105 protein-coding genes, 1 tRNA gene and 1 pseudogene (2 of these 107 running past the window's edge) are annotated in these 112,792 nt (G+C 62.9%); 48 read left to right on the forward strand and 59 right to left on the reverse strand.

The genetic code is table 11. The features are described from left to right. The 4 genes from KMZ29_RS00830 to KMZ29_RS00845 form a co-directional block, all read right to left on the reverse strand. Positions 1 to 385: the 5' portion of a class I SAM-dependent methyltransferase gene (locus KMZ29_RS00830; protein ID WP_215622060.1), read on the reverse strand. 215 nt of this gene lie to the left of the window's left edge; the window shows 385 of its 600 coding nt (coding positions 1–385); the start codon lies at positions 383 to 385; the stop codon falls past the left edge of the window. 99 nt (positions 386 to 484) lie between these two features. Beyond that, positions 485 to 1,618 (reverse strand): molecular chaperone DnaJ, encoded by a 1,134-nt coding sequence (dnaJ, locus tag KMZ29_RS00835; RefSeq protein WP_215622061.1) that lies wholly within the window; start codon positions 1,616 to 1,618, stop codon positions 485 to 487. Between the two features lie 142 nt (positions 1,619 to 1,760). Next, positions 1,761 to 3,662 (reverse strand): molecular chaperone DnaK, encoded by a 1,902-nt coding sequence (dnaK, locus tag KMZ29_RS00840; protein WP_215622062.1) that lies wholly within the window; start codon positions 3,660 to 3,662, stop codon positions 1,761 to 1,763. 190 nt (positions 3,663 to 3,852) lie between these two features. Next, positions 3,853 to 5,115: a glycosyltransferase family 87 protein gene (locus KMZ29_RS00845; RefSeq protein ID WP_215622063.1), complete on the reverse strand. Its 1,263-nt coding sequence runs from the start codon at positions 5,113 to 5,115 to the stop codon at positions 3,853 to 3,855. A 218-nt stretch (positions 5,116 to 5,333) separates the two neighbouring features. On the opposite strand from KMZ29_RS00845, the gene KMZ29_RS00850 reads away from it, so the two are divergent. After that, the gene (locus tag KMZ29_RS00850; protein ID WP_215622064.1) at positions 5,334 to 6,269 is read left to right on the forward strand and encodes a hypothetical protein; all 936 of its coding nucleotides are present in this window, start codon (positions 5,334 to 5,336) and stop codon (positions 6,267 to 6,269) included. A gap of 11 nt (positions 6,270 to 6,280) precedes the next feature. Continuing rightward, positions 6,281 to 6,430, forward strand: a pseudogene (locus tag KMZ29_RS00855) (nicotinamidase); the annotation flags it as partial. Positions 6,431 to 6,552: 122 nt separating this feature from the next. Here KMZ29_RS00855 and grpE read toward each other — a convergent pair. Next, complete coding sequence (grpE, locus tag KMZ29_RS00860) at positions 6,553 to 7,149, reverse strand: nucleotide exchange factor GrpE (RefSeq protein ID WP_215622065.1); 597 nt, start codon at positions 7,147 to 7,149, stop codon at positions 6,553 to 6,555. 195 nt (positions 7,150 to 7,344) lie between these two features. After that, on the reverse strand, positions 7,345 to 8,433 hold the full coding sequence (gene hrcA / locus KMZ29_RS00865) for a heat-inducible transcriptional repressor HrcA (protein WP_215622066.1): 1,089 nt from the start codon (positions 8,431 to 8,433) through the stop codon (positions 7,345 to 7,347). 275 nt (positions 8,434 to 8,708) lie between these two features. On the opposite strand from hrcA, the gene rph reads away from it, so the two are divergent. From rph to hemW, 3 genes are read left to right on the forward strand one after another with little or no spacing between them, the layout of a single operon-like run. Continuing rightward, a complete protein-coding gene (gene rph, locus KMZ29_RS00870) occupies positions 8,709 to 9,422 on the forward strand; it encodes a ribonuclease PH (RefSeq protein WP_215622067.1) in 714 nt (237 codons plus the stop codon). A 36-nt stretch (positions 9,423 to 9,458) separates the two neighbouring features. Further along, positions 9,459 to 10,088, forward strand: a complete 630-nt coding sequence (gene rdgB / locus KMZ29_RS00875) for an RdgB/HAM1 family non-canonical purine NTP pyrophosphatase (RefSeq protein ID WP_215622068.1) — start codon at positions 9,459 to 9,461, stop codon at positions 10,086 to 10,088. Continuing rightward, complete coding sequence (gene hemW, locus KMZ29_RS00880; protein WP_215622069.1) at positions 10,081 to 11,274, forward strand: radical SAM family heme chaperone HemW; 1,194 nt, start codon at positions 10,081 to 10,083, stop codon at positions 11,272 to 11,274. The genes rdgB and hemW overlap by 8 nt, the downstream gene beginning before the upstream one ends. Before the next feature lie 316 nt (positions 11,275 to 11,590). On the opposite strand, the gene KMZ29_RS00885 is transcribed toward hemW, so the two are convergent. Beyond that, positions 11,591 to 12,829 (reverse strand): penicillin-binding protein activator, encoded by a 1,239-nt coding sequence (locus KMZ29_RS00885; protein ID WP_215622070.1) that lies wholly within the window; start codon positions 12,827 to 12,829, stop codon positions 11,591 to 11,593. A gap of 360 nt (positions 12,830 to 13,189) precedes the next feature. Here KMZ29_RS00885 and rsmI point away from each other — a divergent pair, with 360 nt between their 5' ends. The 4 genes from rsmI to KMZ29_RS00905 all read left to right on the forward strand — a co-directional run bounded on the left by rsmI (position 13,190) and on the right by KMZ29_RS00905 (position 16,485). After that, positions 13,190 to 14,170 (forward strand): 16S rRNA (cytidine(1402)-2'-O)-methyltransferase, encoded by a 981-nt coding sequence (gene rsmI, locus KMZ29_RS00890; RefSeq protein ID WP_215622071.1) that lies wholly within the window; start codon positions 13,190 to 13,192, stop codon positions 14,168 to 14,170. Further along, positions 14,157 to 14,570: a YraN family protein gene (locus tag KMZ29_RS00895; protein WP_215614058.1), complete on the forward strand. Its 414-nt coding sequence runs from the start codon at positions 14,157 to 14,159 to the stop codon at positions 14,568 to 14,570. Before rsmI ends, KMZ29_RS00895 begins: the two co-directional genes overlap by 14 nt. 47 nt (positions 14,571 to 14,617) lie before the next feature. Next, complete coding sequence (gene gshB / locus KMZ29_RS00900) at positions 14,618 to 15,562, forward strand: glutathione synthase (protein ID WP_215622072.1); 945 nt, start codon at positions 14,618 to 14,620, stop codon at positions 15,560 to 15,562. 113 nt (positions 15,563 to 15,675) lie between these two features. Next, complete coding sequence (locus tag KMZ29_RS00905) at positions 15,676 to 16,485, forward strand: CBS domain-containing protein (RefSeq protein ID WP_215622073.1); 810 nt, start codon at positions 15,676 to 15,678, stop codon at positions 16,483 to 16,485. Between the two features lie 161 nt (positions 16,486 to 16,646). On the opposite strand, the gene KMZ29_RS00910 is transcribed toward KMZ29_RS00905, so the two are convergent. Next, positions 16,647 to 17,054 carry a hypothetical protein gene (locus KMZ29_RS00910; RefSeq protein WP_215622074.1) on the reverse strand — a complete coding sequence of 136 codons (408 nt, stop codon included), beginning with the start codon at positions 17,052 to 17,054 and terminating at the stop codon, positions 16,647 to 16,649. Between the two features lie 105 nt (positions 17,055 to 17,159). On the opposite strand from KMZ29_RS00910, the gene KMZ29_RS00915 reads away from it, so the two are divergent. After that, positions 17,160 to 17,501, forward strand: coding sequence for a KTSC domain-containing protein (locus KMZ29_RS00915; protein WP_215622075.1), 342 nt, complete (start codon positions 17,160 to 17,162; stop codon positions 17,499 to 17,501). A 146-nt stretch (positions 17,502 to 17,647) separates the two neighbouring features. After that, entirely contained in the window at positions 17,648 to 19,186 is a 1,539-nt protein-coding gene (locus KMZ29_RS00920; protein ID WP_215622076.1) for a YifB family Mg chelatase-like AAA ATPase, read from the forward strand. A 510-nt stretch (positions 19,187 to 19,696) separates the two neighbouring features. On the opposite strand, the gene KMZ29_RS00925 is transcribed toward KMZ29_RS00920, so the two are convergent. Beyond that, a complete protein-coding gene (locus KMZ29_RS00925) occupies positions 19,697 to 20,737 on the reverse strand; it encodes an IS110 family RNA-guided transposase (protein ID WP_215621526.1) in 1,041 nt (346 codons plus the stop codon). A 288-nt stretch (positions 20,738 to 21,025) separates the two neighbouring features. On the opposite strand from KMZ29_RS00925, the gene KMZ29_RS00930 reads away from it, so the two are divergent. The 3 genes from KMZ29_RS00930 (at position 21,026) to olsB (ending at position 24,964) form a co-directional block, all read left to right on the forward strand. Then, positions 21,026 to 21,490 (forward strand): hypothetical protein, encoded by a 465-nt coding sequence (locus KMZ29_RS00930; RefSeq protein WP_215624087.1) that lies wholly within the window; start codon positions 21,026 to 21,028, stop codon positions 21,488 to 21,490. 178 nt (positions 21,491 to 21,668) lie between these two features. Beyond that, the gene (locus KMZ29_RS00935) at positions 21,669 to 23,930 is read left to right on the forward strand and encodes a PAS domain-containing hybrid sensor histidine kinase/response regulator (protein ID WP_215622077.1); all 2,262 of its coding nucleotides are present in this window, start codon (positions 21,669 to 21,671) and stop codon (positions 23,928 to 23,930) included. A gap of 119 nt (positions 23,931 to 24,049) precedes the next feature. Next, entirely contained in the window at positions 24,050 to 24,964 is a 915-nt protein-coding gene (gene olsB / locus KMZ29_RS00940; RefSeq protein ID WP_215622078.1) for a l-ornithine N(alpha)-acyltransferase, read from the forward strand. Here olsB and coaA read toward each other — a convergent pair. The 7 genes from coaA to hisB all read right to left on the reverse strand — a co-directional run bounded on the left by coaA (position 24,961) and on the right by hisB (position 29,662). Then, positions 24,961 to 25,917, reverse strand: a complete 957-nt coding sequence (gene coaA, locus KMZ29_RS00945) for a type I pantothenate kinase (RefSeq protein WP_215622079.1) — start codon at positions 25,915 to 25,917, stop codon at positions 24,961 to 24,963. The two genes, olsB and coaA, sit on opposite strands and share 4 nt — an antisense overlap. Positions 25,918 to 25,934: 17 nt before the next feature. Further along, positions 25,935 to 26,261 carry a phosphoribosyl-ATP diphosphatase gene (locus KMZ29_RS00950; protein ID WP_215622080.1) on the reverse strand — a complete coding sequence of 109 codons (327 nt, stop codon included), beginning with the start codon at positions 26,259 to 26,261 and terminating at the stop codon, positions 25,935 to 25,937. 83 nt (positions 26,262 to 26,344) lie between these two features. Beyond that, positions 26,345 to 27,121, reverse strand: coding sequence for an imidazole glycerol phosphate synthase subunit HisF (gene hisF, locus KMZ29_RS00955; RefSeq protein WP_215622081.1), 777 nt, complete (start codon positions 27,119 to 27,121; stop codon positions 26,345 to 26,347). Between the two features lie 9 nt (positions 27,122 to 27,130). Then, entirely contained in the window at positions 27,131 to 27,871 is a 741-nt protein-coding gene (gene hisA / locus KMZ29_RS00960) for a 1-(5-phosphoribosyl)-5-[(5-phosphoribosylamino)methylideneamino]imidazole-4-carboxamide isomerase (protein ID WP_215622082.1), read from the reverse strand. Next, positions 27,868 to 28,518, reverse strand: a complete 651-nt coding sequence (hisH, locus tag KMZ29_RS00965; RefSeq protein ID WP_215604299.1) for an imidazole glycerol phosphate synthase subunit HisH — start codon at positions 28,516 to 28,518, stop codon at positions 27,868 to 27,870. Before hisH ends, hisA begins: the two co-directional genes overlap by 4 nt. After that, positions 28,515 to 29,042, reverse strand: coding sequence for a DUF2628 domain-containing protein (locus KMZ29_RS00970; RefSeq protein WP_215622083.1), 528 nt, complete (start codon positions 29,040 to 29,042; stop codon positions 28,515 to 28,517). The genes hisH and KMZ29_RS00970 overlap by 4 nt, the downstream gene beginning before the upstream one ends. A gap of 26 nt (positions 29,043 to 29,068) precedes the next feature. Then, positions 29,069 to 29,662 carry an imidazoleglycerol-phosphate dehydratase HisB gene (gene hisB / locus KMZ29_RS00975; protein WP_215622084.1) on the reverse strand — a complete coding sequence of 198 codons (594 nt, stop codon included), beginning with the start codon at positions 29,660 to 29,662 and terminating at the stop codon, positions 29,069 to 29,071. A 199-nt stretch (positions 29,663 to 29,861) separates the two neighbouring features. Here hisB and hslV point away from each other — a divergent pair, with 199 nt between their 5' ends. From hslV to KMZ29_RS01000, 5 genes are all read left to right on the forward strand, one after another. Then, a complete protein-coding gene (gene hslV, locus KMZ29_RS00980) occupies positions 29,862 to 30,413 on the forward strand; it encodes an ATP-dependent protease subunit HslV (protein WP_215622085.1) in 552 nt (183 codons plus the stop codon). A 13-nt stretch (positions 30,414 to 30,426) separates the two neighbouring features. Next, positions 30,427 to 30,912, forward strand: coding sequence for a GNAT family N-acetyltransferase (locus KMZ29_RS00985; RefSeq protein ID WP_215622086.1), 486 nt, complete (start codon positions 30,427 to 30,429; stop codon positions 30,910 to 30,912). Between the two features lie 54 nt (positions 30,913 to 30,966). Then, complete coding sequence (locus KMZ29_RS00990) at positions 30,967 to 31,461, forward strand: DUF2585 family protein (protein ID WP_215622087.1); 495 nt, start codon at positions 30,967 to 30,969, stop codon at positions 31,459 to 31,461. Positions 31,462 to 31,502: 41 nt separating this feature from the next. After that, the gene (hslU, locus tag KMZ29_RS00995; RefSeq protein WP_215622088.1) at positions 31,503 to 32,807 is read left to right on the forward strand and encodes an ATP-dependent protease ATPase subunit HslU; all 1,305 of its coding nucleotides are present in this window, start codon (positions 31,503 to 31,505) and stop codon (positions 32,805 to 32,807) included. A 149-nt stretch (positions 32,808 to 32,956) separates the two neighbouring features. Next, positions 32,957 to 34,087, forward strand: a complete 1,131-nt coding sequence (locus KMZ29_RS01000; RefSeq protein ID WP_215622089.1) for a hypothetical protein — start codon at positions 32,957 to 32,959, stop codon at positions 34,085 to 34,087. 107 nt (positions 34,088 to 34,194) lie between these two features. Here the strand turns inward: KMZ29_RS01000 and KMZ29_RS01005 are convergent, their stop codons facing one another. Genes KMZ29_RS01005 through KMZ29_RS01015 form a run of 3 tightly spaced genes read right to left on the reverse strand, consistent with a single transcriptional unit; the run spans position 34,195 to position 37,095 of the window. Then, the gene (locus KMZ29_RS01005) at positions 34,195 to 34,797 is read right to left on the reverse strand and encodes a Smr/MutS family protein (RefSeq protein ID WP_215622090.1); all 603 of its coding nucleotides are present in this window, start codon (positions 34,795 to 34,797) and stop codon (positions 34,195 to 34,197) included. Next, complete coding sequence (gene mltA, locus KMZ29_RS01010; protein ID WP_369810063.1) at positions 34,794 to 36,413, reverse strand: murein transglycosylase A; 1,620 nt, start codon at positions 36,411 to 36,413, stop codon at positions 34,794 to 34,796. The genes KMZ29_RS01005 and mltA overlap by 4 nt, the downstream gene beginning before the upstream one ends. Continuing rightward, a complete protein-coding gene (locus KMZ29_RS01015) occupies positions 36,391 to 37,095 on the reverse strand; it encodes a Tim44/TimA family putative adaptor protein (RefSeq protein WP_215614075.1) in 705 nt (234 codons plus the stop codon). The genes mltA and KMZ29_RS01015 overlap by 23 nt, the downstream gene beginning before the upstream one ends. A gap of 430 nt (positions 37,096 to 37,525) precedes the next feature. Here KMZ29_RS01015 and secB point away from each other — a divergent pair, with 430 nt between their 5' ends. Next, positions 37,526 to 38,011, forward strand: a complete 486-nt coding sequence (gene secB / locus KMZ29_RS01020; protein ID WP_215614076.1) for a protein-export chaperone SecB — start codon at positions 37,526 to 37,528, stop codon at positions 38,009 to 38,011. A gap of 6 nt (positions 38,012 to 38,017) precedes the next feature. On the opposite strand, the gene dnaQ is transcribed toward secB, so the two are convergent. Genes dnaQ through KMZ29_RS01040 form a run of 4 tightly spaced genes read right to left on the reverse strand, consistent with a single transcriptional unit; the run spans position 38,018 to position 40,813 of the window. Next, positions 38,018 to 38,713: a DNA polymerase III subunit epsilon gene (gene dnaQ / locus KMZ29_RS01025; RefSeq protein WP_215622092.1), complete on the reverse strand. Its 696-nt coding sequence runs from the start codon at positions 38,711 to 38,713 to the stop codon at positions 38,018 to 38,020. Positions 38,714 to 38,738: 25 nt separating this feature from the next. Continuing rightward, positions 38,739 to 39,338 (reverse strand): dephospho-CoA kinase, encoded by a 600-nt coding sequence (gene coaE / locus KMZ29_RS01030; RefSeq protein ID WP_215622093.1) that lies wholly within the window; start codon positions 39,336 to 39,338, stop codon positions 38,739 to 38,741. A 33-nt stretch (positions 39,339 to 39,371) separates the two neighbouring features. After that, positions 39,372 to 39,980: a Maf family protein gene (locus tag KMZ29_RS01035; protein ID WP_215622094.1), complete on the reverse strand. Its 609-nt coding sequence runs from the start codon at positions 39,978 to 39,980 to the stop codon at positions 39,372 to 39,374. Continuing rightward, positions 39,977 to 40,813, reverse strand: a complete 837-nt coding sequence (locus KMZ29_RS01040; protein WP_215606508.1) for a pyruvate, water dikinase regulatory protein — start codon at positions 40,811 to 40,813, stop codon at positions 39,977 to 39,979. Before KMZ29_RS01040 ends, KMZ29_RS01035 begins: the two co-directional genes overlap by 4 nt. Positions 40,814 to 41,209: 396 nt before the next feature. Between KMZ29_RS01040 and hemJ the strand changes: the two genes are divergently transcribed. The 7 genes from hemJ (at position 41,210) to KMZ29_RS01075 (ending at position 49,465) form a co-directional block, all read left to right on the forward strand. After that, positions 41,210 to 41,632: a protoporphyrinogen oxidase HemJ gene (hemJ, locus tag KMZ29_RS01045; protein ID WP_215622095.1), complete on the forward strand. Its 423-nt coding sequence runs from the start codon at positions 41,210 to 41,212 to the stop codon at positions 41,630 to 41,632. Between the two features lie 256 nt (positions 41,633 to 41,888). Continuing rightward, positions 41,889 to 43,154: a transcription termination factor Rho gene (gene rho, locus KMZ29_RS01050; RefSeq protein WP_215604313.1), complete on the forward strand. Its 1,266-nt coding sequence runs from the start codon at positions 41,889 to 41,891 to the stop codon at positions 43,152 to 43,154. Between the two features lie 286 nt (positions 43,155 to 43,440). Continuing rightward, the gene (mnmE, locus tag KMZ29_RS01055) at positions 43,441 to 44,793 is read left to right on the forward strand and encodes a tRNA uridine-5-carboxymethylaminomethyl(34) synthesis GTPase MnmE (RefSeq protein ID WP_215622096.1); all 1,353 of its coding nucleotides are present in this window, start codon (positions 43,441 to 43,443) and stop codon (positions 44,791 to 44,793) included. Between the two features lie 149 nt (positions 44,794 to 44,942). Next, positions 44,943 to 46,826, forward strand: coding sequence for a tRNA uridine-5-carboxymethylaminomethyl(34) synthesis enzyme MnmG (gene mnmG, locus KMZ29_RS01060; RefSeq protein WP_215622097.1), 1,884 nt, complete (start codon positions 44,943 to 44,945; stop codon positions 46,824 to 46,826). A gap of 35 nt (positions 46,827 to 46,861) precedes the next feature. Further along, positions 46,862 to 47,563 (forward strand): 16S rRNA (guanine(527)-N(7))-methyltransferase RsmG, encoded by a 702-nt coding sequence (gene rsmG, locus KMZ29_RS01065; protein WP_215622098.1) that lies wholly within the window; start codon positions 46,862 to 46,864, stop codon positions 47,561 to 47,563. Further along, positions 47,560 to 48,411, forward strand: coding sequence for a ParA family protein (locus tag KMZ29_RS01070; protein ID WP_215622099.1), 852 nt, complete (start codon positions 47,560 to 47,562; stop codon positions 48,409 to 48,411). The genes rsmG and KMZ29_RS01070 overlap by 4 nt, the downstream gene beginning before the upstream one ends. 175 nt (positions 48,412 to 48,586) lie before the next feature. Then, positions 48,587 to 49,465, forward strand: coding sequence for a ParB/RepB/Spo0J family partition protein (locus tag KMZ29_RS01075; protein WP_215622100.1), 879 nt, complete (start codon positions 48,587 to 48,589; stop codon positions 49,463 to 49,465). Positions 49,466 to 49,600: 135 nt separating this feature from the next. Here the strand turns inward: KMZ29_RS01075 and holA are convergent, their stop codons facing one another. From holA to KMZ29_RS01105, 6 genes are all read right to left on the reverse strand, one after another. Continuing rightward, on the reverse strand, positions 49,601 to 50,629 hold the full coding sequence (holA, locus tag KMZ29_RS01080; protein WP_215622101.1) for a DNA polymerase III subunit delta: 1,029 nt from the start codon (positions 50,627 to 50,629) through the stop codon (positions 49,601 to 49,603). A 7-nt stretch (positions 50,630 to 50,636) separates the two neighbouring features. Then, a complete protein-coding gene (lptE, locus tag KMZ29_RS01085; RefSeq protein ID WP_215622102.1) occupies positions 50,637 to 51,188 on the reverse strand; it encodes an LPS assembly lipoprotein LptE in 552 nt (183 codons plus the stop codon). Further along, positions 51,175 to 53,811, reverse strand: a complete 2,637-nt coding sequence (leuS, locus tag KMZ29_RS01090) for a leucine--tRNA ligase (protein WP_215622103.1) — start codon at positions 53,809 to 53,811, stop codon at positions 51,175 to 51,177. Before leuS ends, lptE begins: the two co-directional genes overlap by 14 nt. Positions 53,812 to 53,962: 151 nt before the next feature. Continuing rightward, positions 53,963 to 56,053, reverse strand: a complete 2,091-nt coding sequence (locus tag KMZ29_RS01095; protein WP_215622104.1) for a hypothetical protein — start codon at positions 56,051 to 56,053, stop codon at positions 53,963 to 53,965. 12 nt (positions 56,054 to 56,065) lie between these two features. After that, on the reverse strand, positions 56,066 to 56,500 hold the full coding sequence (locus KMZ29_RS01100) for a hypothetical protein (RefSeq protein ID WP_215622105.1): 435 nt from the start codon (positions 56,498 to 56,500) through the stop codon (positions 56,066 to 56,068). 361 nt (positions 56,501 to 56,861) lie between these two features. Beyond that, positions 56,862 to 58,553, reverse strand: coding sequence for a diguanylate cyclase domain-containing protein (locus tag KMZ29_RS01105; protein ID WP_215622106.1), 1,692 nt, complete (start codon positions 58,551 to 58,553; stop codon positions 56,862 to 56,864). A 108-nt stretch (positions 58,554 to 58,661) separates the two neighbouring features. Between KMZ29_RS01105 and KMZ29_RS01110 the strand changes: the two genes are divergently transcribed. Beyond that, positions 58,662 to 59,351: a YggS family pyridoxal phosphate-dependent enzyme gene (locus KMZ29_RS01110; RefSeq protein ID WP_215624088.1), complete on the forward strand. Its 690-nt coding sequence runs from the start codon at positions 58,662 to 58,664 to the stop codon at positions 59,349 to 59,351. Positions 59,352 to 59,489: 138 nt separating this feature from the next. Here the strand turns inward: KMZ29_RS01110 and KMZ29_RS01115 are convergent, their stop codons facing one another. Both KMZ29_RS01115 and KMZ29_RS01120 read right to left on the reverse strand, forming a co-directional pair. After that, positions 59,490 to 60,275: a 2-keto-4-pentenoate hydratase gene (locus KMZ29_RS01115; protein WP_215622107.1), complete on the reverse strand. Its 786-nt coding sequence runs from the start codon at positions 60,273 to 60,275 to the stop codon at positions 59,490 to 59,492. Positions 60,276 to 60,309: 34 nt separating this feature from the next. After that, complete coding sequence (locus tag KMZ29_RS01120; protein WP_215622108.1) at positions 60,310 to 60,879, reverse strand: L,D-transpeptidase family protein; 570 nt, start codon at positions 60,877 to 60,879, stop codon at positions 60,310 to 60,312. Between the two features lie 228 nt (positions 60,880 to 61,107). On the opposite strand from KMZ29_RS01120, the gene KMZ29_RS01125 reads away from it, so the two are divergent. After that, the gene (locus KMZ29_RS01125) at positions 61,108 to 61,794 is read left to right on the forward strand and encodes a response regulator transcription factor (protein ID WP_215604326.1); all 687 of its coding nucleotides are present in this window, start codon (positions 61,108 to 61,110) and stop codon (positions 61,792 to 61,794) included. A gap of 54 nt (positions 61,795 to 61,848) precedes the next feature. Then, positions 61,849 to 62,292, forward strand: a complete 444-nt coding sequence (locus KMZ29_RS01130) for a cyclic nucleotide-binding domain-containing protein (protein ID WP_215622109.1) — start codon at positions 61,849 to 61,851, stop codon at positions 62,290 to 62,292. Positions 62,293 to 62,343: 51 nt separating this feature from the next. On the opposite strand, the gene KMZ29_RS01135 is transcribed toward KMZ29_RS01130, so the two are convergent. Then, on the reverse strand, positions 62,344 to 63,159 hold the full coding sequence (locus tag KMZ29_RS01135; RefSeq protein ID WP_215604328.1) for an exodeoxyribonuclease III: 816 nt from the start codon (positions 63,157 to 63,159) through the stop codon (positions 62,344 to 62,346). Positions 63,160 to 63,213: 54 nt separating this feature from the next. Further along, on the reverse strand, positions 63,214 to 63,588 hold the full coding sequence (locus KMZ29_RS01140) for a hypothetical protein (protein ID WP_215614094.1): 375 nt from the start codon (positions 63,586 to 63,588) through the stop codon (positions 63,214 to 63,216). A 79-nt stretch (positions 63,589 to 63,667) separates the two neighbouring features. Here KMZ29_RS01140 and KMZ29_RS01145 point away from each other — a divergent pair, with 79 nt between their 5' ends. Next, entirely contained in the window at positions 63,668 to 64,237 is a 570-nt protein-coding gene (locus KMZ29_RS01145; RefSeq protein WP_215604330.1) for a TetR family transcriptional regulator, read from the forward strand. Here KMZ29_RS01145 and KMZ29_RS01150 read toward each other — a convergent pair. From KMZ29_RS01150 to KMZ29_RS01200, 11 genes are all read right to left on the reverse strand, one after another. Continuing rightward, entirely contained in the window at positions 64,234 to 65,046 is an 813-nt protein-coding gene (locus tag KMZ29_RS01150) for an outer membrane lipoprotein carrier protein LolA (protein ID WP_369810064.1), read from the reverse strand. The genes KMZ29_RS01145 and KMZ29_RS01150 overlap by 4 nt on opposite strands. Before the next feature lie 139 nt (positions 65,047 to 65,185). After that, positions 65,186 to 67,618, reverse strand: a complete 2,433-nt coding sequence (locus KMZ29_RS01155; RefSeq protein ID WP_215622110.1) for a DNA translocase FtsK — start codon at positions 67,616 to 67,618, stop codon at positions 65,186 to 65,188. Positions 67,619 to 67,630: 12 nt separating this feature from the next. After that, a complete protein-coding gene (locus tag KMZ29_RS01160; RefSeq protein ID WP_215622111.1) occupies positions 67,631 to 68,845 on the reverse strand; it encodes an aminotransferase class I/II-fold pyridoxal phosphate-dependent enzyme in 1,215 nt (404 codons plus the stop codon). A 429-nt stretch (positions 68,846 to 69,274) separates the two neighbouring features. Further along, complete coding sequence (locus KMZ29_RS01165; RefSeq protein ID WP_215622112.1) at positions 69,275 to 70,204, reverse strand: HpcH/HpaI aldolase/citrate lyase family protein; 930 nt, start codon at positions 70,202 to 70,204, stop codon at positions 69,275 to 69,277. After that, positions 70,201 to 71,373, reverse strand: a complete 1,173-nt coding sequence (locus tag KMZ29_RS01170) for a CaiB/BaiF CoA transferase family protein (protein WP_215622113.1) — start codon at positions 71,371 to 71,373, stop codon at positions 70,201 to 70,203. The genes KMZ29_RS01165 and KMZ29_RS01170 overlap by 4 nt, the downstream gene beginning before the upstream one ends. Positions 71,374 to 71,427: 54 nt before the next feature. Next, a complete protein-coding gene (locus tag KMZ29_RS01175; RefSeq protein WP_215622114.1) occupies positions 71,428 to 71,835 on the reverse strand; it encodes a GFA family protein in 408 nt (135 codons plus the stop codon). Between the two features lie 10 nt (positions 71,836 to 71,845). After that, positions 71,846 to 74,068: an acetate--CoA ligase family protein gene (locus KMZ29_RS01180; protein ID WP_215622115.1), complete on the reverse strand. Its 2,223-nt coding sequence runs from the start codon at positions 74,066 to 74,068 to the stop codon at positions 71,846 to 71,848. Between the two features lie 375 nt (positions 74,069 to 74,443). Then, positions 74,444 to 75,913: an ammonium transporter gene (locus KMZ29_RS01185; RefSeq protein ID WP_215622116.1), complete on the reverse strand. Its 1,470-nt coding sequence runs from the start codon at positions 75,911 to 75,913 to the stop codon at positions 74,444 to 74,446. Positions 75,914 to 75,950: 37 nt separating this feature from the next. After that, complete coding sequence (locus KMZ29_RS01190; RefSeq protein WP_008142813.1) at positions 75,951 to 76,289, reverse strand: P-II family nitrogen regulator; 339 nt, start codon at positions 76,287 to 76,289, stop codon at positions 75,951 to 75,953. Positions 76,290 to 76,596: 307 nt separating this feature from the next. After that, complete coding sequence (locus KMZ29_RS01195) at positions 76,597 to 77,907, reverse strand: ammonium transporter (protein ID WP_215622117.1); 1,311 nt, start codon at positions 77,905 to 77,907, stop codon at positions 76,597 to 76,599. Positions 77,908 to 77,977: 70 nt separating this feature from the next. Further along, entirely contained in the window at positions 77,978 to 78,316 is a 339-nt protein-coding gene (locus tag KMZ29_RS01200) for a P-II family nitrogen regulator (RefSeq protein WP_215622118.1), read from the reverse strand. Positions 78,317 to 78,549: 233 nt separating this feature from the next. Between KMZ29_RS01200 and KMZ29_RS01205 the strand changes: the two genes are divergently transcribed. Beyond that, positions 78,550 to 79,437: a DUF4339 domain-containing protein gene (locus tag KMZ29_RS01205; protein WP_215622119.1), complete on the forward strand. Its 888-nt coding sequence runs from the start codon at positions 78,550 to 78,552 to the stop codon at positions 79,435 to 79,437. A gap of 4 nt (positions 79,438 to 79,441) precedes the next feature. On the opposite strand, the gene tesB is transcribed toward KMZ29_RS01205, so the two are convergent. Beyond that, complete coding sequence (tesB, locus tag KMZ29_RS01210; RefSeq protein ID WP_215622120.1) at positions 79,442 to 80,302, reverse strand: acyl-CoA thioesterase II; 861 nt, start codon at positions 80,300 to 80,302, stop codon at positions 79,442 to 79,444. 211 nt (positions 80,303 to 80,513) lie between these two features. Here tesB and KMZ29_RS01215 point away from each other — a divergent pair, with 211 nt between their 5' ends. Next, the gene (locus KMZ29_RS01215; protein ID WP_215622121.1) at positions 80,514 to 81,734 is read left to right on the forward strand and encodes a ubiquinone biosynthesis hydroxylase; all 1,221 of its coding nucleotides are present in this window, start codon (positions 80,514 to 80,516) and stop codon (positions 81,732 to 81,734) included. Positions 81,735 to 81,810: 76 nt separating this feature from the next. Here the strand turns inward: KMZ29_RS01215 and KMZ29_RS01220 are convergent, their stop codons facing one another. Together KMZ29_RS01220 and KMZ29_RS01225 are read right to left on the reverse strand one after the other, a co-directional pair. Next, the gene (locus KMZ29_RS01220) at positions 81,811 to 82,008 is read right to left on the reverse strand and encodes a Trm112 family protein (RefSeq protein ID WP_215622122.1); all 198 of its coding nucleotides are present in this window, start codon (positions 82,006 to 82,008) and stop codon (positions 81,811 to 81,813) included. A 68-nt stretch (positions 82,009 to 82,076) separates the two neighbouring features. Next, the gene (locus KMZ29_RS01225; protein ID WP_215624090.1) at positions 82,077 to 82,613 is read right to left on the reverse strand and encodes a TetR/AcrR family transcriptional regulator; all 537 of its coding nucleotides are present in this window, start codon (positions 82,611 to 82,613) and stop codon (positions 82,077 to 82,079) included. 97 nt (positions 82,614 to 82,710) lie between these two features. Here KMZ29_RS01225 and KMZ29_RS01230 point away from each other — a divergent pair, with 97 nt between their 5' ends. Beyond that, positions 82,711 to 83,070, forward strand: coding sequence for a hypothetical protein (locus tag KMZ29_RS01230; RefSeq protein WP_215622123.1), 360 nt, complete (start codon positions 82,711 to 82,713; stop codon positions 83,068 to 83,070). Between the two features lie 138 nt (positions 83,071 to 83,208). Here the strand turns inward: KMZ29_RS01230 and KMZ29_RS01235 are convergent, their stop codons facing one another. Both KMZ29_RS01235 and trxA read right to left on the reverse strand, forming a co-directional pair. Beyond that, entirely contained in the window at positions 83,209 to 83,883 is a 675-nt protein-coding gene (locus KMZ29_RS01235; RefSeq protein WP_215622124.1) for an LON peptidase substrate-binding domain-containing protein, read from the reverse strand. A 30-nt stretch (positions 83,884 to 83,913) separates the two neighbouring features. Then, positions 83,914 to 84,837: a thioredoxin gene (gene trxA, locus KMZ29_RS01240; RefSeq protein WP_215622125.1), complete on the reverse strand. Its 924-nt coding sequence runs from the start codon at positions 84,835 to 84,837 to the stop codon at positions 83,914 to 83,916. Between the two features lie 252 nt (positions 84,838 to 85,089). Between trxA and KMZ29_RS01245 the strand changes: the two genes are divergently transcribed. The 3 genes from KMZ29_RS01245 to KMZ29_RS01255 all read left to right on the forward strand — a co-directional run bounded on the left by KMZ29_RS01245 (position 85,090) and on the right by KMZ29_RS01255 (position 88,709). After that, positions 85,090 to 85,164 (forward strand) — tRNA-Gly (locus KMZ29_RS01245). A gap of 546 nt (positions 85,165 to 85,710) precedes the next feature. Next, positions 85,711 to 87,660, forward strand: coding sequence for a ribonuclease H-like domain-containing protein (locus tag KMZ29_RS01250; protein WP_215622126.1), 1,950 nt, complete (start codon positions 85,711 to 85,713; stop codon positions 87,658 to 87,660). Beyond that, the gene (locus KMZ29_RS01255; protein ID WP_215622127.1) at positions 87,645 to 88,709 is read left to right on the forward strand and encodes an adenylosuccinate synthetase; all 1,065 of its coding nucleotides are present in this window, start codon (positions 87,645 to 87,647) and stop codon (positions 88,707 to 88,709) included. The genes KMZ29_RS01250 and KMZ29_RS01255 overlap by 16 nt, the downstream gene beginning before the upstream one ends. Here the strand turns inward: KMZ29_RS01255 and KMZ29_RS01260 are convergent. Continuing rightward, complete coding sequence (locus KMZ29_RS01260; RefSeq protein WP_215622128.1) at positions 88,677 to 89,423, reverse strand: hypothetical protein; 747 nt, start codon at positions 89,421 to 89,423, stop codon at positions 88,677 to 88,679. The two genes, KMZ29_RS01255 and KMZ29_RS01260, sit on opposite strands and share 33 nt — an antisense overlap. Before the next feature lie 46 nt (positions 89,424 to 89,469). On the opposite strand from KMZ29_RS01260, the gene KMZ29_RS01265 reads away from it, so the two are divergent. From KMZ29_RS01265 to KMZ29_RS01300, 8 genes are all read left to right on the forward strand, one after another. Next, positions 89,470 to 90,573, forward strand: coding sequence for a dCTP deaminase domain-containing protein (locus KMZ29_RS01265; RefSeq protein WP_215622129.1), 1,104 nt, complete (start codon positions 89,470 to 89,472; stop codon positions 90,571 to 90,573). 56 nt (positions 90,574 to 90,629) lie between these two features. After that, positions 90,630 to 90,962 carry a toll/interleukin-1 receptor domain-containing protein gene (locus KMZ29_RS01270; RefSeq protein WP_215622130.1) on the forward strand — a complete coding sequence of 111 codons (333 nt, stop codon included), beginning with the start codon at positions 90,630 to 90,632 and terminating at the stop codon, positions 90,960 to 90,962. 132 nt (positions 90,963 to 91,094) lie between these two features. Then, the gene (locus KMZ29_RS01275) at positions 91,095 to 91,553 is read left to right on the forward strand and encodes a hypothetical protein (RefSeq protein ID WP_215622131.1); all 459 of its coding nucleotides are present in this window, start codon (positions 91,095 to 91,097) and stop codon (positions 91,551 to 91,553) included. A 78-nt stretch (positions 91,554 to 91,631) separates the two neighbouring features. Beyond that, positions 91,632 to 92,981, forward strand: coding sequence for a hypothetical protein (locus tag KMZ29_RS01280; protein WP_215622132.1), 1,350 nt, complete (start codon positions 91,632 to 91,634; stop codon positions 92,979 to 92,981). 77 nt (positions 92,982 to 93,058) lie between these two features. Beyond that, a complete protein-coding gene (locus KMZ29_RS01285; protein ID WP_215622133.1) occupies positions 93,059 to 96,409 on the forward strand; it encodes an NHL repeat-containing protein in 3,351 nt (1,116 codons plus the stop codon). A gap of 102 nt (positions 96,410 to 96,511) precedes the next feature. Then, positions 96,512 to 98,767: a T6SS phospholipase effector Tle1-like catalytic domain-containing protein gene (locus tag KMZ29_RS01290; protein WP_215622134.1), complete on the forward strand. Its 2,256-nt coding sequence runs from the start codon at positions 96,512 to 96,514 to the stop codon at positions 98,765 to 98,767. A 282-nt stretch (positions 98,768 to 99,049) separates the two neighbouring features. After that, positions 99,050 to 100,312 (forward strand): PQQ-dependent sugar dehydrogenase, encoded by a 1,263-nt coding sequence (locus tag KMZ29_RS01295; protein ID WP_215622135.1) that lies wholly within the window; start codon positions 99,050 to 99,052, stop codon positions 100,310 to 100,312. Between the two features lie 198 nt (positions 100,313 to 100,510). Continuing rightward, positions 100,511 to 101,086: a c-type cytochrome gene (locus KMZ29_RS01300; RefSeq protein WP_369810153.1), complete on the forward strand. Its 576-nt coding sequence runs from the start codon at positions 100,511 to 100,513 to the stop codon at positions 101,084 to 101,086. Positions 101,087 to 101,253: 167 nt separating this feature from the next. Here KMZ29_RS01300 and panE read toward each other — a convergent pair whose 3' ends face one another. The 3 genes from panE to KMZ29_RS01315 form a co-directional block, all read right to left on the reverse strand. Continuing rightward, positions 101,254 to 102,174 (reverse strand): 2-dehydropantoate 2-reductase, encoded by a 921-nt coding sequence (gene panE / locus KMZ29_RS01305; protein ID WP_215622137.1) that lies wholly within the window; start codon positions 102,172 to 102,174, stop codon positions 101,254 to 101,256. 107 nt (positions 102,175 to 102,281) lie between these two features. Then, entirely contained in the window at positions 102,282 to 102,890 is a 609-nt protein-coding gene (locus KMZ29_RS01310) for a 2-hydroxychromene-2-carboxylate isomerase (RefSeq protein ID WP_215622138.1), read from the reverse strand. Between the two features lie 75 nt (positions 102,891 to 102,965). Next, on the reverse strand, positions 102,966 to 103,592 hold the full coding sequence (locus tag KMZ29_RS01315; RefSeq protein ID WP_215622139.1) for a DUF2239 family protein: 627 nt from the start codon (positions 103,590 to 103,592) through the stop codon (positions 102,966 to 102,968). Between the two features lie 162 nt (positions 103,593 to 103,754). On the opposite strand from KMZ29_RS01315, the gene KMZ29_RS01320 reads away from it, so the two are divergent. Both KMZ29_RS01320 and KMZ29_RS01325 read left to right on the forward strand, forming a co-directional pair. Continuing rightward, a complete protein-coding gene (locus tag KMZ29_RS01320; RefSeq protein WP_215622140.1) occupies positions 103,755 to 104,423 on the forward strand; it encodes a glutathione S-transferase family protein in 669 nt (222 codons plus the stop codon). Positions 104,424 to 104,573: 150 nt separating this feature from the next. Next, positions 104,574 to 104,909, forward strand: a complete 336-nt coding sequence (locus KMZ29_RS01325; protein WP_215622141.1) for a GIY-YIG nuclease family protein — start codon at positions 104,574 to 104,576, stop codon at positions 104,907 to 104,909. A 63-nt stretch (positions 104,910 to 104,972) separates the two neighbouring features. On the opposite strand, the gene KMZ29_RS01330 is transcribed toward KMZ29_RS01325, so the two are convergent. Next, positions 104,973 to 105,869: an SDR family oxidoreductase gene (locus KMZ29_RS01330; protein ID WP_215622142.1), complete on the reverse strand. Its 897-nt coding sequence runs from the start codon at positions 105,867 to 105,869 to the stop codon at positions 104,973 to 104,975. A gap of 35 nt (positions 105,870 to 105,904) precedes the next feature. Beyond that, the gene (gene ggt / locus KMZ29_RS01335) at positions 105,905 to 107,650 is read right to left on the reverse strand and encodes a gamma-glutamyltransferase (RefSeq protein WP_215622143.1); all 1,746 of its coding nucleotides are present in this window, start codon (positions 107,648 to 107,650) and stop codon (positions 105,905 to 105,907) included. 125 nt (positions 107,651 to 107,775) lie between these two features. Here ggt and KMZ29_RS01340 point away from each other — a divergent pair, with 125 nt between their 5' ends. After that, the gene (locus tag KMZ29_RS01340) at positions 107,776 to 109,158 is read left to right on the forward strand and encodes an MFS transporter (protein WP_215622144.1); all 1,383 of its coding nucleotides are present in this window, start codon (positions 107,776 to 107,778) and stop codon (positions 109,156 to 109,158) included. A gap of 129 nt (positions 109,159 to 109,287) precedes the next feature. Here the strand turns inward: KMZ29_RS01340 and KMZ29_RS01345 are convergent, their stop codons facing one another. From KMZ29_RS01345 to KMZ29_RS01360, 4 genes are all read right to left on the reverse strand, one after another. Beyond that, positions 109,288 to 110,265, reverse strand: a complete 978-nt coding sequence (locus KMZ29_RS01345; protein WP_215622145.1) for a PDR/VanB family oxidoreductase — start codon at positions 110,263 to 110,265, stop codon at positions 109,288 to 109,290. 12 nt (positions 110,266 to 110,277) lie between these two features. Further along, positions 110,278 to 111,033, reverse strand: a complete 756-nt coding sequence (locus KMZ29_RS01350; RefSeq protein WP_215622146.1) for a GntR family transcriptional regulator — start codon at positions 111,031 to 111,033, stop codon at positions 110,278 to 110,280. A 4-nt stretch (positions 111,034 to 111,037) separates the two neighbouring features. After that, on the reverse strand, positions 111,038 to 112,087 hold the full coding sequence (locus KMZ29_RS01355) for an aromatic ring-hydroxylating dioxygenase subunit alpha (RefSeq protein WP_215622147.1): 1,050 nt from the start codon (positions 112,085 to 112,087) through the stop codon (positions 111,038 to 111,040). 168 nt (positions 112,088 to 112,255) lie between these two features. Next, positions 112,256 to 112,792, reverse strand: a protein-coding gene (locus KMZ29_RS01360; RefSeq protein ID WP_369810016.1) for an IS630 family transposase; it runs 403 nt beyond the window's last position. Within the gene, positions 112,256 to 112,792 belong to an annotated coding region that runs on past the window's edge; the region does not span the whole gene.

Below are 112,792 nucleotides of genomic sequence, written 5' to 3' on the forward strand. Positions count from 1 at the left end.
ACACCACCGCAGCGGCCGGGACCTTGAGAACGTCCCACAGCGAGTCGCGGAGCGTGTAGGCATCGCCCTGCACGATGGTTGCTTGCGGATAGCGGTCGCGCAGCAGCGCGCAGAAGCCCGGATTATATTCGACCAGCACGAGGCGTTTCTGATCGACGCCGTGCTCGATCAGCGCGTTGGTGATCGCTCCGGTGCCGGGCCCGAGTTCGACCACCGGCGCCGACGAATCGACGTCGACATACTGCGCCATGGTGCGGGCCAGGATTTTTCCCGAGGGCATCACCGCGCCCATATGCAGCGGCTTTTCGATCCATGACCGAAGAAAGCGAACCTCATCGTCGAGACGAGGCTTCTTCAACGCACGCACGGACGATTGCAAAGGCATTGTCGCTACCAGGCGGGACCCGCGCGTCTGCGCGGGACTGTCAGAAAATAGTCATAAAGAGGTATAGGTCGCAACCGAAACGGTCAAGCCGAAGAGTCGCTACGGGCTGGCGCGATTTCCGAAGAAGTCCTTGACCTTAGTGAAGAAACCGGCCGCTTCCGGCTGCGTCGCGCCGGAAGATAATTTTTCGAACTCGGCCAGCAGCTCCTGCTGCTTCTTGGTGAGATTCTGCGGCGTTTCGACCACGACCTGGACATACATGTCCCCGGTCTGGCGCGAACGGAGCACCGGCATGCCCTTTGATGCGATGCGAAAGCGCCGGCCGGACTGGGTCCCGGAGGGTACTTTCACCTTGGTCTTGCCCTTGTCGATGGTCGGCACCTCGAATTCGCCGCCCAGCGCCGCCGTCACCATCGAGACCGGGACGCGGCAGTGCAGATCGGCGCCGTCGCGCTGAAAGAACTCGTGGGTGGCCAGCGAGAGGAAAATGTAGAGGTCGCCCGGCGGCCCGCCGCGGACGCCGGCCTCGCCCTCGCCGGCGAGCCGGATGCGGGTGCCGTCCTCGACGCCCTGCGGAATATTGACCGACAGGGTCCGGTCGCGCGTCACCCGGCCCGAACCGGTGCAGGACGGACAGGGGTCCTCGATCATCTGGCCGCGGCCCTGACAGCCCGGGCAGGTCCGTTCCAGGGTGAAGAAGCCCTGCGCCTGCCGCACCCGGCCCGCCCCGCCGCAGGTCGAGCAGGCCTTCGGCTTGGTGCCGGCCTTGGCGCCGGTGCCCGAGCAGGATTCGCAGGTCACCGAAACCGGAATCTCGATCTGCGCGGTCTTGCCGAGGAAAGCCTCCTCGAGCGTGATTTCCATGTTGTAACGCAGGTCCTGGCCGCGCTCACGGCCGCCGCGCCCGCGCTGGCCGGCCATGCCGAACAGGTCTTCGAAAATGTCGGAGAAGGACGAAGCGAAGCCGGCGCCGAAACCGGGGCCGCCGCCGCCATGGCCCTGCTCGAACGCCGCATGGCCAAAGCGGTCATAGGCGGCGCGCTTGTCGCCGTCTTTGAGGACTTCGTAGGCTTCGTTGATTTCCTTGAACTTGATCTCGCTCGAGGCATCGCCCGGATTCTTGTCCGGATGCCATTTCATCGCCAGCTTGCGGAACGCCGCCTTGAGCTTGGACTCGTCCGCGTTCCGCTCAACTTCCAGGGTTTCGTAGTAGCAGCGCTTGGTGCTGGACATCCGTCAGATCCGCCAGAAGTTCGTTCTCATTCCGAAAGCATGCGTCACGAAGGATGCAGCCTCCGGCTTAACGAAAAATGACCCCCATCCCTGGAGACGCAACCCGCGTGCTCTTTGGAATGAGGGCCATGGTGACAACCGTTTAAGCAGACTTCTTGTTGTTCTTGTCGTCGTCGACCTCGGTGAATTCCGCGTCGACCACGTCGTCCTTCGCGGCATCCTTGGCCGCATCGGCTTCGGCCTGTTGCTTGTACATCGCCTCGCCGAGCTTCATCGAAGCCTGCGCCAGCGTGTTGGTCTTGGCCTTGATCGCCTCGGCATCCTCGCCCTTCAGCGCTTCCTTCAGATCGCTGACGGCGTCCTCGATGGCGCGGCGCTCGCTCTCCTCGACCTTCGAACCGTGCTCGGCCAGCGCCTTCTCGGTGGAATGCACCAGCGCGTCGGCGTGGTTCTTGGCGTCGACCGCCTCGCGGCGTTTCTTGTCCTCGGCGGCATTGGCCTCGGCGTCCTTGACCATCTTCTGGATGTCGGCTTCGGACAGACCGCCGGATGCCTGGATCCGGATCTGCTGCTCCTTGCCGGTCGCCTTGTCCTTGGCCGAGACGTTGACGATGCCGTTGGCGTCGATATCGAAGGTGACCTCGATCTGCGGCATGCCGCGCGGCGACGGCGGAATGCCCATCAGGTCGAACTGGCCCAAAACCTTGTTGTCGGCCGCCATTTCGCGCTCGCCCTGGAACACGCGGATGGTGACGGCGTTCTGATTGTCCTCGGCGGTCGAGAACACCTGGCTCTTCTTGGTCGGGATCGTGGTGTTGCGATCGATGATGCGGGTGAACACGCCGCCCAGCGTCTCGATGCCGAGCGACAGCGGGGTCACGTCGAGCAGCAGCACGTCCTTGACGTCGCCCTGCAGCACGCCGGCCTGGATCGCCGCGCCAATGGCGACGACTTCGTCCGGGTTGACGCCCTTGTGCGGCTCCTTGCCGAACAACTGCTTCACCACTTCCTGGACCTTCGGCATGCGGGTCATGCCGCCGACCAAAACCACTTCGCCGATTTCGCCGGCGGTGAGGCCCGCGTCCTTCAGCGCCTTGCGGCAGGGTTCGATGGTCTTCTGGACGAGATCGTCGACCAGTGCCTCGAACTTGGCGCGCGTCAGCTTCATCGTCAGATGCTTCGGTCCGGTCTGGTCGGCCGTGATGAACGGCAGATTGATTTCGGTCTGCGTGGTCGACGACAGTTCGATCTTGGCTTTTTCGGCGGCCTCTTTCAGGCGCTGCAAGGCGAGCTTGTCGTTGCGCAGGTTGATGCCCTGCTCCTTCTGGAATTCATCGGCCAGGTAGCTGACCAGCCGCATGTCGAAGTCTTCACCGCCCAGGAACGTGTCGCCGTTGGTCGACTTCACCTCGAACACGCCGTCGCCGATCTCGAGGACCGAGACGTCGAAGGTGCCGCCGCCGAGGTCGTACACCGCGATGGTGCCGGACTTCGATTTGTCGAGACCGTAGGCGAGCGCCGCCGCGGTCGGCTCGTTGATGATGCGCAGCACTTCGAGGCCGGCGATCTTGCCGGCGTCCTTGGTGGCCTGACGTTGCGCGTCGTTGAAATAGGCGGGAACGGTGATGACGGCCTGCTCGACCTTCTGACCGAGATGGGCTTCCGCGGTCTCTTTCATCTTCTGCAGAATGAAAGCCGAGACCTGCGAGGGCGAATAGGTCTTGCCGTCGGCTTCGACCCAGGCATCGCCGTTGGACGCCTTGACGATCTTGTAGGGGACGAGCTTCTTGTCCTTTTCGACCATCGGATCGTCATAGCGGCGGCCGACGAGGCGCTTGACCGCGAAGAAGGTCCGCTCGGGATTGGTCACCGCCTGGCGCTTGGCAGGCTGGCCGACGAGGCGCTCGCCGTCATCGCTGAAGGCGACGATCGACGGGGTGGTCCGCATGCCCTCGGCGTTCTCGATGACTTTCGCAGTCTTGCCATCCATAACGGCGACGCACGAATTCGTGGTGCCGAGATCGATCCCAATGACCTTTCCCATGGTCCTCATATCCTTCTTTTTGCGGCAGGTTGGCTGGGCCCTGACGGCGCACCAATCCGAACCCCCAAACGATCAATTGCTCGCGATATTGCGACGGTGAGCCTCATATAGGAGGGGGGGCAGGCCCCGCAAGGACCGGGCGCAACCTTAGGCCCACGAAAACCCCTGCCCTTGAAAGATAGTGTCCCTTTCAGGCCGGGGCGGGCCGAGGGGAAGCGCGCAGCCGTACCAGCAGAAAGGCCGCAAAGAAAGGCGCGATCAGCGCCGGACCCGGCAGGTGCCAGGTCCCGAGCGCCAGTTGCAAGGCCGGGGTCCAGTAGACGAGTTGCACCAGCCGCCGGCCGGGAGAATCGAGGTTCGAGCCGGCCAGCAGCGCCACCGCGGCAAACGTCAGCGGCAACAGGTCATAGGCCAGCAAATAGGGCGAGGCGGCGGCGGAACAGGCCAGAAACAGCGCCAGCATCAGCGGCGGATCGGCGTCCTTGCGGAACCTGAACGCCCAGATCACCGCGCCGATCGCGAACGCCGAAAACGCCAGCTGGACCGACATCGCGGCAGCAGCGGACAGATCGAGCCCGCGCAGGTTCATGAAGATGGTGGGATAGAACGGCGTCGCGATCCGATCCGGATCCGACAGCACCAGACCCTGCACCGGCAGACCCCTTGAAACAAAATCGATCCAAACCTGCGGCCCGAACATCGCGGCAGTGACGCCGATCAACGCCAGCGTGGTGACGGCCGCGGCCAGGAAAACCCGCCAACGGCCGGAGGCGATCAGCATGAACGGAAACAGAATCCCAAGCTGCGGCTTGATGGTGAGCAGCCCGATCAGCACGCCCGCGATAACCGGCCTGCGGTCGAGCAGCGCGAAAATCGCCATCATCATCGCCGTGGTCAGGAACGCGCTCTGGCCCGAGATCAGGCAGAACAGGGCCGCAGGCGACAGCAGGACCGGAACCAGAATCCGCCAGTCGGCGACATGCCGGCATCCGACCGCGACGAACGTCGCAACACCCATCAGCGTCCAGCACGCCAGCGCGGCAAGGTAGTTCAATTGCCCGAACGGTGCGGCCAGCCACATCACGCTCGGCGGATACGACCAGTTCTGGCCGGAAAGCTCCATGCCGAGGAGATCGCGGATCGCCTGGTGATAGACAGCGAGATCGTAGAACCGCCCGGGATCGGCTGACACGGCGGCGCGGCCATACATCCAGAAATTCAGAAAGTCGCGGCCAACCGCCAGCGTGGTGCCGTCGCGCGGGATCGCCCCGCGCCAGTCGATGGTCCAGACATAGGCAGTCGACGTGATTGCGAACAGCGCGCCGCCCAGCACCGCGAAATCGCGAAACAAAGCGCGGTCGTCGCGACCAAGCCCGGGCGGCAACACCAGCGCAAGCCTGCCCGCGCAGGCGGGATTTGGCCGCGGCGCGGTCGCGACAGATTGTCCGGTCATGGGCTGAGGAAATGCCCGAAAAATCTTTAAGGACCGGTAATATCCCGGGAAAAACCGCCGATTTCGAAAAGCATCGGGCCCACAGGCGGGAACGAAACAGGACCCTCCCTGTTGCCGCGACGTCAAACCCGCTAAAAGCGGCACCCAAAAGCGGCCCCGCCAAGGAGCCGCGGCGGCCGACCATTGAACGGCCTCAATGCAAACCCAGTAGACTTTTCATGATGCTGATCCGACTGATGTTCGCGGTTGCCCTGCTTATCCCCGCAATAAGCCCCGCCCTTGCCGCGGACCCGGTTTTTCCGCCGGGCATCAGGGTCGGCATCACGCCGCTGGTCGGTCTCTCCCGCGCCAAGACCTTCGTCGGATTCGAGACCGAGGATCAGGCCGTCAAGGTGCTGGTGGCTGAGCTTCCGGCCGACGCCTACAACGAGGTCATGAATGCCTTCAAGGCCAATCCCGCCGGCGCCGGCGGGGTCAAGCCGGAGAGCATCGAAACGGCCGCCGGCCTTGCCTACTACACCATCGAAACCGGCAAGGATGGCACGACCACGGTGCGGCGCTATTCGATGATCCTGCCGGGCGGCACCTTCTCCGGCTATATCGCCGTGCAGGTCCCGGAAAACGCCACCAAGATCTATACCGACGACGCCATCAGGCAGATGTTCGCCTCGGCTGTGACCCGCAAGCAAGTTCCCGTCGAGGAGCAGCTTGCGCAGATGCCGTTCAAGACCGGCGAGTTGAGCGGCTTCAAGAATGTCCGCACCCTGGCGGTCGGCGGGGCCATCGTTCTCGCCGACGGCGATGAGCAAAAGGGCTTCGAGGCGGCGCCCTTCATGATCATCGGCATCGTCGGCGCCACGCCGAACCAGCCGGAGGATCGCGGCCGTTTCGCCCAGCAGGCGGCCACCACGATTCCCGGGGTGCGCGACGCAAGGATCACGATGTCGGAGCCGCTGCGCATCGACGGCATGCCCGGCTATGAAACCCGCATCGATGCGGTGAGCGGCAAGGACAATACCCCCGTCACCGTGGTGCAGTGGCTGCGCTTCGGCGGCCAGAGCTCGTTGCGCATCATCGGCAGCGCGCCGCGCGAGGAATGGACCAAGGCGTTTCCCCGCTTCCGCGCCGTGCGCGACGGCATTCAGCCGCGCTGAATGAGGCGCCCGCGCTCGATGCGCGCAAGGCCGGGTTCGAAACCTACGTGATCGAAGACGCCTGCCGCGGCATCGACACCCAGGGCTCGCTGGCCAAGGCCTGGGCCGACATGGCCAAGGCCGGCGTCAAGCGCATCCAGTCGGCGGATATTGCGGCGTAGGCTGCTTCGTCATTGCGAGAAGCGAAGCGACGGAGCAATCCATAGCGGTCGTTTCCGAGCTATGGATTGCTTCGCTGCGCTCGCAATGACGGTCTTCGAGTGCAGCGAGCCTCCGGGGACTCCTATGCCTGTTCCGAAGCCGCGGGCGCGGCTTTCGCGCCGCCCTTGGAGACCGCGACCAGCGCCGGCCGCAGCACGCGCTCGCCGATCATGAAGCCGGCCTGCACGACCTGGACTACGGTTCCCGCCGGCACCGACGGGTCGGGGACCTCGTACATCGCCTGCTGGAAATTCGGATCGAATTTCTCGCCGGCCGGATCGAATTTCTTGACGCCGTTTTTCTCCAGCGTGTTGAGCAGCGAGCGCTCGGTCAGCTCGACGCCCTCGATCAAGGCCTTCAGGCCGGGATCGGCGTTGGCCTTGGCCTCGGCCGGCACCGCGTCGAGCGCGCGCTGCAGATTGTCGGCGATATCGAGCACGTCGCGCGCGAAACCGGTGATGCCATAGGTCCGCGCATCGGCCACCTCGCGCGCCGTGCGCTTGCGCAGGTTTTCCATCTCCGCCAGCGTGCGCAGCATCTTGTCGCGCGCTTCGGCGGCTTCCTTGGCGAGCGCCTCCGCCGATCCCACTTCGGTATCGTCGGGCATGATGTATGGCTTCGAAATCACGGGTTCGGCTGATTGCGCCGCGTCATCGTTCGGCCGGTTGGGATCGGTCATGGATCGCCTTTTCGAAAAATCGCGTCGGATCGAATCTTAGGGTTTGCTGGCCGGGATATCGTGCTTTAGGCCGGGAAAATCAAGCACGACATAGCGTTTTCGAGCGAAGCATGCCCCCGGACTTGATCCGGGGGTGGGCACCGGTTCGCGTGAAGAAAACGCGTCAAAACAAGAAGAGCCGTATTTCGGGCCGGATCAGCCGCCCAGCATCCGGCTGACGATCCGCGCCGCATAATCCACCGTCGGGATCACCCTGGCATAGTTCAGCCGCGTCGGCCCGATCACGCCGAGAACGCCGACGATATGACCGGCGGCGTCGCTGTAGGGCGCGATGATGGTGGAGGAACCGGACAGCGAAAACAGCTTGTTTTCCGATCCGATGAAAATCCGCACGCCCTCGGCGCGCTCGGCGCGTCCCAGCAGATCGATCACGCCGCGCTTGGTCTCGAGATCGTCGAACAGCGATTTCACGCGCTCCAGGTCCTCCAGCGCGTGGAGATCCTCCAGCAGATTGGCGTGGCCGCGCACGATCAATTGCCGGTCATCGCTTTCGCCGCCCGACCAGCTCGCGATCCCGGCAGCGATCACCTTCTGCGTCAATTGATCGAGTTCGGTGCGGCTTTGCGTCAATGCGGTTTCGAGTTCGAGGCGCGCTTCGGCGAGCGTGCGCCCCCTGATCCGCGCATTGAGGAAATTGGTGGCTTCGATCAGCGCCGACGAGGGCACGCCCGGCGGCAGCGTCAGCACGCGGTTCTCGACCTGGCCGTCCTCGCCGACCAGGACCACCAGCGCACGCTCCGGCTCCAGCCGCACGAATTCGATGTGCTTGAGCCGCGAATTGGATTTGGCCGTCAGCACCACCGCGGCGGCCCGGGTCAGGCCGGACAGCCGGGTCAGGGCCTCGCCGAGAGCAGCCTCGACCGATTGCGCCTTGCCGACGGAAGAAAGCTGGTTCTGGATCGACTCGCGCTCCGGCCCGGTGAGGTCGCCGACCTGCATCAGGGCGTCGACGAAAAACCGCAGGCCGAGTTCAGTCGGCAGCCGGCCGGCCGAGGTATGCGGCGCGTAGATCAGGCCGAGCTGCTCGAGGTCCGACATCACGTTGCGCACCGAGGCCGGCGACAGCGGCACCGAGATCAGGCGCGAGATATTGCGCGAGCCGACGGGTTCGCCGGTCGCCAGATAACTCTCGACAATTTGACGAAAGATGTCCCGCGAGCGCTCGTTGAGCTGGGCGAGCCCGGCATGCGGCGCGATCAGGCCGATCGGATCGTGGTGGGCCACAAAAGTACTCCCAGCGCATGATCCGCCAAAGTGTCAGCGGTTTGGCGATAAGATCATGCGCCACTTAATGTTTAAAGCGCGCCCGGACGCAAAACCGGCTTCCACTTTTGCTGGTCGCGCTTTCAGCCCCTAATTTGTCTATCCCGGGGGCTGGTGACAAGCAGGCATTCGCCCCAAACGGACGGCTAAAGGCCATCCAAGACCCTTGCCGCTGCCGCTTCCCCCTCCTACAAGCACCGCGAACCAGTCTTTATTGAATTTTCGGAGGATTTCTCATGCGGCCAAGCCGCCGTGCGCCCGATGAACTGCGCGCCGTGTCGCTGGAACGGGGCGTGGTCAAATACGCCGAGGGTTCCTGCATGGTCAAATTTGGCGACACCCATGTGCTGGTGACGGCCACCCTGGAAGAGCGGCTGCCGCCGTGGCTGAAGGGCCAGGGCCGGGGCTGGGTCACCGCCGAATACGGCATGCTGCCGCGGGCGACGCTGGAACGCACCCGCCGCGAGGCTTCCGCCGGCAAGCAGAACGGCCGCACCGTCGAGATCCAGCGCCTGATCGGCCGCAGCTTGCGCGCCACCGTCGACCTCGAGGCGCTCGGCGAGCGCCAGATCACCGTCGACTGCGACGTGATCCAGGCCGATGGCGGCACCCGCACCGCCTCGATCACCGGCGCATGGGTGGCGCTGGCCGACTGCATCGGCTGGATGAAGAACCGCAACATGATCAAGGGCAACGTGCTGCGCGACAACGTCGCGGCGATCTCCTGCGGCATCTTTGGCGGCACCCCGGTGCTCGACCTCGATTACGCCGAGGATTCGGAAGCCGAAACCGACGCCAATTTCGTCATGACCGGCGACGGCCGCATCATCGAGGTGCAGGGCACCGCGGAAAAGACCCCGTTCTCGCAGGACGAGTTCCTGGCGCTGATGGCGCTGGCGCGCAAGGGCGTGGCGCGGCTGGTGGACCTGCAGAAAATGGCCGTGGCGTGATTCGAGATCGCGCGCGCCTTGGCGTAGACTGAGATTATGCATCGTCGAATCACCGGCAAGCTCGTGATCGCGACCCACAATCCCGGCAAGCTCGCCGAGATGCGCGAATTGCTGGCGCCGCACGGCGTCGAGGCGATATCCGCCGGCGAGCTCGGCCTCGACGAGCCCGACGAGACCGGCGACAGCTTTCGCACCAACGCGAGGATCAAGGCGATGGCGGCGGCCAAGGCCGCACAACTGCCGGCCTTCGCCGACGATTCCGGCCTGGTGGTCGACGCGCTGGACGGCGCGCCCGGAATCCTGTCGGCGCGCTGGGCCGGCGAAGGCAAGGACTTCAACGCCGCCATGACGCGGATCGAGCGCCTGCTGCAGGAGCGCGGCGCCACGACGCCGGACAAGCGCAAGGCGCATTTCGTTTCCGCGCTGTGCGTCGCCTGGCCCGACGATCACGTCGAAGAGGTCGAGGCGCGCGCCGACGGCACCCTGGTGTGGCCGCCGCGCGGCAGCGCCGGCTTCGGCTACGATCCGGCGTTCCTGCCCGACGGGCACAGCCGCACCTTCGGCGAGATGACCAGCATCGAGAAGCACGGCCTGCCGCCGCTCGGGCTCGGCCTGTCGCACCGGGCCCGCGCCTTCGTCAAACTGGCGGAGATCTGCCTTGACTAGGAGCCCCCTCCCCAGCCCTCCCCCGCAAGCGGGAGAGGTAAAAAAAGACGCCTTCGGCGTCTATGTGCACTGGCCGTTCTGCCTGTCGAAATGCCCGTATTGCGATTTCAACAGCCATGTCCGGCATACACCGATCGACGAGGAACGCTTTGCCCGCGCCTTTGCGCGCGAGATCGAAACCACTGCGGAACGGGCGCCGGGCCGCGTGGTGTCGTCGATCTTCCTCGGCGGCGGCACGCCGTCGCTGATGCAGCCCAAGACCGTCGGCGCGATCCTGGATTCGATCGCAAAACACTGGCACGTCGCAGCCGATGTGGAAGTCACGCTGGAGGCCAATCCCACCAGCGTCGAGGCGACGCGGTTTCGCGGCTATCGCTCAGCCGGCGTCAACCGGGTTTCGCTCGGCGTGCAGGCGCTGGACGACGCCTCGCTGAAGGCGCTGGGCCGGCTGCATACCGCGCGCGAGGCGCTCGACGCCGTCGCCATCGCACGCCGCGCGTTCGATCGTTACTCGTTCGACCTGATCTACGCCCGCCCCGACCAGACGCCGCAGATGTGGACCGATGAACTGAAGCTCGCGATTGCGGAAGCCGCCGAGCATCTGTCGCTCTATCAACTCACCATCGAAGAGGGCACGCCGTTCTTCGGCCTGCACGCCGCGGGCAAACTGAAGACGCCGGACGAGGCGGTGGCGCGCGCGCTCTACGACGTCACGCAGGATGTCTGCGCGGCGCACGGCTTGCCGGCCTACGAGATTTCCAATCACGCCCGGCCGGGCGCGGAGTGCAAACACAACCTCGTCTACTGGCGCGGCGAGGAATATGCCGGCATCGGCCCGGGCGCGCATGGCCGCCTCGATATCGAGGGCACGAGACACGCCATCGCCACCGAGAAGCGCCCCGAGGCCTGGCTGATGCGGGTCGAGGCGTCAGGCCATGGCGTTGTCGTCGACGATCTCCTCAACAGCGAGGAGCGCGCCGACGAATTTTTGCTGATGGGCCTGCGGCTGGCCGAAGGCATCGATCCCGAGCGCTACGCGGCATTGTCCGGCCGCACGCTCGATCCCGGCCGCATCGCGATCCTGCGCGAGGAAGGCGCCATCACCGTCGACGCCGGCGGCCGGCTGCGGGTGACGCAGGCCGGATTCCCGGTGCTCGATGCCGTGGTGGCGGATCTCGCGGCCTAGATTTCTCTGGATGTCGTCCCCGCGAACGCGGGGACCCATACGCCGTGCACCCGCGTTATGGCACGGAGGCAGAGACCTTCTGCAACAATCGACGCCGGTGATTATGGGTCCCTGCGTTCGCACTATTGCATGCACACATCTTTTGGTCGGCTAGCCGCATCCGAGAAAAGTGCGAGTCTTTTCAATGATCCCCGCGCAACCCAGCCCGAGATCGGTCCAAAACAGGGGGTCATCTAAGTCCCTGTTTTAGATTCGGTTTTTGAGATGTGTGCATGCCCTAGTGCGTTCGCAGGGACGACAAAAACTTGCGTAGCGATTACGCGCCAAAACTCTTCGGCGAACCGGCGACCGGCGTGCTGCCGCCGGATCCCACCTTCATGACCGCGAGGCCGCGCTCATTGGTGCCGTCGGCGCGGAACCGAAACAGCCCGTCGATGCCGGCAAAGCCGGAGGGATTGGTCAAAACCTCCGGCGAGAACCGCGCCCCGCCCTGCGTTCGCGCCAATGCCGCGACCAGCGCCACCGCGTCATAGGCCAGCGTCGCGGTGCGCACGGGCTCGGCGCCGTATTTGGCGCGGTAGCGGCCCGAGAAACTGCGGAAGCCGGACGGATCGGGCGCGGCATAGAGGCCGCCCTGCAGGGCCGGGCTCGCGAACACCCGCGGATTGTCCCACAGGCCGGTGCCGAGCAGCTGGATGTTGCGCAAATTCGCACCCGCAGCGGTCAGCGCGTCGGCGGTCGCCACCACGGAATCGCCGTCGTCGGCGATGAACAGCGCGTCGGCCCCACCGAGCGCCTGTGCCACCGTGCGTGCCGGCGTGGCGCGGTCGGCGCCGTATTTCTCGAACGCGACGATGCGCCCGTTCCGGCGGCCGACCGCCTGCTTGAACGCGGCCTCCACCACATTGCCATAGGCGTTGTCGGGCAGCAGCGCCGCGAAGGATCGCTTTCCGGTGCTGGCCGCGTATTCGATGATGCGGTTGACGTCGGATTCGGGGAGGAAGCTCAGCAGATAGACCCCGCGCCCGGCCACGCTGGAATCGGTCGAGAACGCGATCACCGAGACGCCGCGGGTGCGCGTCAGCTGCGCCGTCGACGGCACCGAGGTTGCAAACAGCGGACCGAGAATGATCTCGGCGCCTTCGTCGAGCGCCTGCTGCGCGCCTTGACTCGCGCCTTGCGGACTGCCGGCGTCGTCCTTGATCAAAAGCTGGATGTTTGGATTCTGGAATTCCGCCAGCGCCATCTCGGCGGCGTTCTTCATCGACTGCGCCGCGATGCCGGCATTGCCCGACGCCGACAGCGGCAGCACCAGGCCGACCTTGACCTGCCCGGTGCCGGCGACGGCGGGCTGCTGCGGCGGTCCGGCGGGGCCGGCATCCGAACTGAACGGATTGGAAAACGAGCCGAGACCCTGCTGCATGCCGGCGCAGGCGCCGAGCAGGGGTGTGCCCAGAATCAGGCCGAGCGCCGTCCGCCGGGTGGCTCCCGAGGGCGGAGACTTGGAAGGCCAGAACTTGGAAGGCCATGATCCGGGTTTAAGCGGCCCTGTCATCCTATCTCTTCTCTTGACCGGCCGATCCCGGCCGGCGCGTCACCTCCCGGCGATCAGGGGGGTGGATTTAGGCATATTGTCGACGAATAGTTAACCAAAACAAAAGGTTTATGGCCATACGGCCCGGCCGCCGGTTGCAGTTCCCTGCCCCCTCATGTCCTGCGCGGCATGCCCTCCGGCTGCCGCAGCATGCGGGATTGTGGCGTAAGCGCTGTATCCTCGGATACTGATCCGATTGAATTCAACCGGATCGGTATCTCATCTATTTGCTTGCGCATGATCTCCCGGCAAACGCTGCGCGCGTCTGTCCCAGGGAAAACCGGTTCCCCCCTTTTCCGGATCATGCTCTAGATTGACATTATGCGCCCAAAACCCGCCTCCATAAATACGCCTGACGGCCTGCCGGAACCTTTGCCGCGCACTTTTTCGATAGGCGGCCATGTCCTGAACGCGCCGAAGCCGGCTCCCGGGCTGTATCTGGTGGCGACCCCGATCGGCAACCTCGGCGACATTACCCTGCGCGCGCTGGAGACTCTGGCCGGCGTCGACATCATCGCCTGCGAAGACACCCGCATGACCCGCCGGCTGACCGAGCGCTACGGCATCACGGCGCTGCTGAAACCCTATCACGAGCACAACGCCGCGCTGGCGCGGCCGAAGATCCTGCAGAAGCTGGCGCAGGGAACCTCGATCGCGCTGGTCTCGGATGCCGGCACGCCGCTGATATCAGACCCCGGCTTCAAGCTGGTGCGCGAGGTCTGCGCCGCAGGTTACAAGGTGATCGCGCTGCCGGGGCCGTCCTCGGTACTGGCGGCGCTGTGCGTGTCGGCGCTGCCGACCGACCGGTTCTTCTTCGAAGGCTTCCTGCCGTCGAAACAGAACGCGCGCCGCACGCGGCTTGCGGAGCTGTCGCGGATCGACGCCACGCTGGTGATGTTCGAATCCGGCAACCGGGTGCAGGAGACGCTGGCCGATCTCGCCGACATCATGGCCGGCCGCGATGCCGCGATCTGCCGCGAGATGACGAAACTGCACGAGGACATCCGCCGCGCGCCGATCGCCGAACTCGCGGCAGCCGCCGACACGCTGGAGACGCGCGGCGAATTCGTGCTGGTGATCGGCCCGCCCCAGGCGAGCGCGCTGGTCATGACCGAGGACCGGCTCGACGATCTCCTGCGCACTTCACTTGCGACCGGCAGCGTCAAGGATGCGGTGGCGCATGCGGTCGAACTGTCCGGCCGGCCGCGCCGCGAAATCTATGCCCGCGCGCTCGAACTCGCCAAGGAATCCAACAAGGGAACCGGTTCGCTTGGCGGCGGGGGCGACGATGGCGAAGCCTGACGGCGCCACGCCCCCCGGCAAGCCTTTGAAAATCGCCTCGCCCGAGCGGGTCGCGGCGTTTCAGACCGGGCTGTCCGCCGAAAGCCGTGCCGCCGCGTTCCTGATGGCCAAGGGCTATCGCATCCTGGCAAAGCGCTTTCGCACGCCCCATGGCGAGATCGATATCGTGGCGCGCAAGCGCAGTCTGGTGGCGTTCGTCGAGGTCAAGGCCCGCGCCAGCCTCGATGAGGCCGCCTATGCGGTGACGCCGCGCCAGCAGCAACGCATCATCGCCGCCGCTTCAGCCTGGCTGATGGCGCATCCCGAGCATGCGGAATTCGAACTGCGTTTCGACGCCATGCTGATTGCGCCGAGGCGCCTGCCGCGCCATCTGTTGGCGGCATTCGACGCCAGCACCTGACCTCTCCTTCCCGACAACCTGCCTCCCCACAACTTGCGGACATCAACATGAAATTGAACGTCGCCGTCCAGATGGACCCCATCGCGCGCATCAACATCCGCGGCGATTCGACTTTTGCGCTGTTGTTGGAGGCGCAGAAGCGCGGCCACGCCCTCGCCTATTACACGCCCGACAAGCTGTCGCTGCGTGGCGAGGAACTGGTGGCGCCGGTGCAGGCGCTCACCGTGCGCGACGAGGCCGGCAATCATTTTACCCTCGGCGAGCCCCGGCGCGAGCCGCTCGCCGCCTTCGACGTCATCCTGCTGCGGCAGGACCCGCCATTCGATCTCGCCTACATCACCTCGACGCATTTTCTCGAACGGATTCACCCGAAGACGCTGGTGGTGAACAATCCCGCCAGCGTGCGCAACGCGCCGGAAAAAGTCTTCGTGATGGATTTCCCGCAGCTGATGCCGCCGACGCTGATCTCGCGCGACCTCGAGGAGATCAACGCGTTCCGCGACCAGCACGGCGCGGTCGTGATGAAGCCGCTGCACGGCCATGGCGGTGCCGCGGTATTTCGTGTCATGCCGCAGGACATGAATTTCGGCTCATTGTTCGACATGTTCTCCGTCACCTTCAAGGAGCCCTGGGTGATCCAGCGCTTCCTCCCCGAGGTGAAACACGGCGACAAGCGCATCATCCTGGTCGACGGCGAATTCGCCGGCGCCGTCAACCGGGTGCCGGCGCCGGACGACCTGCGCTCCAACATGGTGCGCGGCGGCGCCGCAAAGGCCACCGAGCTTTCGGAGCGCGAGCGCGAGATCTGCGCCACCCTCGGCCCACGCTTGCGCGAGCGCGGCCTGCTGTTCGTCGGCATCGACGTCATCGACGGCTTCCTCACCGAGATCAACGTCACCTCCCCCACCGGCATCCGCGCCATCGCCCGGCTCAACGGGCCCGATGTCGCGGCGAAGATCTGGGACGTGATCGAGAACAAGCGGGGCGGCTAGATTCGAGGAATTCGAGGAGCCAAGGAACCATTTTGCAGATGTGTCCCGTAGCCACGCGTACCGATTGTTGGTAAGCCTTCACTTGGCTTTCGATCTAAGGTTGCGAGGTCGCGATGATCGAGTTTGTCACGGTGGCAGCGCTGATCCTGACGGGATTCGCACTGGTATGGCTTTCCAAATACGCCAGACTCGGTCTTGGAGAAGCCTCCAAGACGACCGTCATCCTGGCGCCGCTGATTGCGTTTCTGTTTCTATCCGGGGCGATTTCTGAATTTGAAGGCTTGGGTTTGAAAGCAAAATTCAGAGACCTCAGAGACTTCAGCGCCAAAACCACGATCGACGCGGCAATAGCGTTGAAACTCGCGACGACCAGTGAGCAAGCCACCACGGGCGATTTCCTTAATGAAGCAATTTGGGGCTTTTGCCGACCTTATTATGTGTTGACCGACAGCTCGGCAAGAAACAAGGAGAAGCCGGATCAACTGGACAAGCAAGCTGTTCTGCACATCGCCACAGCGATACGAAACTCCATTGTATGCGGCAGATTTTCAGCACTCGTCGTCGTTGACAACGACCGAAGGCCGGTTGGCTTTTTTCCCCGCGATCAATTCCTGGAGTTACTTCGGATCGTGTTAGTGGGATACGGCGATGCCCATATCGACAGTGAAGCTGCTTTCCGGCAAGTAGCCGGTTCCGAACTCGGCGTCATTCTCCAGAACCCGGTAATACGTGCCAGATCAGACGAGGCCAGCCACAACACGGTGCCCGGCTCCGAAGATATCGAGTCGGTCTACAAGAAAATGATTGCTGACAACTTCGCGATCGCAATGATAACCGACCGGCTGAGCCGGTTTGATGGGATCATCACGCGCGCCGCTATTGAAGGCAAAATAATTGAACGGCTGCTGGCTGCCGCAAAGTAGCTCCTGTCTGGGTACGCTTGGCCGATTCGCTTCGCTTTGACGGAAGGCAGCCGTCGTCGACTCTCTTTGCCGTCATTGCAAGGAGCGAAGCGACGAAGCAATGACGGTCTCGATAGACTTTGTCTTGTTGCCTTCCTTTTCAGCCACCGCGCCGAAACGTCCTACCGCCCCCGCGCGAACGCCTCGAGCTTCCTTGAAATGCTGTGCAGGGTGCCGATGCCGTAACCATCCGGATCGTCCTCCACGATTCGATAATCCGCCTTGATCGCCTCGAGATCCCCGAGCAGGCGATTGGCGTAACTCACGGGATCGCCTGACTCGGCCGCGCTCGGCGCCAGAACGATCTTTTCGGCGTAGACCACCGCCACCATTTCGTCATGGCCGACATTGTGGCCGCGCGCGGAGGTGTAATAGGAATCCGACTGGTGGGCGCGGGCGAGCGCGGTCTCCTCCGCGAGAGCCTCTCGAAACTGGTCCTGTATTTCGGCAATGAGTTGCGCATGGGCGGCGCTGCCGTCGCCGCGGCTGGGAAAGCAGGCGTTAGCCAAACGCTTCAGGAATGATAGCAAGCCGACTCCCCCGATTTAGGAGATAATGATATCTGGATGCGGCCGTGCGGGTGAGCCAATGATCTACCCCCGCATGGCAAAGCGAAGGAAGATCAGGCGCGCGGCATGATCAAGGCAGCCACCACCCTCATCGCGCTGTTGTTGACCACGGAGCCCGGCTCCGAGGCGGTCGAGGTCAGGGATCGCGGCGCCGTCGATCTCGCAACCTTCGAATGCCGCGACACCCCGCGCAGCACCCTGATCCAGCGCGCCTGTTACGACAAGGCGCAGGCCACCATGATTGTCAGCGTCAGGGGCACCTACCACCAGTATTGCGAATTGCCGGCGGCGACCTTCGACCGCCTGATGGCGGCGCCGTCGATGGGGCAGTTCTTCAAGCAGTATTTTGCGGATGCCGGTCCGGACCGCCGGTATGACTGCGAGATCCGGCGGGTGCCGGGGTATTAGGCGAAGACGGTCTTCCGGGTCGCATCCGTCGCATGACCGTCTTGTGCAATGGCTGCATCTGGCGGGCGGCGCCCTTGATGTTCCCTTAATGTTCTTGCCGAACCGCCACCTTTCCGCTACCCTCGATTGCGGAAAAGTGGGGCGGCATGGTCCAGCGGGTTTCTACCGTAGCCTTTGAGGGCATCGAGGCCCGCAGCGTCGACGTGCAGGTGCAGGTCGCGCCGGGGCTGCCTGCATTCGCCATCGTCGGCCTGCCCGACAAGGCGGTCTCCGAGGCGCGCGAGCGGGTGCGCTCGGCGCTGATCGCTTCGGGGCTGGCGCTGCCGGCGCGCCGCATCACCGTCAATCTCGCGCCCGCCGACCTGCCGAAGGAAGGCAGCCATTACGACCTGCCGATCGCGCTCGGGCTGATGGCCGCCATCGGCGCGATTCCGCCGGACGCGCTTTCAGGCTTCACCGTGCTTGGCGAACTCGGCCTCGACGGATCGATCGCGCCGGTGGCGGGCGTGTTGCCCGCGGCGATCGGCGCCAATGGGCGCGACGAAGGCCTGATCTGCCCGGCGGCCTGCGGCGCCGAAGCGGCCTGGGCGAGCCCGGACATCCAGATCGTGGCGGCGAATTCGCTGATCCAGATCGCCAACCATTTCAGGGGCACGCAGGTGTTGTCGCGGCCGCAGCCGAAGGTGCACGCGCCGGAGGCGAACCTGCTCGACCTGCGCGACATCAAGGGCCAGGAGAGCGCCAAGCGCGCGCTCGAGATCGCGGCGGCCGGCGGACATCATTTGCTGATGATCGGCGCGCCCGGCGCTGGCAAATCGATGCTCGCCGCACGGCTGCCCTCGATCCTGCCGCCGCTGTCGCCGTCCGAGCTGCTCGAAGTCTCCATGATCGCTTCCGTCGCCGGCGAAATCCGCGACGGCGCGCTGACCGCGCGGCGGCCGTTCCGCAGCCCGCATCATTCCGCCAGCATGGCGGCGCTGACCGGCGGCGGCATGCGCGCCAAACCCGGCGAGATCTCGCTGGCGCATCAGGGCGTGCTGTTCCTCGACGAATTGCCGGAGTTCGACGCCCGCGTGCTGGACTCGCTGCGCCAGCCGCTGGAGAACGGCGAAGTCTCGGTGTCCCGCGCCAATCATCGCGTCACCTACCCGGCGCGCTTCATGCTGGTCGCCGCCATGAACCCGTGCCGCTGCGGCCATGCCTATGAGCCCGGCTATTCCTGCAAGCGCGGCCGCATCGACCGCTGCACCTCCGATTATCAGGCGCGCATTTCCGGCCCGCTGATGGATCGCATCGACCTGCGAATCGAAGTCCCCGCGGTCACCGCCGCCGACCTGATCCTGCCGCCGCCGGCGGAAGGCTCCGCGGAAGTCGCCGCGCGCGTCGCCGCGGCGCGCGACATCCAGCTCGCGCGTTACGCCGCCGCCGGATTGCCGCAGGTCCGCACCAATGCGGAAGCGCCGGCCTCGGTGCTGGAAGAGATCGCGCAGCCGGATGCGCAGGGAATGAAACTGCTGCGCGATGCCTCGGAGACCATGCGGCTGTCGGCGCGCGGCTATCACCGCGTGCTGCGCGTCGCCCGCACGCTGGCCGACCTCGACGGGTCAGACAAAATCGGCCGGCTGCATCTGGCCGAAGCCTTGTCCTATCGCGCGCTGGCCGAGGACGTACGCAACGCGGCGTGACGAGAGAAGGCAAATCGGCGCTTCCGACTACCCGACAAGAGCGCGAAGTAAGCCGTTAAAACCATTGCGTGCGGGAATGCCGGGTGTTTCGGCGTACTCGTGGTTGCTAACGCGTGTTCTTTTCTTTGCACACGCGGGTGCGCGGGCGCCCGGCATTTCCCACGCCCTCACTTGGGCGAAACTCTTTGCACAGCCCGAACGCATCGCGCCGCGGGAACGATCTTCGTCGTCCCGGCCTTGAGCCGGGACCCATATGTGGACGGCCCCCGTGCCACAAGAGTTTTTTGAGGTCTGATCGGATCGCTTGCATCCATATGTCCGGCCTGTTGGTGCGGTCGCTTGGACCGCTGGCCAAGATGGCTTCCGCGACGCGAGTTCCAAACAACCACACGACCTGTCTTGGGCCAATGGGTCCCACGGATTGTCTCGCACCTCGGATCGATCGATCCTACCATCTGCTCCTCTTGCAGCTCCGGCTCAGCCGATAAGACGAACTTACCGGCTGATCTCTTAGGCGGCTGACGCCGATGCCTCAGACATCCGCGCGCCGTCGTAATTATCCCCCGTAACCATCAGTTTCCAGGCGATGCGGGCAATCTTGTTGGCGAGCGCCACCGCCGCGAGTTTTGGCGGCTTGCGCTTGAGCAAAGCGATCAGCCAGGGCGATGGATGGCCACGGCCGTACTTCGCCTGCTGAATCACGGCGGTCGCTCCTGCCACCAGCACGCTGCGCAACCTCTCATCGCCGGCACGGGTGATCTTGCCGAGCCGGGTTTTGCCGGCAGTGGAGTGGTCTTTCGGGGTCAGTCCGAGCCAGGCCGCAAAATGCCGGCCCGAGGAGAAGGCACGCGGATCAGGCGTCTTCATCACCAGCGCCGTGGCGCCGATCGGCCCGACTCCTGGAATCTTCGCCAAGCGCCGGCTATCGGCATTGCCGCGGTGCCAGGCCCTCAGCCTGGCTTCGATTGCCTTCAACTCTCCCTGCAACTGCGCGTACTCGCGGCCCTGGACCGCAAACGACTCGCGCGCCAGCGCCGGCACGCTGTCATCTTGCGCGATGCCAGCTAAAAGCGGTTCGATCTTGTCGAGGCCCTTGGCCACCGCAAGGCCGAACTCTGCCGCATAGCCCCGGATCATATTGCTGAGCTGGGTGCGACGGGCGACCATCTGCTCGCGGAGACCTGCCAGCATCAAAGCTGCCTGCTGCTCGGCCGTCTTCACTGGCACAAACCGCATCGTCGGTCGGCCCATCGCTTCACACAGCCCCTCGGCATCTCGCCCGTCGTTCTTGTTCCGCCTGACGTAAGGCTTCACGTGTTGCGGCGCGATCAGCTTCACCTCGTGGCCGAGCTTGCCAAGCTCGCGCGCCCAATAATGCGCCGCACCGCAGGCCTCGATCCCGATCACGGTCGGCGGCTGCTTGGTAAAAAATGCCACCATTTGCGCCCGGCCGAGCCGCCTGCGCAACACCGGCCGTTCGGTCGCATCAACCCCATGCAGCTGGAAAATATGCTTCGACGTATCCATGCCAATTCGGATAATCTGTTCCACGGACGGCTCCTTTGTCTGAGATTTGCAACAACCTCATTCTGGCACAACTGATGCCGTAGGGGGCCGTCCACCCCATCAGCCACCGAAGTCGATGTTATGCCAGGCTGGAGCCCCAATCTTTTTTGCCACTGACATCAGTGGTTATGGGCCCCGGCACAAAGGCCGGGGCGACGAATCCGTTTGAGTACACCGCCTCCTCCGTCAACCAGCCGGTAACCAGTCCCGTTTACACTCTGCCAACCATAAGCCGCGGCGTTGCACCGGCTTATCGGCGGGCGAGTGCGTGTCATGTTGCGTTTCAAGGTCCTGGCCTCGGTTGTTCCACTGTTGGTTGCCGCCGTGTTCGCGCGCGGCGATTTCCTGCCCGGCGCGCGGCCTTGCGTCGCGATCGGCGAAGGTTCGGTCCAGATCACCTCGCTGCCCTGGCAGGCGCAGTCTCACGTCTCCTTCACCCGCGATCCGGCGCACGCAACCGTGCGGGTCCAGCTGACAGACAATGCCGAGGCGGCGGATTTTGCCGTGCTCGACGACGTCGACAGCTCCGAGGCCAGCGCCTGCACGGTCAATCCGGCGACCCGTTTCGTGGCAATCTCCGCAAGTCCTTCGGCGTCGGAGCCGGTGATCTATCTCTCGCAGAACGGCCCGGCCGATTACCGCATTTTTGTGCGCTCGACGCGCTTTTCGGCGCGCGATGCCGCCGCCCTCATCGTCGGTGCCCGCGGCGCGCCGCAGCGGCTCGCCGCGGCGTTCTGAGCCTTTGTTTGACGCGTTTTCTTTACGCGAACCGGCATCCACCCCTATGCCTTAACCTTTCGTCAACCACGTTTTTACCTGATGGCGTCAAGCCCTCCGGCCTCAAGCACTTTGCAAGGTCGCCGCGGCATCGTCGGCGCCGCGACAGGCGCGGCAAGACAGGCACAAGGTCATCGGCATGAAGCGGCGGATTTTCCGGATCAAGATACGCATACGCCGCTTCGCCCGGCGCCATCCCTGGCTCACCTTCACCGTCCGCTCCTCCATGATCTTCTCCGCCGCGTTCGGCGGGGCCTATGGCTTCATCGCCGGCAGCCGGTCCGAAGGTTCCGGCTACGACCCGCACGCCTATGCGATCGGCGCCAGTTTCCTGTTCGCGCTCGCCTGCGTCGCGCTCGCGACCCTGAGCTTCCGGTTGCGCTGGATGCGCCAGAAGCACAAGAAAATGGCGCTGCACAACGAAGCGCTGGCCGACCGCAATTGGGAACTGAAAGAGGCCGAGCAGCGCGCCCGCAGCCTGTTCGAAGCGCAGGGCGACCTGATCGTGCTGCGCGACGGCGACGGCCGCATCACCTTCGTCAACGACGCCTATTGCGAATTGGCGGAACTGCCGCGCGAAAAACTGATCGGCAGCCGCTTCAAGCCCACCGTGCTGGAGCAGGGCGACACCGCGATCGAGACCAACGGCACGCGAATCTACGACCAGAGGATCGCAACCGCGCTCGGGCCGCGCTGGATCGCCTGGCGCGAAGGCCTGGTTCGCATCGATGCCGGACATCCGGCGGAAATGCAGAGCGTCGGCCGCGACGTCACCGACCGCACCGAGACCGAACGCGCGCTCGGCGAGGCCCGCGATCACGCCGACGCCGCCAACCGCGCCAAGTCCCGTTTCCTGGCGATGGCCTCCCACGAAATCCGCACGCCGCTGAACGGCATCATCGGCATGAGCGGCTTGCTGCTCGATACGCCGCTGACACCGGAGCAGATGACCTATGCCAGGGCGGTGAAGAGCTCGGGCGACGCGCTGCTGTCGCTGATCGAGGAACTGCTGGACTATTCCAAGATCGAGGCCGGCAAGATCGATCTCGAACACCGCCCGTTCGCGCTTTCCGCTATGATCGAGGACATCACCGAACTGCTGGCGCCCCGCGCGCAGGCGCGCAAGCTCGAGATCGCGGCCTATGTCGACGAGCGGCTGCCGGCGGAGGTGGTCGGCGACGCCGCGCGGCTGCGCCAGGTGCTGCTCAATCTCGCCGGCAACGCCATCAAGTTCACCTCGACCGGCGGCGTGGCGCTGATCGTCGAGCCCGGCATCCGGCCCAATGAAATCTCCTTTCTGGTGCGCGACACTGGCATCGGCATCGCGCCGGAAGCGCGGGAGCGGATCTTCCGCGAGTTCGAACAGGCCGACGACCGCATCGGGCGCAGCTATGGCGGCACCGGCCTCGGCCTGAGCATCTCCGAGCGCATCGTCAAGCGCATGGGCGGACGCATCACGCTGGAGAGCCGGCTCGGCGCCGGTTCCACCTTCGAAGTATCGATCCCGCTCGCCGCGTCCGACAGCGACAGCGGTGCGCAAAAGGCCTTCGTCGCGCCCGACCTGACCGGTCTTGCGATCATGCTGGTGACGCCGCAGAGCATCGAGGCTTCGCTGATCGCGCGGCGGCTGCAGCGCTGGGGCGGCCAGACCTGCATGGTCTCGGATATTGCGGTGGCGCAGGCCCTGCTGCCGGAGCGGACCTGGCACGCCGTGCTGCTCGATCATGCGCTGGGCGCCAGGGAAGTCGCCGCACTCGGCGAGGCCGCGCGCAGCCATGCGACGCAGCGCATCGTGCTGTTCACGCCGGCGACCCGGCAGGAACTGCTGGCTTCAACATCCTCCTCCTTCACCGGCTATCTGATCAAGCCGCTGCGCGCGGCCTCGCTCGCGGCCCGCCTGACCACGACGCCGGAAGTATCCGCGCCCGATCTTGCAGGCGATGCGCTGATCGATGCGCCTGAAACAAGCGAGACGTTTGCGCTCGCGCCGGCGCATGGCCTCTCCATCCTGGTGGCCGAGGACAACGAGATCAACGCGCTCCTGATGCGCTCGCTGCTGACGCGGCTCGGCCATCACGCCGTCATCACCACCAATGGCGAGGAGGCGCTGGAATCCTGGCTCGCCGCCAGGTCCGCCGGCGCGCCCTATGATCTGGTGCTGATGGACATCCAGATGCCGCAGCTCGACGGCATCGAGACCACCAAGCGGATCCGTGAGCGCGAAGCCGGCCAGCCCGGCCGCCCGACGCCGATCCTGGCGCTGACCGCGAATACGTTGGTCGAGGACCGCTACGCCTGTTTCGAAGCCGGCATGGACGGTTTTCTGATCAAGCCGCTCGACCGCGAAAAGCTCGCCGATGCGCTGGCGGGGCTGGCCGCCTCGCGGCATCTCGCGGCGTGAAGGGGGACGCTGTCACGCCGCGGCAATCGCGGTGTCACATGACTGTTGAGGGCCCGTGATCTCTCACCCTCGAAGACCGCGCCGATTCGATTCGGGTGAACGCGGCCACGAGGGAAGCCATGCAGAACGGCGAGTTGGCGCGATCGACGCAGCGCCTGATCCAGATGCTGCGGCCGGAGCACGTCGGGACCGCCGCGCAGGCGGCGATGACCTGGTTCAAGCCGCCGCCGGCCACGCTCGGACGGCTCGGCGCGCTCGAGGTGCGGCTGGCCGAGGGCAAACGCGAAGTGAAGCGCGCGCAGAAGTTGCGCTATCGCGTGTTCTACAAGGACGGCAGCGCGATCGCCGACGCCGCCACCCTGCTGGCCCGCCGCGACAAAGATGCGTTCGACAGGATCTGCGATCATCTGATGGTGATCGATCACGCCGCCAAACCGTCGATGAGCGGCAAGCAGCCGGTGGTCGGCACCTATCGCCTGCTGCGGCAGGAGGTAGCGGAGAGGAATGGCGGGTTCTACACCGAGAGCGAATTCGACATTGCCAGCCTGATCGACCGCCACGCTGGTTTGCGCTTTCTCGAATTGGGGCGATCCTGCGTGCTGCCGCGCTACCGCAACAAGCGCACCGTCGAGTTGCTGTGGCACGGCATCTGGACCTATGTCCGCCGGCACCGGCTGGATGTGATGATCGGTTGCGCCTCTTTCGAGGGCACCGATCCCGACCGGCTGGCGCTGCCGCTGTCGTTTTTGCATCACTACGCCCGGGCGCCGGAAGCCTGGCGCGCTAGCGCGCATCCCTCCCGCCGGGTCGAGATGAACCGGATGGCGAAGGAAGCCATCAATCCGAAGGCCGCACTTCACGAGCTGCCGCCCTTGATCAAGGGATATCTGCGGCTAGGGGCCTTTATCGGCGACGGCGCCGTGATCGACCATCAGTTCGGCACCACCGACGTGCTGATCGTGATGCCGGTGTCGGCGATCAGCGCCCGCTACATCGAGCATTTTGGGGTCGACGCGACGCGGCACGCGGCCTAAAGCCGCCGTAGCGCCACGGTCTCGACCACGTGGTCGGCGCCCTTCTTGAGGATCAGCGTCGCCCGCGGCCGGGTCGGCAGGATGTTTTCCTCGAGATTGGCGAGGTTGGTCCGCTCCCAGATCGCCAGCGCGGTTGCGGTGGCTTCCTCGTCGGACAGCGGCGCATAGCGATGGAAATACGATCGCGGATCGTGGAACGCGGTGTCGCGAAGCGCCAGGAACCGCCGGATGTACCATTCGCGCAGCACGGCTTCGTCGGCATCGATATAAACGGAGAAGTCGAAGAAGTCCGAGACCACCGGAACGGCCTTGCCGTCGCGCGGCAGCCGGCCGGTCTGCAGGACATTGACGCCCTCGACAATCAGGATGTCCGGCCGGTCGACCTCGATCCATTCGTTCGGAATGATGTCATAGGTCAAATGCGAATAGACCGGCGCCCGCACCAGCCGCCGTCCGGCCTTGATATCGCTGAGGAACGAAAGCAGCGTCGGCAGATCGTAGCTCTCGGGAAAACCCTTCTTCTGCATCAGGCCCTGCCGCTCGAGCACGGCATTGGGAAACAGAAAACCGTCTGTGGTGACCAGATCGACCTTCGGCCGCGGCGACCATCGCGCCAGCAGCGCCTGCAGCACGCGCGCGGTGGTCGATTTGCCCACCGCCACCGAACCGGCGACGCCGATGATATAGGGCACCTTGCGATCCCGGATGCCGAGGAACTGGCGTTGCGCCTGATAGAGCCGGTGCGTGGCGTCGACATAGATCGACAACAGCCGGGACAGCGGCAGAAAGATTTCCTCGACCTCCTTCATATCGAGGCGGTCATGCATCGAACGCAGCCGCTCGAATTCGCCCGGCTCCAGCGTCATCGGCGTGTCGTCGCGCAGCCGGGCCCATTGTTCCCGGGAGAATATCCGGTAGGGATTGTACTGCTGTTCCGGTGCCCGAATATCCACGACGCCGCCTCCAGCCCCTATGAGTCGCGCTTGCGCGCGGCCTTCTCTTCCAGTCCGGACATGCCTGTGCGCTGTGACAGCGCGGCTTCGACCTCATCGAGCTTCACGCCGCGCGACTTCAGAAGCACCAGCAGATGGAACAAGAGGTCCGCGCTTTCGGCGATGAGATGGTCGCGATCATTCTCGACCGCGGCGATCACGGTTTCCACCGCCTCCTCGCCAAGTTTCTTGGCGCAATGCTCGGAACCCTTGTCCAGGAGCTTGCGGGTATAGGACGCCTCTCCGCCCGACGCGGCGCGGGCATCGATGGTGGCGACAAGGTCGTGGATCGTGAAACGCGACATCAACCAGCACTCAACAACTGCGCCCGCCAGGATCGGGGCGCCCATCACCCCGTGGGATGTAACACTTCTGTCGCAAAGAGTCGTCAGGGATCGAGCCGCATCGGCAGCCCGGCGCGAACCATGTGGTCCTTGGCCTGGCGTATGGTAAATTCCCCGAAGTGAAATATCGACGCCGCCAGCACCGCGGTGGCGTGACCCTGTCGGATGCCGTCGACCAGGTGATCGAGATTGCCTACACCGCCGGAGGCAATCACCGGCACCCGAATGCTGTCGGCCACGGCCTGGGTCAGCGGAAGATCAAAACCCTGCCTGGTGCCGTCGCGGTCCATCGAGGTCAGCAGGATTTCGCCGGCGCCGAGCGAGACCACTTCCTGGGCGTATTCGATGGCATCGATCCCGGTCGAATTGCGCCCGCCATGGGTGAAGATTTCCCAGCGCTCACCGCCGCCGCCGCGTTTGACACGCTTGGCGTCGATCGCCACCACGATGCATTGCTCGCCGAATTTTTCGGCGGCTTCCTTGACGAATTCGCGACGGCTGACCGCGGCGCTGTTGATCGACACCTTGTCGGCGCCGGATCGCAGCAGCGTCTTGATGTCGTCGACGGTGCGCACGCCGCCGCCCACCGTAAGCGGCATGAAGCAGGCTTCCGCGGTGCGCCGGACCACGTCGAGCATGATGCCGCGATTTTCATGCGTCGCCGTAATGTCGAGAAAGCAAAGCTCATCGGCACCGGCGGCGTCATAGGCGATCGCCGCTTCGACGGGATCGCCGGCGTCGCGCAGATCGACGAAGTTGACGCCTTTGACCACGCGCCCGTCCTTGACGTCGAGACAGGGAATCACGCGCACCTTGAACATTGATTTCTCCTAGGCCGCAGCGCGCGCGCTGCGGATCAGCGCCAGTGCGGCTGCGGGATCGAGACGGCCGTCGTAGAGCGCGCGCCCCGCGATCGCTCCAGCCAGTTTCCTGGCGCGGGGCTGTAGCAGTGCCTTGACGTCGTCGATCGATGCAAACCCGCCGGAGGCAATGACGGGGATCGAGATGTGTTCGGCAAGCTCGATGGTTGCGTCCAGATTGAGGCCCTTCAACAGGCCGTCGCGGGCAATATCGGTAAAGATGATCGCGGCGACGCCGGCATCCTCGAAGCGCTGCGCGATCTCGAGCGCGGTGACCTGCGAGGTCTCGGCCCAGCCTTCGACCGCGACCTTGCCGTCGCGGGCGTCGAGACCCACTGCGACGCGGCCGGGGAACTTCTTCGCCGCGCCCTTCACCAATTCGGGATCGCGCACCGCCGCGGTGCCGATGATCACCCGCGCCACGCCCTTGGCGAGCCAGGCTTCGACCGTTTTCAGATCGCGGATACCGCCGCCGAGCTGAACCGGCATGGTGACCGCCTTCAGCATCGCCTCGACCGCAGCCGCGTTCATCGGCCTGCCGGCAAAGGCGCCGTCGAGATCGACCACGTGCAGATATTCGAAACCCTGCGCGGCGAAGCTCTTCGCCTGCGCCGCGGGGTCGAGGTTGAACACGGTCGCGCGCGCCATGTCGCCCTGCTCCAGGCGCACGCATTGGCCGTTTTTCAGATCGATAGCGGGAAAAAGGATCACGGCTTCCACTTCAGAAAGTTCGAGATCAGAGCCAGTCCGAAGCGCTGGCTCTTCTCGGGGTGAAACTGGGTGCCGATCGCGGTGTCCTTGCCGACCATCGCCGTCACCGGCCCGCCGTAGTCGGCGCGCGCCAGCACCTCGGCCTCATTGGTGGCATTGAGGTGATAGGAGTGCACGAAATAGGCGTGGCGGCCCTTCGGCCCCAGCGGCAGCCGTTCCAGTACCGGATGCTCCCTGACCATGTCGAGCGTGTTCCAGCCCATATGGGGGATCTTCAAATTCTCCTCGCGCGGCGAAATCTTCTCGACGTCGCCCGCGATCCAATTAAATCCGTCGGTGGTGACGTGCTCCTTGCCGCGGGTCGCCATCAACTGCATGCCGACGCAAATGCCGAAGAACGGCCGCGCCTTGTTGCGCACCGCTTCCGTCATCGCCTCGATCATGCCGTCGAGTGCATCCAGCCCCCTGCGGCAATCGGCGAAGGCGCCGACCCCGGGCAGCACGATGCGATCGGCGCGATACACCGTCTCGGGATCGCGGGTCACCACGATCCTTGCCGGCACATCCATGCCACGCGCGGCACGCTCAAACGCTTTCGCGGCGGAGTGCAGGTTGCCGGAGCCGTAGTCGATGATGGCAACGCTCACCGTGACCCTCCCGGTTCCGGGAATAACCCGATGATGCCGTTTTGCGGCAGCGGCGGCGGCGAGAACGGCTGGCCAGCGATGTTCCGCGTCGGCGGCGGCCCACCGCGATCAACCGCCACAAAGTCGTCGCCGAGCGCGCGCCGTTTGGCGCTCCAGCGATCGAAGAAGCGCCGTTCGGCCTGCTCCAGGTTGTCGGCCACGACGATGTCGAGCTGACGCCAGTTGCGCCGCGACAGGGTCCAGCGCCGCAGACTTGCCGCTTCCAATCCCATCAGCAGCGCCAGCAGGACGTCGACGAGAAAGATCGCGGTCCGGCCGGCGCCGAGCGCCGCCAATCCGAAATCGACCGCGACCATCACGACGATCCAGCCGATCAGCGCCAGCCACAGCCGGTGCCAGGCCAGCCAGACCGCGCCCAGAACCACTGCCCAGAAATGAAAGCCGTCGCGAACGAAGGCGAACCTGTCGGTCGCGCCGATGCCCGCATGGTTCGTCACTGGTGCATGAACGGTATAAACCGGCATCGAACCTCTCCGCCGAAAACGCAAAATCAGCCGCCGAGCTGACCCTTGGTGGACGGCACTTCGCCCGCGGCGCGCGGATCGATCGCCACCGCGGCACGCAATGCCCTCGCCAGACCCTTGAAGCAGGATTCGGCGATATGATGGCTATTCTCGCCATATAGGGTCTCGACGTGCAAAGTCACGCCGGCGTTGATGGTAAAGGCGTTGAACCATTCGCGCACCAGTTCGGTGTCGAATTGACCGACCTTGTCGCGCGGAAACTCGACCTTGAACACCAGCACCGGCCTGCCGGAAATGTCGATCACGACCCGCGACAGCGTCTCGTCCATCGGCATGTGGACCCCGGCATAGCGGGTGATGCCGGCCATGTTGCCAAGCGCCTGCTTCACCGCCTGTCCCAGCGCGATGCCGACGTCCTCGGTGGTGTGATGGTCGTCGATGTGAAGGTCGCCGACCGCCTTCACGGTCAGGTCGATGCGCGAATGCCGGGCGAGCAAATCGAGCATATGGTCGAAGAAGCCGATCCCGGTCGCGACGTTGGCCACGCCGGTCCCGTCGAGGTTCACCGTCACCTCGATATCGGTCTCTTTGGTCTTGCGCTTGATGGTCGCTGTGCGCATGAAAACTGCTTTCCCTTGACGGCCCTTGGCCGCCCTTGCCCGAAAACGCGCCCTTTTAACAGGCTGGTCCGGCCTTCGCTACTGCGGGATGCCCCGCAAGAGGCCGAACTTCGCCCTATGGTGACCGGAATCCGGCATGAAACACGCCGATTGTAACCCTGCGCGCCAGCCCCTAAATCTGGGCGAACGCGAGGTACTCATGCAAGCATCCCAATCCCAGTCGCCGGTCTGGCACGGCACCACGATTTTGACGGTCCGCAAGGGCGGCAAGGTGGTAATCGGCGGCGACGGGCAGGTTTCGATCGGCCAGACCGTCATCAAATCCAACGCCAAGAAGGTCCGCAAACTCGGCAAGGGCGACGTGATCGGCGGCTTTGCCGGCGCCACGGCCGACGCCTTTACGCTGTTCGAGCGGCTGGAAGGCAAGCTCGAACAGTATCCGGGGCAATTGACCCGTGCCGCGGTCGAACTCGCCAAGGACTGGCGCACCGACCGCTATCTGCGCCGGCTGGAGGCGATGATGATCGTCGCCGACAAGGATGTGTCACTGGTTCTAACCGGCACCGGCGACGTGCTGGAGCCGGAAGCCGGCGTCATGGCGATCGGATCCGGCGGCAACTATGCGCTTGCTGCTGCCCGCGCCCTGGTCGATTCCGACAAGGATGCCGAGGCCATCGTGCGCCGGGCGCTCGATATCGCCGCCGATATCTGCGTCTATACCAACCGCAACGTGACCCTCGAGACCCTGTGAGGGCGGCCGATCGATGGCGCCGGATTACGTCTTCCGCCGGATGAATGCAGCCGACCTTCCCCTGATCCGGAACTGGCTTGCGTTGCCGCACGTTCTGGAGTGGTGGGGCGATCCGGAACAACAGTATGGGCTCGTCAGCGGCGACCTCGATGAGCCCGCCATGGATCAGTATATCGTTGCCGCAGCGGGCAGGCCGTTCGGCTACCTCCAGTGTTACGACCTGACCGCATGGAATTCAGGTTTCGGGCCGCAGCCTCCGGGTACCCGTGGTATCGACCAGTTCATCGGCGAGCCCGACATGATCGGGCGCGGCCATGGTTCAGCCCTCATTCGTGCCTTCGTCGATGGCCGGCTCAGAAACGGTGCGCCGCGCGTCGTGACCGATCCCGATCCCGCCAATCTTCGCGCCGTCCGCGCCTACGAAAAGGCGGGGTTTGAGAGAGACCGCATGGTAGATACACCCGATGGCCCCGCCCTTCTGATGGTGCGCGACGCATGACGGTCGAACGCAACGTCGCCCCCGCAGCTAACAGGTCTTTCGACGTGGCACTGGATGGTGGTCGCGGGCAGCTTGCTCGCGCTGCAGGCATCGATTCTGTTTGCGATGGGCCGGCTGCCGATTTGCGCCTGCGGCAATGTCAAACTCTGGCACGGCGTGGTGCTGAATTCGGAGAATTCGCAGCACGTCGCCGACTGGTACACATTCTCGCATGTCCTGCACGGCTTCCTGTTCGTCACGATGATGATCGAAGGCGCCTGGGAACGGGTCGAGAATTCCGACTGGATCATCAACCGCTGCCCCACCGGCACGGCGTCGTTCGATTGTTTCGGCGACAGCATCGTCAATTCGGTTTCCGATACGCTGGCGATGGTCGGAGGCTTCCTGCTGGCGAAAAAGCTCCCGGTCGCCGCGACCGTCGCGCTCGCCATCTTGTTTGAACTCATATTGGTGCTTCACATTCGCGATAATCTTGCCCTGAACATCATCATGCTGATCCATCCCTTCGACGCGATCCGGCAATGGCAGTCCGGACCGCCGATCATCTGACGCCGCTTGTGCCAGTCACATTTTGAACCTAGTTAGGGCCAATGACCGACTTTTCCCCCCGTGAAATCGTTTCCGAACTCGACCGCTTCATTGTCGGCCAAGCCGACGCCAAGCGCGCGGTCTCCATCGCGCTGCGCAACCGCTGGCGGCGGCTGCAGCTCACCGGCCTCTTGCGCGAGGAAGTGCTGCCGAAAAATATCCTGATGATCGGGCCGACCGGCGTCGGCAAGACCGAGATCGCGCGGCGGCTGGCAAAGCTGGCCGGCGCGCCATTCATCAAGGTCGAGGCCACCAAATTCACCGAGGTCGGCTATGTCGGCCGCGACGTCGAGCAGATCATCCGCGACCTGGTCGAGGTCGCTATCGCGCAGACCCGGGAGCGCAAGCGCAAGGACGTGCAGGCCCGCGCGCAACTCGCGGCTGAAGATCGTGTGCTCGATGCCCTGGTCGGGCCCAGCTCCAGTGCCGCGACGCGCGATTCGTTTCGCCGGAAATTGCGCGCCGGCGAGCTCAACGACAAGGAAATCGAAATCGAGACGCAATCCTCCGGCGGCATGCCGATGTTCGAGATTCCCGGCATGCCCGGCGCGCAGCTGGGCGCGATCTCGATCGGCGATATCTTCGGCAAGATGGGCGGGCGGACAAAAACCCGCCGGCTGACGGTCGCGGATTCCCACGAACTCCTGGTCAACGAGGAATCCGACAAGCTGCTGGATAACGACCAGCTGGTGCAGGAATCGATCCATGCGGTCGAGAACAACGGCATCGTGTTTCTCGACGAGATCGACAAGATCTGCGTGCGCGAAGGCCGCAGCGGCGGCGGTGATGTCTCGCGCGAAGGCGTGCAGCGCGACCTGCTGCCGCTGATCGAAGGCACCACGGTCTCGACCAAGCACGGCGCGGTCAAAACCGATCATGTCCTGTTCATCGCCTCAGGCGCGTTTCACATCGCCAAACCGTCGGACCTGCTGCCGGAACTGCAGGGCCGCCTGCCGATCCGCGTCGAACTGGAAGCCCTGACCCGCGACGACATGCGCCGCATTCTGACCGAACCGGAGGCGTCCCTGATCAAGCAGTACGTCGCGCTGATGCAGACCGAAGGCGTCACGCTGGATATCACCCCGGAGGCCATCGACGCGCTCGCCGACGTAGCGGTTGCGGTCAATTCGACGGTCGAGAATATCGGCGCGCGACGATTGCAGACCGTGATGGAGCGGGTGCTCGACGAGATCTCCTTCGCCGCCCCCGACCGCAATGGCGAGACCATCCAGATCGATGCCGATTACGTCCAGAAGCATGTCGGCGACCTCGCCAAGAACGCGGATTTGAGCCGGTTTATTCTGTAGGTTTTGCAGGTAAGATCGTCGTCCCTGCGAAAGCAGGGACCCATACCCACCAATGGCCGTTGCTGAATCTGACAGCGGCCCAAGCTTTCCCAAGCACGCAAGCCGGTGGTTATGGGTCCCGGCTCGCGCTTCGCTTGGCCGGGACGACGATGAATCTAATCTTGCGGATGCGGGAGAACCCCTGGCGGCTGATGCTGGCCGTCAATGCCGCTGTGCTGACAGGGGTCTTTCTCTACAAGCTGCCGCGCGAGCCTTACGTCCCCTACATTCATCTGTTGGTCGATTATCATTTCGGCTTCACCAAGCGGGCGCTGATCGGCGCCGTGGTGTCGCTGTTCGTCGAAAAAGTGCCGGTGTGGCTGGTGTTCGCGCTCTCCGGCGCGGTGTGGCTGATCACGCTCGCGCTGTTCGCAAGACTGTTCCGGCGAACCTTCGGCGTTGGCGACGCGCAGATGCCGCTGTTCGTGTTCATGGCGGGATCGCCGTTCTTCCTGAAGAATTTCATGCATACGCTCGGGCATTTCGACATCTATGGCTGCGCGCTTGCGATTTGCCTTCTGCTGATCCCGGCGCGCTCGATCGCCTATGTGCTGCTGGCGGCTCTCTTCTCCGTCATCCTCATTCTGATCCACCACATCCATCTCCTGATGTATGTGCCGACCATCGCAGCGATCGTGGTGCTACGCTATTATCTGGTGCAAGGGGTGAGCCGGCAAAACGCGGGCATCGGAATTGCCGCGATGCTTGCCGTCAGCTTGCTGTTCTTTGTCGCGCAATTCCGGGGATCGCTGGCGGTACCTGAGGCGGAGTTCGTCGCCCACCTGCAGAGCAGGATGGCCGACCCCACCCGGACCAGGCTCCTGAGTTTCAGTTACATCTGGTATCAGCCGCTTGCTCAGGAAATCCGCGACACCTGGGAACGCATGCCCTCTAATCTGCTGGGCGTTCCCGTATTTGCGCTGCTGATCTGGCTGCATGCCCCGCTCTGGAGATATTTCGCCGATTTGATCCGCGCGCTTTTGGATCAATGGCACCGCCGCATCGTCACCGCCGCGATCGTCGCGGTAAGCCTGGCCTATCTCGTGATGTTCGCGATCGTGTTCGATTATTCCAGATGGATTTCGAACTGGGCGGTCTGCATGTTCCTGATCCTGCATGCGGTGAAGACCCTGCCTGCTTCACGGGAAGTGCCGCTGATACCGCGCGATGATCCGAAGACCATCCTGTTCGGCTGGATCGTGACGCTGATCCCGCGGGTCGGAATCGTGCGGCCGTTCTAGAGCCATTTCCGTTCCGATTGAATCGGAACGGGGCTCTATCTTTTTGTTTTGACGCGTTTTCTTCACGCGAACCGGTATCCACTTCGCTTGAAAACGCTCTAGGCAGCTCAAATACGTGAGCGTCGGACCCGAACATAGAGCGCACCCTCGCCGCCATGGCCGATATGCGCTTCCTCGAAGCCGACCACCAGCGAACGGAATTCCGGCAGGCCCAGCCATTGCGGCACTTGGCGGCGCAGCACCCCGCGTTCGGACTCGGAGCCCATCTTCCCTTTGCCGGTAATGACGAGCACGAAGGTCAGGCCGTCACTGTGGGCGCGTTGCAGGAATCCGAACAACGCGCGGTGGGCGCGCATCTGCGTCATGCCGTGCAAATCGAGCCGGGCATCGATCTCCTTGCGCCCGCGCGACAGTTGCGAGCGCTCGCGACGCCCGAGCGGCGCCAGCGGCGGCGCGGCCGGCGGCAACGCCGGTTTCGGCGCGCGCGGAATCCTGGCGGGCGGAAGATGCTTCGGCGGGTTTGCGGATGTTGCGGCGACCGGCGTTTCCGGATCCGGTGCCACGCCATGCGCCTTGGCGGCACGCGGCTTCTTGCGCAGCGGCTTTATTTGCTTGGCGACGCTCTCCCACAGCGCGCGTTCTTCCTCGCTCAGGCCGCGCTTGCGCCGCGGCGGCGCGGACAATTCCGGGATCGGGTTCGGACGCTTCATCGAACGCGGCGGTAATGGCGGTAATGACGATGGCGGCGCAGTTCACGGCTCGGCGCGATGTTGGGCCGCGCTTCCGGCAACGGCACCGGTTTCGCCACCGCCGTCTGGGTCGTCGCAGACGGCGCGACCGCCGCAGGAGCGCCGTTCTTCGCGGGTTCCCTGGCGACGGCAGCCTTCGAGCCGGCAGCCGCGGAAGCGTCGGTCGGCTTGGTGCCGTTCTTCTGGTCCTTGGGCTGATCCTTCAAGGGATCGACCTGCGGAAACAGCTTTGCGATCTTCTCCGACGGCCGCTCGTCCGGCACCGGCATTTTGCGCCCCCGAGCCACCGGATCGAGGCTCTTCGGAATCAGGATGGCGAAGCGCGCATTGTGCCGCAGCCGGCCGGATACTTTTCCGGCCCCGGCGCCGGCGCCGAAATAGAGATCGGCGCGCGCCGGACCGACGATCGCCGAGCCCGTGTCCTGCGCGATCATCAGCCGGCGGAACGGCGTCTTCGATAGCTCGGATTCGATCGGCAGCTCGCCCTCGATGAAGAACGGCGTGCCATAGACATGCAGCGCCTTGTCGACGGCGATCGACCGGCCCGGGGTCAGCGGGACGCCCTGCGCACCCACCGCCTCGTCCTTGTCGGAGAGGTTCACTTCGCGAAAGAACACGTAAGAGCGGTTCTGCCGGCGCAATTCGTTGGAGCCGTCGGGGTTCTGCTCCATCCACTCTCTGATCTTCTGCATCGACATCTGATCCTTCGGGATGATGTTGCGTTCGATCAGGATGCGGCCGACTGGCGTATAGGGATAGCCGTTGTGTGCGTCGTAGTTGATGCGGATGGTGGACCCGTCTTCGAGCTTCACCCGTGCAGAGCCCTGGATCTGCGTGAACAGCAAATCGGTCTGGTTCTTGAGCCAGCAGATTTCGAGCCCGCGGCCGGCAATCGCGCCGTCCTCGATCTCGGCGCGATCGTAATAGGGCACCAGTTTACGGCGGCCGATCTTGCGATATACCTGTCCCTTGTTGGGCAGTCCGGCCGAGCTTTGGCTGGTGCCGCGCACGAACAGATTGGAGGGGCGGCGATAGACCGGCACGGTGTAGACGTCGGTCTGGGTCCTGGAGCCGTCAATCACCGGCTCGTAGTATCCGGTAACGAAGCCCTCGCCCTCGCCGACCCGCGAGATCCGCAAGGGGAGAAAATGTTCCTCGAAAAAGGCTTTGGCCCTGGCGCCCTCGTTGAGGTCGAGACCTTTGGCGATCCTGCAGGGGTCGCGCAATGACGTGCCGAGGGCCTTTGGGTCGGAAGGAGGATTTCGTTGCGCCGCTATCGGCCGGCAGCTGGTGCGGAACGCCTTGTAGCCGGCGAGATGATCGTCCTCGCTCCAGCCGGCGATGTCGGCCCACGCGACCGGCGCATATTGGCTGCCGCTGATTTCAAGCGGCCAGGCGAGACGGGGATACGGGACGGCACGGATATTCGGAAGATGCGGACGCGCGCTGTGCGACTTGTGAGCACGATGCGCGGCGAACGCGCTCAAAGGCGCCATCGACAATGCGACCGCGATCGCACAAAACGCGGCGGCGTACCGCTTGACGCCGCCCGCGTCAGCTAGCGCTGCCGGTGCCAACCAGCTTCCAGTTCGGATCGCGTGAGGTGACGTCGCGGGCGAAGGTCCAAACATCAGTAATATCTGCGACCTTGTCCGGATTGCCGTCGACGATCGTTCCGGCCTTGTCGCGGGTCACCGAGACCATCTGCGACACGAAACGGACGGTCAGCTGCGCCGCGCGGTCGCGGGCTTCGGCACCGACGAGTTCGGCCTTGTCGATCGAGACAAACCGCGTTTCCGTCTTCTGCTCGTGCTTTTCGCGATCCTTGATCACGGACTCGAAACTCTCATAGACCTCGGACGACAAGAGGTCCTTCAGCGCGCGGCGGTCGCCATTGGCGAAAGCCAGCACGATCATCTCGTAGGCACTCTTCGCGCCGCTGAGGAAATGCCGCGGATCGAACGAGGAGTCCTGAGCGGCAATGGCATCGAGCCCCTGCGCCAGCGGCGTGCCCGTCTCGGCCAGACCCTTCCAGCGGTCGGACGGCGGCGTCACTTCAGCGGTCGGCGCCAGCGGCGCCTGATCGATCACAGCACCCGGCATCGGCACCACGTTATTGTCCTGCGTGCCCTGCAGGACGTTGCGCGCCGCGCGATCGAAGGGCGGCCGTTCGCTTCCGGTGCGCTGCCCGAGAACGTTACGCAGACGCAGGAAGATGAAGACCGCCAGCGCCAGAAAGATGATGGTGTAAATATCCACGTCGCATTCGCTTTCTTGTTCTCACGCCGGCAACGGGTCCGGCGGTAGAGCGTTCCCTCCGGGAACGGCAGAGACTACATCATCGGTTGGGTCTGCAGCATGTAGGCACGAAATCTGGCCCGGCCAATGGCGCCCTTTGCCACGGACGAATGTAGCGCGTTTTGGACCCAAGGGGAAACCCCGATCATGCCCGGAAATCGCGCATATTCAACAATTTAGGGCTTACCCCGGCAGCCCGGCCCGCCCTCCGGTACCGGATCCCGGGGAGCGCGCTGCTCCCCGGGGTTACCTTAACCGGGCACAGGCGATTGTCGTCCTTGTGGACCGAGGCGGGGCTATGATAGCCACTCGCCCCGACAAAGGCGTTTTCGCGCCTCACGAGCGAATTCAGACGCATAACCGGCCCGGCTCGGCTCCAGGAGAGATTTTCATGACCAACGGCAACGGCGCGCCCCCCGAGGCGGCCCCTCCTCAGTTGAACGTGCTGGCGCAGTACACCAAGGACCTGTCGTTCGAAAATCCGAACGCGCCGGCCTCGCTGGCGCCGCAGCAGCAGCAGCCCGCGATCAACATCCAGATCAACGTCAGCGCCAATAATATCGCCGAAAATGAGTTCGAAGTGACGCTTTCGGTCGAGGGCAAGGCTGAAAACGCCGGCAAGGTGATGTTCAGCTTCGATCTCGCCTATGCCGGCGTATTCCGTATCGTCAACGTGCCCAAGGAAAACCTGCACCCGCTGGTCATGATCGAATGCCCGCGGCTGTTGTTCCCGTTCGCGCGCGAGATCATCGCGACCTCGGTGCGTGACGGCGGTTTCCCGCCGCTGATGCTGGATCCGGTCGATTTTGTCGGTCTGTATCGCCAGAACCTGGAGCGGCAGGCTGCGGCCCAGGCCTCGCAGGCAAAGCCGAGCTGACGCGGGTCAACCGCCCAAAAAATCATTCCAGATCGGCTTGTCGCCCAGCGTGGCGACAAAGGCCCGATGGGCCGCGCGATCTTCATCGCTGACCCGTGGCGCCAGCGCCACCTCGCGGATCCGCCGCGGCATTTCGCCGTGCCCGCCGGCGCGGGCTTCGCGGACCTCGGTTGCCAGAATCAGTTGCGACTGCCGGGCTCCGATCAGGTCGATATAGACCTCGGCCAACAGTTCGGCGTCGAGCAAGGCGCCGTGTTTGGTACGGCGGGAATTGTCGATCGCATAGCGCGAGCAGAGATCGTCGAGACGGTTCGACACGCCCGGATGCTTGCGCCGCGCCAACAGCAGCGTGTCGACCAGCCGATCGCGTGCGATTGCCGGCCGCCGGATGCGGTCGAGCTCGGCATTGATGAAGCCGATATCGAAGGATGCGTTGTGAATCACCAGCGGCGCATCGCCGATGAATTCCAGGAACTCCTCGACCACATGGACGAACAGCGGCTTGTCGGAGAGGAACTCGCTGGACAGACCGTGCACGGCGAAGGCCTCGGCCGGCATGTCGCGCTCGGGATTGATATGCCGGTGAAAGGTCTGCCCGGTCGGCATCCGGTTGACGATCTCGACACAGCCGATCTCGACCAGCCGGTCGCCGCGCAGCGGGTCGAGGCCGGTGGTTTCGGTATCGAGAACGATTTCGCGCATGTGTCCGGTCCGCAAAAGCGGCGAATCAGCTCCGCCGTTTCGGCATTCTAACAACCTCTCGCAGGATGTCGCGGATTTGCGCCCGCACCGGGTCGAGACCGTGCGACGTATCCACCACGAAATCCGCGCGTTTGCGTTTTTCGGCGTCGGGCAGTTGCCGCGCCAGGATCGAATCGAGCGCTTCGCTGGTCATGGTGCCGCGCGCCATGATTCGCTCGCGCTGGTTTTCCGGCGAGGTCGTAACCACCACCACCGCATCGACGCGCTTCTCGCCGCCGGTTTCGAACAGCAAGGGCACGTCGACCACGACGACCGGTGCGCCGGCCTGCTCGGCTTCCTCGAAGAATTTCTGCCGCGAGGCGCCCAGCATCGGGTGAACGATCTGCTCGAGTTGCTTCATCGCGGCCGGGTCATGCACCACACGCGCCGACAGTTTCTGGCGGTCCACCTTGCCGTCCGAAGTCGTGCCCGGAAAAGCCGCCTCGATCGCCGGTGCCGCCTCGCCCTCGTATAATTTGTGAACCGTGGCGTCGGCGTCGTAGACCGGGACGCCGGCTTCCGCGAACAGTTTCGCGGTGGTCGATTTGCCCATTCCGATCGAACCGGTCAGCCCCAGAATTATCATTCGACTTATCGCCTGTCGTCCGAGCGTTTCTTGTTAGACGCCGAGCAGCCGCTCGCCGCGCAGAAACGCAAGCAACGGCAGCAGCGGCAGTCCGAGAATGGTGAAATGATCGCCTTCGATGCGTTCGAACAGATGCACACCCAGACCTTCGAGCTGATAGGCGCCGACGCTCGATGTCACGGCCTCGCCCGCCTCATCCAGATAGGCTCGGATTTCAGCGCCGCTCAGCTGCCTCATGGTCATTCGCGCCACGGCAACGCCTTCGAACAATATCTTGCCGTCGCGCGCCACGGCAACGGCGGAGTGCAGTTCATGGCTGCGACCGGCAAGGTCGCGCAATTGCTCGGCGGCCTGGGCGCGACCGGCCGGCTTGCTGAATAGCCGCTGTTCCAGCGCCAGCGTCTGATCGGCACCGATGACATATCCGCGGGAATGACGGGCCGAGACCCAAAGCGCTTTCTCGCGCGCCAGCAAGGCTGCTATTTCACCGGGCGCCAACAGGCCGGAAGCCTGCTGTGCGCCGCGCTCATCGATCTCGGCCGGAACGGCTTCGCAACGAAGGCCGGCATTGGCCAGCAGCATTTGTCGCGCTCGGCTTTGCGAGGCCAGGATCAACGGATCTCTGCCGCGCCACAGCGTCATTCGGACAACCGCTGCCGCTGCCGGTCGGTGAACAGCTTCATGACAGCGGCGGCGCTTTCCTCGATCGATCGCCGCGTTACGTCGAGCTGTGCCCAGTTGAATTTCGCGCTCAATCGGCGCGCAAAAGCGACCTCGTCGGCAACGGCCTGACGATCGATATAGTTGTCGTTGTCGCGGTCACCCATGCTCAAGAGCCGGTTTTGCCGTACCTGGATCAGCCGCTCGGGCGTGGCATGGAGACTGACCACCAGCGGCTTCTTCAGCGTCTCCAGTTGATGTGGGACGGGGATGCCCGGTACCAGCGGAACATTCGCGGTGCGGATGCCGCGGTTGGCGAGATAGATCGAGGTCGGGGTTTTCGAGGTACGGGACACACCGACCAGAACCACGTCGGCCTCTTCCAGGCCTTCGACGTGCTGGCCGTCATCATGCATCATCGTATAGTTCAGCGCATCGATGCGCTTGAAGTATTCCGCATTCAGGGTGTGCTGCGCGCCGACGCGCCCCGTCGTCGCGGCGCCGAGATAGGCCTGAAACAGCTGCATGACCGGCCCTATGATCGACAGGCTCGGAATGTTCATCTCCTTGCACTTGGCTTCCAGCCGGCCGACCAGATCCTTTTCCAGCAAGGTAAAGAGCACGATCCCCGGAGCTTCCTCGATTTCATCGAGCACGCGGTCGAGCTGCTTCTGGCTGCGCACCAAGGGATAGACGTGTTCGACCGGCGTTACATTGGCATATTGCGCGGCCACCGCGCGCGCCACGGTAATCAGCGTCTCGCCGGTCGAATCGGAAACCAGATGAAGATGAAAATAGTTGCCGGTCGTAGGCACCAAGACCCCTGTGTATCCTGTGAATCGCTGTGGAGCTTACCCGAGAGAATCGAGCCCTCGCCGATGGCTCAGGGATAACCCGGTATTTTCTTCACAGGCCTCATGAAATGGAAAAGTCCACTCGCTTGCCTCAATGATAATGAGATTATGTGGACTTGTCTCTTGATAAGCTCGCCATAACACTGCGCAAGCCGTTGAGGTAAGTGGCATTATTCCGATGGCCTGAACTACCGCCGGAAATGTTGATGGATGTGAACATCCAAGGACAAGAGCGGGACAAATTTGCGCGGGCCTAATCCACCGCTACTTAGACTCAAACCTAAGATTCTAAAATTATTAGTTTAGAAAAGGCCTGCTTGCGGATATGTCTCATCCCACGCAAGGTAGAGCTCTTCGATGTACGAATGGATCAAGGCGCTGCATGTGATCGCGGTCATCTCCTGGATGGCCGGCATGCTCTATCTGCCGCGGCTGTTCGTTTACCATTGCGATACCGAGGCCGGGTCGAAGCAATCCGAAACCTTCAAGATCATGGAACGGCGGTTGCTGAAGGCGATCATCAACCCGGCCATGATCATCGCCTGGCTCGCCGGATTGTATCTCGCCTGGAGCGGGCATTGGCTTTCGGCCGGCTGGTTCCACGTGAAGTTTCTGCTGGTGATCGTGCTGTCCGGTGTCCACGGGTTTTTTGCTCGCTGGGTGAAGGATTTCGCCGCCGATCGGAATACCAGGAGCCGGAAATTTTACCGCATTATCAATGAGGTACCGACGGTCCTGATGATTGGAATCGTGGTTTTCGTGATCGTGAAGCCGTTTTGAGTGCATTCGTCGCTAACACCCCAAGCCCGGAGCTGCTTGCGGAAGGCTCGCCGATTTTCTATATTAGCTAAATCCCACCCCACGCAGGCGGATGTGGTCGCGTTCCGGTTTTCCCATCGAACCGGCCGCCGCATCAGGTTTGAAGCCTCTCCGGCGCTTTCCTTGCTTAGACCTGTGGAACCTTCCTTCTTCTGCGTCCGCTTTTCCTCATAGCCACCTCACAACCCTTCCCTAGCTACTCCACAGGACCACCCCAATGCGGGAAATAAAACTTCAAGATCTCAAATCCCAAACGGCAGCCGAGCTCGTCTCGTTCGCGGAGGAAAAAGGGGTCGAAAACGCCAGCACCATGCGCAAGCAGGAGCTGATGTTCGCCATTCTCAAACAACTCGCGATCCAGGAAACCGACATCATCGGGGAAGGTGTCGTCGAGGTTCTCTCCGACGGCTTCGGATTTCTGCGCTCGCCGGATGCCAATTACCTGCCGGGACCGGATGATATCTACGTCTCGCCCTCGCAGATCCGCCGCTTCGGACTTCGGACTGGCGACACCATCGAAGGCCACATCCGCAGCCCGAAGGAAGGCGAACGCTATTTTGCGCTGCTGAAGGTCAACACGCTGAATTTCGAGGACCCGGAAAAATCCAAGCACAAGGTCAATTTTGACAATCTGACGCCGCTGTTTCCCGATCAGCGTTTTCGGCTCGAGCTCGAAGACCCGACCAGAAAGGACCTTTCTGCAAGGGTTATCGACATCGTGGCGCCGATCGGCAAGGGCCAGCGCGCCCTGATCGTGGCGCCGCCGCGCACCGGCAAGACCGTGCTGATGCAGAACATCGCGCATTCGATCACGGCCAATCATCCGGAATGCTACCTGATCGTGCTCTTGATCGACGAGCGTCCGGAAGAAGTCACGGACATGCAGCGCTCGGTGAAAGGCGAAGTCGTCTCGTCAACCTTCGACGAGCCCGCCGTGCGTCACGTCCAGGTGGCCGAGATGGTGATCGAGAAGGCCAAGCGGCTGGTCGAACATGGTCGCGACGTGGTGATCCTGCTCGATTCGATCACGCGCCTGGGCCGGGCCTACAACACCGTAGTGCCGTCATCCGGCAAGGTGCTGACCGGCGGCGTCGACGCCAATGCGCTGCAGCGGCCGAAGCGGTTCTTCGGTGCCGCGCGCAACATCGAGGAAGGCGGTTCGCTCACCATCATCGCCACCGCGCTGGTCGATACCGGCAGCCGCATGGACGAAGTCATTTTCGAAGAGTTCAAGGGCACCGGTAACTCGGAACTGATCCTCGACCGCAAGGTTTCGGACAAGCGGACCTTCCCGGCGATCGACATCTCGCGCTCCGGCACCCGCAAGGAAGAGCTGATCACCGATCCACAGCTCCTGAAGAAAATGTATGTGCTGCGCCGGATCCTGAATCCGATGGGCACCATGGACGCCATCGACTTCCTGCTCGACAAGCTGCGCAACACCAAGAACAACGCAGAATTCTTCGAGTCGATGAATACCTGACCGGCTTGACTGGTTTAAAGGGGGCGTCCTTGCGCAGGCGAGGGCGCCCTTTTCGTTTTGGGCGTCATGTTGCGCCTTTGCTGCAGCAATTCTGCAGCATGACAAGGGCTGGCTGCTTCGTGCGGGAGCCCGTAAGCGGTTGATATATAAAGTTAATATCATTTCCCGAAAGCGCTTGGACGGCCGAACTTGGCGGCCCATCTGGCGCATCTTGCTTCTGGTTGGCTGTATCAGCCAACCAGTCGAGATTGCGTTGCCTTTTCAATGGCTCCGGCACAAATAGGCGATGCATCCGCGCGAGCAGACCATTTTTGCGCTTTCATCGGGCCGGCCACCGAGTGCGATTGCCATGGTGCGGGTTTCCGGGCCTGAGGCTGGGCCGGCGTTGACGGCGTTGGCTGGCAAGCTTCCAGTGCCGCGCATGGCGACGCGGGCCCTGTTGCGGGACGCTGGTCAGCAGCCGATCGACGACGCAGTGGTGCTGTGGTTTCCCGGGCCGGCCAGCGCGACCGGGGAGGATGTCGTGGAATTCCACGTCCATGGCGGCCGCGCGGTGCTGGCGGCACTGTTCACGGCGCTCTCGGCCTTGCCGGACATACGGGCGGCGGAGCCGGGCGAGTTTACCCGCCGCGCCTTCGAGAATGGAAAGCTCGACCTCACCGAGGCCGAAGGTCTCGACGATCTCATCCATGCCGACACCGACCGGCAGCGCCGCCAGGCGCTACGCCAGCTGAAAGGTCTGCTCGGCGACAGGGCGCGTGACTGGCGGGCGCAGATCATCGAGGCCTCGGCGCTGATCGAGGCGGGGATCGATTTTGCCGACGAAGGCGACGTGCCGGCCGAGCTGATGGCGCCGGCGCTGCTGAAGATCAAAGGCCTGCTTGCGGAAATCGAGGAAGTCCTTGCGGCACAGGGACGAAGTGAGCGGCTGCGCGACGGCCTGGTGGTCGCGATCGCGGGTCCTCCGAACGTCGGCAAGTCGACGCTGATGAATGCGCTGGCGCGGCGCGAGGTCGCGATCGTGTCGCCGCATGCCGGCACCACGCGGGACATCATCGAAGTCCAGCTCGATCTCGACGGCTATCCGGTGACGGTCATCGACACCGCGGGGATTCGCGAGACCGAGGATCCGGTGGAGCAGGAGGGTGTGCGGCGGGCGCGGGCGCGGGCGGCGGAGGCCGACCTGGTGTTGTGGCTGGCCGATGCGGAGCACGAGAAAATTCTGCACAAGGGCGAGGCGCCGGTTTGGCTGGTGCGTAACAAGATCGATCTCGACGGAGGCCAGTCCGACGCGACGCATGCAGCCGGTGATCCTGCGCGGGAGGGCGCCTCCGCCGAGTTCAGGATCTCGGCCAGCCAGGGCGATGGGCTGGCGGAGCTGATCGCTGCGCTGGTGCAATTCGCGCAAGTCTATTTCGGCTCGGACACCGGCGCGTTGATCGGCCGGGCTCGGCAGCGAAGATTGCTGGAGGAGACGGCGGCTTCATTACAGCGCAGCATGGGTGTCATCGAAAGGGGTGAGGAACTGGCCGCGGAGGAACTGCGAAGCGCGGCTCATTCCTTGGGGAGGCTGTTGGGCCGGGTCGACGTCGAGGATATTCTCGATGTGATCTTCCGGGAATTTTGTATAGGAAAGTAATATTTCTTTGTTCATTTTAAGATGTTCCGTTGTTTCACGTGAAACAAGCCCTCGCCGCATGGAGGCGGCCATTGTTTCACGTGAAACACGACGCTCGGCAGCGAACTTACCGCTTCCGGGTTTTGCCGCTTCGCGATAAAAGTCCGGCCATGATCACCGCGCAAGAATCGTTCGACGTCATCGTGGTCGGTGGCGGCCATGCCGGCTGCGAGGCCGCGAGCGCGGCTGCGCGCCTCGGCGCCAGAACGGCATTGGTGACGCACCGGTTCGCGACCATCGGCGCGATGTCCTGCAATCCCGCCATCGGCGGCCTCGGCAAGGGCCACCTGGTCCGGGAGGTCGATGCGCTCGACGGCCTGATGGGCCGGGCCGCCGACGCCGGCGGTATCCAGTTTCGCATGCTCAATCGCCGCAAGGGTCCGGCGGTACGGGGACCTCGGGCCCAGGCCGATCGCAAGCTCTACGCAGCGGCGATGCAGGCCGCGATCCGCGAGACCGCCAATCTCGGCGTGATCGAGGGCGAGGCCGACGAGCTGATTCTTTCCAATGGCCGGGTCACCGGCATTCGCCTGATCGATGGCCGCGCGCTATCCGCCGTTGCCGTTGTCATCACCACCGGCACCTTCCTTCGCGGGCTGATCCATCTCGGCGAGAAGAACTGGCCGGCGGGACGCATCGACGAGGCCCCGGCCATGGGGCTTTCGAAGTCGTTCGAGCGGGCCGGCTTTACGCTCGGCCGTCTGAAGACCGGCACGCCGCCGCGGCTCGACGGGACCACCATCGACTGGTCCGCGGTGGAAATGCAGCCGGGCGACGATCCGCCGGAACCGTTCTCGGTGCTGACCGACTGTATCACCACGCCGCAGATCCAGTGTGGGATCACCCGCACCATCGCTGCGACCCATGAGGTGATCCGGGCCAACGTGCATCGCTCGCCGATGTATTCCGGCCAGATCAAGAGTTCGGGCCCGCGTTATTGTCCGTCGATCGAGGACAAAATCGTCCGCTTCGGCGATCGCGACGGCCATCAGATCTTTCTGGAGCCGGAAGGCCTTGACGACTCCACGGTCTATCCGAACGGCATTTCGACCTCGCTGCCGGAAGAGGTCCAGCTCGCGATCCTGGCGACGATTCCCGGGCTTGAGCGGGTACGGATGGTCCGGCCGGGCTATGCGATCGAATATGACCATGTCGATCCCCGCGAACTCGATCCGACCTTGCAGACAAAACGGCTGCCCGGGCTATTCCTGGCCGGGCAGATCAATGGCACCACGGGCTATGAGGAGGCTGCGGCCCAGGGACTGGTTGCAGGTCTCAACGCAGGCTTGGCGGCCGGCGGAGCCGATCCGATCGTTTTCGACCGCGCCGACGGCTATCTCGGCGTCATGATCGACGATCTCGTCACGCGCGGTATCACCGAGCCCTATCGGATGTTCACCTCACGCGCCGAGTACCGGCTGACGCTGCGGGCCGACAATGCCGACCAACGCCTGACCGATAAGGGTATCGCGCTCGGCTGCGTCGGGGAGACCCGTTCGAGCCACCACGGCGCCAAGATGGCAGCGCTCAACGCCGCGAAGGCGCTGACAAAATCGCTGACGATCACGCCCAATGAAGCCGCCAAGCATGGCCTGGCGCTCAACAGGGATGGCCAGCGCCGCTCGGCCTTCGAGTTGCTGGCCTATCCGGAGCTTGGCTGGACCGAAATTCACGGCATCTGGCCGGAATTGTCGGCCATTGACCCAGGAATCGCCGTCCACGTCGAGATCGATGCCAAATACGATGTCTATCTCAAGCGTCAGAACGCCGATGTCGATGCCTTCCGCCGCGACGAGGGGCTGATCCTGACCGGCGTCGATTACGCTAACGTGCCTGGACTCTCGAATGAGGCCCGGTCGAAGCTCGAAACCGCACGACCGCGAACGGTGGGGCAGGCGGGCCGGATCGACGGAATGACCCCGGCGGCCTTGGGTATCCTGGCGGCCTATTTGCGGCGGGAAGCTCGAAAGAAGCCGGCTGTCGCGTCGGCTTAATTAATCTGTTTCACGTGAAACAAGGCCCATCAAAATTGGCCAATCCAGCAAGACAGGTTGTTTCTCCCGCCGCCCTCGCTCTAGATAAGGCGGCAGCGCTCGCGCTGACGCCCGTTTCACGTGAAACAGAGGCGCGCCTCGATCGCTATGTCGATCTCCTGCTGGAGTGGCAGGCGAAAACCAACCTGGTGGCGCCGTCGACGCTGCCTAGTCTGTGGACCCGGCATATCGCCGATTCGCTGCAGCTCCTGACGATCGCTCCCTCAGCCAAGACCTGGGCCGACCTCGGCAGCGGCGGAGGGTTTCCCGGCGTGGTGCTGGCCTGCGCCTTGGCCGGTACGCCGGGAGCGATGGTCCATCTGGTAGAGCGCAACGCCAAGAAGGCGGCGTTCCTGCGCGAGGCACTCCGAGTTACCAACGCGCCCGGCCAGGTTCATCTGTCGGATATTGGGGATAGTGTGGATAGAATTACCGGACCGGTCGATTGCGTCACAGCCCGCGCGGTGGCTCCGCTACACCAGCTCATCGGTTTCGCGGAACCGCTGGTGAAGAAGGGCGCGAAAGCGCTGTTTCTCAAGGGCCAAGATGTAGAGGCTGAATTGACCGAAGCCACTAAATATTGGAATATCAAGCCGCAACTTCATTCCAGCCGCACCGGCGGACACGGCTGGATCGTCGAGCTCGACAATATCGAGCGGCGCCGTCAGCCCGCAACAGCACATGGCACAAGCGCATGACCGTAATTGATCAGATTTATCAAGAGGATGAGGCCCCCCGTCCGCCCGGCCATCCGCGCATCCTGGCGCTGGCCAACCAGAAGGGCGGCGTCGGCAAGACCACCACCGCGATCAATCTCGGCACCGCGCTCGCGGCGATTGGGGAGCGGGTGCTGATCGTCGATCTCGATCCGCAGGGCAACGCCTCCACCGGGCTTGGCATCGACCGCCGCAACCGCAGCTGTTCGACCTACGACGTGCTGATCGGCGAGGCGCCACTGCGCGACGCGGTGGTGCCGACCGCGGTGCCGCGGCTGCATATCGCGGCTTCGACCATGGATCTCTCCGGCCTCGAACTCGAACTTGGTTCGACCCGAGACCGCGCCTTCCGCCTGCGCGATGCGATCGCAGCGCTGAATTCCAACGTCGCGCCGGATTCCGATTACACCTATGTGCTGATCGATTGTCCGCCGTCGCTCAATCTTCTCACCGTCAACGCGATGGCGGCCTCTGATGCGATCCTGGTGCCGCTGCAGTGCGAGTTCTTCGCGCTCGAAGGCCTGTCGCAATTGCTGCAGACGGTGGAGCAGGTGCGCTCAACGCTCAATCCCAATCTGTCGATCCACGGCATCGTGCTCACGATGTTCGACTCGCGCAACAATCTGTCGAACCAGGTCGTCGCCGACGTCAGGCAGTTCATGGGCAGCAAGGTCTACAACACCATGATCCCGCGCAACGTGCGCATCTCCGAGGCGCCGTCCTACGGCAAGCCGGTACTGGTGTACGACCTCAAATGCGTCGGCAGCGACGCCTATCTCAAGCTCGCGACTGAAGTGATCCAGCGTGAGCGCGAGCTGCGCACGCATTGAGTTGACCCACGTCATTCCGGACAATCCGCGTGAGCGGATTGATCCGGAATCCCGAGTCGATGAAGTGAAAAAACGTCGAGATTCCGGGTTCGCGCGCTTCACGCGCGCCCCGGAATGACGGCGGTGACGGGACGAAGTGAATTAGGAGTGCTAAGTGAATCCAAGGGAGCTGGCGATGGCCGATGAAGCGCGTTCGCGACTGGGCCGCGGTCTTGCAAGTCTGATCGGCGATGTCGGCGGCGAGGCCGCGCATATCGAACGGCCTCGCGCGCAGCGCAAGGTGCCGATTGAATTCCTCAAAGCCAATCCGCGCAATCCGCGCCGCACTTTTTCCGATGCCGAACTTTCCGAACTTTCCGACTCGATCAAGCAGCACGGTGTGATCCAGCCGATCGTGGTGCGTCCGGTCAAGGGCGTGCAGGATCGTTACGAGATCATCGCCGGCGAACGCCGCTGGCGCGCGTCGCAGATCGCAGGCCTGCACGAAGTGCCGATAGTGCCGGTCGATGTCAGCGACAGCGATGCACTCGAGATCGCGATCATCGAGAACGTGCAGCGCGAAGATCTCAATGCGATGGAGGAGGCGCAGGGCTATCACGCGCTGGCCAATGAATTCAAACGCAGCCAGGACGAGATTGCGAAGATCGTCGGCAAGAGCCGCAGCCACGTCGCCAACATGATGCGGCTGACGAAATTGCCGGCCGAAGTTCAGGCCTACATCGCGCTCGGCCAGTTGTCGGCCGGGCACGCGCGCGCCTTGATCGGGGTGCCCGATCCCGTTGCCGCTGCCAAGCGCATCGTCGAGGAGGGCCTCAACGTGCGTCAGGCCGAGGCGCTGGCGCATGTCGAGGGCGTGCCTGTTCGCAAGCCACAGAAGGCCCGCAGCGGCAAGGTCAAGGATCCCGATACGGTGGCGCTGGAGAAACGCGTCAGCGACGCGCTCGGACTGGCCGTCACCGTCGAACACCGCGATCCTGGCGGCACGGTGCACATCCGCTATGGCGATCTCGAACAGCTCGACGAAATCCTGCGGCGGCTCGACAAGGGAAGTTAGAGTCGTCATTCCGGGGCGCGCGCAAGCGCGAACCTCAAATGTGCGATTGCACATCGGGGAATCTCGCGCAACTAACTTCTGGATTCCGGGTTTGCTCGTTTCACTCGGGCCCCGGAATGACCGATTAAGTAAGACTTATCCCCGCCGCTTCGCATTGACGGCGATCGCCAGCAGCGCGCGCTGCGCGATCACGTCGGCCAGGTTTGCCTGCTTGCGCATTTCCAGCGCCGCGGTCGCGAGCTGTTCGATGACCGTGAGCAGCCGCGCTGCGCTGAAATTGCGCAGGGCGGCCTCGACGTTGCCCTTGCGCGAAAAATGCAGCCGCGGAAAGCCGCCATCGAGCACGGCCGATACCGGCGTTCCCTCGGCGACCGCGAGCGCCGATTTGTGCAGCCACGCCGCCTGGCGCTGCGCGGCCGAAATGATGACGCCCGGATAGGTGCCGGCGATCATCGCCTTGGCGAATTCGGTTTCGACCAGCTCCGGCTTTCCGGCGAACGCGCCGTCGACGATCGGGTCGACCTTGAGTTCGGAGGCGTCGGCAACCACGGCCATCACATCGTCGAGCGTGACCTCGCGCCCGCCATGCGCGTACAGCGCGAGCTTCCTCAGTTCGTTGCGCGAGGCCTGACGGTCGCCGCCGAGCAACGACATCAGGACCGCGCGGGCGTCGGCTGCGATGCTCAGATTGGAAACCCGCAGCTCGCTGTCGATCAGCCGGGCGAGCTGGTTGGCGTCGTCGGCATAGCAGCCGATCGCGACCGCGGTCTTGGCGCGCTCGCAGGCCTTGCGCAGCGGCGATTCCGGCCGCAATTCGCCGGCCTCGATCACGATGCGGCAATCCTTCAGCGCAGAGTCCGCGAGCGTATCGACGCCGCTAGCAAAGTTGCGCGAGCCGGCGCGCACGCGAATGGCACGGCGGCCGCCGAACAGCGGCACCGTCATCGCTTCATCGACCAGCCGGGACGGCTCGGCGGAAAGTTCATCGCCATCCAGCCTGACAAGCGAAAACGGATCGCTGGGATCGTCGACCGCCGATGCCAGCAGCGCATCGGCGCGCTCGCGCACCAGACCCGCATCGGGGCCGTACAGCAGGATGATTGGACGGCCCGGATCGGGCCGGGCGAGAAAAGCGTCGATCTCTTTTCCGCGAAGCGCGACCAATTGGGCGTCAGGTGCCGGCGACGAAGTACGACGCCAGCCGGGTCTGGATGTTTTCCGCGATCTCCTGCGCGGCGCGATCCTCGGCGTCGCGGAACGCGCGGGCGCGGGCGAAGCGCTGCAGCTGGCCCGGGATGTCGTAGGAGACGCGCGAGAACGTGCTCCCGGTCATGACCGACTTATTGGTGGCGAGCTCGATCAGATTGTACTGGGCGTCGATGCCGTAGTTTTCGCTGGATGGCAGCGCGGTATTGGGATCGAGGATCAGCGACGAGCGGTTGGTCGTGAACCGCAGCACCAGCCGGTGGGTAGGCGGCATGCCGGTGGCGCTACCATAGAGCTTGAACGCCAGCGCGTTGCGGACCTCCACCTGGATCCGGGCTTCCCGCGAGGCGTTGGGCTTGTCGACGGGCGGAACTTCCACCCCCATCAGCTTTTCGCGCAGTCCGGGCGTGCCGTCGGTACGCCCGGCATACATCGGCTGGAAGCAGCCGGCCGTCAGCGCCGCCAAGGCGGCCACGGCCAGGAGCCGAGCGGCGATGCGGGTACTAGCCAACGACATTCACGATCCTCATTGGAACAATAATGACCTTGCGGACGGCCTTGCCGCCGAGGGCCACTTTTACCGCATCGAGAGCCAAAACGGCAGCCTCAATTTCCGGATTTTGAGCACCCCGTGGCACGGTGACATCACCCCGCTTCTTGCCGTTGACCTGGACCACCAGCGTCACGGTGTCTTCAACCAGCAAATCGCGTTCGATTTGGGGCCAATTGACCTCCGAAATCAGCCCTTTCTGGCCCAGAACCGTCCAGCACTCCTCGGCCAGATGCGGCATCATCGGCGCAAACAATTGAACAAGAATGATTGCGGCCTCCCGGACCGACCAGGCCAGGTCTGGAGTAAAGACGGGGGCCGGCTGGCCCTCGCGCCCCAGCACTTCCGCCAGCGCATTGGTGAATTCGCGGATATGGGCGAGGCAGACGTTGAAATGCAGTCGCTCGATGCCGGTCGAAACCTTGTCCAGCGCGCCATGAGCGGCCTTGCGCAGGACAAGCGCGTCCGGGCCGAACGCCGCCGGCCGCGCCGCCGGGGCGGATTTGGCGATTTCGGCTGATTCGTTCACCAGCCGCCACAGCCGCTGCACGAAGCGCGAGGCGCCCTGGACGCGCTCGTCGCTCCAGATTACGTCGCGGTCGGGCGGGGAGTCCGACAACATGAACCAACGCGCGACGTCGGCGCCGTAGGTCGCGATGATGTCGTCGGGATCGACGGTGTTCTTCTTCGACTTCGACATCTTCTCGATGGCGCCGACGGTGATGTCTTCTCCTGTCGTCAGCAGAATGGCGCGCTTGCCGTTGCCGCCGGCCTCGATCTTGACTTCCGCGGGCGTGACGTAAGAGCCGTCGGCCTTCTGATAGGTCTCGTGCACCACCATGCCCTGGGTGAACATGCCGGCGAACGGCTCGTCCATGCCGATGTGCCCGGTGGCCTTCATCGCGCGGGTGAAGAAGCGGCTGTAGAGCAGATGCAGGATCGCATGTTCGACGCCGCCGATATATTGGTCGACCGGCATCATCCGGTCGGCGACCGCTGGCGTGGTCGGCGTCTTCTCGTTCCAGGGATCGGTGAAGCGCGCGAAGTACCACGACGAATCCACGAAGGTGTCCATGGTGTCGGTTTCGCGGCTAGCGCGGCCGCCGCATTTGGGGCAAGCAACGTGCTTCCAGGTCGGATGATGGTCGAGTGCGTTGCCGGGCTTGTCGAAGCTGACGTCCTCCGGCAGCACCACCGGCAGATCCTTGTCCGGAACCGGCACCACATCGCATTTCGGGCAATGGATCACCGGGATCGGGCAGCCCCAATAGCGCTGCCGCGAAATACCCCAGTCGCGCAGGCGGAAATTGACCTGCCGCTCGCCGACGGCCGAGTTATCCCGAACCTCGCCTTCGAGCCTCTTCGCGACTTCTTCCTTGGCCTGATCGATGGTCATGCTATCGAGGAAGCGCGAATTGATCATGCGGCCGTCGCCGTCATAGGCGGTGTCGGTGATGACGAAGGTCTTGGGGGCCTGGCCTTCGGGACAGACCACCGGCGTATTGCCGAGCCCGTATTTATTGACAAAGTCGAGGTCGCGCTGGTCGTGCGCCGGACAGCCGAAGATCGCGCCGGTGCCGTATTCCATCAGCACGAAGTTGGCGACATAGACCGGCAGCTTCCAGCTGGGATCGAACGGGTGAATCGCGCGGATCCCGGTATCGAAGCCGAGCTTCTCCTGGGTGTCGATGATCTCCTGCGCGGTGCCGTGGCGCTTTGCTTCGGCGATGAACTCGGCGAGCTTGGGATTTTTCGCGGCCGCGGCCTGCGCCAGTGGATGATCCGGCGCGATCGCCATGAATTTGGCGCCAAACAGCGTGTCATGCCGCGTCGTGAAGATCTTCAGCTCGGACTCGCCTTTCGGCGTCGTCGCAGGATCCAGCGCGAAGCGCACCAGCATGCCCTCGGAGCGGCCGATCCAGTTGCGCTGCATCAGCCGCACCTTGTCGGGCCAGCGGTCCAGCGTGTCGAGCGCGTCCAAGAGTTCCTGCGAGTACTTCGTGATCTTGAAGACCCACTGGTTCATTTCGCGCTGTTCGACCACCGCGCCGGAGCGCCAGCCGCGGCCGTCGATCACCTGCTCGTTGGCGAGCACGGTCATGTCGACCGGATCCCAGTTGATCTTGCGCTTTTCCCGCTCCGCCAGGCCTGCGCGCAGGAAGTCCAGAAACATCTTCTGCTGATGCTTGTAGTAGGAGGGATCGCAGGTCGCGAATTCGCGTGACCAGTCCAGCGACAGCCCGATCGACTGCAGCTGCTTCTTCATCGCCGCGATATTGTCGTAGGTCCACGCCTTCGGCGCCACCTTGCGCTCGATCGCCGCGTTCTCGGCCGGCAGCCCGAACGCGTCCCAGCCCATCGGGTGCAGCACGTTGAAGCCCTTGGCCCGCATGAAGCGCGCCAGCACGTCGCCCAGCGTATAGTTGCGGACATGCCCGATATGGATGCGCCCGGACGGGTAGGGGAACATCTCGAGCACGTAATATTTCGGCCTGGGATCGTCGTTTTTGGAGGCGAAGATCGCCTTTTCGTCCCACTGGCGCTGCCAGCGCGGCTCGGATTCGCGTGCGTTATAGCGTTCGGAGGTCATGAAATCGCAGGGCTTTTCGTGGGTTCGGGGCCGTCCCTGGGGACGGCGGACTAGGCCACAAAAGCGGCAGGGGGGTCAACGGGGGGCTAGACCATCCGCAGACGAAAGCCTCTTCGCGGTTCAGCCAAATGCGTATCCTGAAGTGCAATGGTCACGCAGCCGCAGGGAGATAAACGAGCGCTTCATTGGCCATCCTCACAATCGGCTCAATTATCCGCCGGTTTGCCTGGAAAAGCTCGACGATTTTTCCGTCATCGATCGATAGATGGTCCCCTCCAAATGTGCGTCGGAGTAACTCATCGTGAAACGGCTTTTCATGCACCGCCAGGCCCGCGCTCCTCCTCAGATACCGACCGACCTCAGCAGCAGCATCGACATCTCCAAACATCGCACGTGCGATCAGCGACAGTGCCGACAATCGTGGGCAATCGCGACTAATTTGCTGTAGTAACTCCCGATCTCCGCGATTGAGAGCGTATTCAAATTTCGCAGCAAACGCGGGAAGCTGCTTTTCATGAGCGCCATCCTTGTCTGCACGGGCTATCAGCAAGTCGATGTAATCGCGGGTGCCATTGCCATTGGAGGAGGTGCCAACTTCGCGCCTCATCGTTTCGAGCTCCGAAATTGCCTTGGTATGCCGCCCCGTTGGCCCTTCGTCGAAAAGTAGGATGGATATGCGCTTTAAAGTGCCCAAGCGCCATATATCTTTCGGCAGGGGATATTGAGACTCCACCGACTCGGAAAACTGTTGGACTACAGTCCCGAAATGATCCTCTCCCACGCCTCTGATACGGGAAACGTCAACCTCTCTATTCTTGGGTGATACTTTCGCGAGTATTTCATCAAATCGTCCTTGGTTGAGCTTTGCAAGCAGCGCCCGGCTCAGTTCCACCTGGTCCATTGGAAACTTGTTGATGTTGGCGATGAGATGTTCTTTCGCGACATCCCGGTCGCGCCCGCCATTCCGCTTGATAAGAGCCATCGCGAGCCAATTCCGAGTAGTGGCACTTTCGAAGCCCTTCTCGATCATCCAGGTTGCTTGTTCAATCGCCTCGTCCAGCGCTGCGCCTCCCAGAATCACTTTTAGCAGTCCTGTGTGGTCCAGGTAGTCGACCCTTGTTGGCTCCTCGGTGAGGCCAACGGAAAGAAGCATCGTGCCAAACTGCGCGGCGCAACGGAAATTCTGTGCCATCCATACTAACGAGGAGATCGCGTTAGGTGCTCTAAGCACGCTTGGTGCATACGATTTGATGAAACGATCAATTTTTCTCCCCTGCTGAAACAGCAGCAAGGTCGAGTTCAGAAATAGTCGAATGTTTGCTTCGTGAAAGTTGGGATCGATGACGAACATCTTGCCCGCGAGGTCGCAAGCAATCGGTAGTTCCTCCATGTCGCCTTTCCGAAGAATGGCACGTATCCGGTTCGCCGTAATATAACTGTTCCCCGGCACAATCGACTCAGCACGGCCCGAGTAGTAATAATAATCATCAGCGCGGTCAGATAATTTGGAAAGGTAATTGATCAGATTGACCCACGCATTCGGTGAATTGAATCGCCGTAACGCCTCCCAAATGACAGATTCGGCCTCGCGATATGCACCCTCGAAAAGATAGCCATGCATGAGAAAAGTCCATGGCTTTTCGTTCCACGGCTCCCATTTGAGAAATTCTCGCGAAAGATGATGGATTAGCTTTGCGCGCGTCGTCTTTTCTGCGACCGATTTTGCGGATAGCCGGCCCAGTATTTTTGCGAGAAACGAAAGATAGAGAATGATCGATCGTTCGCTTGACAACGAACGGCTATACGCATCGTTTGCCGAAAGAATGCCGGAAGCAATTTCGGATACTCTCCCTTCCTCGATCTGGGCCGCTAATGAATTGAGATCCTTGATCGAGGGTAGTTGAGTTTTGCTTTCGAACCGCGAACTCGCCTCCGGCGATGCAGACATTTCGCGGGAATTGGAAAACTTCAGGAAATACATCGATAGCTGGGGAAACTCGTTCGCCACCGTGTTGCGCAGTTTCTCCCACACTGCTGGCGCGGCGGAGAGAGAGAGTTTCGCGCCAACAATTTCAATCGCCTCGGTATTGAGCCATGAACGCGCGCTCCAGTAGGCAAGGAATTCGCGTGTCTTGGCGAGAAGAAAAGCCTCCTCTGCCGATCCCTCCGAGATGTTGGATATCAACTTCTGATCGTCAACGAGCAAGTGATCCAGGGAGATGTCCGAAACGGTCCGACCCATACGACTGCCCTATCACAATGGCCCAAATGCATTCTTTAATTCGATCCCGTGAAGCTGAAACACGGCGATAACGTTGTCGATATGCCGCGACTCCCTCCGCGCCGTCTCGACGGTTCTGCCGTACCGGCCAGACCATGCATCGATTGTCCAATGCGCCGGAACGCCTGTTCCATTCGCGGGCTGAAATAGAATCTGGCCCGCTATTCGGGCTCCTCCGCAATTCACCAGGGACGGGTGTCCGAGTTTCTTGTCTGTTCTCAACAAGCCGCTCAAGTACGGAATCTCCAAGCGCTTAAAACGTCGCCCAGAGGCCAATCCAACGACGTCCTCGTCTACAGCTTCTTCGATGGAAAAGCGCACAAGCCCGGCTTCATCAACCAGATACAATATCACCACCTTGTTTACGAGGACACCACCGCAGGACCAGTCAGCCAGAACCTGGGACATGAAGGATCGGAGTGGCGGAGCAGATGTCCCATCGAGAACATTAAAGGAGGCAGGCCTGATGTCTAACTCCCAATCATCATATCCCATCTGCCGTCTGTCGTTCCGTGCCGGTCCGACAACGATCCCGTATTTTTGATCAAGTTCCACCACTTAAAGCCCCAACAAACTTTTTCAAAATTAAAATTAGGGACAAACCGTATCGAAAATCAACCTTTACTTGCAATGGTGAGGAACAAACGCATTATCTCCGTTCTTGGTTCGTTGATGCACATGCCGGACGCAAATGAGTATCGGGCCAAACGCCCGATTCCATCGATGCTTTAAAAAGGCGGATACCGGTCATTAGCTACACGGCCTGCCCTCAGCTCGCCAGCGCCATCCCGCCGTCCGAGAGCCGGACGAACCCGTGCTCGACCACGGCGTTGCGGCCGCGGTGTTTGGCGGCGTAGAGGGCGGCATCCGCGGCCTCGACCAGGTCGCCGGGCTGCTGCTTTTCGTTCGGCCGGGTGCAGGCGACGCCGACGCTGACGGTGACGGTCTGGTAGCTCGAGGTGCAGTGGGGCAATGCCAGGTTCAGGACCGCTGATCGCACCATCTCGCCGATTTCGAGCGCGCGCCTGGCGTCGGTGTTCGGCAGCAGCAGGCAAAATTCCTCACCGCCGTAACGTCCGGCAAAGCCCATGGTCTCGGCGGCAATGCCGGCCAGCGTCTCTCCGAGCCGGGTCAGGCAGGCGTCGCCTTCGGGATGGCCATAGGTGTCGTTGAACAGCTTGAAGTGATCGACGTCGATCATCAGCAGCGACAGCTCGCTGTCGTTTTGCAGGGCCTTCATCCATTCGAAATCGAGCCGACTCTGGAAGCCGCGGCGGTTGGCGAGGCCGGACAGCATGTCGATCGAGGCCATCACGGTCAGCCGGTCGTTGGTGGCGACGAGCTCGCGCTCGCGCTTGCCGAGCTGCGCCGCCATCGCGTTGAAGGCGCGGGCGAGCGGTACGAACTCCGCCGGCAGGCTGCCGCGCGCGGCGCGCACCGACCATTCGCCCTGGCCGAACCGCGTCGCCGTCGCCGCCATCATCTCGATCGGCTGGATGATCAGCTTCTCGGCGGCGACCAGAGCGCCGAGCAGCACGAACACGCAGACGAACCCCAGTTGCAGGTAAGCGGTGCGAATCTCGCGGTTAATCGCGGCGGACACCCTGGCCTCGTCGATGCTGACGATCAGGCGCGATTGCGTGCCGGAAACGCGCGCAAAGGTCACCATGCGTCTCAAGCCGTCCGCGGCGACGAATGAGAGCGATCCTTCCGTCTTGTCCGAGCCGATGGCTTTTTCGGCGATGGCCGACAACAGCGGCACGGTATCGAGCGGATGGCCGATCATGCTGGCCTGATCCGACGGCGCCGCCAGCACGGTTCCCGCGCTGTCGATCAGCACGGCCGAAATACCGGGCCGGTTGCCGAGATTGCCCATGATGTTCGACATCCAGTCGAGATTGACGCCGGCGAGGACGACCGCGTCGGCATCGCGATTGATGGCGGATACCGGATAGGCCGCCATCACGATCGGTGTGTTGTTCGGCCGGGCAAGCAGAAAGTCGCTGAAAACGAAGTTGCGGGTCTCGCGCGCCTTCGTGAGGTAGGGCCGGTCGCTGAGATCGAGGCCGACATACATGTTGTTGGTCGAGCACTGGATGCGCCCATCGCCGCCGACGATCATCAGGCTGCGGATCCATGGCAGATTGGCCGGCAGGCTGGCGCGCATGATGTCGCAACTGCGGCCGACGCCGCCATCGGAAGCGCGGATATAGGCCGCCGATTTCAGCACGGTCTCGACCGACGAAATCACTTCGCGCTGCATGTCGGCGCTGTGCTTGGCGAGGCCGGCGAATTCCGTAGAGGCGAGCGCGATCTGCTTGGACCTTGTGTCCTCGAGCGAACGGGCGCGCTCGAGCATCAAGGGCGCCACCAGGATCAGCCCGAGCAGCGCCAGCCGTGCGCGGATTCCCAGAAGTTTCTTGAGTTTCACTCTTTTGCGGTTGAAACTAACCCGTGACATCTTAGTCCCCTGACCCCGTATGCAGGGTAGAGGGAAGGGTTCAAGAAGCCTTTCCGGAATTCGGTAAAATTCGAACTAATCCCCGTAGATCTACCAATGACGGATGACATGTCGCCGCAAACCCCCTCGCCGATATCAGCGCATTCACCAAACGGGCTCGCCACGGTTGAGCAGGAGATCGCGCGCGCCTGCAAGGAAGCGCGCCGCGATCGTAAGTCGGTGACGCTGATCGCGGTGTCCAAGACATTCGACGCCAGCGCCATTACGCCCGTGATCGAGGCCGGACAGCGTGTTTTCGGCGAAAACCGCGTGCAGGAAGCCAAGGCGAAGTGGCCAGAGTTAATGGCGGCTTACCCCGGGATCGCGCTGCATCTGATCGGACCGCTGCAATCCAACAAGGCCAAGGAAGCCGTGGCGCTGTTCGATGCGATCCATTCGGTCGACCGTCCGAGCATCTGCGAAGCGTTAGCCAAGGAGATGAATTCCCAGAAGCGGCGGCCCGAATTGTTCGTCCAGCTCAATACCGGGGAGGAGCCGCAGAAGGCGGGCGTCGCTCCAGACGAAGCCGACGCCTTCATTGCCGCTTGCCGGGACAAATATGGCCTGTCAATTTCCGGCCTGATGTGCATTCCGCCGGTCAATGACGCGCCGGCGCCGCATTTCGCGCTGACCGCGAAGATCGCCGCGCGCAACGGGCTGAAGAATCTCTCGATGGGCATGAGCGCCGATTTTGCAATCGCGATCCAATTCGGCGCCACCCATGTGCGGGTCGGCTCGGCGATTTTCGGGCATCGGTAGACTTCGTCGTCCCGGCGAACGCCGGGACCTATACCGCGTGATCTGTCGATAGGGCAGTGCGGCAGACACCTTCCGCACAACCAAAGCCGGTGGTTATGGGTCCCGCTTTCGCGGGGACGACACTCAGTCTGGTGATGCTTACTTGAATCCCACCGACACTCTTCCAAGCACCCCGAAGTCGGCCTCAAACAAATCGCCCGGCTGAATCGGCAGCGGCGGATGGCAGGTGCCTGTCGTCACGACCTCTCCCCTCCGCAGCGTTATGCCGAGCTGGCGCAATTCATTGGCGAGCCAGGCCAGCGCGATCCTGGGATCGCCGAGCACGTTCTTGCCGAGACCGGTGTATTGCTTGCCGCGTAGCGCGATCGCCGGCTTCTCCTCGACGAGATCGAGTGCGCGCCAGTTCGACGTCGTGGGCGCACCGAGAACGAACAGATGCGCGCAGGCATTGTCGGCGATGATCTGCTCGGCGCCGGCGCTGACAAAATCCCTGAAGCGAGAATCCGGAATTTCGATCGCCGGATGCAGCGTGTCGACGGCATCGAGAACGTCCCGCACGGTGTAGGCCGCGGCCCGCGGCGGCAGATCCATTTGCATGCGAAAAGCAAATTCCGGCTCGGCGACGCGCATTTCATTGCCGGCCATCGAGGCCGTGCCGCCATCCGCAATCACGGTCTCGCGCAAGATGCGCCCGGCCATCGGGCCATCGACATTGATGTGTTTCTGGCCGGCTTCGCTGGTGGCTGCGATCTTCCAGCCGAACAGGCTCCCTGTCGAATGATTTTCGATAGCGGCCTGGATCGCGTAGGCCTCGGAGCGGTCGCGCGGACGAAGTGAAGTCTCGAGACCCTCAAGCTTGGTGCCGGCGCGCCAGTGGTCGTGCAGGATGCGTGAGGCCGCCGCTATCTTATTGTTGTCGAGCATGCTCTTGATATCCTTGGACTACAGAACCGCCAACTCACTCGATCACGATCTTCGTCCTGGGTCCGAGCCGCCGCAGCAAGTGCAGCATCGCCGATTCGGTCATGGAGACGCATCCGGCGGTCGGCCCGAAATTCTCGCGCGCCAAATGCAGGAAAACCGCGCTGCCCCGGCCGGCGATTCGCGGCCGCGTATTGTGATCGATCTCGACGATGAAATCGTAGAGGTGGTCGTCGCGCCGGAGCCGGTCGCCGCCGCGACCCGGCTCCAGCCGCACCGGCTGGTTGTAATGCCGATCCCCGGGGTCCTCGCACCAGGCGTCTTCGGGCCGGATCGGGCGAATCGGCAGAAATGTGCGCGGTCTCGGGTGGCGGTCGGCGCGCCACCACAATTGCCGCGGCCGGAAGGTGCCCCGCGGGGTCCCGCCGTCGCCCTCCCGTTTGTTGGCCATGATGCCGCCGCGTCCCAGTGCGACCGGCAAGGTCTGGCCGCCGGCCGTCAGCCAGCCCCGGCGGGGATCGCCGGCGGCGGCGCGAATCCGGATTTCCGAGAGCGGGCGATCACGTGGACTTGTTCTATAAGTGATTGAAATATTGGACTTTCCCATGCGAATCGCCAAATCCCCGGTTGCCTCGCTTAATGCAAATGTTCTATTTCACGCCGATCCCAGACATTCATCCAAAAGCCAGCCAATTCTGGAGTAGACTGTGTTTCGGCTTGTGAAACTGTAACAGCCCCTTACCTCAATACGAACCAAGACCTGACTAGCTTACGAATCAAGATTCGGCTGACGGCGCTTCTGCTTGCCCCTGCCGCTCCCAAGAGGATTGTACCCATGGCCAATGCCCGCAAGATCCTGATCGTGGATGACGACACCGATCTGCGCGACACGCTGGTGGAGCAATTGTCGCTGCACGACGAGTTCGAGGCTTCCGCCGTCGATACCGGCGCCAAGGGCGCCAGCGCCGCCAAGGCCAATTCTCCCGATCTCGTGCTGATGGATGTCGGGCTGCCGGACACCGACGGCCGCGAGGTGGTGCGTAGCCTGCGCAAGGGCGGCTTCAAGGCGCCCATCATCATGCTCACCGGGCACGACACCGATTCGGACACCATTCTGGGGCTGGAATCCGGCGCCAACGACTATGTGGCAAAGCCGTTCCGGTTTGCGGTGCTGCTGGCGCGAATCCGGGCCCAGCTCCGCCAGCATGAGGCCAGCGAGGACGCGGTTTTTTCCGTCGGCCCCTACTCTTTCCGGCCCGGCTCCAAGATGCTGACCGGCGCCAATGCCCGGAAGGTCCGCCTGACCGAAAAGGAAACCGCGATCCTGCGGTTCCTCTACCGCGCAGGCCAGATGCCGGTCTCGCGCGAAACGCTGCTGCAGGAGGTGTGGGGCTATAATTCGGGCGTCACCACGCATACCCTGGAAACCCACATTTACCGGCTGCGTCAGAAGATCGAGAAAGATGCGGCCAATCCCGAAATACTGGTGACGGAAGCCGGTGGCTACAAGCTGGTGCCGTGATACGATTCGCCCGACGATTCGTATTTTTCAGCGCATCCCGATCACCGGTCCTGCATGTCGATCGAAGATGATGTAGCGCTACTTGAGCGCGTCCCCACCCTGCGCCTGCTTGGCGGGACCGCGCTGCGCATGCTTGCGATCGGCTCCGAGCCGCGCAATTTTGCGCGCGGCGACGTGCTGTTCAATGCAGGCGACGACGCCGATGCAGGCTTCATCGTTCAGCGCGGCGCGTTCCGGCTCGAGGACGGCGGCGGCGCCGAAATCATCGCGGGTCCCGGCGCCTTGATCGGCGAACTGGCGCTGATCGTCGCGATGCAGCGGCCATCCACCGCGACCGCGCTGGAAAATTCCTCGGTGATCCGGGTCGCGCGCAGCCTGTTTCAGCGCGTGCTCGAAAGCGATCCCGCCGCAGCGCGCCGCCTGCGCGACGAATTCGCCACTCGCACCAGCCAGGTCGCCAGCGATATCCTGATGGCCGGCGCCAAACTGAGTACTTGATCCGCCAGCCTCAGCGGATCTTGCCCGCGAACGCGGGGACGACAGTAGCGGCTACACCTCCAGCGTCGCCGTCACCGGCACGTGGTCCGACGGCCGCTCCCAGCCGCGTGCGTCCCTGGTGATCCGGAAATCGCTGACGCCGTCTTTCAGCGCACGCGATACCCAGATGTGGTCGAGCCGGCGGCCGCGGTCGGCCAGTGTCCAGTCGGCGGCGCGGTAGCTCCACCACGTATAGACCTTCTCCGACATCGGAATCCGCATCCGCGCGACATCGAACCATTCGCCATGCGCCTGTGCCGCGAGCAGTTTCTCGCATTCGATCGGGGTGTGCGACACGACCTTCAGGAGTTGCTTGTGTGACCAGACGTCGTTCTCGTGCGGCGCGACGTTGAGATCGCCGACCAGGATATGCCGGTCGTCGCCGCGCGGGTGCAGCGGCTCGCAGGCCTTCATCTCGTCGAGGAATTGCAGCTTGTGCTCGAATTTCGGATTGAGCGCTGGATCGGGAATATCGCCGCCGGCCGGAACGTAGAAATTATGCAGCACCAGCGGCTTTGCCAGCTGCGCCTTTTCGCCGAACGAAACCGAGATGTGACGCGAATCGATCTTGTCGCAGAAGGTGCGGATATCCGTGTTGTCGAACGGCAGTTTCGAGATCACCGCGACGCCGTGATAGCCCTTCTGGCCGTTCAGCGCGATGTGCTCATAGCCGAGACGCTTGAACCGCTTCAGCGGAAAGGCGTCGTCGATGCATTTGGTTTCCTGCAGGCACAGCACGTCCGGCCGCACCGATTTGAGGAATTTGGCGACCAGATCGATGCGTAGGCGCACCGAATTGATATTCCAGGTTGTCAGGGAGAAGCGCATGGGGAGCAGCGTTCTAGCACAGGCACCGCCGCCGTCCCGCGGTTTTGCACAGGATCAGGTCGAAAGGCCCCAGATGCCGGCGGCGGCGACGGCCGCGAATAGGCTGGTGGCCGGAAAGCGCCAGGGACGCACGCCGCCCTTGATGGCGACGGCGATGCAGAGTAGCGAAAAGGAGGCCGCCAATGCGGTGAAAAGCACGCCGAAGCCGCGCGCGGCCGGCTCGAGCGCCGAGTAGGCGAACATCGCGGTCATGACCAGCAGCGTCAGCGTCGTCATGTGCCAGCAGTAATAGTTCAGCCAGCGCGACGCGCGGCTCAGCCCCTCGACCGCCAGCAGCGGACGGACCACGTAGACGCCGCCGACAAAGGTGTGGACCGTGAAGGTGAGCAGCGCGAGCACGCTCGCTGCGGCAAAGCCGGCATTCAGCATTTTCTCCTCCATGAGAAGAGGCGGATTGACAGCATAAATAATAGAATTTCTATTCTAGAATATCAACGGGGCAATCCACATGGGCCGGCACGCCAGGTTCGACCGTGAAGAACTGCTCCTCGCCGCCGCCGGCGAGGCGGCGATGGGACGGCCCGTCACCATCCAGTCGCTCGCCGCCGCCTCGGGCGCCACCGTCGGTTCGATCTATCACCGCTTCGAATCACGCGAGGAAATCCTCGGGGAAGCTTGGCTGCTAGCGGTGCGCAGCTTCCAGTCCGACTTCGTGCCGGCGGTGGATGCTGCGGCGACGGCCCGCCAAGGCCTTGAGGCCGCGCTGACGGTGCCGCGTTGGTCGCGCAAGCATCTGGCGCTCGCCAGCCTGCTCGCCTTGCGGCGGCAGGAGGATTTTTTGGACGAACGCACGCCGGCGCATCTGCGGCGCGAGGCCGCAGGGATCAACAAGTTCGCCATGAAGGTGGTCGGAACATTCGCGGCACGGTCCCGCCGGTCAGATCTGCAATGCCAGACGGCGCTGATCGGGATGCCTTACGGCGCGGTGCGCCTATTCCTGCCCAAGCAGTCTCCGCCAGCCGAGATCGATGACATGATCGCAGCGGCCTATTGCGCGGTAATGAAAGCGGAGAGCTAGCCGGGCGGCACCGAGTAGTTGGTGAAATCGATCTTGAACAGGCCGGGATCGACCTTCTTGGAGGAATCCAGATTGTAGACCGCGACGGTGGTGTCGTAGCCCTGCGGGTCGGTCACCGTCCATTGCTTGAGCTGGCCGTCCCTGGCGCCGATCATCAGCATCAGGCGGCTGGTGCCGATCAGCGCCTGTTTCTCCTCGATGGTGACGCTGATGAACACGTCATCGGCGGTCACGCTCACGACGTTGGTGTCCTTCAGCAGATCGATGCGGTCCGACAGCAGGAAGCGCAGCGGCGTCTGCGACAGCGGATAGATGTCCTGGGTCGCGAGCTTGGTGTCGCGCACCGCCAGCGAGGATCCGTCGGCGATGATCGCGATCGGACTCGGCGCGTCATATTCGAAACGCACCTTGCCGGGCTTCTGGATATAGAAGTCGCCCTTGGTCTTGCTGCCGTCGGGTCCGACCTGGACGAAATTTCCGACCAGAGTCTGCAGCGATGACAGATAGGAACTCACCTTGGCGGCCTGCGCCTTCTGGGTCGCGTCGAAGGTCGCGAAGATGTTGGCGGGAAGATTGCGGCGCGGATCGGGAATCACCGGATTCGGAGGAACCGTCTGGGTTGCCCCGGTCGTCATCGGCGTGCGCTGCGGTTCCGATGCGCTGATCTGCATGTCGCGCCCTTTCGGGGCGGGTTTCGGAATCGGAACGGTCTGCGCCTGAGACGGCGTCGCGGCACCGCAGCTCATGGATGCCGCAAGCAGCAGCGCCAGCGCGCCACGCATGCTGCGGTCTGCAAGTAGTGTGGCCATGCGAAATTTCGGATTTCTATGCAACGCGTCGTCCTGCCTGAATCTCGGCCATTTTATCGTGCTTTCGGCCAAAGGAGATATCGTTTTTCCGTGAAAATATGATGCCAAGTCAGGCAGTCCCGGGGCTCGATCGCACTTCTCAGAAGCGGCTTTCTTCTTCTTCGACCAGAATTTCACGTTTGCCGGCGTGATTTGCCTGTCCGACGATGCCCTCGAGCTCCATCCGCTCCATCAGCGACGCGGCGCGGTTATATCCGATCTGCAGCCGGCGCTGGATGTAACTGGTCGAGGCCTTGCGGTCGCGCTTGACGATCGCCACCGCCTGCGCGAACAGGTCGCCGCCGCCATCGCCGCCCATTCCGGTGGAATCGAACACCGCGCCGTCCTCGTCGGTCGGCTCTTCCGCCGTGACGGCTTCGAGATATTCGGGCTGGCCCTGCGTCTTGAGATGGCGCACCACCTTCTCGACCTCCTCGTCCGAGACGAAGGGACCGTGGACGCGGCTGATGCGCCCGCCGCCCGCCATATAGAGCATGTCGCCCTGCCCGAGCAGCTGCTCGGCGCCCATTTCACCGAGGATGGTGCGGCTGTCGATCTTTGAGGTGACCTGAAACGAGATGCGGGTCGGAAAGTTCGCCTTGATGGTGCCGGTGATGACGTCGACCGACGGCCGTTGCGTCGCCAGGATCACATGCAGGCCCGCGGCGCGCGCCATCTGCGCCAGGCGTTGCACCGCGCCTTCGATATCCTTGCCGGCCACCATCATCAGGTCGGCCATTTCGTCGACGATGATGACGATGTAGGGCAGCGGATCGAGGTCGAGCTTCTCCTCCTCGTAGATCGCCTTGCCGGTTTCCTTGTCGAACCCGGTATGCACCGTGCGCGTCAGATCTTCGCCCTTGGCCCGCGCTTCGACCAGGCGCTGATTGTAGCCGTCGATGTTGCGGACGCCGAGCTTCGACATCTTCTTGTAGCGCTCTTCCATCTCGCGCACCGCCCACTTCAGCGCGACCACCGCCTTCTTCGGGTCGGTCACGACAGGCGTCAGCAGATGCGGGATGCCGTCATAGACCGAGAGTTCGAGCATCTTGGGATCGACCATGATCAGCCGGCACTGATCCGGCCGCAGCCGGTAGACCAGGCTGAGGATCATGGTGTTGATGGCGACCGATTTGCCGGAGCCGGTGGTGCCGGCGATCAGCATATGCGGCGTTCGCGCCAGGTCGATGATGATGGATTCGCCGCCGATGTTCTTGCCGAGACAGAGCGGCAGCTTCGCGACCGATTCGTCCTTGGCCGTCAGCAATTCCCGCAGATAAACCTTTTCGCGATGCGCGTTCGGCAATTCGATGCCGATGGCGTTACGGCCGGCGACCACGGCGACGCGCGCCGACAGCGCGCTCATCGATCGCGCGATGTCGTCGGCAAGGCCGATCACGCGCGACGATTTGATGCCGGGCGCGGGTTCGAGCTCGTACAGCGTCACGACAGGGCCGGGATTGGCCTTGACGATTTCGCCGCGGACGCCGAAATCGCCGAGCACGCCCTCCAATGCTCGCGAATTGGCTTCGAGTTCCGACTTGCTCAGCGGCTGCCGGTCCGAGGCCTTCGGCGCCGTCAGCATTGACACGGCGGGCAGCTCGAACCTGTCGGACGACTTGCGCGCCGGGGCGCGTGGTGCAGCCTTCTTGCGTGGGGCGCGGGCGGCGGGAACTTCCTCTTCTTCCTCGTCGTCGAAATCCTCCTCGGCCTGCGGGGCCAATGACGGCGCGGCGCGACCGCCGAGGCTCGGCTCCTGGCGCTCGAAAGAGGAGGTGCGGGGCTGCGGCGCGCTCGCCACCAGCGAACGATAGGCCAGCACCATTAGCCACGACAGCCGCGCTTTGGCGCTCATGAGGGCATGAAACACCCATCCCAGCGAGACCGAACTGCGATCGTCTTCCTCTTCGAACGGCGTGTCGTCGTCCTCGATCGGCGTCAGTTCCTCTTCCTCGCGCCGCGAGCCCATGCCGCATGCGAACAGGAAGGTCGCGACCATCGCCGCGAACAGGATGATCCCAAGCACGAGGCGATAGACGAAGCCGGGCGGTCCGAACACCACGGCGGGTGCGCGCACCAGCGCGTCGCCGACGACGCCGCCAAGCCCGGTCGGTAGCGGCCACGCCCCGCCATGCGTCCAGCAGCTGGCGAAGCCCGCTGCGATCACCGTGCAGAGAATCCAGCATGCGATCCGCAGCGCTTCGCGGTCGAAGGTGCGGTGGGTCAGCATGCGCCAGCCCCACACCGCAACGGGGAGGATCAGCATGATTGCGCCGAGACCGACGATCTGCATCAGCAGATCGGCGCCGATCGCGCCGGGATAGCCGACGATGTTGCGGATCGCGCGCGAGGTCGCGTGGCTGAGGCTCGGATCCTGCACCGACCAGGTCATCAGCGCCGCCGCCGCCACGCCCGACAGCGCGATCAGCGCAAGTCCGGCGAGCTCGCGCAGGCGCCGCATCAGCGCCTCGCGGATCGACGCCGGCAAATGGCCGACCAGGGGAATGACGCGTTCGATCGCCGGCATGCTCATGGGCCTTCGCGACTAATCCAGAATTTCGACCAGCCGGTGCAACGCCTCGGCTGTTGTTTCACTGTCCGCCACCAGTGCCAGGCGGATGTAGCCAGCGCCGGGATTGCTGCCGTCAGCCTGCTGGCGCGCCAGGTAGCTGCCGGGCACCACGCGCACGCCGGCGTCCTTGTAGAGCTTTACCGCCGTAGCTTCATCGCCGCCGCGCTCCGACACGTCGAGCCAGACGCAGAAGCCGCCCGCGGGTCTGACATAGCCGTAGCGATTGCCGAGAATCTGGTCGGCCAGATCGAACTTGATCCGGTAGAGCCTGCGATTCTCCTCGACATGCGCTTCGTCGCTATAGGCGGCGACCGCGACATGCTGCAGCGGCACCGGCACTTGCGGGGCCGCGACATTGCGCAGTTCGTGGAACATGCCGAGAAACTTCCTGTCGCCGGCGGCAAAGCCGACCCGCATGCCCGGCAGGTTGGAGCGCTTCGACAGCGACTGAAACGCCACGGCATTGGTGAAATCGGGCCCGGCGCATTCCAGCATGCTGCCGGGCGCTTTTTTGGTGTAGATTTCCGAATAGCACTCGTCGCTCAGGATCATGAAGCCGAAGCGGTCGGCAAGTTGCTTGAGGCGGCCGAAGTAGCCCGGTGTCGCCACCGCGCCTTGCGGATTGGCCGGCGAGGCGATGTAGATCGCAACGGTTCGCGCCAGCGTGGCGTCATCGAGCGCGTCGAGATCGGGCAGGAATCCGTTGGCGAGCGTGGTCGGCAGATAGATCGCCTCGCACCCCGCGGCGCGCGCGCCGGCGGCGTAAGCGGGATAAAACGGATTGGGGATCAGGATCGCGGGCCTGCCCTTGCGCTCGCCGACATAGCGCGCCGCGGTGAGCGCTGCGAAAAACAGGCCCTCGCGGCTGCCGTTCAGCACCAGAAGCTCGGTCTCGGGATCGATCGCCCGCGGCAGCTTGAACCGGGTGGAAAGCCAGGCCGCCGCCGCCCGGCGGAACGGCTCGATGCCCTTGGCGGTGGGGTAGCGGCCGAAATCGGCGATGTGTTTTGCGATGACAGGACCGACAAAGGCCGGGACCGGGTGCTGCGGCTCCCCTAATGATAGGGTTATCAATGGCTTAGCTGGCTGATAGGGGGCCAATAGCTCGGTCAGCCGCGCAAATGGCGAGCGTTCGCTTTCCTGACTGCCGGCGCCCTGCGGCGCGCGGGATGAAGCGGTCATTGCCATGGATGAAGCGCCAGCACTCTCGGGACAGCCGGCCGCATCTTAAGGACCGGCCGGAAACGGATCAAACCACCATAGATACGGCGAGGTTAAGACGCGATTAACCATCGGCGCCAGCGAGCATTTTGCCGATGATAGCCCCTGTTAATGAGGCACAATATTCCGGAGGCAGCATGATTGCTGCGAGTCGAGGCATTCTACTTTGCATGGGGTTGTTTTCGCGTTTTTGTAGAGGCCCTGCGGTAGGGGCCGCGCCGCGTCCGGGGCACCAGATCGTTGCTGCCTCTCAAGCAAAGGTCGTCATGCCCGGCCTTGTGCCGGGCATCCACGTCTTAGCTGCATCTAGGCAAGTAAGACGTGGATGGCCGGGACGAAGCCCGGCCATGACGGAAAGTGAATCATTTTCAACTGCTTAGGTACTGGGCTGTCACCTCAATCCTGCCCTCTAAAACTCATCAGGCGCCGGATCATCCGGATATTGGCATAGTCGACCATCTTGCCGTCGACCGTGACCGCGCCCTGCCCGTTCCGCTCCGCCTCCTCCAGCGCCGCGATGGCGCGCTCGGCGTAGGCGAGTTCCTCCTCTGAGGGGATGAAGGCATCGCGGGTCGGCTCGATCTGGCTCGGATGGATGACCTGCTTGCCGTCATACCCCATCGCGGCTGCCTTGGCCGCCGTCGATGCGGTAGCGACGGGATCGCGGAACGCGCCACAGGGACCGTCGATCGCGCGCAGTCCGAATGCCCGCGCAGCGACCAGCAGGCGCATCATCGGATAGGCGAACAAATCGAGCGGGACTGTGGGATGGCCGTCCGCAGCACTTCCGACATGGCGGTATCCCGACGGCGATGCGCCGATCTCCGCGCTGCGCGCCCCGATCGAGGCTGCGAAGTCGCCGACGCCAAGATGCAACGCGGTCACCAGCGGATCCGCCGCCGCCAGCATTTCGACATTGACGAGGCCGCGTGCGGTCTCGATCAGCAATTCCATCATGGCAGGCGCCGCGCGTGTTCCCGCGGCCTCCGTGATCCAGCGGGCGATCTTCGCCACGTCGGCGACCGACTCCGCCTTCGGAACGATGAAGGCGTCGAGCCGCTCCAGCCCGCCGAGGCGCGCGATCTCCTCCTGAATCGACGGGCTGTCGATCGCATTCAGCCTCACGGTTACGGTCTTTTGGCCCCAATCGTGAGCGGTCAATGCGTTTGCGGCCGCCTCCAGGGCTGCGGCCTTTTCGGCCGGCGGCACCGCGTCCTCGAGATCCATGAACACGGCGTCGGCGGCCGATGCGGCGGCGTTCTGCACCAGCCGCGCGCGATGGGCCGGAACGGCGAGAAAGGTTCGGGTCAGTCGCGGCGCGGTCATGTCCGGGAATTTTCCAATAGTCCGAGTTCGGTGAGGATGGCGTCGGTATGCTCGCCGACCGCGGGAATATCGCCCATCACGGGTTCGACGCCGGGAATGGTGATCGCGGGCAGAAAGCTCATCAGCGGTCCGTTCGGCGAGCCCACCCTGTGGACGCGGTCGCGGGCATGAAGCTGCGGATGGTGCAGGAAGCTTTCGACCGTATTCATGTTGGCGTTGGCAATGGCGGCGGCGTCGAGCCGCTGGATCACCTGCTCTGCCGAAAATTTCGCGAAATGCTGCTCGATCAGCGCCTCCAGCACATCACGATTCTGCATGCGCTGCGGATTGTCGCAAAAGCGCGGGTCGCCGGCGAGCGCCGCGTCCTCCAGCACCTGCGCGCACAGCGCCGTCCATTCGCGCGCGTTCTGAATGCCGAAGAACACCACATGGCCGTCGCCGCAGCGAAACGGGCCGTAGGGCGCGATGGTGGCGTGACGGGTGCCGGTGCGCACCAGCGGCTTGCCGGCGCCTTCGGTGTAATAGGCGGGATAGCTCATCCATTCGGTCATGGAATCGAACAGTGAGACCTCGAATGCCATGCCCTTGCCGGTGCGCTCGCGATTGAACAGCGCCATCAGCACGCCGTTGACGATGTACATGCCGGTCGCGGTGTCGACGACGGCGATGCCGCATTTGGCCGGCTGTTCCTCGGTGCCGTTGATCGACAGAAACCCCGCTTCGCACTGGACCAGGAGATCGTAGGCTTTCTTCTCGCCGTAGGGGCCGCCGCTGCCATATCCGGAGATGTCGCAGGCGATCAGGCGGGGAAAACGCTCCACCAGCGCCGCGGCATCGAGGCCGAGGCGTTTGGCCGCGCCCGGCGCCAGATTTTGCAGGAATACGTCCGCCTGCGGCAGCAGGGCATCGAGCACGCGCTTGCCTTCGCTGCTCTTGACGTCGAGCGCCAGGCTCTCTTTCGACCGGTTGGTCCAGGCGAACTGGCTCGACATCCCGTTCATCACGTAATCGTAGTCGCGGCAGAAATCGCCCTTGCCCGGCCGTTCGATCTTGATCACCCGCGCGCCCCAGTCGGCCAGATGGCGGCTGGCGAGCGGCGCCGCGATGGCCTGTTCGAGCGAGACGACGGTGATGCCGGACAAGGGCAGCTGTGGCGGTTTTCGGTTCATGGATGATCTCCGGCGCGCTAGGCGCAGTGGCCGACGGATCGCGCGAAATACGCGCTATCGTTTCGGCAGCCGCTCGAAGCTCGGCACCCCCTCGGGGATCTGGTGGAAGGCCTGCTTGTCGATGGTGTAGATCGCCATCTGCGGCGTACCAAACAGGCCGGGATCGTCGAGCGTGCCGACCTTGAGAACCACGCCGGGCAACCCCCGCGGCCGTGTCACGACATGGGTGCCGCATTCGGCGCAGAATTCGCGCGTCACGGGGCGTTCGAGGTCGCTGCGGGTAAATTGCCTGGGCGTGCCCTTGGTGTATTTGAAGCCGTCGATCGGCATCATGATGAAGGTGTTGGGCGAGCCGCCGGTGATATACTGGCATTCCCGGCAGTGGCACTGCGCCTTCATCATCGGTTCGCCCTCGGCCGCATAACGCAGTGCGCCGCAATAGCATCCGCCCTCGAGCTTCATGGCATTCCCCCTAGTGTTTGGCGGCGGCGCTGGCCGCGGCATTGTTGAGCACGATCAGGCCGTCCACGGCGACGCCGAGTTTGCCGTTGATCAGGAACGGATTGACGTCGATCGAAGCGATGCGGTTGCCGGCGTCCGCCATCAGGTTGGAGAGACCGACGAGGGCTTTCACCGCCGAGGCCTCGTGCAATGCGGGTTTGCCGCGATAACCCCCGATCTTCACGCCGGCCTTGGTCCGGTTGATCAATTGTCTTGCCTCGGCCGCATCCAGCGGCGCGCCGGCCAGTGCGACATCCTTCGTCAGCTCGATATCGACGCCGCCGGTGCCGAACAGCACCACCGGCCCCATTTCGGCGTCGAGCGAGGCCCCGATCACGAGTTCGAGGTCGGCCTTGACCTGCTGCGCTATCAGGATGCCTTCGAGCTTCGGCTTGCTTTTTAGTTTCTTCACCCGCGCCGTGATGTCGTTGAACGCCTTCTTCACCTCGGCCGCGCTGTTGAGGTTCAGCACCACGCCGCCAATGTCGGATTTGTGCAGGATGTCGGCGCTCACCACCTTTGCCACGACGGGAAAACCGATCTCTTTTGCGATCTTGACGGCTTCCGCCGCAGTCTGCGCGATCTCTTCCCTGGAGACCGGAATGCCGTAGGCTTTCAGGAGCTTCTTCGACGCCACCTCGTCGAGCGCCGCAGCGCCATTGGCGCTCTTCAGCGTCTTCTCCAGCACCGCGCGCGCCGAAGGTTTCGAACTCGACACGATATCGGGCACGACCTTGCGCAAGCCGGCATAGTCGATCAAGGCCTTGATCGCGCCGACCGCGCGGTCGAGACCCTGCATGACCGCGATATTCGGCAGCGATTTTCGCAGGCCCTTGGTGAATTCGGTAAAGCCGATCGACATCGTGCTGATGTAGACCACGGGCTTTGCGGCGGCGCCGGCCATTTCGTTGACGATGCGCAGATTGCGTTCGCGCAATTCGTGCGGCGCCTTGGGCAATTCGGCGTCGATGATCACGATGTCGGTGTCGGGGTCGTCGATCATGACCTTGATCGACGCCATATAGACCGAGGGATCCACCACCGCGGCAAAGCCGGCATCGAGCGGATTGCCGACGATGCTGCCGGGGCCGAGCATCTTCGCCAGTTTTTCGGTGGCGGTAGGGCTCAAGGGGGCGAAGTTCAAGCCTGCCGAATGGAACGCATCGATCAGAAGACCGCGCTTGCCGCCGGACAGCGACACGGCGGCGAGCCGATTGCTCTTCGGCGGTTCGGCGTGAACGAAGCATTCGGTGGTTTCGATCAGTTCGTCGAGGCCGCGGACGCGAATCACGCCTTCCCGGGTCGAGATGGCGTCGAACGTCTCGATCGAGCCGGCGAGTGCGCCGGTGTGGGCCATCGCGGCGGCGCGTCCGCCTTCGGAGGCGCCGAGCTTCAGGGCAATGACGGGTTTGCCCGCGGCGCGCGCGGCCTTGCAGGCTTCGCGAAACACCTTGGTGTTACGCACGCCCTCGAGATAGACCACGATCACGCGGATCGACGGATCGGCGGCGAAATAGCTCATGAGATCGGGCGTCTCGAGGCCGGTTTCGTTGCCGGTGGTGACCATGTAGCCGACCCCGACGCCGCGGTCCTCCAGCGCCTGGCGGATCGCCATCACGATCGCGCCGGATTGGCCGGCGATCGCCACCGGGCCGGCCTCCATCGTGACGATGCGGTCGTCGATGTTGGTGAACAGGTTCTCGCCCGCGCTGAGGTTGCCGAGGCAGTTCGGGCCGGTGACGGCGAGGCCGGTCTCCTTGACGGCCTGCTTCAGTTCGACCGCCAGCCGCTGGCTTTCCTCGTCCTGCAATTCGCTGAAGCCCGATGTGACGATGGTGGCCGAGCGCGCACCCGCGGCGGCGGCGTCGCGGATCACCTGCACCGCAAAACGCGCCGGCACCAGCACCAGTACATGGTCCGGTTTGTCCGGCAGGCTGGCGAAATCCTTGTAGCAGGGCACGCCCCAGATCGTTTCGCGCTTCGAATTGATTGGATATAGCCCGCCCGCGAACTTGTACTTGATCAGGTTGTTCCAGATCCGCTCGGCATAGTTGCCCGGCTTGTCGGTGGCGCCGACCAGGACGATGTTGCGCGGGTGCAGCATCGCATGAATGCTTTTCACGATGTCGCTGGCGCTAGCGGCGGGTGACCATTTGCCGGCCGAGCCGGACGCATTGCTGGCGTGGGCTTCCATAAGCGTTTCTCACCCTTTGATGCATTGTTGTTTTTGCGCGGGACGGAATTCTGCCCGCTGCGCCGGCAGTTGATCTGCCTTTGAACGGAGACGGAAACAAACAGTTCATTTCCTCCCGCGTCAACACGCGCTCGCCGGGTGCCCGGCTCGCATATTTGCCGGAACCCTTGGTTCTCGGCTTTGGCGCGATTTCCTCGACGGAACCGGCGATCGCCCCGCATCGAGCGCGGGCCAGCTTCGCTGCCAAAGCGCTTTCGACAAAAAGAAAGGGGCTCCAGCTTGCGCTGGAGCCCCTCAACGGTCGGGGCATTGCCGGGTATGTGCCCAAACCGTAGTTCTGGGCGCGACCTCGCGAGATCGCGCGCCCGGGAGACCTTACATGTTGTAGGCGCGTTCCGTGTGCTCGGTGATGTCGAGACCTTCGCGCTCCACCTCGACGGTGGCGCGTAGGCCGACGATCACATCGACGATCTTGAAGAGGACCGCCGAACCGATGCCCGACCACACCAGTGTGGTGCAGACGCCCCAGAGCTGCGAGGTCATCTGGGCGACCAGATCGTACTCCGCGATCTTGCCGATCGTGTAGTCCATGACGCCGGTGCCGCCGAGAGCCGGATTCACCAGGATGCCGGTGCCGAGTGCGCCGACGATGCCGCCGATGCAGTGGACGCCGAACACGTCGAGCGCGTCGTCGTAGCCGAGCGCGTTCTTGATCACGGTGCAGAAGAACAGGCAGACCACGCCGACCACCAGACCGAGCACGATCGCTCCCATCGGACCAGCGTAGCCGGCCGCGGGCGTGACCGCCACCAGTCCCGCCACCGCGCCCGACAATGCGCCGAGCAACGAGGGATGGCCCTTGATGATCCATTCCGCGAACATCCAGGCCAGCGCCGCCGCCGCAGTCGCGACGAACGAGTTGGTCATGGCGAGCGCGGCGCCGCCGGAGGCTTCGAGGTTGGACCCGGCGTTGAAGCCGAACCAGCCGACCCAGAGCAGCGAGGCGCCGATCATGGTCATGGTCAGCGAGTGCGGAGCCATCAGGTCCTTGCCGTAACCGGTGCGTTTGCCGATCAGGATCGCGCCGACGAGACCTGCGATACCGGCATTGATGTGCACCACGGTGCCGCCGGCAAAGTCGATTGCGCCCTTCTTGAAGATCCAGCCCTGGTCATCCCCGAAGGCGGTCTTCGCGGTTTCGAAGGCGGCCTGCGCGGCCGTCTTGGCAGCGCCGTCGGCTGCGGTTTCCACGGCCTTGAGCGCCGCAGAAATCGCGTCCGGTCCAGCCCAGTACCAAACCATGTGCGCGATCGGCAGATAGATCAGCGTGACCCAGAGCGGGACGAACAGCGCGACCGCTGCGAACTTCATGCGTTCGGCGAACGCGCCGACGATGAGGGCGGGCGTGATCGCCGCAAAGGTCATCTGGAAGCAGATATAGATCAGCTCCGAGATGTTGGCGTCGGCGGTGAAGGTCGCCGCCTGGGCGTCGAGAATCGTCTTGCCTTCCGGCGCGATCTTCAGGAAGGCCTTGGAGAAGCCGCCGATGAAGTCGGATCCGCCGGTGAAGGCGAGGCTGTAGCCATACAGCGCCCACAGGATGGTGACGATGCAGACGGTGTAGAACACCTGCGCCAGCACCGAGAGCATGTTCTTGGAGCGGACGAGGCCGCCGTAGAACAGCGCGAGGCCCGGGATCGTCATCAACAGCACCAGCACTGTCGACGTCAGCATCCAGGCATTGTCGCCCTTGTTGACGGTTGGCTCAGCGTAGGCAGCGGTCGCGGCGAACAGGCCGACTGCGAGGGCCGCCAATCCCGCGCTATAGAGACGTTTGAACGTCATTTGGTATACTCCTGATTGGATAAGGTTGAGCGCGAAATCAGAGTGCCGCGGCATCGGCCTCTCCCGTGCGGATACGAACCGCATGGTCGAGGTTGATGACGAAGATCTTGCCGTCGCCGATCTGTCCGGTCTTTGCCGCCGACGTGATGGCGTCGATGGTCTTGTCGACCTGGTCCGAGGCGACAGCGACCTCGATCTTGATCTTGGGCAGGAAGCTCACCGCGTATTCGGCACCGCGATAGATTTCCGTATGGCCTTTCTGCCGGCCATATCCCTTGACTTCCGTCACCGTTAAACCGTGAACGCCAATGGCGGTCAGGGCGTCACGGACTTCTTCGAGCTTGAATGGCTTGATGATCGCCATAACAATTTTCATGGGTCCTATCCCCGCTTGGGCCCGGTCCAGACACGACCGGGCGTTCTCGACTGAGGTTCACCACGCGGAGAAGTTCACTACGCGGGCACAGCCAGCCCCCATAGAATCAAATGCCGTGCCAGATCGGCGGCGTTCCCTAACGGATTATGAACGCGGACCTTTTCGCGCTTTGCGGGAATTGGTCCGACCTGCGCTATTCCGCCGCGCCCAAAGGCTAGTCATGCCTGATTAAGAACTGGGCATGACAGGCTCCCGACATAATGATGCCCACCGGGAGGGCAAATGGTCGGTAATTAGGTAAAGACGCCTATTGAAGCGCCTCGCCATGCTGCGAAATATCCAGGCCTTCCATTTCCTGCTGCAGTGAAACCCGCAGCGGCACGAAGGCGCCCACCAACTTGAGCAGGACGAAGGTAATGGCGCCCGACCATAGCAGCGTGACCGCCACGCCGTAGAACTGGATCAGCAATTGTTGTGGATTGCCCTCGAGCAGGCCGGATGTCCCGCCGATTGCCGTCGTCGCGAACACTCCTGCGAGCAACGTACCGGTCATTCCGCCGACGCCATGGACCCCGAACACATCGAGCGAATCGTCGTAATTGAAGCGCTGCTTGAGGCTGGTGCAGGCCCAGAAACAGAATAATCCGGCGATGATCCCGATGACGATGCCGTGCCAGGGCGCGACGAATCCGGAGGCCGGCGTGATCGTGCCCAATCCCGCCACCGCGCCGGAGATCATGCCGAGCACCGACGGTTTGCGCCGTGTCGACCATTCGATGGCGCCCCAGGTCAGCGCGCCGGCGCAGGCGGCAAGATGCGTCGCCGTGATCGCCATCACCGCGCGCGGACTGGCCGACAGCGCCGAGCCGCCATTGAAGCCGAACCAGCCGACCCACAGCATTCCGGTGCCGATCACCGCAAGCGACAGATCGAACGGAGCGAGATTCTCCGTGCCGTAGCCATGACGCCGGCCCATCACCTTGGCCGCGACCAATCCGCCGACGCCGGCGGAGAGATGCACCACGAGGCCACCGGCAAAATCCAGTACGCCCATGGTGGCGAGGAAGCCGCCGCCCCAGACCCAGTGCGCCAGCGGCACATAGACGAACATGAACCAGCCGACGGAAAACAACAGGTAGGCGGAAAACCGCATGCGGTCGGCCACCGCGCCCGCCACCAGCGCCACCGTAATGATCGCAAACGTCATCTGGTACAGCATGAACAGCGCTTCCGGGATCGTCTTGGCCGCCGGATTGACGTCGTCCATCTTCATGCCGGCGAGGAACCAGCGATCGAGCGTTCCGAGCCAGGGACCATCGCCGACGAACGCCAGCGAATAGCCGAACGCGACCCAGAGGACTGAGATGATCGCCACGGCGGCAAGGCTTTGCGCCATCGTCGCCAGCACGTTCTTCTTGCGCACCATGCCGGAGTAGAACAGCGCCAGGCCCGGGATGGTCATCATCAGCACCAGCGCGGTGGCTGCGATCATCCACGCGGTGTCGGCGGCGTTGATACCGGATGTTTCGGCAAGCGCCGGCGTCACCAGCGATGCGAACAATGTTGCGATCGAAAAAGTCGCCGCAGCGCGCGCCGCGTGACGTGACAGAACCCCCATGATGTTTCCCCGGCCTGTTATCAATATGCGGTGTCTTGGAGCACCGCCGTTTGCACGCAGTGAATGATTGTCAAAGTGCGTCGCTGTCGGTTTCACCGGTGCGGATGCGCAGCGCGTGATCGATCGGCGTCACGAAAATCTTGCCGTCACCGATCTGGCCGGTGCGAGCGGCCTGCGTGATCACGTCGACCGCCTTGTCCGCAAGCTCCGACGAGACCGCAATCTCGATGCGCAGCTTGGGCAGGAAGTTCACGACATATTCGGCGCCGCGGTAAATTTCAGTGTGGCCCTTCTGGCGGCCGTAGCCCTTGACCTCGGTCACCGTCATGCCGTGGACGCCGATGGCGGTCAGCGCCTGGCGGACCTCGTCCAGCTTGAACGGTTTGATAATCGCGACGACGAGTTTCATGGTCAGGCCTTATTCGCTCAATTTCGGCAGATGCGGCCGCCGGATGATTTGCGGTCGCCCAAATCTGGCATCTTTCTGTGCAACTGGCACAAAAAACTTGCAAGTGCCCGGGAAAACATTTGTGGCCGGACGCCAGCGTCCCTGTACAGGAGACCGGATCGTCCGCCAGAATGCTTTTTCCGGCGTTCGGGCCATTTGGCGCGCCGCTGCAGTAGCCACCCGGGGGAGATGATATGGCGGGCCGATCCTGGTTTTACGCATCCGAGGGCCAGCAGCAGGGTCCCTACCCCGAGATCCAGCTCCGCGAGTTCATCGCCAGAGGAACAATCACGGCGGACACGCTGGTCTGGACCGAGGGGATGGCCAATTGGCAGCGGGCGGGAGACGTTCCGGGCCTGGTATCCGGCGCCTCAGGGCCGCCGGTGATACCGCGTTCGGGCGGTCCTCTGACCGGCGCCGGCGGGTATAGCGGCGGGCCGCTTTCCATCGATTTCGGAATTTGGGACTTCGTCTGGCGCAGCCTGGTGCTCCTGATCGGTCTCATCCTCATTATCCCGGCCCCCTGGGCTCTGGTCTGGTACATCAACTGGTTCGTACCGTGCGTGCACGTGCCGGGACGCCCCAATCTCAGCTTCGTGGGCACGGCGATGACGATCGTTCCCTGGTATTTCGGGGCCTTGGTGCTCTTTATCGGCGTTGCTCTGATCGGCAGCGAGTTGCTCAACAATCTGATGTTCCTGGTTCAGATCGTTCTCTATTGGCTTTTCGTCAGATGGCTGGTCGCAAACCTTGCTTCCAACGAGCAGCCGCTCGGGCTCAGCTTCTCCGGCTCTTTCTGGGCCTATCTCGGATGGACTATCCTGGCGGGTATCTCCATCATCACCATCATCGGCTGGGCGTGGGTTTACACAGCCTCGCTGCGGTGGGTTTGCCGAAATATCCAGGGCACGCGGCGCGAAGTCGTATTCGTCGGCACCGGACTGGAGTTTCTGTGGCGTGCGATCGTGGCCGCAATCGCCAGCCTCTTCATCATCCCGATTCCATGGATGTATCTTTGGATGTCACGCTGGCTGGCGTCGCAGACCATCTTGGCTGAAAGAGGCACGCAGGTGAACGGCTGAGCGCTCACTTGCGCTGGCGCAGCGAGCCTTCCTGCGCGACGGAAGCCACCAGCGTGCCGTCCTGCTTGAAGATCATGCCGCGGGTCAGGCCGCGGCCGCCGCGCGCGCTCGGCGAATCCTGCGCGTAAAGCAGCCATTCGTCGGCGCGGAACGGGCGGTGAAACCACATCGCGTGATCGAGGCTCGCAGGCATCATGCGCTTGTCGAACAGCGTCCTTCCGTAGCGCGCCATCGCCGCATCCAGCAGCGAGAAGTCCGAGGCATAGGCCAGCGCGCACATGTGCAGCGCCGGATCGTCGGACAGTTTCGATGCGGTGCGGATCCAGACATTGATGCGGCCATCGTCGATTTTCTGGCCGAAATAGCGGCCGAGCTCGACCGGGCGCAGTTCGATCGGGCGGTCGGATTCGTAATAGCGGCGGATGAATTCCGGCATCTCGCGGAACATCGGCTGCTTGGCCACTTCCTCGGCGGTGAGTTTTTCCGGCGGCGGCACGTCCGGCATCTTGTCCTGGTGATCGAACGCCCCCTCCTCCTCGACATGGAACGAGACCATGATCGAGAAGATCGCGTTGCCATGCTGGATCGCGGTGACCCGGCGGGTCGAATAGCTCTTGCCGTCGCGCAAGCGCTCGACCTCGTAGATGATCGGGATCTGCGGGTCGCCCGGCAGAATGAAATAGCAGTGCAGCGAATGCGGCAGGCGGCCCTCGACGGTGCGGCACGCCGCCACCATCGCCTGGCCGATCACCTGTCCGCCGAACACCCGCTGCCAGCTCGTCTTCGGGCTGTTGCCGCGAAACATGTTCACCTCGATTGGTTCGAGATCGAGGACGGAAATCAGGTCAATCAGGCCTTTGGACATGGCGGCGCTTTCGGTTTCCACGTCATTCCGGGGCGAGGCAAAGCCTCGAACCCGGAATCCGGAGATGATAGTTGCGAGATTCCGGGTTTGCGCTCACGCGCGCCCCGGAATGACGACTGGAGGGCCAGGTACCCTTGTTTCTCCGCCCTGTTTCGCCCAGCTATAATCAGGTAGCAAGTATAGTTTCGTGACGCGAGTAAGCAGGTTCAGCATGACGGCACAGCGAAGTATTGTCATCGGCGGCGGCGCGTTCGCCGGGCTGGCGCTGGCGCTGGCGCTGCGCCAGGGTCTCGGCGCCGATATTCCCGTCATTGTCGCCGATCCGGCGCTGGGGCTAAGACCCAGCCGCGATCCGCGCGCTACCGCGATCGTCGCCGCCTGCCGCCGGCTGTTCGACGCGATCGGGGTCTGGGATGAGGTGGCCGACGGGGCTCAGCCGATAACCGACATGGTGGTCACCGATTCCAGGCTGGAAGACGCCACCCGGCCGGTGTTCCTGACCTTCGCCGGCCATGTCGAGCCGGGCGAGCCGTTCGCGCACATGGTCGAGAATCGCCATCTGATCGATGCGCTGGTGAAGCGCGCCGAGGCCGAGGGCATCGACCTCCGCGCTACCGCGGTGACGGGTTTCGATTCCCGCCCCGATAGCGTCGATGTGACGCTGGCCGACGGGAGCGTCATTGAGGCGAGCTTGCTGGTGGCCGCCGACGGCGCGCGATCGAAACTGCGCGAACGCGCAGGGATCGCCACCCATGGCTGGGACTACGACCAGTCCGGCATCGTCGTTACCGTCGGCCACGAGCGGGATCATCACGGTCGCGCCGAGGAACATTTCCTGCCCGCAGGACCGTTCGCAATCCTGCCACTGACGGGAAAGCGCTCGTCGCTGGTGTGGACCGAGAAGCGCGCGGAGGCTGCGCGCCTGGTCGCGCTGAGTGAGGACGAATTTCACGCCGAACTCGAGCAGCGCTTCGGCCTGCATCTCGGCGAGATCAAGGCGCTCGACAAGCCCAAAGCGTTTCCGCTCGGCTATTTCGTCGCGCGTTCCTTCATCGGCGAGCGGCTGGCACTGGTCGGCGACGCCGCGCATCTAATTCATCCGATCGCGGGGCAGGGTCTCAACATGGGCCTGAAGGATGTAGCAGCCTTGGCTGAAGTGGTCGTCGATGCCGCGCGGCTCGGCATGGATCTCGGACAAGCCGACGTGCTCGACCGCTACCAGCGCTGGCGGCGGTTCGACACCATGGCGATGGGGCTCGCCACCAATTCCCTGAATTTCCTGTTCTCGAACGAATCGACGCTGCTGCGCACGGTGCGCGATATCGGGCTTGGCCTCGTCGACCGCGCGCCGCCGCTGAAGAGCCTGTTCATCCGCCAGGCCGCTGGATTGTCAGGCGAAGTGCCGCGCCTGTTGAAGGGCGAGGCGTTATAACCGCGAATAGCGAATGGGGAGTAGCGAATAGAGGTTTCTCTATTCGCCATTCGCTACTCCCCATTCGCCTGTTTCCTCACTCGATCTTCCTCGCCTCTTCCGGCAGCATGATCGGGATGCCGTCGCGGATCGGGTAAGCGAGTTTGGCCGAACGCGAGATCAGCTCCTGCTTCGCCGCGTCGAACTCCAGCGGGCCCTTGGTCAGCGGGCACACCAGGATCTCCAGCAATTTGGGATCGACGGTGGATTCAAGGCGTTCGGACGAGGATGTCATGAACTGGTCTCCGGCTTGGTCTTTCCGATCCCTTAGCATACTGGCCCGAAACGGGTAGCCGCGCCGCGCTATCGCGAGGCGAACCGGACCAGTTCGTCGAGCACCGCCGACTGTCCTGCCGGCGGCAGCGGCTGATCCGACAGCGCAAAACCCAAAAACGCCCAATAGAGAATTTGGGCACGGGCGCGGGCGGCTTCGTCGGCCAGCCCCGATCTCCTGAGCAGGCTTTCCACATAATCCAGCCGGCGGCGATCGATGGCCTGCACGGCCGCGCGGGCCTTGGGGTCGATCGCGGCCCAGGTGCGGACCGCCTTCTCCAGTGCCGGCTTGTTGCTGAACGTCCGGCGGAGCAGCAAGGCCAAAGGGTCATCGTCCTCGGCCGAAGCATCGAGGCTGGCAATGATTTGCTCGGCGGAGACCTCGCGCCAATATTTGAGGATAGCGGCGTGGTAGGCGGCGATATCGGCGAAGTGCCAGTAGAAGCTGCCGCGCGAAACCCCCATCGCCTTCGCCAGCGGCTCGGCCTTCAGTGCCGTGAAGCCGCTCTTCGCCAGCGTTTTCAGACCCTGATCGAGCCAGTCTTTTGCCGAAAGTTGATCGGTCATGTCCCCATCCTGCGACATCTCACCATACACCAGTGTATTGACAGGCGCCAGCGCGCCCGGCATATCTTCCATACAGTTATGTATGGAGGATGATCCGATGCGCGACCTCTTGTTGCAATGTTCCGGCGTCGCCGCGATCGCGGTGGCGCTGATCCACGGCGTGCTCGGCGAAACCAGAATATTCGCAGCTGCCGGCAATACGACGATCGAGCCCCGGGGGCTGCGGACCCTGCTCCGGCTGGTCTGGCAGGCCGGCACGGTGGCGTGGATCGGCGGCGGTGTGTTGCTGATCGCCGCACCCGGGATGGCGTCGGAGCCGGCGCGGCACTGGATCGTGGTGACGATGGCCGTGGTGTTCGGCTTTGGCGCGCTGGCCAACGCCTGGGCCAAGCGCGGCCGCCATTTCGGCTGGGTGGCGTTGAGCGCGGTGGTCGCGTTGGCCGTGGCGGGGTATTGAATTTCTATGCCGTCATTCCGGGGCGCGCGAAGCGCGAACCTCAGATGTGCAATTGCACATCGGGGAATCTCGTCCCGATAACTTCTGGATTCCGGGTCCACGCGAAGACGCGTGTCCCGGAATGACGACGCTATAGCGCTACTGCAACCCGGTATCGCCGCTGGTGCGCTTCTTGGCGAGGTCCATTTCGGTGACCGCGATCAGGATCTCGGCGCGGGTCTTGAGATCGGGCGCTTCCAGCATCGCCTGCTTTTCCGGCGGACCGTAGGGCGACATCATCGCCAGCGCGTTGACCAGCGCCTCGTTGGGCGCGCTTTCGACGCCTTCCCAGTCGACCTTGAGATTGTTGGCCTTGAGAAAATCGGTCAGCACCGCGAGCAAGGCCTCGCGGTCGACGGCCTCCTCGCCCTTGCGGGCGGTGAAATCGTCGATGTAGGGGAAATAATCCACCTTGCATTGCCGGTACGGCGTCAGAACCGTCATTTCCTCGATCACCTTGAAACGCGCGATGCCGGTGAGTTCGAGGATGTAACGGCCGTCGCCGGATTCGGCGAGCTGGGTGATGCGCCCGACGCAGCCGACGCGGAACAGCACCGGCTTCGCTTCGCTATAGGTGTGGGATGCGTCCGGCTGGATCATTCCGATCAGCCGGTGGCCGTCGCGCAGCGCGTCATCCACCATCGCCAGATAGCGCGGCTCGAAGATGTTGAGCGGCATCTGGCCGCGCGGCAGCAAGAGGGCGCCGGGCAGCGGAAACACCGGAATTATCTCGGGAAGGTCGCCGGGCCCGCGATATTCGGCATTGATCGGCATTTGCGGTCCCGGTGCTAAAGCATGAGATCTTTACGAAAAAAGGACGGTCGACAGCCGCTTCCGCCCTTCGACCGTGGCTTCATCGGTGGGGCCCCACGCCTCGAAGAACTGAACCAGCTGCTTGCGCGCGCCGTCCTCGTTCCATTTGCGGTCACGCTTGACGATTTCGAGCAGCTGGCCGGTGGCCTCGGCACGCTTGCCCGAGGCATTGAGCGCGGTCGCCAGATCGAATCGCGCCTGATGATCGAGCGGGTTTGCGGCGACTTTCTGTTCGAGCTCGGTCACCGGGCCGACCGCCTTGGCCTGCTCGGCGAGATCGATCGACGCCTGCACCGCCTTGACCGCCGCGTCGTTGCGCTTCGATTCCGGCACCATGGCGATGGTCTGCTTGGCCTGCTCGATCGCTCCGGTCGTGACGTAGCATTTCGCAAGCCCCGCAAGTGCTGCGATATTGGTGGCGTCCGCCGCCAGCACCTCGGCATAGATCTGCGCCGCGGTCGCCGCATCGCCTTCGGCGAGAACGGCCTCGGCTTCCTTGAGGATTTCCGCGATATTGGGTTCGCCGGCGCCTGGCATGCCCTTGGTCAGCTTGTCGATGAAGGCCGTGACCTGGCTTTCCGGGACCGCGCCCATGAAACCGTCGGCGGGCTGGCCGTTGACGAAGGCGATCACCGCCGGGATCGACTGAATCCCCATCTGGCCGGGGATCGCCGGATGCTCGTCGATGTTCATCTTCACCAGCTTGACCTTGCCCTTGGCGGCGCGGACCGCTTTCTCGATGATCGGGGTGAGCTGGCGGCAGGGGCCGCACCACGGCGCCCAGAAGTCGATCAGCACCGGCTGGCGCTTCGATTCCTCGATGACGTCCTTCACGAAGGTCTGGGTGGTGGTCTCCTTGATCAGATCGGGCGCCGCCTGCGGCGCCGGTCCGCTGCCCTGCTCTATTATTGTCACGGGATCCTCGTCTGATGTCTTTTTCGGATTGGGGGTGTTCTAGCACGGTCTGCGCCCTAATTGGCCCCTGAACGGCCGATTTGCAATCGGCGGAACCCGGACCCCAGGCTTTCGGGCTGAAATGTCGCGAATCGGCGTCGATCGGACGTGATCCGGCCGATTCCGGGGATTGCGTGGACTGTTGCATTCGGGGGCCGCATTTGGCATAGGTCTGCCCGTTGCCGGCGAGCGATCGCCGCCAATCTCTCGGATGCGGGTGTAGCTCAGTGGTAGAGCACGACCTTGCCAAGGTCGGGGTCGAGGGTTCGAATCCCTTCGCCCGCTCCAAGATTTTCAATGGCTTAGCCCTGCGAGCATTCGCAGGGCTTTGGGCCTAGCTAGCGGAAACTCTCGCATCCGTTCTTCCGCGTGGCACTAGGTAGGCATTGATCGGCAGAGCGGATAAGCAATCACGCCTCCCGAAAATCCCGCGATCACCGTGCCGAAATCAACGTGACGGGATCGGCTATTTAAGGCTTCGGAGGCTTCTTGAGCCGCCGAGGTTCCCGGTCATCCCTGCTCTTCAGCGGCGCTGGCGATCCTTTGGCCGGATCCGGGCAGGCTAACGCCCATTCAAGCCATCGGACTTGCTTTTCCCGCTCTACGAGCAACCTGACCACCTCCGATCGAGGTAGTCCAAATTTCTCGGCGTATTTCTGGAGCCAAAGCTTTGTATCGGAATGTAAATAAGCTGTGATTTGCGGTCGCATGTGGGCTCCTTTCAGAGTCGATCAGACTCTCCATGTGCTACGATTCTCAGGCCTTCATAAAATGATTAGTTGCTGTTGATTCGTCGTTGCTTGGATTTGCCAGCGAAGATGAGCTACAAATTAGATGGGACAGTCCGTGCTTGCGCTCAATGAAGTCTCATCAGAGCTGTCAGGAGAGGCTCGCGGCTTAGCGCATCCGCGAAAGAAAGGGATCAAAGGTCGCACAAGTCGATTACTCGACGGCCAGCTGACCCCGTCACTTGCTGATCCAAGTCGTGTGATATTCTTGGATGTTGAGACCACCGGCCTCAGCTGGTTCTACGATGAGTTAACGCTCGTCGGATGGGCATGTAACGGCGCTTACAAAGTTTGTCTCAGGGGCGATGATCCCCAGCCATTAATCCGCGCGCTCTCGTCGGCACAAACATTAGTAACCTTCAATGGGACGCTTTTCGATCTAAAGTTTATTAGAAAGTCCTTTGGGGAAATCGCTCTTCCCCCGCTTCATATTGACTTGAGATATCTTTCGCGACGCGTGGGCCTTGTGGGCGGCCAAAAAAGCATCGAACGAGAGCTGGGCATTTCCGCTCGCACTGGTGTTGAAAAGATAGACGGCGCTGCAGCCGTGATGCTTTGGCATGCTTATTCTCGGGGAGATGTGCAGGCGCTTCAAACGTTGATCGACTATAATCGGCGCGACGTACTTGCGATGTGCGGAATCCTGGATAGCGTTCTCGATCGCCTGGATATCCATCCCGATCTTCTTCTTAGCTATCCGCGGTTTGCAGAAACCGCATCAATCTCGCTGTCAGCGCCTCTAGCCGCGATTGCACCTGAGCGACGTAATTTGGAACGCCCATTGCACAGCTTTGAAAAGTTATTCAAAGGAACCGCAGCTGAGCGTGCCAAGATCGTCGGGATCGACCTGACGGGATCTGAAAGGCGAGCGTCCGGTTTTTGCCTTTTGGAGGGCAGTAATGCGGAGACGAGTTTGGTTCATAGCGATCAGGAGATGATAGATCGCGTGATGTTGGCGCGTCCCCATCTTGTTTCGATCGATTCGCCCCTTTCGTTGCCGTTTGGGAGAACGAGTGTCAGAGACGACGACACGGGCAGAGTTGAATTCGGCATCATGCGAAAATCGGAGCGAGAGCTCAAACGCCGTGGGATAAATGTTTATCCTTGCTTGCTGCCGAGCATGCAGGCTTTGACCCAACGTGGGATGCTTCTCGCGGACCGACTACGTTTGGCCGGGATTCCCGTTATCGAAAGCTATCCGGGGGCTGCTCAGGATATCATGGGCATCCCTCGAAAAGGAGCCAGCGAGAAGTATCTCAAGCAAGGCCTTTCTGAGTTTGGTATCCATGGCTCGTTCGAGGAAAATGATGTCAGCCACGACGAGCTTGACGCAATAACGTCCGCGGTCGTCGGCTCATTCTTCCTGTCAGGCCGGTTTGAGGCTTTGCGTGGCCCCTCTGAGGGTGCTTTAATCATTCCGGACCTCAAATCTGATGGACCGGTCGGAATGGTGGTTGGCATTAGTGGCAGAATCTCCGCGGGTAAGACATCAACTGCGCGCTTCCTAGAGAAGCGAGGGTTCGCCTATACGCGGTATAGTCTAGTGATTGATGATGAAATCACTGCTCGAGGAGAGATTCCCAATCGAGCATCACGACAACGAGTCGGAAACGAAATCCACAAAACCAGAGGCCAGCGATGGCTGTCAGAAAAAGCGCTGGAACGAGTTGATGGTCAGGAATTTATTGTAATTGATGGGCTGAGATTCCCAGAGGATCACACCTATCTTCTTGAGCGGTATGGTCCAAAATTTGTTCACTTGCATATTGCGGCAAATACACAGACTCGTGCAACGCGATATTACAAAATTGAAGGTGGAGGCTTGCCGTTTGAAGTCGTCGACCGCCAGCCGGTGGAATCCAACATTGACGACCTCAGTAGACTTGCATCGAATACGATCGAAAATGATTCTTCGATTGAAGAGCTTGAGCGCCTAGTGATCGAGTATGTTGAAACCTTGAAGCATGGACACCTCTGCAAATGCCGATCTCAGTAGTCGTGGGCGGGCAATTTGGGTCCGAGGGAAAGGGTAAGGTCGCCTTCGAGATCGCGCGCAAGCAAAACGCCGCAATAGTAGTACGGGTAGGGGGCACCAATTCCGGCCACACCGCAGTCGACGAGGCAGGTAGAACGTGGGCGCTACGACAGTTACCTGCATCTATTCTCGCTCGTCAGACAATGGCGATATTGCCCGCGGGCGCGATAATTGACCCTGAAATCCTTCGGAAAGAGCTCGACGAACTTAAGCTCGATGCGAACCGGATCCTCGTCAGCCCTTACGCGACAATCATTGCGCCGGAGGATAAGCAAGCCGAGCGCCATTCAGGATTGATTTCTCAGATTGGCTCGACGGGATCCGGAACCGGCGCGGCTCTGATCCGACGCATGGGCCGGCAGCAGAATGTTGTGCTGGCCAAAGACCATCCAGCCATCGCTCCGTTTATCGGAGATACCGATACGGTCATGCGCGAGGCCCTTAATCAGAATCGCTGGATTGTCATTGAGGGCTCGCAAGGTTTTGGTCTCTCGATCCTCCACGGCGGCTTCTATCCGAAGGCTACGAGCCGCGACACAACCGCAGGTACATTTCTTGGTGAAGCCGGATTGAGCCCACGCGATGTGGGCCAAATCACCCTCGTGATTCGGACATTCCCAATCCGCGTGTCGGGAGATTCAGGACCTTTGAGAAATGAGACGAGTTGGACTGAAGTCGCTAAAACTGCCGGCTTGCCGGAGGATTATTGCGAACTGACAACTGCAACCAGGAAGGTCAGGCGTGTCGGTACGTTCGATGCGGATCTCGTCAAGCGCGCGATAACCATTAACAATCCCACGCATATTGTGCTGAACCACTTCGACTATATCGATAGCGGCGTTCGAAATCATAAATTTGCGGTAGGCGCACTATCCGCATTGAGGAATATTGAGACCGCAATTGGCCGTCGGATCGACTTCTTGGGCACGAGTCCATCACATCTCGTGCCTCGCGAGAATTTAGGAAATAGCGGATACTTATCCGATCTCGAAAAATCCACTCCAACCTGACATCTTCACTCGATGTGTTGCAACTGCAAGCGCGGAGGTATGATCCTTCTGTCCAATGAGCCAGAAATGCCGGCACGAACCCCGGCGAAATAGAAAGTGTAGGCTTATAGCGGCATCGGGAAAATTTGCCGAAAATTTCTCCCGGAGAATCTCCGTTTGCCGTTGAACTGAGGCCGTCCGATTTAGGTGATGGTAGACAATTATCGACTGCCCGCGCCGCCAAAATGGGGCAAGCTCATTCCAAAAAATGTACTTTCCAGCTTTAGGAGCGTGGCGAAGCACCGATGCAGTCTCAATCCCATTGTCGGGGTCAAAGAACACAAGGTTGCAAGCAGCAGTGGAGTCGAGGGCCTTCGAAAGCCATTTGTTTCTATAAGCGATCCTTTGATGTGAAGACTGGCCTTGAGAGTGTGGTTCTGAGATCGGCGAAGAAAAATATGTGGTTGAAGATGGAAATATCCGGGCTCGGTTAATGGAGTTAACAGAGCGACGGCCTGACAAAACGATCCTGGCAAGCTTGTCATGCAACGCGGGATCCAAAGTTCGGAATTCGTTGCTTTGTAGATAACTGATATGACGTCCGTCCGAATTGTGATCTTCATCACTAAACAGGCACCAAACAAGGCCCAGCTTAAATACACCCTCGCTTAGGAGAAGTCGCAGCAGTCCGTATTTTGCGAAGTCCCCCACATCGCCAACGTAACGGTTCTGCATTCGAGCTTTCCCTAGTCCAGGAGCAAGACGACTACGATGGATCGCCATGCAGACTGATCAAATCACGTATTCGAGCAACGATGACGAAGCCGCTGCTCGGGCAACCACGTACGAACAGAACGACCCCTTCCCTTCCATTCCTCGGGCACTCCTATCATCGGTGGAAATCGATGACTACGCCCGAGTAACGGGAATGCTTTTCCCGTTTTTCCCCAAAGCCCTCAAGTCGGCCTCTTACGAGGCTCACATCGGAGGATCCGCAATATGGTGGGACGAAAAAGGGAAAAGAATTGAGCGCACCGTTAAACGAGGTGAACAACTCGTGTTGGAGGCGAACTCGATAGTTTTTGTTCAAGTCGAACCCACATTCCGGCTGCCGGACTATATGGCGATTCGCTTCAACCTTCGCATCACGCATGTCCATCGAGGATTATTGCTCGGCACGGGCCCTCTGGTTGATCCGGGGTTCCATGGAAAGCTACTAATCCCTCTGCATAATCTGACATCGTCGCCGTATAACTTGAACACCAATGATGCCTTGATTTGGATTGAATTCACAAAGACTACGTTTGGGGCAGCCAGAACGGAAGACCAGCCAGCCGATCTAAAGAAGTTTGTTGGATTTCCCCCCAACAAACGGAATATGACCCCCGACGATTATCTCCGCAAAGCAAATGGCGGAAATCCGATCCGAAGCTCTATTCCCGACGCCGTTGGAGATGCGAGAAGATCGGCGAAGTCTGCCGAGCGGTGGTCAAAAACGATTGCCGGTATTGGCTTTGCGGGCTTCGTCGCCTTGGTGGTGGCGCTTTACGCCGTATATTTGCAAGTCGGCTCAATGATACAAAACTCAACAGCGCTTACCGCGTCTGTTCAGCAGATGCTATTGCCGGTTGCCGCAGACACCAAGGCCGGATCGGAAAAGATAGCCGCTGGACAGTCGCAGATGGATCGAATGAACCAACAGCTCGATCAACTGTCCCGGACGATGGAAACGAAATTAACAGACAGGGCCGCGGCCGCCCAAGCTCAAATCGACCGACTCACGCAGCAAACTGATCGGCTGAACCAGGATCTCGACGTCATAAAAAAATCAAAGCCTCCAAGACGCTCATCTCCCAAAAGGGCGCGCCCAGCTGCGGTTCGTTGAACCACTCTGTCTATTGTCGCACTCATTCCTGCGCCTGCCGCCAAGAGGGACGTTTCATGACGGCAACCCAGGACGCCATTTTCATCAGTCACGCCACGCCGGAGGATAATGCCTTCACGTTGTGGCTGGGCGGCCGGCTGACGGCGTCGGGCTATCAGGTGTTCGCTGATGTTCTGCGTCTCAAAGGCGGGGATGATTGGGAGCGTATCCTTGAAGATGCCATTCGTAATAAAGCCAAGCGGTTCCTGCTCGTTGCAACGCCGGGCGGCGTCCAGAAGCAGGGTGTCAGGAATGAGATCACCATCGCGGTTGAGACCGCTAAGCGCATAAGGGAAGACGGCTTTATCATTCCCCTGCGCCTCGCCGCATACGCAGCGCCCCTGCGATGAAGGCAATCATCCGCAACAGCCGCTGCGAATAAAAACGATCTAACGAAGTTTTTTCTCAATTCCTCGTCGTTGAACCGGGCCGCATGTCGATTTCAGCGATCCCGGCCTCTCCAGCCGCGGCGAAGCCGAATTTTGATCTGCATCAACGAAACTCGCGATGCAGGAGTTCATCATTATCCAAAGGCATTGCCTTGGATTGGGCCGATGAGAACAAACGCTCACGCAGGCATGCCTGCCTCTCCTCCGATCTCATCCCGCATGCGGCTCGCTATCTCGGTCGCTCTCTTCATTTCGTTGATTGAACACGGCTACGCGCAATCCCCTCAAGCGCCGATTCCGGTCCAGCCGAACATCGCGACGCTGCAGTCGCAGGGACACGTCTTCAAGACCGGGGAACCCTGCAAGCAGATGAGCGGCAAGTCCGGCATCATCAAGCGCGATGCGTGCCGGCGATGGTACTGCAGCCGCACCGATTACCAGGACATCACCGAGCGGCGGCCCAATTTCGCAGCCGACATGGGATGCGAATGGCAATTGGTCGGGCTGCATTGCCTGTGCCGACCGCCCGGCACGCCAGCGAAAGAAAAGTGAGGCGGCTGTATGGGTGCACCGCTGACTTTGAGGATGGGCGCGGCAGTTTTCGAGCGTGCTCGATTTGCCCGCTACGTGATGGCTGCGTTTGTAGCACTCTGTCTGGGATTCGCTCCCGCAACGCCGGCGCGCGCGGACGCCAGTATCGACGCCTGTTTCAACGCCGTCGCGGATGCGGCCAAGGCCGGTATCGATCAGGCGAAACTGGGCCCCGAGTTCGTTGCCAACGGTTGTGCGCAATGGGTCAATCCCGCCACGGCCGAGCTGTTTGCTGCAGTTGTCGGCATCGTCACAGCGCTCGAAGCCGCAGGCGCATTCAAGGGCGGTGACTGCAAGGATTTCATCAAGACAAAAATCGCGGCGGCTCTCGTCTCCGCGCTCGCTGGCTCCATCGGAGGCAACAGTCCGCTGTCCCTGATCGTCAATGCGCTGCCCGATTCCGCCAAGGCCAAGATCGAGCAGCTCGCCAACAACATCTCGTCGGCCGGCTCGGAAGCGGCTGCAAATGCGGCTGCGGAGCAGGCTTACGACCTGCTGGCAAACATTCCGGTGATTGGCCAGGCCATCAGCATGCTGCCCTGCGCCTGCATCGTCGCCGACGCCGCCATCAAGACCGGGAACGATCTGGCGAAAGCCGCCTCCGAAACCGGCGATTGCGGGAAGTTTGCGTTGCAATGCGTCGGCAACCCGCTCAAGTGCGCCCAGTCGCTGTTCGAGAGCGGCTGGGACGCGTTGCAGGATCTCGGCAGTTGGGTCTGGAACACCGTGGGCGGTCTGCTCAAGGACATCTGGTGCGATGGACCTGGTCAGGTCTGCAACTGGATCGGCTTGAAGAGCGTCTGCGGCTGCGAGGGCGATCCGCCGCCGCCCGTGCAAGTGGACTGTGTCGGCGGCGCGGCGCTGGGCGGCGACGTCAGAGACCTCGGCAACGGCGTCAAGATCTCGGTTTCCTCCAATGAGTTCTGCAGTTGCCCGGCCACCATGGCGTGGCAGCAGCACAGCAATGGCGCCTGGACCTGCAATTGTCCCAACCCGGGCGAGGTGCAGGTCGCCAAGGGCATCTGCCAGTGTCCCGAAGGCAAAGGCCTGCTCGACGGCTCTTGCCAGGCCTGCCCCGGCCCCCTTGTGCTGAAATATGGCGCCTGCACCTGCTCCGTCGAGGGTCAGCATATCAATAAAATCCTCGGCAACTTCAGTTGCAGTTGTCCCGACGGTCAGGGCACGGCGGGCAACAAATGCGCGCCTGCTTGCACCGATGTGAGCAAGACCCTGCTGGCGGACGGGACCTGCTGTTCGCCCTCGCAAGTGTCGTCGTGCGGCGTCTGCTGTCCCAGTGGATGGACGCCCGATCCCAAGAGCGGCAGCTGCATCATCGCGTTCACGCCCAAGCCCGGGGTCAAGACCTTTGCGCCGCAGAAGTCGAGGTAGTTGCCATGCCATCGACACGCCACCAACCGGCTTCAAAACAAGGGCAGACTGTGGCGATCAGTCTTTTTGCAGCGGTCGTGGCGTTCTTGAGTAGCTTTGGCGACGTCGGAAGCGCCATCGCGCAGAATGTTCCGACGGGTATCCTCACGCCTGGCAACGCTGCCGTCACCGGTTTCTCCGGCGCTATTCCGCCCGCACAGATTCCACCAGGCGTCGATCCGCGCGAAACAACCTTCATCGACCTCGACGGGGCTTCGGTTCGAATCGTCGACCTGCAGAACATGGCCGGGCCACCGAATGCCCAATTGGTTCCCGCCCCGAAACCCTTCACCGTCACGGCTGCGCAGGTCGGCCAGGTTTTCGGCATTGTGCTCGACAACAGCACGCCGCCAAATATCTATGTCGCCGCCACCTCCGCCTACGGCCTGCCGATCGTGGCGCCAGCCGCCGGCGGCCAGCCGCTTCACGTCAAGACTGGCGCGCCGAACGCCAGCTTCATGCCCGGCCTGTGGGGTGGCGCTGCGCCGAACGGCGGCCCGGGATCGATCTGGAAGATCGACGGCGTGACCGGTAGCGTCAGCCTGTTTGCCAATGTCACGCTCGATGGCGCTTCGAATTCCGGTCCTGCACTTGGCGGCCTTGCATTCGATCCGGATTCCAACTCGCTGTTTGCCGCCGATCGCGACACCGGCATGATCCACCGCTTCGCCATGACCGGCGCCGAGCGTGGCCGTTATGATCACGGCGTGCAGGGCCGCACGGCGCAGGGCCTTGCGCCGGTGCCGTTCGATCCCAGGAAGCGATTAGCCATCACGAATCCGAAGTTCGACAGCGAGCAGCCCGCGACCTGGTCCTATGCGCCGCCGGAGCGGCTGATTTTCGGTCTCGGCGTTTCGCGCGGACGTCTCTATTACGCGGTGGCCGCCGACCTGCAGATCTGGTCGGTCGGAATTTCGCCCGACGGATCGTTCGCCAGCGATGCCACGCGGGAGATCAGCGCCCCGCCGGCCGCAGGTCCGACCGAGATCTCGAAAATCACCTTCGACGATCAGGGTCGCATGTACCTCGCCGAGCGACCCGCTCCGGCTGGCGCCTATGACTTCGAAGCGCTGACGCCCGAAGGAATCGGCCGCATCTTGCGCTACGCGATCATCGGCTCCTATCCGGGCGCGCCCCGGATTTGGCAGCAGGTTCCCGACGAATACGCCATCGGGGTTCAGTCACAATACCGCAACGGCAATGGCGGCGTTGCCGTCGGTTTCAATTACGACGAAGCCGGTGTGCTCGACCGTGCCTCATGCGGCGGCTTCCTGTGGTCCACCGGCGAGCGGTTACGCAAATCGGCCGACCCCGGGCTCGCCGCACGGCTGCGGCAATCGGGGCCGGAAAATGTCGACGGCCTGCAAGGCAATCTCACCGAGCTCGTGAGGCCGCAGAATGTGCCGCCGCTCAAGACCTATTTCATCGACTACGACGATCGGGTCGACGATGACGCGGCGCGCGGCCACATGGGCGACATCGCGATCTGGCGCGTTTGTGGACCCCTGCTGCGCGGCGGCTGGATGCCCCCGGGCTGGATGCTTCCTGCCCAGCCGCCGGGCGGCGGCTCACTCTGGTTCCCGCCGCCGTCGAAATCCTGTCCGCCCGGCCAGATGCAGCCCGGCTTGCAGTGCTGCCCGACAGGCTCCTCGCCTGATCCGAGCGGCCAGTGCAAGCCGTGGTGCCCGAACGGCGCCATGGATCCGGGCAGCCAGGAACTCTGCGGATATGGCTTCGACAACACGAAGTTCGATCCGAACAATCCGGGCAATTCGAAATGCGTCGATGGCACCAGTCCCGATCCCGCCCTGGGAATGCTGGGTTGCGTGCATGCCTCGCCGCTGTTCATGGCATCGGTCTGCCCGGCGGGATGGTCGAAACAGAACGAACCCAAAGTCGGACTGGTTTGCGCGCCGACCGCAAAACAATTGTCGTGCGGACAAGGCGAGCAGGTCAGCCCGATCGACAACCAGTGCCACGCGCTCTGTCCGGGAGGCGGCACCGCCTGGCCGGCCGCCCAATGTTGTCCGCCCGGCGCGGTCGTCAGCGTCACCGGTCAATGCTGCCCGCCGGGCTCGAAGCCCGATCCCAAGTCCGGCAAATGCGGACCGCCGACCTTCTCTTGCCCGCCCGGTCAGCTCAGCAAGATCGACAACATCTGTTGCCCCGCCGGACAGGTCCCGAACAACGTCATCGGCGGCTGCTGCCCGCCCGGCACGATGCCGGATCCGGTCACCGGAATTTGCAAGCAGACCGCTTGCGCGGTGCCTCCAAACACCTTGGTCAATGGCAAGTGCTGTTCGCCCGACGATCTGAAGCCGGGCGGAGCGTGCTGGAATTGCGGGCCCGGCCAGACGCCGGTTGGCCCGAATAATTTCTGTTGCGATGCGAGCAAGGTCTACACCGACGCCAGCGGTGCCAAGGCGTGTTGTCTCAGCGGCGTGCTCAAGAACGGCCAGTGCATGGGCGGAACGCCGATGCAGCCTGGCTGCTCGCCGGGTTCGACCGATCCCAATTGCTGCGCCAGCGGCTACAAGCCGGCCGGCAACACTTGCTGTCTGGAAGGCCAGCTCACCACCAATGGCGTCTGCTGCCCGGCGGGGCAGACGCCCAGCGGCCCGAACAAGGATCAATGCCAGCCGACCTATACGGGCTGGATACCGCCCTGGTGGCCGAACGGAGACAAGCCGAAGGATGGTGGAGGAGAAATCCCAAAGATACCTGGCGGGGGCTGCACGGGTCCTGGTTGCTTCCCCCTGAAATTCTGTTGCGCCAGCGGCTTGATTCCGACCGCTGACGGCAACTCCTGCTGCGCCCCCAACCTGATGACCGTGTTCGGCACCTGTTGTTCTGCGGGCAATCCTCCCAATCCCAAAACCGGTCTGTGTACGACGACCGTCAAATCGCTTCAGAAATGTTCTCCGGGCTATACCCAGATTCCCGACGGCTCCTGCTGCCTGAATCGTTTCGTCAGCCCGGACGGAAAAACCTGCGCGCCGGGACCGGGCGGCCTGCCGGTCGTTCCCGTTCCGAGCATTGCGGGTTGCGGTCCCAACATGCACAAGGATCCCAGAAGCGGGTTGTGCGTGGCGGATCAGCCGGCGGGCGGGCCGAGGTCGCAGCGACCGACATGCGGGCCCGATCAGGTCCTGCGTGGAAGCGCCTGCGTGGACAAACCGCAGCGACGACCGACGTGCGGGCCCGGTCAGGTCCTGCGTGGAAACACCTGTGTGGACATACCCCAGCGACGGCCCAGCTGCGGGCCCAATCAGATCCTGCGGGGGAACACCTGCGTGAATATCATTCGGCGTCCAATCTTCACTCCCTCGATCCGCAGGTTCGATCGGCGTCCGATTTCTCCCCCTATGATCCGCAGGTTGGAGAGATAACGCCCGCGACGGTGGCTGGCGGCCTTTCCTATCCGGAACAGGCATGCGATGCTATGATACCCGAGGTTGCAAAGTCGTTTCATGCCGCGGCGGGGTGATGCCATGAGCCGGAACATCGTCTTGCTGTCCGACGGCACCGGCAATTCCGCGGCGAAGGTCTGGCGCACCAATGTCTGGCGCACCTTCGAGGCGCTCGATCTGTCGGACAACGACCAGGTCGCGTTCTACGACGACGGCGTCGGCACCTCGTCGTTCAAGCCGTTGGCGGTTCTCGGCGGCGCGTTCGGCTTCGGCCTCAAGCGCAATGTCATCGACATCTATAAATTCGCCTGCCGCAACTATCGCGACGAAGACGACCGCCTCTTTGGATTCGGCTTCAGCCGCGGTGCCTTCACGATCCGCGTCGTCATCGGCCTCATTCTCAATCAGGGACTGGTGACGGCCCAGGATGAAGCGGAACTCGACAAGAAGGCCCACGCCGCCTACCGCCAATACCGGCGCGAGCGGTACCATACGGTCTGGCACATCGAGGATCTCTTCCGCTGGATCCGCGATCTGTTTCTGCCGAAGGATTACGACAAGGCCGACAATCGTCCGGTCTCAAGGGTCAGCTTCGTCGGCGTCTGGGACACCGTTGCCGCTTACGGAATGCCGCTGGACGAGATGACGCGCGGCATCTCCAGGTACATCTGGCCGCTTGAGCTTCCCAACCATGCGCTCGACCGCGACCGCGTGATGCGCGCCTGTCAGGCGCTCGCACTCGACGAAGAACGAACCACGTTTCATCCGGAACTATGGGACGAGCGGGTCGAGCCTCCCGGCGAATTCGATCCGGACAAGGAACGCTTCATCAAGGACGAGCAGATCAGCCAGGTCTGGTTCGCCGGCGTGCATTCCAACGTCGGCGGCGGCTATCCGGACGATACGCTGGCCTACATTCCCTTCGTTTGGATGATCACCGAGGCGCAACGTTGCGGTCTGAAGTTCAAGTCGGATGCCGTTCCGCCGCCCGCTGTGCCGGCGGACCCCGATACGTTCAAGAACGCGGTCTCGAAGCGCGACAAGGACGGCCGCCTTTACGATCCTCGCCAGGGATTGGGCGGCTACTACCGCTACGGGCCACGCAAGCTGGTCCAGCTCTGCAACTACAAATACTCGAAGAATGCAGACGACCAAGTCGTGATCGAGCGGCCGAAGATCCACGAAGCCGTGTTCCGGCGGATAAGCAATCATACGCACGCCTATGCCCCGGTCGGCTTGCCGCCCGTCTACGACGTCGTCAAGGAAAATGGCGCCATCGTCACGCCCGTTCAGTACGGCTTCGAGACCGACAACGACGCCAGGCTGCGCGCTGACGCTCAGGAACATATCTGGAATGAAATCTGGAAACGCCGGATCGTGTATTTCGCGACGGTGGCGGCCACGCTGTGGTTGTTTGCCTTTCCGCTGCTCCGCAGCGCGCCGCGATCCGACGAATATTCCAGTCCGATACGCTGGGTATCCGATATCATCCGCATCGTCGGCAACTTCCTGCCCGGCTTCGCCGAGACCTGGATCAACGGCTTTGCGCGCAGCCCCGGCCAGTTCGTCGCGCTGCTGCTTCTGGTCGCCGGCCTGACATGGTTGGGAGCCAGAATCGCATCGCGGATATCCGACCGCATGGGCGCGATCTGGCGGGGAATTCCCGTTGCGCCACCAGGCCTGCCGGATAACTGGATTTACCGCCTCCGCAGCAGTCCATATTACATTGCGCTGCACGAGGGATTGAAGCGCAGATGGGCGCCGGCCTTCTTCGCGGCGCTGTTCGTATACCTCGGAGTCACTTTCGCCAGTCACCTGCTCTACAATGTTCAGGACGTTGCGGGCTGGACCTGCGTCGAGGACGGCGCCGCCAAGGGCCTTGCGCGAGGCGAAAAGCGCGAAGTCGAGTTCGTAACCTCGAACCTCTGCAACAGGACCGGGGTTTTCGTCGAGGGCAACGGCGCGAAGTATCACGTGGAAATCAAGGCGACCTCGCCCTGGCGCGACGGCGGCATTCCGTCGGAGCTCGGTGGATTCTACACCACGGATGCGCCAGCCTGGCATCAACGCGTGGCGCTCATGCTCGGCGGTCCGCTCCGCCGTGAACTGACGCGGCCGTGGTTCAGGCTGGTCCTCCGCTATGGCGCGACCGGCGGCGAGGAAGTGTTTCTCGATCCTGATCCCGAGGACGGGACAATCGAAGAGGTCATCAGACCGACCCGCAAGGGCGAATTGTTCGTCTTCGTCAATGACGCGGTGATCGGCATCCCCGGGCTTTGCGATTTTTTCTATCGCAACAATGAGGGCGCCGCAAAATTGACAATCACCCGGAGATGATGCCTGCCCACTGAACGCCACCCATGAGCATGCCTTGCGGTGCGATGGGATATGCCGCAATGCAGCGCGACCCGGCGCCGGCTTCCTCCGTCCGGCCTGCACAACAGAATTTCACCTCAATTTGTTTTCGTCTGACTGAATAGCGCAACGCGCGCTTCTCACCCGCGGAGGATGTGCTAACATTTTCCGCGTCTGATCCATCTCACCAGACCAAAGTTCGCCTCTCGGACGCTCAAAATAAATAACATACGCGGCCATACCGGCTGCATAGGGAGTGACGCGATGAAATCGGCTTTCAATCGATCTATCTTTGCGCTCGCAGCAATCCTGGTTGTCGCGGGGGCCAGTCAGGCTACCGCGCAGCAAAAGCCGCTGAAGAAATACGAATCCGGCACCAAGGAATTCTGGACCCACCCGCCGGATGACTGGTTCCTCGGTGATGAAAACGAAGCCCAGAGGGGCCTCGCGCCGCCCTCGGGCCCGCCGACCGGCGCATCGGAAGCCGAACTCGCGGCGATGATGAAGAAGATCAAGCTGCCGGCGGGCTTCAAGATCGAAGTCTACGCATCCGGCGTGCTGGCCGCGCGGCAGATGGCCTGGGGCGACAAGGGCACGCTGTTCGTCGGCTCCTTCGGCCTCGGCAACGTTTACGCAATCACCGAAAGCGGCGGCAAGAAGACGGTCAAGACGGTCATCAAGGGACTGCGGATGCCGACCGGCCTGGCGTTTCGCGACGGCGCGCTCTACGTCATCGATGTCGACAAGCTGATCAAGTACGAGAATGCCGAAGCCAATCTCGACAAGCTCGGCGCCGGCAAGGTGGTCTATGACGACATGCCGCCCTATATGGCGCACGGCTGGAAATATATCGCCGTGGACAAGGACGGCTGGTTCTATCTGCCGTTCGGGCCTCCCTTCAACATCGGGCTCCCGCCGACCAGCGTCTCGCAGATCCGCCGCGTCGATCCCAAGACCGGCAACGCCGAACTGGTGGCGCTCGGCGTCCGCAACAGCGTCGGCGGCGACGTCGATCCGCGCAGCGGCAAATACTGGTTCACCGAGAACGCCCGCGACTGGATGAGCGATGACATGCCGAGCGACAAGCTCAACATGATCTCGAAGATGGGCGAGCATTTCGGCTATCCCTATTGCCACCAGGGTGACCTGCCCGATCCGAAGTTCGCGATGGGCCACAAATGTTCGGAATTCACCCCGCCGGTACTCAAACTCGGCGCGCATGTGGCTCCGCTCGGCATGAAGTTCTATACCGGCGACCAGTTCCCCGCCGAGTACAAGAACAATATCTTCATCGCCGAGCACGGCTCCTGGAACCGGCATAAATATCAGGGTGCCCGGATCAAGCGCGTGATCGTCGGGGCCGACGGCAAGAACGCCAAGCAGGAGATCTTTGCGTCGGGCTGGCTCGAAGGCGACCAGGGCTATCTCGGCCGGCCGGCCGATATCGTGCTCGCCAAGGATGGCTCGATGTTCATCGCCGACGATTGGGCCGGCGCGATCTATCGCATTAGCTACAGCAAGAAGTAGGGCCGAACAAACAGAGGCTGCGGTCGCTCGGGAACGGGTGGCCGCAGCTTCTCTCGTTTGATTTCGGCAAGAGCGATGGAACACGTTCGTCATGCCCGGACTTGATCCGGGCATCCATCAAGAAGAACAAACATCTTGCGAGCAGGATGGATTGCCGGGTCAAGCCCGGCAATGACGACCGGGAGAAGCGTGGTGCGGATTGCCTTAGTCGGGATCTTGCTGGTTGCGGCCATTGTTGGTGCCGGTCCGGCCCAAGCCGCCGACATCGCCGCCGGCAAGCAAAAGGCCGAACTGTGCATCGCCTGTCACGGTGAAGGCGGCATTTCGCAGACCGAGAATGTTCCCTCGCTCGCGGGCCAGCCCGATCTGTTCATTCAGTGGCAACTGGTTTTCTTTCGGGCCGGTACACGCAAGAACCAGCAGATGCAGCCGATCATCGAACAGCTCAACAATGAGGATATCCGCAATCTCGGCGCCTACTTCGCCTCGCTCACCCCGCCCAAGGGGAAAGTAGACGACAATCCGAGTCTATCCCGCAAGGGCGCGCAGGCCGCCGCGGGGCGGCGCTGCGCCGCGTGCCATACCGACAGCTATGCCGGGACCAAGGCGGTCGCCCGCGTCGCCGGCCAACGCCAGGAATACCTCTTGAAGGCGTTGCACGACTACAAGTCGGGGGTGCGATCCGGCGGCGGCATGGCGGCGATGGCGGACGTCGCCTATTCCCTCAGCGAAGAGGAAATCGAGGCATTGGCCCATTATCTTGCGCATTTGTAGCCGCGCATTTTTGTATTCGTCGTCCCGGACAAGTGAGCGCAGCGAACGCGATCCGGGATCCATACCGCGTGATCTGTCGTTAGGGCGCCATGTCGGACGTTTTCGGCCACAAACTACCGCCGCGGAGTTATGGGTCCCGGCGTTCGCCGGGACGACGAGAGAGCGCCTCACCCCCGTTGCTTCTCATACGCCTTGAGATGCGTGTAGGCGATGCGCAGCCTTGGCACCGGCACCTTGGCGGCATCGCCGCGCGCAATCAGATCGCCGATCACGTGATCAGCCTCGACGGGCGCGCCCGCCTTGATGTCGCGAAACATCGACGCGGTGATCTGCGAGCCTTCGGCGGTCAGCAAGCCGCGCGTGCGCTGGAAGAACGGCCCGCTCGGCGCATGGCCCTCGGCTTCAGCAACCTCGCTGCATTCATCGAGCACGCCGAGGATGAAATCCTTGCCGCCGGGCGCCGCGAGGATGTTGCCGACCGAGCTGCGCATCAGGCAGGTCGAGGCCGCCAGCGAGGCGAGGAATACCCATTTCTCCCACATTTCCTGCACGATGTTTTCGCTGGCCACCGAACCGAACCGGCCGCTCGCCATCACCTCGGCGATGGCGCGGACCCGGTCCGACAACTTGCCGTCGCGTTCGCCGAAATTGAGCGATTGCATCGGATTGAGCTGAACCACCTCGCGCGCCTCATTGAGGGTGGCGGCGATCGCGCAGAGCCCGCCCAGCACGCGCTCGCGTCCGAATCTGGCGTCGAGCACGTCGAGATGCAGCATGCCGTTGAGTAGCGGGATGATCGCGGTCTGCGGCCCGACCGCCGGCGCAAACGACGTGATGGCGTCGTCGAGATCGAACGCCTTGCAGCTCAGCAATACGACGTCGAATTTTTCGTCGAATTTGCCCGCCTGCACGGTGGGTGGATTCTTCAGCGTCACGTCGCCGTTCGGACTCTTGATCACGAGGCCGGCGGAGGCCAGTTCGGCGGCGCGCTTGGGGCGGACCAGGAACGTGACGTCGCGGCCGGCCTCGAGCATCCTGCCGCCGAAATATCCGCCGATGGCGCCGGCGCCGACCACGAGAATGCGCATTGCTTGGCTTCCTTCTTGTTATTGTTGGACGGCGAATAGCGAATAGCGAATAGCGAATGGCGAATGGACTTTCCCTATTCGCTATTCGCCACTCCCCATTCGCTAGATTACTTCCCCGCAATCAGTTCCTCGACCTCGCGCAACTGCTCCTTGCCGAAGAACATCTCCTTGCCGACGAAGAAGGTCGGCGAGCCGAATGCGCCGCGCTCGACTGCTTCTTGCGTGTTCTCGATCAGCTTCGCCTTGACGTCCGGCTCCTGCGCGCGTGCGAACAGCTTTGCCGCATCGAGGCCGGACGCCGTGAGCGCCTCGATCGCCACTTCGGGGTCGTCCATCTTTTTGGGTTCGACCCACATGTGATGAAACGCCGCTTCGACATATTTCTCGAACACGCCCTCCAGCTGCGCAGCGACGGCAGCACGCATCAGATTGAGGGTGTTGACCGGAAAGAACGGGTTCCAGACGTAGGGCCTGACCTGGAAGCGCTTCAGGAAGCGTTCGGTCTCCAGCGCGTTGAACTCGGGCTTGTTCTTGACGCCGGCAAGCGTTTCGGCGGGGGATCTGTTGTTGGTGGCCTTGAAGATGCCGCCGAGCAGGATCGGCACATATTCGAATTTCACGCCGGTCCGCTTTTCGATCGCCGGAATCGCCTCATGGCTGAGGAAAGCGTTGGGGCTGCCGAAATCGAACAGGAATTGCGGGGCGGTCGGACTCAACGGCAGTCTCCCTGACACGACGGTTCTTATATGATCCCTGTCATTTCAACAGCGTAGCGGGTCGCATGTGCGGGATCAACCGGCGGCGCCCTCCTGCGCTTCGCGCTCGAACGCCGCTGCGGCGAGCCGGCGCGCGTGATCGCGCACGTCGGCGGGCCAGGAGGCGGTCCATGCCTGAAATCGTTCGGCGTCGCCTGCAAACAGCGCGCGCGCCACTTCCTCGTAATGCGGCTTGTTTTCCGCCATTGCGGCGATGAAGCGGTAAGCCGCTTCCCGCGCGTGCCTGATGCGGTCCTTGTCCCGGTTGGCGCGCCTGGCCTCGTCGACCAGTCTGCGCAGCGCTACCGACGCGCCGCCATTCTGCTGCGCCAGCCATTCCCAGTGCCGCGGCAGCAGCGTGACTTCGCGCGCGACCACACCGAGTTTGGGACGGCCGGGGCCGCGTGGTGCGGGCGGCGCGGCATCATCTTCCCGGGCAGGCGCGTCAGCCGCTTTGGGCAATCGCGCCAGCACATCCTCGACCGAGCCGCGAAAATCGAGGTCGATCGGGCCGCCGCTGCTGCCGTCGAACACCAGCACCGATGCATCCTTGCGTCGGTCGAGCGCCTCCTTGGCTGCGCGGGCAACCTCGCGCAGATCGCCGGATGCAATACAGCGGTCGCCATCGAAGGCGATGTAGGCGGGGTCGGGTCCCGGATTCATGACAAGCTCCTCAATTCCAAGCCTGTTATTATCCGGGTGAATTGGCATCGTCAATAACATCCGGGTAATATAGTCCGTTTGCGGCATCTCGACTTTCCGGTGTGCGGCTGGCACGACCACGCACCACCGCTGCCGATCCGCCGCGCTCCCGGGAGAAACGCCATGCTCACCGTCCATCATCTCAACAACTCTCGCTCCCAGCGCGTGCTGTGGTTGCTGGAAGAACTTGGCGTTCCCTACGAGATCGTCCGCTATCAGCGACAGCCGGACATGCGGGCGCCGGCGGAACTGCGCGCGATTCACCCGCTCGGCAAATCGCCTGTCATTACCGACAGCGGCAACACCATCGCCGAGTCAGGCGCGATCGCCGAATACATCGTCGACACCTATGGCGAGGGACGCCTGATCCCGCCGCCGAAGACGCCGGAGCGGCTGCGCTACACCTACTGGCTGCACTACGCCGAGGGCTCGGCAATGTCGCCGCTGCTGTTGAAGCTGCTGTTCACGCTGATGCCGAAGCGCGCGCCGGCGTTGCTGCGCCCGCTCGTTCGCAAGGTCTGCAATCAGGCGCTGACCACGCTGGTCAACCCGCAGCTCAAGCAGCACATGGCGTACTGGGAAGGCGAACTTGGCAAAAGCGAATGGTTCGCCGGCCGGGAGTTCACGGCCGCCGACATCCAGATGAGCTTCCCCTTGGAAGCCGCCGCTGCGCGCGGCGGGCTCGAGCAGGGCCACCCCCGGTCGATGGCTTTTCTCGAACGCATTCACGCCCGGCCGGCTTACAAGCGCGCGCTGGAAAAAGGCGGGCCGTATACGATCGGACGGGGATGATTTGCCTCCGGCTTCAACGCGAAAACGAATCTGACACCCACCAAACCACTGCCCTGACTAATGAATTATTATTACCCGGATTAAATTGACGGTTGCTTGGAGGCCTGCTATCGTTATCATAGTAGTGAGCAGGACTGCCCGAGGGCCGCGATGAATAGCGAAGACAAGAAAGCGGCCATCGCCGCCTACAAGGAACGCAAAACCGTCGCCGGGATCTACGTCATTCGCTGCAGCACCTCGGGTCAGGTCTGGGTTGGCCAGACGCCAAATCTCGACACCATCCAGAACCGGATCTGGTTCTCGCTCCGAATGGGTAGCAACTCCAACCGCGAACTCCAGAATGCATGGACCGCGCATGGCGGCAACGATTTCACCTTCGAGGCGATCGAGCGGCTGAAGGACGAGGAACTCGCTTACGTCAGAGACACGCTCTTGAAAGAACGCGCGGCGCATTGGCGGTCGGTGCTGAACGGATCGGTCGTCTAGACCCTCACTCCTGCGTCGCTACGATCACGTCGCTGAACAAGTGCCCGGATCGGCAGCGTGGTTCTAGCGAGCCTTCTGGGCCTCGCCAACGGAAGGCAGCGCCCTGACGGTGACGCCGGGCGGCGGGACGTCGTCGTCGGGCACGAAGAAGTCCGACATCAGCGTGACCTTCGGATCGACCCGGTAACGCTCGAAGTCGCGCACACCGCTTTCATAGAGTACCTTGTCGTCGATGCAGAACTGCCCGGTGAACTCACGCGACGGTCTGGTGAAAATGGCATAGGCGGCATCGCCCATGATCTCAGGCGTCCGGCTGGCGCGCATCATGGCGTCTCCGCCCAGGAGATTTCCAACCGCGGCGGTGGCGATGGTGGTGCGCGGCCACAGTGCGTTGACGGCGACACCTGCGGATTTCAGCTCGGCAGACAGGCCGAGCACGCACATGCTCATGCCGAACTTTGCCATGGTGTAGGCCGTGGAGTGCTCGAACCATTTCGCCTGCATGTCGAGCGGCGGCGACAGCATCAGGATGTGCGGGTTTGCGGCCTTCTTCAGATGCGGGATGCAGTATTTCGACACCATGAAGGTGCCGCGGGTGTTGATGCCCATCATCAGGTCGAACCGCTTCATGTCGGTTGCTTGGGAATTGGTCAGGCTGATGGCGCTGGCATTGTTGACGCAGATATCGATGCCGCCGAATTCAGCGACGGTCTTGTCGATCGCCGCCATCACCTGGGCTTCCTCGCGGATATCGCAGAGGACCGGCAGCGCCTTGCCGCCGGCGGCGCGAACTTCGTCGGCGGCGGTGTAGATCGTGCCCTTGAGTCTCGGATGCGGCTCCGCTGTCTTGGCGGCGATCGCGATATTGGCGCCGTCGCGCGCGGCGCGCAGCGCGATCGCCAGCCCGATGCCGCGGCTGGCGCCGGATATGAACAGCGTCTTGCCCTTGAGCGAAGTCATGTTGCCTCCCTGCGGCTACTCCCGCCGCTCCTGGTCTATTGTCCCGCGGCTTCCGCGCCACGGGTACGCGGATCGGGTGCGCCGAGCAATCCGCTCGGCGTCACGGCGATCGAATTGGCCGAGGTCTGGCCGAGCGGTTCGATCACCTGATGGCCTTTTTCCCTGAGCGCGGCCAGCGTGTCGTCGGCGAAGCCGCGCTCGACCCGGACCACATCCGGCAGCCATTGATGGTGCAGGCGCGGCGCCGCCACCGCCTGCGCGACGTCCATGCCGTAATCGAGTACGTTGACGATCACCTGCAGCACCGTCGAGATGATGCGGCTGCCGCCGGGCGATCCCGTCACCAGCACCGGCTTGCCGTCCTTGAGCACGATGGTCGGCGACATCGACGACAGCGGGCGCTTGCCCGGGCCGGGCAAATTGGCCTCGAACCCGACCAGACCGAAGGCATTGGAGGCACCGGGCGCCGCGGTGAAGTCGTCGAGTTCGTTGTTGAGCAGCACGCCGGTGCCGTCGGCGACCAGGCCGACCCCATAGGGGAAATTCAGCGTGTAGGTATTGCTGACGGCGTTGCCGCGGCTGTCCACCACCGAGAAATGCGTGGTGTTGCTGCCTTCGCGCGGCGGCGTTGCCGCCAGCACATCGGTCCATGGCGTCGCGCGATCGAGATCGATGCTGGCGCGCTGTTTGGCGGCATATTCCTTCGACATCAGCGTTGCGACCGGCGCGCTGATGAAGTCGGGGTCGCCGAGGTAGCGCGCACGATCGGCATAGGCGCGTTTCATCGCCTCGATCATAACGTGCAGCGAAGCGGCCGAACCCCGCTTCATCTCCGGCATCGGAAACCCTTCCAGGATGTTCAATGTCTCCAGCAGCACGACGCCGCCCGACGAGGGCGGCGGCATCGAGATGATATCGAAGCCGCGGTAGCTGCCGCGCACCGGCGCGCGAATCACGGGCTGATACGATTTCAGATCGTCCGTCGTCATGATGCCGCCGGCGTCGCGAATCCCCGCCGCCAGCCTTTCGGCGACCGGGCCTTCGTAAAAACCGCGCGATCCCTGTGCTGCGATAGCCGAAAGCGTTGCCGCCAGGTCGGCCTGGACCAGCCTGTCGTCTTCGCGCAAGGAGGTGCCGTCGGCGCGCGAGAATATTTTGGCCGAGGCCGGCCAGCGTGCCAGCCGCCGCGCAATCGCGGGCAAGGTGTCGGCCATGTCGTCGGCAATGATGAAGCCATCGCGCGCCAGCTCGATTGCCGGCTTGAGCAGATCCGCCAGCGTGAATTTGCCGGAGCCGTATTTTTCCAGCGCCAGCGCCAGGCCGGCAACGGTGCCGGGCACGCCGATGCTGAGCGCGGAATCGCGCGACTTGGCGATGTCAGGCTTGCCGTCGGCGCCAAGGAACATGTCGCGCGTGGCGGCCGCCGGCGCGGTCTCGCGATAGTCGATGGCGACGTCCTCCTGGCGCTCCGCCGAATGGATGACCATGAAGCCGCCGCCACCGATATTACCGGCGCGCGGATAGGTCACTGCCAGCGCAAAGCCGGTCGCCACTGCGGCGTCGATGGCATTGCCGCCCTGCCTCAGTATATCGGCCCCTATTCGTGCGCCGATCTTCTCCTGCGCGACCACCATGCCGTGTTCGGCGGCAACGGCATGAACGGTGCCCGTGGGCGGAGGAAGGTACTCGCGCCGCTCCTGTGCGCCCGCTGGCAGGCAAAACGCAGCAACCAGTGCGATTGCCGCAAGGAACCTGCGCCGCTCGGCTGTGAACAAAACCATCAAATCTTCCGTCCTGATCTTGGGCTTGGTGAAATGACGCAGGGCTCATGGGTGCCAGGAATGCTATATGGATTTCGGCGTAATAGGCAAAACGCCTGTTCGTGATTCGGCGGAAGATTTTGAGCATGACAATTGCTGCTTCGGATGCGCGCATTGCAGGTGTGCAAACCTATCCGCGTCGCGCCGCCGTCATCAGCTGGATATTTTTCGATTGGGCCGCCCAGCCCTATTTCACGCTGATCACGACCTTCGTGTTCTCGCCCTATTTCGCCACCCATGTGGCGAAAGATCCCGCGAGCGGCCAGGCGCTGTGGGGGTTCGCCACCGCTGCCGCGGGGCTGGTGATCGCGCTGCTGTCGCCGGTGCTCGGCGCGATCGCGGACGCCAGCGGCCGCCGCAAGCCGTGGATCGCCGCGTTTGGCGCGCTGCTGGTGATCGGCTCCTCGTTGATGTGGTTCGGCAAGCCCGGCGACCCCAGCGTGATTCCGGCGCTGTTGCTCGCCTATGGGATTGCGACCATCGGCGTCGAATTCGCCACCGTCTTCAACAACGCGATGATGCCCTCGCTGGTGCCGCCGGACAAGATCGGCCGACTGTCCGGGACCGGCTGGGCCACCGGCTATGTCGGCGGCATCATCTGCCTGATCCTGGTGCTCGGCTTTCTGGCGGCAAACCCCGATACCGGGCGCACGCTGTTCGGGTTTGCGCCGCTGTTCGGTCTCGATCCCGTCAGCCATCAGGGCGATCGCATCACCGGCCCGCTGACCGCTGTCTGGTTCATGATCTTCGTCACACCGATGTTCCTGCTGACGCCGGATTATCCGGCGAAGCTCCCGGTGCGCGAATCGCTGCGCGCGGGATTGACCGAGTTGAAGGAAACGCTCGCCGAGTTGCCGCAACGGAAGTCGTTGGCGGCTTTCCTGCTCGCCAACATGGTCTACACCGACGGCCTGATTTCGCTGTTCGCGTTCGGCGGCATTTATGCCGCCGGCACCTTCGGCTGGCACACCATCCAGATCGGCACCTTCGGGATCATGCTCGCCGTTGCCGGGACGATCGGCGCATGGCTCGGCGGCAAGCTCGATGATTCGCTGGGACCGAAACGCGTCATCGCCGGCAGCGCGTTGATCCTGTTGTCGTCGGTCGTGGCGATCCTGCTGGTGGACCGGGATTCGATCCTGTTCGTCAAGGTTGCGCCGCCGGTGCCGGGCGGCGCGCTGTTTTCCGGCGCCGCGGAGCGCGCCTACCTGTTGCTCGGATGTCTGATCGGCATGGCCGGCGGCCCGCTGCAGGCCGCGGCGCGGACCCTATTGGTCCGCCTGGCGCCGAAGGACCGCATCACGCAATATTTCGGACTGTTCGCGCTGACCGGGAAAGTCACGTCGTTCGTCGGGCCGCTGCTGATCGGCGCCATCACCGCCGTGACCGCAAGCCAGAAGGCCGGCATGGCTGTGCTGGTGGTGTTCTTCGTGGCGGGATTGGCGCTGTTGTCACGGGTAAAGGAATAAACCACCCTCGTCATGCCCGGGCTTGACCCGGGCATCCATCGCACTTCGCAGAACGTTTTCGCAAGGCGATGGATTGCCGGGTCAAGCCCGGCAATGACGGCATCGGCCAATGCCTTGATAACCCAGTCGTCACGTGTCGCGCTGATAATGCGTATTCACGGTAACGGCGCCGACGGCCCGCGACACGCAGGGACAGATCTTGCCGTTCGCCTTCTTCTGGTGATCGCTGAAGAAGACGTCGCGGTGGTCGATCTGGCCGTCCACTGCAACGACGTCGATCGCGCATACACCACATTCGCCGCGCTCGCAGTCCGAGATCACCTCGAAGCCGGCATCGTTGAGCGCATCCAGCATCGATTTGTTTTCGGGAACCACGATCTCACGGCCGGAATGGCCGATTCGGACCCGGAACGATTCGGTCGGCAGCAGGCCGCTCGAGCCGAAGGTCTCGTAGCGCAAATCGGCCGGCGGGCGCCCGGCCGCCGCCCAACTGCGCCGCGCCGCGTCGAGAAGGCGCATCGGACCGCAGACGGCGGCCAGCGCATCCGGAGGCAGACGGCCGAAGGTCTGGTCCAGGTCGATGCGCCGGCCTTCGTCGCTTGCGTGGACGATCAGACGATCTCCGAGCAGGTCGGTGAGTTCATCGAGATAGGCGGCGTCGTGCCGCGACCCGACCGCGTAGTGCAGCTCCAGTTCGGCGTTCCGGCGCATCAACGCGCCGGCAATGCCGATGATCGGCGTGACGCCGATGCCGCCCGCAATCAGGCAATAGGACTTGCGCGACCAGTCGATTTCGAACAGCGAGGCCGGGCTTGAAACGTCGATGCGCGCGCCAGGCTTCAGCGACCACATATAGAGCGAGCCGCCGCGGCTGTCGGGTGCGCGCCGAACCGCAATCCGGTAGCCGTCGGGGCTGACGTCGCCGACCAGCGAATAGCAGCGCGTCTCCGGCCGTCCGTCGATCAACACGCCGACGTTGATGTGGCTGCCGGGCGCATGATGTTCGACGTGTGAATCGTCCGGCCGCAGCACGAATTCGCGGATCGCCGGCGCGACGTCGCGAACGGCGTGAACGGTGCATTTCGTCCATTTGCACTCAAACCGCATGTTCTCAAAACCCTATTCGGTGACGGGAGAACGGATCAGCGCCAGCGCCGGCAACAGGTCCAGATGCGTCCGGTTGCGCAGCGCCAGCCGCAGGTTCCGCGCGGCGAGCCGCGCATGCTCGCGCATCACCGCCTCCGCCCTCGCCCCTTCCCGGTTCTCGATCGCATCGACGACGATACGGTGATGGTCCTGTGCAATGATCAGGATCTGATGCGCTTCCGGCAGCACGGATTGCGCCATCACGAAGGCGCTGGGTGATGCGAACGGCAGCGCCGAGGCGCGGTCGATCTGCCGGATCAGGGGCGCGCTGCGGGATAATTCCGTGAGCAGCGCATGAAAGCGCGCATTCATCGCGACATAGGAAGAGAACGCTTCCTCCGAGACGGCATCCGGCGTCACCAGTTGGTCCAGTTCCGCCAGGCTTTCCTTCAGCGGCTCGAGATCGCGCGCCGACACGCCGCGCTCGGCGGCGAACCGGGCGGCGAGACCTTCGAGCACCCCGCGCAGCTCGATCGAGTCGAGAATGTCGCGTTCGGTGAACGCCTTCACCATGAACCCGCCGGACGGAATCGCTTCCAGCAGGCCCTCCTCCTCGAGCCGGACCAGCGCCATCCGCACCGGCGTTCGCGATACGCCGGTGGTCTCGACCGCCTGCAGCTCGGAAATTCGCTCGCCGGGCCGCAGCCGGCCCGAAAGGATCAGGTCGCGCAGCGCGAGCTGGGCGCGCACCGTATGCGATACCGCGCGGTCGGGGTCGCGTTCGCTCATCTGCTTACTCCGCCGCCTGCATTGCCGAAGGCGGGTTCTCCCTGATAACCATGCGGTCGATCATGCGCCGCGCCCACATCGCGCCGGCATCGATGTTGAGATTGTAGAAGACGCGATCGGGGTTCTCGTCGATGGCGCGCTGTTGCGCTTCGAGGATCACTTCATCTTCGCGGAAAATGCCGGAGACCCCTTCCCGGATTTCCGTGGTGAGCCGTTGCTCGGTCCGGCGATAATTGCGCGCGAAGGCCCAGAAGTAGTGGCACGTCGTCTCTGTTTCCGGCGTCATGGTATTGAGCACGTAGCCGTTGACGCCCTGTGAGCGATCGCCTTCCGGCGCGCCGGTGCCTGATGGCGCCACCCCGACATCGATATTGACGGTGCCGGGCGCCTGAAAGTGAATGATCTGCCAGCGATCGACTGGTCCCGGCTTCTGCAGCTGGGCGGCCCAAAACGGCGGCGGTTCGATGCCTTTCATCCAGCGGGTCACGGTCACGGTCTTGTCGCCATGGGTCACATCGAACGGCGCTTCGGCGACGGCGTCATTGCCGATGCTGCCGCCATGCACGAAGGTCTCGTGCGTCAGGTCCATCAGATTGTCGACGACCAGCCGGTAATCGCATTTGACGTGGATGGTCTTGCCGTCGCCCGCCCAGGCCGGATCGTCGTTCCAGTGCATGTCGGGCACCAGCGCAGGGTCGGCCATCGCCGGATCGCCCATCCATAGCCAGACGAAGCGGTGACGCTCGACGACCGGATAGGCGTGCACGCTGGCCGACGGATTGATGGTCTCCTGCGACGGCATGAAGGTGCAGCGGCCGGACGGATTGAATTTCAGGCCGTGATAGCCGCACACCACATGGTCGCCTTCGAGGCGGCCCTTCGAGAGCGGCACCAGGCGATGCCAGCAGGCGTCTTCCAGCGCCGTCACATGGCCGTCGGCCTGCCGGTACATCACCACGTGCTTGCCGCAGATCGTCCGCGGAAACAGGGCGCGCTTGATATCGGCATCCCATGCGGCGGCGTACCAGGCGTTCATCGGGAAGGGACGGGTCATACGAAAATACCTCTGAAGGGACCGGGTGCATCCCGACTGTATACAATACCGCGAGAAATAACAATGCCGTAGGGAAAATCGGCTATTTTCCGACTAAAATGTATACATACTCATAAAATATCGTTGAATTCGAGGGAGTTAGACCGCGAAGCCTAAAGCGTGATGGCATTAGGTTCGATAGCCTGAATTTTTGAGGTAGTTGGCGCATTCTTGGGGTGTGAAGGCGTTGAGCAACTGACCGATTACGGCGCAGACCGCATCGACGGTTCGCGCGGCGGCCTTTCGGAGCAGATGTTTGAGCTTGGCAAAGACCTGTTCGATCGGGTTCAGGTCGGGTGAGTATTTGGGCAGAAAGAACAGCTTGGCACCGGCAGAACGGATGAGCTGACGCACGCTCTTGCTTTTGTGGCTGCCGAGATTGTCCATGACGACGATGTCGCCGGGCCGCAGGGTCGGCAGGAGAGCCTTTTCGACATAGGTCCGAAAGCTCTCGCCATCGATCGGTCCCTCGATGAACCATGGCGCATCGATCCGGTCATGGCGCAGGGCCGCCAGGAAGGTCATGGTCTTCCAGCGCCCGTGGGGAACCTTGGCGGGCAGTCTGCGCCCGCGCAGTGCCCATCCCCGCAAGGGAGCCATATCGGTCCGGGTCCAGGTCTCGTCGATGAAGACCAGCCGCTCAGCTTCGACGCGACCTTGATACTT

Origin of the sequence: Bradyrhizobium sediminis, assembly GCF_018736085.1 — a bacterium.
Classification (GTDB): Bacteria; Pseudomonadota; Alphaproteobacteria; order Rhizobiales; family Xanthobacteraceae; genus Bradyrhizobium; species Bradyrhizobium sediminis.

What these genes read in the sequence shown, in the direction of transcription:
- dnaJ (WP_215622061.1), bottom strand. Translation starts at nt 1,618, where the DNA reads ATGTCCAGCACCAAGCGCTGCTACTACGAAACCCTGGAAGTTGAGCGG.
- dnaK (WP_215622062.1), bottom strand. Translation starts at nt 3,662, where the DNA reads ATGGGAAAGGTCATTGGGATCGATCTCGGCACCACGAATTCGTGCGTC.
- KMZ29_RS00845 (WP_215622063.1), bottom strand. Translation starts at nt 5,115, where the DNA reads ATGACCGGACAATCTGTCGCGACCGCGCCGCGGCCAAATCCCGCCTGC.
- KMZ29_RS00850 (WP_215622064.1), top strand. Translation starts at nt 5,334, where the DNA reads ATGATGCTGATCCGACTGATGTTCGCGGTTGCCCTGCTTATCCCCGCA.
- grpE (WP_215622065.1), bottom strand. Translation starts at nt 7,149, where the DNA reads ATGACCGATCCCAACCGGCCGAACGATGACGCGGCGCAATCAGCCGAA.
- rph (WP_215622067.1), top strand. Translation starts at nt 8,709, where the DNA reads ATGCGGCCAAGCCGCCGTGCGCCCGATGAACTGCGCGCCGTGTCGCTG.
- rdgB (WP_215622068.1), top strand. Translation starts at nt 9,459, where the DNA reads ATGCATCGTCGAATCACCGGCAAGCTCGTGATCGCGACCCACAATCCC.
- KMZ29_RS00885 (WP_215622070.1), bottom strand. Translation starts at nt 12,829, where the DNA reads ATGACAGGGCCGCTTAAACCCGGATCATGGCCTTCCAAGTTCTGGCCT.
- rsmI (WP_215622071.1), top strand. Translation starts at nt 13,190, where the DNA reads ATGCGCCCAAAACCCGCCTCCATAAATACGCCTGACGGCCTGCCGGAA.
- KMZ29_RS00895 (WP_215614058.1), top strand. Translation starts at nt 14,157, where the DNA reads ATGGCGAAGCCTGACGGCGCCACGCCCCCCGGCAAGCCTTTGAAAATC.
- gshB (WP_215622072.1), top strand. Translation starts at nt 14,618, where the DNA reads ATGAAATTGAACGTCGCCGTCCAGATGGACCCCATCGCGCGCATCAAC.
- KMZ29_RS00905 (WP_215622073.1), top strand. Translation starts at nt 15,676, where the DNA reads ATGATCGAGTTTGTCACGGTGGCAGCGCTGATCCTGACGGGATTCGCA.
- KMZ29_RS00915 (WP_215622075.1), top strand. Translation starts at nt 17,160, where the DNA reads ATGATCAAGGCAGCCACCACCCTCATCGCGCTGTTGTTGACCACGGAG.
- KMZ29_RS00920 (WP_215622076.1), top strand. Translation starts at nt 17,648, where the DNA reads ATGGTCCAGCGGGTTTCTACCGTAGCCTTTGAGGGCATCGAGGCCCGC.
- KMZ29_RS00930 (WP_215624087.1), top strand. Translation starts at nt 21,026, where the DNA reads ATGTTGCGTTTCAAGGTCCTGGCCTCGGTTGTTCCACTGTTGGTTGCC.
- KMZ29_RS00935 (WP_215622077.1), top strand. Translation starts at nt 21,669, where the DNA reads ATGAAGCGGCGGATTTTCCGGATCAAGATACGCATACGCCGCTTCGCC.
- olsB (WP_215622078.1), top strand. Translation starts at nt 24,050, where the DNA reads ATGCAGAACGGCGAGTTGGCGCGATCGACGCAGCGCCTGATCCAGATG.
- KMZ29_RS00950 (WP_215622080.1), bottom strand. Translation starts at nt 26,261, where the DNA reads ATGTCGCGTTTCACGATCCACGACCTTGTCGCCACCATCGATGCCCGC.
- hisF (WP_215622081.1), bottom strand. Translation starts at nt 27,121, where the DNA reads ATGTTCAAGGTGCGCGTGATTCCCTGTCTCGACGTCAAGGACGGGCGC.
- KMZ29_RS00970 (WP_215622083.1), bottom strand. Translation starts at nt 29,042, where the DNA reads ATGCCGGTTTATACCGTTCATGCACCAGTGACGAACCATGCGGGCATC.
- hisB (WP_215622084.1), bottom strand. Translation starts at nt 29,662, where the DNA reads ATGCGCACAGCGACCATCAAGCGCAAGACCAAAGAGACCGATATCGAG.
- hslV (WP_215622085.1), top strand. Translation starts at nt 29,862, where the DNA reads ATGCAAGCATCCCAATCCCAGTCGCCGGTCTGGCACGGCACCACGATT.
- KMZ29_RS00985 (WP_215622086.1), top strand. Translation starts at nt 30,427, where the DNA reads ATGGCGCCGGATTACGTCTTCCGCCGGATGAATGCAGCCGACCTTCCC.
- KMZ29_RS00990 (WP_215622087.1), top strand. Translation starts at nt 30,967, where the DNA reads ATGGTGGTCGCGGGCAGCTTGCTCGCGCTGCAGGCATCGATTCTGTTT.
- hslU (WP_215622088.1), top strand. Translation starts at nt 31,503, where the DNA reads ATGACCGACTTTTCCCCCCGTGAAATCGTTTCCGAACTCGACCGCTTC.
- KMZ29_RS01000 (WP_215622089.1), top strand. Translation starts at nt 32,957, where the DNA reads ATGAATCTAATCTTGCGGATGCGGGAGAACCCCTGGCGGCTGATGCTG.
- KMZ29_RS01005 (WP_215622090.1), bottom strand. Translation starts at nt 34,797, where the DNA reads ATGAAGCGTCCGAACCCGATCCCGGAATTGTCCGCGCCGCCGCGGCGC.
- secB (WP_215614076.1), top strand. Translation starts at nt 37,526, where the DNA reads ATGACCAACGGCAACGGCGCGCCCCCCGAGGCGGCCCCTCCTCAGTTG.
- dnaQ (WP_215622092.1), bottom strand. Translation starts at nt 38,713, where the DNA reads ATGCGCGAAATCGTTCTCGATACCGAAACCACCGGCCTCGACCCGCTG.
- coaE (WP_215622093.1), bottom strand. Translation starts at nt 39,338, where the DNA reads ATGATAATTCTGGGGCTGACCGGTTCGATCGGAATGGGCAAATCGACC.
- KMZ29_RS01035 (WP_215622094.1), bottom strand. Translation starts at nt 39,980, where the DNA reads ATGACGCTGTGGCGCGGCAGAGATCCGTTGATCCTGGCCTCGCAAAGC.
- hemJ (WP_215622095.1), top strand. Translation starts at nt 41,210, where the DNA reads ATGTACGAATGGATCAAGGCGCTGCATGTGATCGCGGTCATCTCCTGG.
- rho (WP_215604313.1), top strand. Translation starts at nt 41,889, where the DNA reads ATGCGGGAAATAAAACTTCAAGATCTCAAATCCCAAACGGCAGCCGAG.
- mnmE (WP_215622096.1), top strand. Translation starts at nt 43,441, where the DNA reads ATGCATCCGCGCGAGCAGACCATTTTTGCGCTTTCATCGGGCCGGCCA.
- mnmG (WP_215622097.1), top strand. Translation starts at nt 44,943, where the DNA reads ATGATCACCGCGCAAGAATCGTTCGACGTCATCGTGGTCGGTGGCGGC.
- KMZ29_RS01070 (WP_215622099.1), top strand. Translation starts at nt 47,560, where the DNA reads ATGACCGTAATTGATCAGATTTATCAAGAGGATGAGGCCCCCCGTCCG.
- KMZ29_RS01075 (WP_215622100.1), top strand. Translation starts at nt 48,587, where the DNA reads ATGGCCGATGAAGCGCGTTCGCGACTGGGCCGCGGTCTTGCAAGTCTG.
- lptE (WP_215622102.1), bottom strand. Translation starts at nt 51,188, where the DNA reads ATGTCGTTGGCTAGTACCCGCATCGCCGCTCGGCTCCTGGCCGTGGCC.
- leuS (WP_215622103.1), bottom strand. Translation starts at nt 53,811, where the DNA reads ATGACCTCCGAACGCTATAACGCACGCGAATCCGAGCCGCGCTGGCAG.
- KMZ29_RS01095 (WP_215622104.1), bottom strand. Translation starts at nt 56,053, where the DNA reads ATGGGTCGGACCGTTTCGGACATCTCCCTGGATCACTTGCTCGTTGAC.
- KMZ29_RS01100 (WP_215622105.1), bottom strand. Translation starts at nt 56,500, where the DNA reads ATGTCCCAGGTTCTGGCTGACTGGTCCTGCGGTGGTGTCCTCGTAAAC.
- KMZ29_RS01105 (WP_215622106.1), bottom strand. Translation starts at nt 58,553, where the DNA reads ATGTCACGGGTTAGTTTCAACCGCAAAAGAGTGAAACTCAAGAAACTT.
- KMZ29_RS01110 (WP_215624088.1), top strand. Translation starts at nt 58,662, where the DNA reads ATGTCGCCGCAAACCCCCTCGCCGATATCAGCGCATTCACCAAACGGG.
- KMZ29_RS01115 (WP_215622107.1), bottom strand. Translation starts at nt 60,275, where the DNA reads ATGCTCGACAACAATAAGATAGCGGCGGCCTCACGCATCCTGCACGAC.
- KMZ29_RS01120 (WP_215622108.1), bottom strand. Translation starts at nt 60,879, where the DNA reads ATGGGAAAGTCCAATATTTCAATCACTTATAGAACAAGTCCACGTGAT.
- KMZ29_RS01125 (WP_215604326.1), top strand. Translation starts at nt 61,108, where the DNA reads ATGGCCAATGCCCGCAAGATCCTGATCGTGGATGACGACACCGATCTG.
- KMZ29_RS01130 (WP_215622109.1), top strand. Translation starts at nt 61,849, where the DNA reads ATGTCGATCGAAGATGATGTAGCGCTACTTGAGCGCGTCCCCACCCTG.
- KMZ29_RS01135 (WP_215604328.1), bottom strand. Translation starts at nt 63,159, where the DNA reads ATGCGCTTCTCCCTGACAACCTGGAATATCAATTCGGTGCGCCTACGC.
- KMZ29_RS01140 (WP_215614094.1), bottom strand. Translation starts at nt 63,588, where the DNA reads ATGCTGAATGCCGGCTTTGCCGCAGCGAGCGTGCTCGCGCTGCTCACC.
- KMZ29_RS01145 (WP_215604330.1), top strand. Translation starts at nt 63,668, where the DNA reads ATGGGCCGGCACGCCAGGTTCGACCGTGAAGAACTGCTCCTCGCCGCC.
- KMZ29_RS01150 (WP_369810064.1), bottom strand. Translation starts at nt 65,046, where the DNA reads ATGGCCACACTACTTGCAGACCGCAGCATGCGTGGCGCGCTGGCGCTG.
- KMZ29_RS01155 (WP_215622110.1), bottom strand. Translation starts at nt 67,618, where the DNA reads ATGAGCATGCCGGCGATCGAACGCGTCATTCCCCTGGTCGGCCATTTG.
- KMZ29_RS01160 (WP_215622111.1), bottom strand. Translation starts at nt 68,845, where the DNA reads ATGGCAATGACCGCTTCATCCCGCGCGCCGCAGGGCGCCGGCAGTCAG.
- KMZ29_RS01165 (WP_215622112.1), bottom strand. Translation starts at nt 70,204, where the DNA reads ATGACCGCGCCGCGACTGACCCGAACCTTTCTCGCCGTTCCGGCCCAT.
- KMZ29_RS01170 (WP_215622113.1), bottom strand. Translation starts at nt 71,373, where the DNA reads ATGAACCGAAAACCGCCACAGCTGCCCTTGTCCGGCATCACCGTCGTC.
- KMZ29_RS01175 (WP_215622114.1), bottom strand. Translation starts at nt 71,835, where the DNA reads ATGAAGCTCGAGGGCGGATGCTATTGCGGCGCACTGCGTTATGCGGCC.
- KMZ29_RS01180 (WP_215622115.1), bottom strand. Translation starts at nt 74,068, where the DNA reads ATGGAAGCCCACGCCAGCAATGCGTCCGGCTCGGCCGGCAAATGGTCA.
- KMZ29_RS01185 (WP_215622116.1), bottom strand. Translation starts at nt 75,913, where the DNA reads ATGACGTTCAAACGTCTCTATAGCGCGGGATTGGCGGCCCTCGCAGTC.
- KMZ29_RS01190 (WP_008142813.1), bottom strand. Translation starts at nt 76,289, where the DNA reads ATGAAAATTGTTATGGCGATCATCAAGCCATTCAAGCTCGAAGAAGTC.
- KMZ29_RS01195 (WP_215622117.1), bottom strand. Translation starts at nt 77,907, where the DNA reads ATGGGGGTTCTGTCACGTCACGCGGCGCGCGCTGCGGCGACTTTTTCG.
- KMZ29_RS01200 (WP_215622118.1), bottom strand. Translation starts at nt 78,316, where the DNA reads ATGAAACTCGTCGTCGCGATTATCAAACCGTTCAAGCTGGACGAGGTC.
- KMZ29_RS01205 (WP_215622119.1), top strand. Translation starts at nt 78,550, where the DNA reads ATGGCGGGCCGATCCTGGTTTTACGCATCCGAGGGCCAGCAGCAGGGT.
- tesB (WP_215622120.1), bottom strand. Translation starts at nt 80,302, where the DNA reads ATGTCCAAAGGCCTGATTGACCTGATTTCCGTCCTCGATCTCGAACCA.
- KMZ29_RS01215 (WP_215622121.1), top strand. Translation starts at nt 80,514, where the DNA reads ATGACGGCACAGCGAAGTATTGTCATCGGCGGCGGCGCGTTCGCCGGG.
- KMZ29_RS01220 (WP_215622122.1), bottom strand. Translation starts at nt 82,008, where the DNA reads ATGACATCCTCGTCCGAACGCCTTGAATCCACCGTCGATCCCAAATTG.
- KMZ29_RS01225 (WP_215624090.1), bottom strand. Translation starts at nt 82,613, where the DNA reads ATGACCGATCAACTTTCGGCAAAAGACTGGCTCGATCAGGGTCTGAAA.
- KMZ29_RS01230 (WP_215622123.1), top strand. Translation starts at nt 82,711, where the DNA reads ATGCGCGACCTCTTGTTGCAATGTTCCGGCGTCGCCGCGATCGCGGTG.
- KMZ29_RS01235 (WP_215622124.1), bottom strand. Translation starts at nt 83,883, where the DNA reads ATGCCGATCAATGCCGAATATCGCGGGCCCGGCGACCTTCCCGAGATA.
- KMZ29_RS01250 (WP_215622126.1), top strand. Translation starts at nt 85,711, where the DNA reads ATGGGACAGTCCGTGCTTGCGCTCAATGAAGTCTCATCAGAGCTGTCA.
- KMZ29_RS01255 (WP_215622127.1), top strand. Translation starts at nt 87,645, where the DNA reads ATGCCGATCTCAGTAGTCGTGGGCGGGCAATTTGGGTCCGAGGGAAAG.
- KMZ29_RS01260 (WP_215622128.1), bottom strand. Translation starts at nt 89,423, where the DNA reads ATGCAGAACCGTTACGTTGGCGATGTGGGGGACTTCGCAAAATACGGA.
- KMZ29_RS01265 (WP_215622129.1), top strand. Translation starts at nt 89,470, where the DNA reads ATGCAGACTGATCAAATCACGTATTCGAGCAACGATGACGAAGCCGCT.
- KMZ29_RS01270 (WP_215622130.1), top strand. Translation starts at nt 90,630, where the DNA reads ATGACGGCAACCCAGGACGCCATTTTCATCAGTCACGCCACGCCGGAG.
- KMZ29_RS01280 (WP_215622132.1), top strand. Translation starts at nt 91,632, where the DNA reads ATGGCTGCGTTTGTAGCACTCTGTCTGGGATTCGCTCCCGCAACGCCG.
- KMZ29_RS01290 (WP_215622134.1), top strand. Translation starts at nt 96,512, where the DNA reads ATGAGCCGGAACATCGTCTTGCTGTCCGACGGCACCGGCAATTCCGCG.
- KMZ29_RS01295 (WP_215622135.1), top strand. Translation starts at nt 99,050, where the DNA reads ATGAAATCGGCTTTCAATCGATCTATCTTTGCGCTCGCAGCAATCCTG.
- panE (WP_215622137.1), bottom strand. Translation starts at nt 102,174, where the DNA reads ATGCGCATTCTCGTGGTCGGCGCCGGCGCCATCGGCGGATATTTCGGC.
- KMZ29_RS01315 (WP_215622139.1), bottom strand. Translation starts at nt 103,592, where the DNA reads ATGAATCCGGGACCCGACCCCGCCTACATCGCCTTCGATGGCGACCGC.
- KMZ29_RS01320 (WP_215622140.1), top strand. Translation starts at nt 103,755, where the DNA reads ATGCTCACCGTCCATCATCTCAACAACTCTCGCTCCCAGCGCGTGCTG.
- KMZ29_RS01325 (WP_215622141.1), top strand. Translation starts at nt 104,574, where the DNA reads ATGAATAGCGAAGACAAGAAAGCGGCCATCGCCGCCTACAAGGAACGC.
- KMZ29_RS01330 (WP_215622142.1), bottom strand. Translation starts at nt 105,869, where the DNA reads ATGACTTCGCTCAAGGGCAAGACGCTGTTCATATCCGGCGCCAGCCGC.
- ggt (WP_215622143.1), bottom strand. Translation starts at nt 107,650, where the DNA reads ATGGTTTTGTTCACAGCCGAGCGGCGCAGGTTCCTTGCGGCAATCGCA.
- KMZ29_RS01340 (WP_215622144.1), top strand. Translation starts at nt 107,776, where the DNA reads ATGACAATTGCTGCTTCGGATGCGCGCATTGCAGGTGTGCAAACCTAT.
- KMZ29_RS01345 (WP_215622145.1), bottom strand. Translation starts at nt 110,265, where the DNA reads ATGCGGTTTGAGTGCAAATGGACGAAATGCACCGTTCACGCCGTTCGC.
- KMZ29_RS01350 (WP_215622146.1), bottom strand. Translation starts at nt 111,033, where the DNA reads ATGAGCGAACGCGACCCCGACCGCGCGGTATCGCATACGGTGCGCGCC.
- KMZ29_RS01355 (WP_215622147.1), bottom strand. Translation starts at nt 112,087, where the DNA reads ATGACCCGTCCCTTCCCGATGAACGCCTGGTACGCCGCCGCATGGGAT.